Origin of the sequence: Campylobacter concisus, from assembly GCF_003048615.2 — a bacterium.
Taxonomy (GTDB): Bacteria; Campylobacterota; Campylobacteria; order Campylobacterales; family Campylobacteraceae; genus Campylobacter_A; species Campylobacter_A concisus_C.
Window position 1 is genome coordinate 1,896,817 of record NZ_CP049263.1, and the last position, 90,548, is coordinate 1,987,364.

Annotated in this window: 65 protein-coding genes and 4 pseudogenes (1 of these 69 running past the window's edge); 19 read left to right on the forward strand and 50 right to left on the reverse strand. The window is 39.7% G+C overall.

Annotated features, from left to right (window positions below; translation table 11 throughout):
* Nucleotides 1–1,256: the 5' portion of a CTP synthase gene (locus tag CVS89_RS09530; protein WP_107847976.1), read on the reverse strand. 379 nt of this gene lie to the left of the window's left edge; 1,256 of the gene's 1,635 nt are visible here — the first part of the coding sequence; its start codon is at nt 1,254–1,256; its stop codon lies beyond the left edge, outside the window.
* Between the two features lie 544 nt (nt 1,257–1,800).
* Here CVS89_RS09530 and CVS89_RS09535 point away from each other — a divergent pair.
* The 5 genes and pseudogenes from CVS89_RS09535 to CVS89_RS09555 all read left to right on the forward strand — a co-directional run bounded on the left by CVS89_RS09535 (nt 1,801) and on the right by CVS89_RS09555 (nt 7,526).
* Nucleotides 1,801–2,604 (forward strand): hypothetical protein, encoded by an 804-nt coding sequence (locus CVS89_RS09535; protein ID WP_107847977.1) that lies wholly within the window; start codon nt 1,801–1,803, stop codon nt 2,602–2,604.
* A gap of 66 nt (nt 2,605–2,670) precedes the next feature.
* Nucleotides 2,671–2,838: pseudogene (locus tag CVS89_RS09540) on the forward strand (DUF4492 domain-containing protein); the annotation flags it as partial.
* A 1-nt stretch (nt 2,839) separates the two neighbouring features.
* On the forward strand, nt 2,840–4,375 hold the full coding sequence (locus CVS89_RS09545) for a cytochrome ubiquinol oxidase subunit I (protein WP_107847978.1): 1,536 nt from the start codon (nt 2,840–2,842) through the stop codon (nt 4,373–4,375).
* The gene (locus CVS89_RS09550; protein WP_223230820.1) at nt 4,365–5,492 is read left to right on the forward strand and encodes a cytochrome d ubiquinol oxidase subunit II; all 1,128 of its coding nucleotides are present in this window, start codon (nt 4,365–4,367) and stop codon (nt 5,490–5,492) included. Before CVS89_RS09545 ends, CVS89_RS09550 begins: the two co-directional genes overlap by 11 nt.
* A gap of 267 nt (nt 5,493–5,759) precedes the next feature.
* Nucleotides 5,760–7,526: an aryl-sulfate sulfotransferase gene (locus tag CVS89_RS09555; protein ID WP_107847979.1), complete on the forward strand. Its 1,767-nt coding sequence runs from the start codon at nt 5,760–5,762 to the stop codon at nt 7,524–7,526.
* 37 nt (nt 7,527–7,563) lie between these two features.
* Here CVS89_RS09555 and CVS89_RS09560 read toward each other — a convergent pair whose 3' ends face one another.
* The 4 genes from CVS89_RS09560 to CVS89_RS09575 form a co-directional block, all read right to left on the reverse strand.
* Nucleotides 7,564–7,917, reverse strand: a complete 354-nt coding sequence (locus tag CVS89_RS09560) for a hypothetical protein (protein ID WP_103637331.1) — start codon at nt 7,915–7,917, stop codon at nt 7,564–7,566.
* Between the two features lie 67 nt (nt 7,918–7,984).
* Nucleotides 7,985–18,913, reverse strand: a complete 10,929-nt coding sequence (locus CVS89_RS09565) for a retention module-containing protein (protein WP_196088145.1) — start codon at nt 18,911–18,913, stop codon at nt 7,985–7,987.
* Nucleotides 18,914–19,225: 312 nt separating this feature from the next.
* The gene (locus CVS89_RS09570; RefSeq protein ID WP_107847981.1) at nt 19,226–23,413 is read right to left on the reverse strand and encodes a hypothetical protein; all 4,188 of its coding nucleotides are present in this window, start codon (nt 23,411–23,413) and stop codon (nt 19,226–19,228) included.
* 159 nt (nt 23,414–23,572) lie between these two features.
* Nucleotides 23,573–24,979, reverse strand: a complete 1,407-nt coding sequence (locus CVS89_RS09575) for a hypothetical protein (protein WP_107847982.1) — start codon at nt 24,977–24,979, stop codon at nt 23,573–23,575.
* 276 nt (nt 24,980–25,255) lie between these two features.
* Here CVS89_RS09575 and ilvD point away from each other — a divergent pair, with 276 nt between their 5' ends.
* The gene (ilvD, locus tag CVS89_RS09580) at nt 25,256–26,929 is read left to right on the forward strand and encodes a dihydroxy-acid dehydratase (RefSeq protein WP_107847983.1); all 1,674 of its coding nucleotides are present in this window, start codon (nt 25,256–25,258) and stop codon (nt 26,927–26,929) included.
* Between the two features lie 45 nt (nt 26,930–26,974).
* Nucleotides 26,975–28,543, forward strand: coding sequence for a DNA recombination protein RmuC (gene rmuC, locus CVS89_RS09585; RefSeq protein ID WP_107847984.1), 1,569 nt, complete (start codon nt 26,975–26,977; stop codon nt 28,541–28,543).
* Nucleotides 28,544–28,577: 34 nt separating this feature from the next.
* On the opposite strand, the gene CVS89_RS09590 is transcribed toward rmuC, so the two are convergent.
* The 16 genes and pseudogenes from CVS89_RS09590 to purB form a co-directional block, all read right to left on the reverse strand.
* Nucleotides 28,578–28,868: a DUF5339 domain-containing protein gene (locus CVS89_RS09590; protein ID WP_103575393.1), complete on the reverse strand. Its 291-nt coding sequence runs from the start codon at nt 28,866–28,868 to the stop codon at nt 28,578–28,580.
* 112 nt (nt 28,869–28,980) lie between these two features.
* A complete protein-coding gene (locus CVS89_RS09595) occupies nt 28,981–29,625 on the reverse strand; it encodes a ferritin family protein (RefSeq protein WP_107847985.1) in 645 nt (214 codons plus the stop codon).
* 93 nt (nt 29,626–29,718) lie between these two features.
* Entirely contained in the window at nt 29,719–29,943 is a 225-nt protein-coding gene (locus CVS89_RS09600) for a DUF2798 domain-containing protein (protein ID WP_103571764.1), read from the reverse strand.
* A complete protein-coding gene (locus CVS89_RS09605) occupies nt 29,940–30,500 on the reverse strand; it encodes an NAD(P)H-dependent oxidoreductase (protein ID WP_107847986.1) in 561 nt (186 codons plus the stop codon). The genes CVS89_RS09600 and CVS89_RS09605 overlap by 4 nt, the downstream gene beginning before the upstream one ends.
* Nucleotides 30,501–30,515: 15 nt before the next feature.
* Nucleotides 30,516–32,087, reverse strand: coding sequence for a tannase/feruloyl esterase family alpha/beta hydrolase (locus CVS89_RS09610; protein ID WP_107847987.1), 1,572 nt, complete (start codon nt 32,085–32,087; stop codon nt 30,516–30,518).
* 8 nt (nt 32,088–32,095) lie between these two features.
* A complete protein-coding gene (locus CVS89_RS09615) occupies nt 32,096–32,776 on the reverse strand; it encodes a putative quinol monooxygenase (RefSeq protein WP_107847988.1) in 681 nt (226 codons plus the stop codon).
* A gap of 13 nt (nt 32,777–32,789) precedes the next feature.
* Nucleotides 32,790–33,254, reverse strand: coding sequence for a hypothetical protein (locus tag CVS89_RS09620; RefSeq protein WP_103567128.1), 465 nt, complete (start codon nt 33,252–33,254; stop codon nt 32,790–32,792).
* Nucleotides 33,255–33,304: 50 nt separating this feature from the next.
* Nucleotides 33,305–34,741, reverse strand: coding sequence for a subtype B tannase (locus CVS89_RS09625; protein ID WP_107847989.1), 1,437 nt, complete (start codon nt 34,739–34,741; stop codon nt 33,305–33,307).
* Nucleotides 34,742–34,779: 38 nt separating this feature from the next.
* Nucleotides 34,780–35,550: an SDR family NAD(P)-dependent oxidoreductase gene (locus tag CVS89_RS09630; RefSeq protein WP_107847990.1), complete on the reverse strand. Its 771-nt coding sequence runs from the start codon at nt 35,548–35,550 to the stop codon at nt 34,780–34,782.
* Nucleotides 35,547–36,188 (reverse strand): NAD(P)H-binding protein, encoded by a 642-nt coding sequence (locus tag CVS89_RS09635; protein WP_107847991.1) that lies wholly within the window; start codon nt 36,186–36,188, stop codon nt 35,547–35,549. Before CVS89_RS09635 ends, CVS89_RS09630 begins: the two co-directional genes overlap by 4 nt.
* Before the next feature lie 29 nt (nt 36,189–36,217).
* Nucleotides 36,218–37,363, reverse strand: coding sequence for an iron-containing alcohol dehydrogenase (locus CVS89_RS09640; protein ID WP_107847992.1), 1,146 nt, complete (start codon nt 37,361–37,363; stop codon nt 36,218–36,220).
* 84 nt (nt 37,364–37,447) lie between these two features.
* A complete protein-coding gene (locus tag CVS89_RS09645; protein WP_103581587.1) occupies nt 37,448–38,122 on the reverse strand; it encodes an anaerobic ribonucleoside-triphosphate reductase activating protein in 675 nt (224 codons plus the stop codon).
* A gap of 87 nt (nt 38,123–38,209) precedes the next feature.
* Nucleotides 38,210–40,492, reverse strand: a pseudogene (locus CVS89_RS09655) (ribonucleoside triphosphate reductase).
* A 455-nt stretch (nt 40,493–40,947) separates the two neighbouring features.
* Nucleotides 40,948–42,738 (reverse strand): ATP-dependent nuclease, encoded by a 1,791-nt coding sequence (locus tag CVS89_RS09660; RefSeq protein ID WP_107847993.1) that lies wholly within the window; start codon nt 42,736–42,738, stop codon nt 40,948–40,950.
* 19 nt (nt 42,739–42,757) lie between these two features.
* Nucleotides 42,758–45,133 (reverse strand): ribonucleoside-diphosphate reductase subunit alpha, encoded by a 2,376-nt coding sequence (locus tag CVS89_RS09665; RefSeq protein ID WP_103636828.1) that lies wholly within the window; start codon nt 45,131–45,133, stop codon nt 42,758–42,760.
* A 350-nt stretch (nt 45,134–45,483) separates the two neighbouring features.
* Nucleotides 45,484–46,815 (reverse strand): adenylosuccinate lyase, encoded by a 1,332-nt coding sequence (gene purB, locus CVS89_RS09670; protein WP_107847994.1) that lies wholly within the window; start codon nt 46,813–46,815, stop codon nt 45,484–45,486.
* 186 nt (nt 46,816–47,001) lie between these two features.
* On the opposite strand from purB, the gene CVS89_RS09675 reads away from it, so the two are divergent.
* Nucleotides 47,002–47,916 carry a pseudouridine synthase family protein gene (locus tag CVS89_RS09675; protein WP_107847995.1) on the forward strand — a complete coding sequence of 305 codons (915 nt, stop codon included), beginning with the start codon at nt 47,002–47,004 and terminating at the stop codon, nt 47,914–47,916.
* Nucleotides 47,917–48,219: 303 nt separating this feature from the next.
* On the opposite strand, the gene rlmN is transcribed toward CVS89_RS09675, so the two are convergent.
* From rlmN to CVS89_RS09695, 4 genes are read right to left on the reverse strand one after another with little or no spacing between them, the layout of a single operon-like run.
* Nucleotides 48,220–49,365, reverse strand: a complete 1,146-nt coding sequence (gene rlmN, locus CVS89_RS09680) for a 23S rRNA (adenine(2503)-C(2))-methyltransferase RlmN (protein WP_107847996.1) — start codon at nt 49,363–49,365, stop codon at nt 48,220–48,222.
* Nucleotides 49,362–50,042, reverse strand: a complete 681-nt coding sequence (locus CVS89_RS09685) for a purine-nucleoside phosphorylase (protein ID WP_107847997.1) — start codon at nt 50,040–50,042, stop codon at nt 49,362–49,364. The genes rlmN and CVS89_RS09685 overlap by 4 nt, the downstream gene beginning before the upstream one ends.
* On the reverse strand, nt 50,042–50,797 hold the full coding sequence (gene hisF, locus CVS89_RS09690; RefSeq protein WP_107847998.1) for an imidazole glycerol phosphate synthase subunit HisF: 756 nt from the start codon (nt 50,795–50,797) through the stop codon (nt 50,042–50,044). Before hisF ends, CVS89_RS09685 begins: the two co-directional genes overlap by 1 nt.
* 2 nt (nt 50,798–50,799) lie before the next feature.
* Complete coding sequence (locus CVS89_RS09695; RefSeq protein WP_107847999.1) at nt 50,800–54,078, reverse strand: DEAD/DEAH box helicase; 3,279 nt, start codon at nt 54,076–54,078, stop codon at nt 50,800–50,802.
* 106 nt (nt 54,079–54,184) lie between these two features.
* Between CVS89_RS09695 and rsmA the strand changes: the two genes are divergently transcribed.
* From rsmA to CVS89_RS09720, 5 genes are all read left to right on the forward strand, one after another.
* On the forward strand, nt 54,185–55,027 hold the full coding sequence (gene rsmA / locus CVS89_RS09700) for a 16S rRNA (adenine(1518)-N(6)/adenine(1519)-N(6))-dimethyltransferase RsmA (RefSeq protein ID WP_107848046.1): 843 nt from the start codon (nt 54,185–54,187) through the stop codon (nt 55,025–55,027).
* Nucleotides 54,993–57,146, forward strand: a complete 2,154-nt coding sequence (locus tag CVS89_RS09705; protein ID WP_196088146.1) for a ribonuclease J — start codon at nt 54,993–54,995, stop codon at nt 57,144–57,146. The genes rsmA and CVS89_RS09705 overlap by 35 nt, the downstream gene beginning before the upstream one ends.
* Before the next feature lie 9 nt (nt 57,147–57,155).
* On the forward strand, nt 57,156–58,109 hold the full coding sequence (locus CVS89_RS09710; protein ID WP_107848000.1) for a KpsF/GutQ family sugar-phosphate isomerase: 954 nt from the start codon (nt 57,156–57,158) through the stop codon (nt 58,107–58,109).
* 10 nt (nt 58,110–58,119) lie between these two features.
* Nucleotides 58,120–58,884 carry a pseudouridine synthase gene (locus CVS89_RS09715; protein WP_232524030.1) on the forward strand — a complete coding sequence of 255 codons (765 nt, stop codon included), beginning with the start codon at nt 58,120–58,122 and terminating at the stop codon, nt 58,882–58,884.
* Nucleotides 58,885–58,987: 103 nt separating this feature from the next.
* Nucleotides 58,988–59,692: an NgoBV family restriction endonuclease gene (locus tag CVS89_RS09720; RefSeq protein ID WP_107848001.1), complete on the forward strand. Its 705-nt coding sequence runs from the start codon at nt 58,988–58,990 to the stop codon at nt 59,690–59,692.
* Here the strand turns inward: CVS89_RS09720 and dcm are convergent.
* The gene (dcm, locus tag CVS89_RS09725) at nt 59,685–60,932 is read right to left on the reverse strand and encodes a DNA (cytosine-5-)-methyltransferase (protein WP_107848002.1); all 1,248 of its coding nucleotides are present in this window, start codon (nt 60,930–60,932) and stop codon (nt 59,685–59,687) included. The genes CVS89_RS09720 and dcm overlap by 8 nt on opposite strands.
* Nucleotides 60,929–61,156 (reverse strand): transcriptional regulator, encoded by a 228-nt coding sequence (locus CVS89_RS10090; RefSeq protein ID WP_107848003.1) that lies wholly within the window; start codon nt 61,154–61,156, stop codon nt 60,929–60,931. The genes dcm and CVS89_RS10090 overlap by 4 nt, the downstream gene beginning before the upstream one ends.
* A 167-nt stretch (nt 61,157–61,323) precedes the next feature.
* Here CVS89_RS10090 and CVS89_RS09730 point away from each other — a divergent pair, with 167 nt between their 5' ends.
* The 3 genes from CVS89_RS09730 to CVS89_RS09735 all read left to right on the forward strand — a co-directional run bounded on the left by CVS89_RS09730 (nt 61,324) and on the right by CVS89_RS09735 (nt 63,392).
* Nucleotides 61,324–62,097 carry an IS1595 family transposase gene (locus CVS89_RS09730; RefSeq protein WP_198425263.1) on the forward strand — a complete coding sequence of 258 codons (774 nt, stop codon included), beginning with the start codon at nt 61,324–61,326 and terminating at the stop codon, nt 62,095–62,097.
* Entirely contained in the window at nt 62,075–62,323 is a 249-nt protein-coding gene (locus tag CVS89_RS10335; RefSeq protein ID WP_198425264.1) for a transposase, read from the forward strand. Before CVS89_RS09730 ends, CVS89_RS10335 begins: the two co-directional genes overlap by 23 nt.
* Nucleotides 62,324–62,807: 484 nt before the next feature.
* Complete coding sequence (locus CVS89_RS09735) at nt 62,808–63,392, forward strand: tetratricopeptide repeat protein (protein ID WP_107848004.1); 585 nt, start codon at nt 62,808–62,810, stop codon at nt 63,390–63,392.
* 10 nt (nt 63,393–63,402) lie between these two features.
* On the opposite strand, the gene CVS89_RS09740 is transcribed toward CVS89_RS09735, so the two are convergent.
* The 18 genes and pseudogenes from CVS89_RS09740 to pyrE form a co-directional block, all read right to left on the reverse strand.
* Nucleotides 63,403–63,912: a hypothetical protein gene (locus CVS89_RS09740; protein WP_107848005.1), complete on the reverse strand. Its 510-nt coding sequence runs from the start codon at nt 63,910–63,912 to the stop codon at nt 63,403–63,405.
* Nucleotides 63,909–64,862 carry a hypothetical protein gene (locus tag CVS89_RS09745; RefSeq protein ID WP_107848006.1) on the reverse strand — a complete coding sequence of 318 codons (954 nt, stop codon included), beginning with the start codon at nt 64,860–64,862 and terminating at the stop codon, nt 63,909–63,911. Before CVS89_RS09745 ends, CVS89_RS09740 begins: the two co-directional genes overlap by 4 nt.
* On the reverse strand, nt 64,859–65,527 hold the full coding sequence (locus CVS89_RS09750; RefSeq protein WP_107848007.1) for an ABC transporter ATP-binding protein: 669 nt from the start codon (nt 65,525–65,527) through the stop codon (nt 64,859–64,861). The genes CVS89_RS09745 and CVS89_RS09750 overlap by 4 nt, the downstream gene beginning before the upstream one ends.
* On the reverse strand, nt 65,524–66,633 hold the full coding sequence (locus tag CVS89_RS09755; RefSeq protein WP_107848008.1) for an ABC transporter permease: 1,110 nt from the start codon (nt 66,631–66,633) through the stop codon (nt 65,524–65,526). The genes CVS89_RS09750 and CVS89_RS09755 overlap by 4 nt, the downstream gene beginning before the upstream one ends.
* Nucleotides 66,623–66,808 (reverse strand): hypothetical protein, encoded by a 186-nt coding sequence (locus CVS89_RS09760; protein WP_021084005.1) that lies wholly within the window; start codon nt 66,806–66,808, stop codon nt 66,623–66,625. Before CVS89_RS09760 ends, CVS89_RS09755 begins: the two co-directional genes overlap by 11 nt.
* Before the next feature lies 1 nt (nt 66,809).
* Nucleotides 66,810–67,268 carry a nitrous oxide reductase accessory protein NosL gene (locus CVS89_RS09765; RefSeq protein ID WP_107848009.1) on the reverse strand — a complete coding sequence of 153 codons (459 nt, stop codon included), beginning with the start codon at nt 67,266–67,268 and terminating at the stop codon, nt 66,810–66,812.
* Nucleotides 67,265–67,804 carry a hypothetical protein gene (locus CVS89_RS09770; RefSeq protein WP_107848010.1) on the reverse strand — a complete coding sequence of 180 codons (540 nt, stop codon included), beginning with the start codon at nt 67,802–67,804 and terminating at the stop codon, nt 67,265–67,267. The genes CVS89_RS09765 and CVS89_RS09770 overlap by 4 nt, the downstream gene beginning before the upstream one ends.
* Nucleotides 67,804–68,625, reverse strand: coding sequence for an SEL1-like repeat protein (locus CVS89_RS09775; protein WP_107848011.1), 822 nt, complete (start codon nt 68,623–68,625; stop codon nt 67,804–67,806). The genes CVS89_RS09770 and CVS89_RS09775 overlap by 1 nt, the downstream gene beginning before the upstream one ends.
* Nucleotides 68,626–68,633: 8 nt before the next feature.
* Nucleotides 68,634–71,252: a cytochrome c biogenesis protein gene (ccsA, locus tag CVS89_RS09780; protein WP_107848012.1), complete on the reverse strand. Its 2,619-nt coding sequence runs from the start codon at nt 71,250–71,252 to the stop codon at nt 68,634–68,636.
* 16 nt (nt 71,253–71,268) lie between these two features.
* Entirely contained in the window at nt 71,269–72,198 is a 930-nt protein-coding gene (gene nrfD, locus CVS89_RS09785; protein WP_107848013.1) for an NrfD/PsrC family molybdoenzyme membrane anchor subunit, read from the reverse strand.
* 1 nt (nt 72,199) lies between these two features.
* Nucleotides 72,200–72,871, reverse strand: a complete 672-nt coding sequence (locus tag CVS89_RS09790) for a 4Fe-4S dicluster domain-containing protein (RefSeq protein ID WP_196376813.1) — start codon at nt 72,869–72,871, stop codon at nt 72,200–72,202.
* A 19-nt stretch (nt 72,872–72,890) separates the two neighbouring features.
* Nucleotides 72,891–73,649: an FKBP-type peptidyl-prolyl cis-trans isomerase gene (locus CVS89_RS09795; protein ID WP_107848015.1), complete on the reverse strand. Its 759-nt coding sequence runs from the start codon at nt 73,647–73,649 to the stop codon at nt 72,891–72,893.
* A 44-nt stretch (nt 73,650–73,693) separates the two neighbouring features.
* On the reverse strand, nt 73,694–75,760 hold the full coding sequence (locus CVS89_RS09800; protein WP_107848016.1) for a cytochrome C: 2,067 nt from the start codon (nt 75,758–75,760) through the stop codon (nt 73,694–73,696).
* 95 nt (nt 75,761–75,855) lie between these two features.
* Nucleotides 75,856–77,283 carry a c-type heme family protein gene (locus CVS89_RS09805; protein ID WP_107848017.1) on the reverse strand — a complete coding sequence of 476 codons (1,428 nt, stop codon included), beginning with the start codon at nt 77,281–77,283 and terminating at the stop codon, nt 75,856–75,858.
* On the reverse strand, nt 77,273–77,962 hold the full coding sequence (locus tag CVS89_RS09810; protein ID WP_002940643.1) for a response regulator transcription factor: 690 nt from the start codon (nt 77,960–77,962) through the stop codon (nt 77,273–77,275). The genes CVS89_RS09805 and CVS89_RS09810 overlap by 11 nt, the downstream gene beginning before the upstream one ends.
* 485 nt (nt 77,963–78,447) lie before the next feature.
* Nucleotides 78,448–78,637 (reverse strand): annotated as a pseudogene (locus CVS89_RS10340) (methyl-accepting chemotaxis protein); the annotation flags it as partial.
* Nucleotides 78,638–78,988: 351 nt separating this feature from the next.
* Nucleotides 78,989–79,843 (reverse strand): annotated as a pseudogene (locus CVS89_RS10345) (cache domain-containing protein); the annotation flags it as partial.
* Between the two features lie 197 nt (nt 79,844–80,040).
* The gene (gene pyrE / locus CVS89_RS09820; protein ID WP_107848019.1) at nt 80,041–80,649 is read right to left on the reverse strand and encodes an orotate phosphoribosyltransferase; all 609 of its coding nucleotides are present in this window, start codon (nt 80,647–80,649) and stop codon (nt 80,041–80,043) included.
* 119 nt (nt 80,650–80,768) lie between these two features.
* Between pyrE and CVS89_RS09825 the strand changes: the two genes are divergently transcribed.
* The 3 genes from CVS89_RS09825 to thyX all read left to right on the forward strand — a co-directional run bounded on the left by CVS89_RS09825 (nt 80,769) and on the right by thyX (nt 85,423).
* Nucleotides 80,769–82,136 carry a Na+/H+ antiporter NhaC family protein gene (locus CVS89_RS09825; protein ID WP_021088800.1) on the forward strand — a complete coding sequence of 456 codons (1,368 nt, stop codon included), beginning with the start codon at nt 80,769–80,771 and terminating at the stop codon, nt 82,134–82,136.
* 123 nt (nt 82,137–82,259) lie between these two features.
* Entirely contained in the window at nt 82,260–84,704 is a 2,445-nt protein-coding gene (gene flgE / locus CVS89_RS09830) for a flagellar hook protein FlgE (RefSeq protein ID WP_103595905.1), read from the forward strand.
* Nucleotides 84,705–84,793: 89 nt separating this feature from the next.
* A complete protein-coding gene (gene thyX, locus CVS89_RS09835) occupies nt 84,794–85,423 on the forward strand; it encodes an FAD-dependent thymidylate synthase (protein ID WP_035169738.1) in 630 nt (209 codons plus the stop codon).
* A gap of 45 nt (nt 85,424–85,468) precedes the next feature.
* On the opposite strand, the gene CVS89_RS09840 is transcribed toward thyX, so the two are convergent.
* The 5 genes from CVS89_RS09840 to ruvC form a co-directional block, all read right to left on the reverse strand.
* Nucleotides 85,469–86,575 carry a DNA adenine methylase gene (locus tag CVS89_RS09840; RefSeq protein WP_107848020.1) on the reverse strand — a complete coding sequence of 369 codons (1,107 nt, stop codon included), beginning with the start codon at nt 86,573–86,575 and terminating at the stop codon, nt 85,469–85,471.
* Between the two features lies 1 nt (nt 86,576).
* A complete protein-coding gene (gene luxS / locus CVS89_RS09845) occupies nt 86,577–87,092 on the reverse strand; it encodes an S-ribosylhomocysteine lyase (RefSeq protein WP_012140684.1) in 516 nt (171 codons plus the stop codon).
* Between the two features lie 106 nt (nt 87,093–87,198).
* A complete protein-coding gene (locus CVS89_RS09850; RefSeq protein ID WP_107848021.1) occupies nt 87,199–89,163 on the reverse strand; it encodes a methyl-accepting chemotaxis protein in 1,965 nt (654 codons plus the stop codon).
* 77 nt (nt 89,164–89,240) lie between these two features.
* A complete protein-coding gene (locus tag CVS89_RS09855) occupies nt 89,241–89,930 on the reverse strand; it encodes an MOSC domain-containing protein (RefSeq protein ID WP_107848022.1) in 690 nt (229 codons plus the stop codon).
* 16 nt (nt 89,931–89,946) lie between these two features.
* Complete coding sequence (ruvC, locus tag CVS89_RS09860; protein ID WP_087583362.1) at nt 89,947–90,426, reverse strand: crossover junction endodeoxyribonuclease RuvC; 480 nt, start codon at nt 90,424–90,426, stop codon at nt 89,947–89,949.
* Nucleotides 90,427–90,548 lie beyond the last annotated feature (122 nt).

A 90,548-nucleotide genomic window follows, 5' to 3' on the forward strand; every position in this document is an offset into this window, starting at 1 on the left:
ATTAGATAGATGATAGGATTTTTGCACTCTTTGTTAAATTCCATAGAATTTGCATCCTCTAAGCCCAAAACATCCCTTGCAAACTCGATTAGTGCCAGCTGCATACCAAGGCAAATTCCAAGATATGGGATCTTATTTTCACGAGCAAATTTTATGGCTTGCATCTTGCCTAAAACGCCTCTTTCGCCAAAGCCACCAGCTACTAAGATACCATCCACATCTTTTAAAAGCTCATTTACATTACTCTCTTCTATCTTTTCGCTATCTATCCAGCGTAAATTTACCCTAGCGTCCAAATTTGCTCCAGCGTGGATGATGCCCTCGGTTAGGCTCTTATAGCTCTCTTTTAGATCGATATATTTGCCTACAAAGGCGATTGTTGTTTCGTTTGTTGGAGCGATGATCCTTTTTACTAGACTATCCCAGTTTGCCATGTCTGGTTTTAGCTCGCCAAAGCCTAAATTTTCAGCGATCGGCGTTAATATATCTTGCTTTAAAAATGAAAGTGGGATTTGATAGATACTTGCACTATCTAAGCTCTCTATGACGCAGTTTTTTTCAACACCACAGCTTGCTGCGATCTTATCTTTTAGCTCGCGGTTTAGTGGCATTTCAGATCTGCAGATGATGATATCTGGGGTTATGCCGATGCGTCTTAGCTCGCCTACGCTGTGCTGAGTTGGCTTTGTTTTTAGTTCACCAGCTACTTTGATAAATGGCACGAGTGTTAGGTGGATATTTAGCGCTCTTTTTTTACCAACTTCTACTCTTAGCGCCCTTATCGCCTCTAAAAATGGTAGTCCCTCGATGTCGCCAACAGTTCCGCCTATCTCAACAATGAGTACATCTTTGCCTTCGCCTGCTTTTTTGATACGATCAACGATCTCGCCAACGATGTGAGGGATCACTTGGATAGTCTTTCCAAGGTAGTCGCCACGGCGCTCTTTTTCGATAACCGAGCTATAAACTCTGCCTGTTGTGAAGTTATTATCCTGACTTAGGCTCTCATCTAAAAATCTCTCGTAGTGACCAAGGTCTAGGTCTGTTTCAGCGCCATCATCTGTGACGAAGACTTCGCCGTGTTCTAGCGGGCTCATCGTGCCTGGATCTACGTTGATATATGGGTCAGCTTTTAAAACGCTCACCTTTAAGCCAGAATTTTTAAGTAATGTCGCGATAGACGCAGCTGCGATGCCTTTTCCAAGTGAGCTTAAAACGCCGCCTGTGATAAAAATATACTTCGTCTCTTTTGCCATCAAATTTCCTTAACTTTAGTTATTTTTTAATCTGCCGATTATACCCCTTAAATATTTAGTAAGGCATTAATCGTGCAATTTTTAAAAATTATTCTTTAAGTTTTTTTGTTATAGACTTCGACATCATGATTAAAAAATATTTAAAAACTTCATCTCTTTATATAAAGATTATATATTTTCAAGACATATACCATCTTAATATACAAGAGAGTTTTTAAAAGATAATAAAAATTGGCCGTTATGATAGAGGATAAAAGGCTTTTCTAAAATTTGATTACTATATGTAATTAATATTGCTTCTAGTGGCAACAAATCTATGAAGTAAAATTTAGAGCCACCAAAGCTTGTGTGCTATATAACTAAAGTTAGTTACACAAGTATTTAGCGTTGTTTTTAAGCAATAGTAAAAGCTTAAAGGATATGCGGTAAGATTATCCGAACAGGATCTAACAAATATGATTTGTTTTATCTGCCTTTTATAGTAATTAGCAGTAAAATCTATCAGCTATTAGAAACAAGAGGCAAGTAATGAGTTAGGAAAGTAATGAAAGATATTAACTTTTTAAATCTCAAATGTGACAATAGTACAGCAAAAAAACAAAAGGTTCGTAGTAAAGAGCAAATTTATACAATTAGGCTCTTACCACATGCTATCGACGAAGGAACAAACTATGCTTTTGATAGGTCGATAAAAAGACATAAGTTGCCAAATGGTAGCGAAGTTGTTTGCAGTGGCCTTGACTGTCCATATTGTGCTGATGGTATAAAATCATATATTACAAACTATATAGTGGTAGATCTACTTAACTCTACCAGCGACTTCCCTAACGGGGTTTATGTTTTAGTATATGATTCTAACTTTGCTATGAAATTAAGTCGCTTTAAAAAGGCTGTTAGGGAGCAATACAATATAGACATATCATCTCTTTATGACGATGGTTGTTTTTTTAACGTTAATGTCTTTAAAGGCAATAGTGCCAGAGTTAATTATGAGTTTTCTGTCTATACAAAGGGTAGATATAGTAAGGACATTAGTAGCGAGAGCGATATAATAAACTTTGTTAATTCAGAAAATATGCCTGAGCTTGATAAATTTATAAATAAAGAGAATTTAGAGTCAGAAAAGAAAGATGAGAGCTATTTTGACAGTATTGTCTCAGCTTTTACTGAAAGGGTCATCGGAGACGAATTTGGTGATTTTAGTAAAAACGCAGGGCAATCAATTATAGATGTCTTTAAGCCAATATCAAAAGACGATGGCAATATATTCACAGAAACTGTTGACAAAAGTGCAACTACATCAGATTTTGATGAATTTATTTCAGATTTTGATAATATTTTGCAATAGCAATATTTTGTGAAGGCAAATGAGAAAATTTAATACTACTTCAAAAATAGAGTTTTTTATGGGTGGTTTAAAAATATGAGATTAAGAAAAAAATTATTGTTGCTTATAGCGATAAAGCTTATTATTATGTTTGGGGTTTTAAAGCTCTTTTTCTTTAATGAGACTCTTAATACCAAATTTCAAACTGACGAAGAAAAAAGCGAATTTGTAATTCGTAATTTAATAAAGGAATAAAATGTCTGAGATGGATTTTGTTGATTGGTCTAGGGCTCAGTTTGCGCTGACTGCCATTTACCACTTTTTGTTTGTCCCGCTTACGTTGGGGCTAAGTTTTATCATCGCCATTATGGAGACGATATATGTCAAAACTGGCGATAAGGCCTGGCTTGAGATAACGAAATTTTGGCTAAAGCTCTTTGGTATAAATTTCGCTATCGGTGTGGCAACTGGCATCATCATGGAGTTTGAGTTTGGTACAAACTGGGCGAATTATAGCTGGTTTGTCGGCGATATCTTCGGCGCTCCACTTGCGATTGAAGGCTTGCTAGCATTTTTCATGGAGAGTACATTTTTTGCCATTATGTTTTTTGGCTGGGATAAAGTTAGCAAGAAATTTCACCTATTTTCAACTTGGCTTGTTGCGATCGGTTCAAATTTAAGCGCACTTTGGATCTTGATCGCAAATGGCTGGATGCAGTATCCAATAGGCATGAAATTTAACCCAGATACCGCTAGAATGGAGATGGAAAATTTCTTCGAAGTCGCGCTAAATCCAGTTGGTATCACTAAATTTTTACACACAGTAACTAGTGGCTACACTATCTCAGCTCTTTTTGTGATAGGAATTTCAGCTTGGTTTTTGATCCAAAAACGCCACATCTTGCTTGCTAAAAAAAGCATCGTCGTTGCTAGTGCATTTGGTCTTATCACTTCGGCATTTTTGCTACTTAGTGGCGATGAGAGCGCATATCTTGCAGCTCAAAAGCAGCCTATGAAACTTGCAGCCATGGAGGGACTTTACAAAGGCGAGAAAAACGCTGGCCTAGTTGCAGCTGGCATTTTAAACCCAGCTAAAAAGCTTGGCGATGACACTGAGCCATTTTTACTTGAGATAAAGGTGCCTTACGCACTAGGTATCATGGCAAACAGAGAGCTTGACTCATTTACACCAGGCATAAACGACCTACTTTATGGCAACAGCGAGCACAATCTAATAAGCGTAGAAGAGAAGATGGCAAAGGGCAAAGTAGCTATCGAAGCTCTTAAAAACTACAAAGAGGCTAAAAAAGCAAATGACGAGAGCTTGATGAAGAGCTCACTTTCAAATTTAGAGAGCAACCTAAATTTCTTAGGATATGGCTATCTTAAGGACGCAAAAGATGCTGTGCCACCAGTTGCACTTACATTTTATAGCTTCCACATCATGGTCGCACTTGGCACTTACTTCATAGCTCTTTTTGCTATCACTCTTTATCTAAATCTCTCAAGAAAATATAAATTTGAAAACATAAGAGCATTTTTGTGGATCTGCCTCTTTACCATACCGCTTGGCTACATCGCAGCTGAGGCTGGCTGGATAGTAGCAGAGGTCGGCCGTCAGCCATGGGCGATACAAGATCTCATGACCGTTGGCGTAGGAGCTACAAATTTATCTGACTCAAATGTCAAAATTTCATTTATATTATTTGCTGTTTTATTTACGGTCTTGCTGATAGCCGAGATCAAGATCATGCTTAAGCAAATAAAGATAGGATTTAACGATCATGCATAGTTTAAGCTTAGAAAATTTACAAATTTATTGGTGGTTTATAGTTAGCCTTCTTGGCGGACTTTTGGTCTTTATGATGTTCGTTCAAGGCGGCCAGTCGCTCATCTTTAGCCTTGGCAAGGACGAGCTTAAAAAAGATATGCTCATAAATTCTATCGGTAGAAAATGGGAGCTTACATTTACGACGCTTGTTATGTTTGGCGGCGCGTGCTTTGCGGCGTTCCCGCTATTTTATGCTACTAGTTTTGGCGGCGCTTACTGGGTTTGGCTGGCTATTTTGTTTTGCTTTATCATCCAAGCTGTAAGCTACGAGTACCGCAAAAAGCCTGATAACTTCTTAGGAGCTAGAACTTATGAAATTTTCCTTTTCATAAATGGCTCACTTGGCGTTATACTTATCGGTATGGCGGTTAGTACATTTTTTAGTGGCAGCGACTTTGTGCTAAATGAGCACAACTTTGTCGAGTGGAAGACTCCATTTCGCGGTCTTGAAGCATTGGCAAATCCTTACTTATACTTACTTGGTATAGCTATGTTTTTCTTATCTCGCGTAGGTGGCTGCTTATATCTTATAAACAACATCGCTGATGGCGAATTTATACAAAACGCTAGAAAACAGCTAATTATCAACACCGTGCTATTCTTGCCATTTTTCCTAGGCTTTCTTGCTTGGATACTTACAAAAGATGGCTTTGCATACGACGCAAACGGCGTAGTTAGCCTTGTTGCTTACAAATACGCTATAAATTTGATCGAGATGCCTGTCGCTGGCGTGCTACTACTTGTTGGCGTGCTTTTGGTGCTTGTTGGAATTTTCCAAGGAGCATTTACAAAAAGCATCCGCGGAATTTTTGCTTACGGCGTTGGCGTAACGCTTGCTGTGACCGCGCTATTTTTGATAACAGGACTAAATGGCACTGCATTTTATCCGTCATTTAGCGACCTCTCTAGCTCGCTAACTATCAAAAATGCAAGCTCTAGCCACTACACACTTGGCGTTATGGCCTATGTTAGCTTGCTAGTGCCAGTAGTGCTTGCTTATATCTTCATCGTCTGGAGAGCGATAGATAGCAAGAAGATCACGCAAGATGAGATCAAAAACGATCATCACGCATACTAAGGATAAAAGATGTTAGAAGCAGGAATTTTTTTGATACTTTGGCCAGTAACGCTATTTATTAGCTACAAATTTGTTCTCTTTTCTCTCAAGAAATTTGACGCAAATAACTAAAATTTAGGGGCATTTGCTCCTAAATTCTTCTTTTTATTTTTACCTCTTAAAACAACTTCTTTATAAATTTACTTAAGCCTCTTTTCATATAAGCGTTAGTTTTGTGTGAAATTTGTGGGGTAAGATATCATTAAATTTCTACAGAAGGAGCGAAAAATGAGCAAGAATTTCTTAGGTTCTGTTGCCCTTGCGGCTGTTTTGGTGAGTGGTTTTGGCTTTAGTGCTCCACTAAATGCTGGAGTCTTGGCTCATCAAGTAAAGGTTCAAGGAGAGCTTGGCTCAGTCTTTATAAACCCCTACGACGTATCGCCACTAACTGCTATCATCGATAGAGCTGGCAAGGACATCAAAGATATCCACGTCAAAGTAAAGGGCAAGCCAGATGGCGGCATAGATATCGACTACAACGTCTCAGAGCATGCCTTGCTCACGCATGATGGCGTGCCTATTTGGGGACTTTATCCTGACTATCTAAACGAGGTCGAGCTTAGTTATACATTTAACGGAGCTAAAAAGGTAGAAACATATAAAATTTACGCCCAACCGATCGTCACATATAGCCGTGATTTTAGGTTCTCACACATGCAAAAAACTCACGTCAAAAAGGTAGATCCTGCCTTTAAAAACAGGCTCTATCTCATAAACAACACAATAACAAGCGTCTATAAACCGCTTGATTGGAAAAATGGCGGAGCTGCTAGCTGGAACGACTTTACCGAAAACTACATCGTAGATACCAAGGGCGAGGTCAGATGGTATCTTGACTATCAGAAATTTTACGACCGCAGCGAGAGAAGAGTGATGGATGGGGGTATGATGATGGGCTTTCATCAGCTCAAAAACGGCGACATCAGCTTTGGCATGGCTCAAAGATATCTTAGATATGATCTAATGGGAAAAGAAATTTACAACCGCCCACTACCTAGAGGCTACATCGATCTAAGCCACGAGGTGATGCCACTAAAAGATGATCACGCGCTTCTTAGGGTAGCAAAATACAACTACCACCACAAAAACGGCAAAATTTCTCACACCATAAGAGACCACATCATCGAGGTCGATAACACCGGCAAGGTGGTAGAAGAGTGGGATCTAAATGAAATTTTTGGTAACAATGTTTATCGTAGCAACCTCATAAAGGCGCTTGATGCTAGGGCTGTTTGCCTAAACATCGATATGGACGCAAAAGAGATCAAGATAAGCGACGATCAGCCATTTGGCGATGTCACCTCCACTGGCACAGGCAGAAACTGGGCGCATGTAAATTCTATCTCATACGATGAGAGCGATGATAGCATCATCCTTTCGCTTCGCCACCAAGGCATCGTAAAGATAGGACGCGACAAGAAAGTAAAATGGATACTAGCCTCACCCGAGGGCTGGAGCGAGGACTTTAAAGCAAAAGTGCTAACTCCAGTTGATAGCAAAGGCAATAAAATAAAATGTGAAAACTCAAAATGCGAGGGCGAATTTGACTGGTCATGGACACAGCACACCGCATGGCTAACGCCAAGATATGAAAACAAGGGCGACATAAAACATATAAGTGTCTTTGACAATGGCGATGGCAGAGGTATGGAGCAGCCAGCTTTTAAAGAGGACAAATACTCCCGCGCGGTTGAATACAAGATAGATGAGAAAAAGGGCACGGTTGAGCAGACTTGGCAGTTTGGCAAGGAGCGTGGATTTGACTTTTATAGTGCAGTCACTAGCAACGTTGAGTGGCAAAAGGATAAAAGCACCTACTTTATCTCAAGCTCAAATGTAAATTTACTACGTCCTGACAAGACTATCAAAATGGTCTTAGTCGAAATCGATCCAAAGACAAATGATATAAAATTTGAAATGGATGTGGATTCTGCATCAAGAGATGATGTCGCTTATAGAGCGATGGTTATTGATCCTGAAGTGTTTAATTATTAGTTGAAAGTTTGGTGTGAGACCCCCTCTCACACCATTTTTATCGGATATTGTTTTGAAATTTATAAATTTCTTCTTTGACGCTAGTTAGGTCAAAATTTATCGCTCGCTCTAGCTCTAGCAAGCTTACATCTTTGTCTATCTCAAGAGCCATCGCTATCTCGTTTAGCTCTTTTGCTTCCTCATTTGCGAGGATCGCACTCTTAAAACTAGCCTCATCTATCTGGCCAAATTTTGAAAAGATCGATTGAAATTTATCTTTTAAAATTTCTCTACTTAGCTTTTTATCTTCTAAAGCCTTCTTCGTGCCGCCATTTCTGTTACAGGTTCTAAATATAAAATCTATTGTTTCATTTACTTCATCGAGTAAATTTTTTGTCTTCTCGCTTTGCACACAAACTCCCTTCACCGCAAACAAATTCAAAGCAAGGCAGACTCCCTGCCCTGCTTATATTTTTAGACTAGATAACGTGGATCTCGTCTTTGATTTGAATAGTTACGGTGTTGTTTGTGTATGTTGTGTAACCATCTTCTGAAGCACCTTGATGCCATCCGCTGCCTTTAACATCCTCTTTTAGATCAACTACATCGCCTTTATCGCCTGTGATTTTTAGCGTATGTTTATCATCAGTCATATCTAAGACATCTTTGATGCCAACTTTTAGAGTAGTGTTTTTAGCACCAGATATATCAAGCTCTTCAAAATTCTTAGCAAATTTTGAGATATCACTTAGGTTTACAGACTTGTCAGGATTTTCTAATACTAACTTATCATAACCAGTTCCACCATCTACTTTGCTATTATTTAGGTCTACTTTACCAATAGATAAAGTATCGTCTCCTGCGCCTAGATCGACTTTAGAGCTATGGATATAACCACCAACTTTTACTACGTCATTACCAGTGCCAGTATCAACAGTTGAGCAATCAATATTTGTACGAATGTTAAGTAAATCATTGCCAGCACCTAGTTCAACTTTAGAGTGTCCTGTTATATAACCATCGATGCCATTTACACCAACATTGACTATATCATCACCACTACCAGTTTTGATCTCAGAGTGATCAATATTTGTACCAACAGTTAGTTTATTGTTACCATCTCCTAGATCAATCTTAGATTCATTGTTTATATAGCCAAAACCATTGCCTTTTAGTCCAGTAGTCACTATATCATCACCACTACCAGTTTTGATCTCAGAGTGATCTATATTTGTACGAACTCTGATCTCATTATCTCCTTCACCTAGATCTATCTTAGAATTTACTGTTATATAGCCATCTGGTTTGCCTTTCTCGCCAACAACTACTAAGTCATTACCATTTCCAGCTAAAACAGCAGCAGCATGTATGTTTGTACCAACATCTAGCTCGTTATCATAGTAGCGTACTCCGCTTACTTCTATGTGGCTAGCTGCCTTGCTATCACTAGCTTTATTGCCAGCTGCATCGACTATCTCTACACTTAATTTCTCGCCAGGTTTGATAGCTTTGTCGATAAACATATCAAATTTACCATCAGCATCAGTTTTGCCATCACCAATTTTCAAGCCGTTTTTATCTTTAATTATAAATGCGGCATTAATCTCGTCTGATATGCCAGCGATGCGGGTTCTAACTATATTGGCTCCACCTTCACCTAGATTAACAAAAGATTCTTTTAGGTATTTGCCTATGGTTACCTTGTCGTTTCCTCTACCAGCATTAATAACTACACCATCCATAACTACACCACCGATTTCTAAAGTATCATTACCATCGCATAGATTGATATTAGCACGATTATTTACCGAACCTTTTACTTTTACGTAGTCATCGCCAGTTGTAGTCGGAATATGATTACCTCTGCTAATTGCATTCATGATAATAGTTGGCGTACTTATATGTGCACCAGGAGTTGTTCCTTCAGCTATTGGAGTAACCTCTGTCAATTTGATATCAATATCAGTGTCAAGAATGATTTTTGCCACATTGCTTGGATTAGTGGTACCATTTTGATTAATAGCTTTAGCTGTAAATTTATGCTCACCTTGCTCAGTAAGAGTTGGTGTTGTAAATGTCCAAGTACCATTGTCGCTATCTGCGATTGTGCTACCTATATACTTATCATTGTCATAAATTTCAACCCTTGATCCAGCTTTTGCAGTACCTTTGATAGTTGGAGTACTATCGTTTGTCAAGCCACCATCTACACCAAGAACGTTCTCATTAAATTTGCCACCTTTGACATCATCGATAACAGCCGTGATCTCAACAGTACCAGCATCTGTATCTACTTTTGAATATGCTCCCTTAGACCAGTTTTCGTTTCCTGCTAGGTCAGTTGCTTTTGCAACTATCTCATGTTTTCCATCAGGCATTGGTTCTGCAGGTCTTAGTGTCCATTCTCCTTTATCATTTGCTTTTGTTGTTCCCATGCTCTTACCATTATCAAAGAGTTCAACTGTCGCATTAGCCTCAGCGCTACCTTTGAATGTTGGTCTATTATCATTTGTTACATCATCTCTAACATCTTCATGGAATTTACCACCCTCTTTGTTATCAATGATTGCATCAATTGTTGGCTTAGGTGTTACAGTATCTACCATTAGCTTAGCTTCAGCACTAGCTGGGCTTCTTCCGATAACATTTACAGCAACCGCAGTTATGCTATGCTCACCATCAGGAAGAGTTACGCTTCCGTTTGGCGTGAAGCTCCACTTGCCATCACTATCGGCTCTTGTTTCACCGATCTTATTACCATTGTCGTAAATTTCTACCTTAGCATTTGCCTCTGCTGTACCTTTGATAGTTGGAGTATTGTCATTTGTTAGGCCTTTATTTACACCAAGAACATTCTCGTTAAATTTACCACCTTTGACATCATCTATCGCATCAGTGATGACTGGAGCTTTAGGTGCAGTAGCATCAAGTTTTATACTTTCAAGTATGCCACGGCTTTCATTGCCAGCAGGATCAACAAATCTATATGGTTGGCTTACAAATCCACGACCCATCTCTGATATATTCTTGCTAAATTCACTACTTGTAAATGAGCCTTCTCTTATATCAGCGTCACTTAGTGTTACTACATCTTTCCATTTACCGTCTGTTCCATATACTTGAAGAGTATCACCAGCTTTTACAGTACCATCTTTTGGTATCTCAACTACCCAATGAAGCTTGCCATCAGTTAAACCAACAGCAGGAAGCTCATTTGTGCTAAGTTTGCCATCTCCATTAATATCTTCAACAAATTTTATCTTAGGCTCACCAATAGTTGTATCAACATCTACGCTTGCTTCGACAGATTTAGCACTATGTCCTAGTTTATCAGTCGCTTCTACAACAAATTTATGCTCGCCGTCGCCAAGTTTAGTTCTAGGAGTAAATTCCCAGCTGCCATCAAAGCCTGCTTTTGTAGTACCTGCGATTTTGCCATCAATAAATACTTTTATATCTGCACCAGCTTCAGCACTACCTTTTAGAGTTGGGGTATTGTCATTAGTTAGTCCATTTTTGACATCACCGTTTACTATACCACCAGCTACATCATCAACGATCTCTTTGATCTCTGGTATATCTGTTGCAGTATCAACTGTTAAGCTTACAACGTTTGAGTTTTGAACTGGGTTTTTGACATAGTCTTGCATAGTAGCTTCTATTGTATAGTCACCATCATTTAGTGGCTTATCTAATGTGATAGACCAGTCACCATGCTCATCTGTTACATAAACCTCACCACTCCAAACTACCTTGCCATTGCTATCTTTTACGCTAACAGTTACAGTTGAGTAAGGCTCTGCAAAGCCGTTTATAGTTGGAGTGTTATCTGTTGTAGCACCATCATAAGCACCGTTTAGAGCGTCAACACCGTTGTCATCTGTTACGCTAGTGATTACTACTTGACCTGGATTGGTATCTACTTTTATAGCTTCAACATCTGATTCTTTTGCATTGCCAGCTTTATCTGTTGCCTCCACATAAAATTTATGGTCGCCGTCACTTAGTTTACCAGTTGTGTACTCCCACTCACCTTTATCATTGGCTTCTACACTACCAGCTTTTTTGCCATCTACATAGATATCGACGGTTGCACCAGCCTCAGCACTACCTTTTAGTGTTGGGGTATTGTCATTTGTCCAGTTATTTTTAGAACTTATATCACCTGTATCACCTTCAACATTATCAATGATCTCTTTAATAACTGGCTTTTCAGTCTTGGTATCAAGATCAATTGTAGCTTCATTGCTTAAGCCACTCTTACCAAATGTATTCTCAGCAGTTGCTGTAAATTTATGCTCGCCTTGTTTAGTAAGCTCTGGAGTTGTAAATTCCCATGAACCATCAAGTTTAGCTATTGTCTCACCTATCTTATTGCCATCATCATAAATTTCTACTTTTGATCCAGCTTTTGCAGTACCTTTGATAGTTGGAGTACTATCATTTGTTAGGCCGCCTTTGACATCTTCGTTAAATTTACCACCCTTAACATCATCAATTACTTCAGTGATTACTGGAGCTTCTGGAGCTTTAGTATTTTCACTATCTTCACCTATCACACCTTTGCCTTTGCCTGGGTTATTAGGGTTATTTGGATTGATGATCTCTGCTGTTATGGTATTGTCTTTACCTGGGTTTAGATCAACTGGAACTTTGATGTTACCATTGTCGATATCACCTTGCTCAATTGTTTTTTCAGTTTGTTTACCGTTTTCATCAGTAACAACTAGTTTATCACCTGGTTTTACACTGCCATCTTTTGGTATAGAAATTTCAGCTGTTGTTTTACCAGCGTCATTGTCACCAGCTTTGTTTTCTTTATCAGAGATTTTGCCATCTTTTGGATCATTATCTTCTGGGAATGTGATAGATGGGTTGCTTGGTTGGCGGCTAAATTCGCTGTCAAGTTGTACGTTAGCATGTATAGCTGTGCTTTGGTTACCAACTAGATCGACTATTCTATAGCTTGGGCTTTCGAAGTGTTTTCCTGATAAAGTTGCTTCGTATTCAAAGCTTTTACCTAGATCATCATTTGATAAGACTTTTTCGGTCTTCCATTTACCATCTTTTCCAAGTACTTGAAGAACATCACCTGCGCTTACAGTACCATCTTTTGGTATCTCTACTTCCCAGTGGATCTTACTATCTTTTAAATTCTTAGCTTCTTCTACGCTTAGAACTCCATTGTGATCTGCATCTTCTTTTATAGATACTTTTGGAGCACCGATAGTTGTATCAACTTCTAGTGCAGAAGTTGCTTCGCTAGTGTTGCCAGCTGCATCTGTCACTACTGCTTTTATAACGTGAACACGGCCAACAAGATCTGCTAGTGGCTCTTTATAGTCGCTTGGTTTAAATTCCCAGTTGCCATCTTTGTCAGCTGTAACTCTACCCATCTCTTTATTGTTATCATAAAGGACTACTTCTTGATTTGCATCAGCTGTACCCTTTATAGTTGGCTTGTTGTCGTTTGTGTTAGTACCTGCAACATTGCCTTTATATACACCACCTTCTACGTTATCAATGATTCCTGTGATCTTGACATTTGGAGCTGTAAAGTCTGAGTCTATGCTGCTAGATACTTCTTTGCTTGCATTACCAGCTTGATCAACGATCTTAGCTGTTACGCTTGAAGTTTGACCATCAGTTACTGGTACTTTTATTTCTACATGACCAACATTTTTATCAGCTACACTTATAGTATGAGACTGCTCTGTGCCACCATTTACAGTGTATTTGATCACATCGCCTACTACTGCATCTGTTGGGACAGAAATTTTAGCTGTTGTATTAGCGTTATCACCATCACTGCTGTTTTCAGCTTTATTTAGTTTGCCATCTTTTGGATTTACATCTTCAACAAATGTGATAGCTGGCTCTGATGGGGCTGTATGATCGTTTGGATGTTCCATATCACTAGCTACAACTCTATCTGTACCTGCGTTACCAGCTTTATCTATTGCTTGGACAAATACTGGAGTACCTGGCTGAACAGCTTTATCTAGTTGAATTAAGAAGTCACCTGTACTGTTAGCGTGACCTTTTCCTATAATGTTGTTGTTTTCATCTCTAAATAATATCTCAGCATTTGGAGTATCTGTATGACCTGTTCCCATAGTTATATCTGCTGTGTTATCGGCTTTGCTATTATTATCGATAGGAGTGATTTTAACATTGTCAAGTTTTGGAGCGATTGAGTCTAGATCAATTGTAGCTTCATTACTTGGTGCACTCTTACCAAATTTATTCTCAGCAGTTGCAGTAAATTTATGCTCGCCTTGTTTAGTAAGTACTGGAGTTGTAAATTCCCAGTTGGCATCTGCGTTTTCTATTTTACCGATCTCAACACCATTGTCATAGATTACAACTGTTGATCCAGCTTTTGCAGTTCCCTTGATAGTTGGAGTTTTATCGTTTGTTAAATGACCTTCAACATCAAGAACATTGCCCACTTTAGTATCTTCTCCATAGCCCTTAACATCATCGATTACATCAGTTATTACTGGAGTTTCTGGAAGATCTTTATGAATGATATCCATATCACCAGCAGTTTCAGTATCTTTACCTTTGTTGCCAGCTTTATCAGTTACTTCAACTGTTACTTTATCACCTGGTTTGATTGGGCTAGTAGTGATATCAAAATTTCCTTTGTCATCAGTTGTGCCAGTACCTATTGTTTTACCATTTTCATCAGTAACAACTACTGGAGCATTTGGCTCATCTGAATGACCTTTTACGATACCTTTATCTGGAGTACCATCTGATGGATTAGTCTCATCTACTGGAGTTACAGTATCGATATCTACTTTTGGAGCTGTATGATCATTTGGATGAGTTAAATCGCCAGCTTTAAATTCACTTTCACTAGTATTGCCAGCTTTATCAGTCACTTCAAAGACCACTTTATCGCCCGGATTAACAGGTTTAGCATCTATAACAAAGCCACCTTTATCATTAGCGTCGGCTCTACCCAAGAAATTTCCATCTTTATCTTTAGCTATAACAGTAGCATGAGGAGTATCTGTAACACCTACTATAAGAGTTGCTTCTGCTGTATCATCGGCTTTAGCAGCAGTATCGATTGGAGTTATTGCAACCTCTTTGATAACTGGAGCTATTGTATCAAGATCAATTGTAGCTTCATTGCTTAAGCCACTCTTACCAAATGTATTCTCAGCAGTTGCTGTAAATTTATGCTCGCCTTGTTTAGTAAGCTCTGGAGTTGTAAATTCCCATGAACCATCAAGTTTAGCTATTGTCTCACCTATCTTATTGCCATCATCATAAATTTCTACTTTTGATCCAGCTTTTGCAGTACCTTTGATAGTTGGAGTACTATCATTTGTTAGGCCGCCTTTGACATCTTCGTTAAATTTACCACCCTTAACATCATCAATTACTTCAGTGATTACTGGAGCTTCTGGAGCTTTAGTATTTTCACTATCTTCACCTATCACACCTTTGCCTTTGCCTGGGTTATTAGGGTTATTTGGATTGATGATCTCTGCTGTTATGGTATTGTCTTTACCTGGGTTTAGATCAACTGGAACTTTGATGTTACCATTGTCGATATCACCTTGCTCAATTGTTTTTTCAGTTTGTTTACCGTTTTCATCAGTAACAACTAGTTTATCACCTGGTTTTACACTGCCATCTTTTGGTATAGAAATTTCAGCTGTTGTTTTACCAGCGTCATTGTCACCAGCTTTGTTTTCTTTATCAGAGATTTTGCCATCTTTTGGATCATTATCTTCTGGGAATGTGATAGATGGGTTGCTTGGTTGGCGGCTAAATTCGCTGTCAAGTGTAAGGCTAGCTTTTGACGACTCACTAACATTGCCAGCTTCATCAGCAAATCTATACTCTGGAGTCTCATATTTGCCGTCTTTTAGCTTATTGATATCAACATTAAATGTAGCTTCAAATCTACCATCCTTGATCATCTCATCAGTAATCTCAACAAATTTAACCCAATTGCCTTTGCCGTCAATTGATTGGATCACGTCACCAGCTTTTATGCTACCATCTGTTGGGATGTCGATAACCCAGTGAGCTTTGCCATCTTTTATAGCAGCTACTTCAGCAACACTTAAAACACCATTGCCATCTGTATCTTCTACAAATCTAACTTTTGGATTGCCTATTGTTGTATCAACATTTACACTAACTACACTAGATTCTGGGCTATTATTACCCGCTCTATCTGTTGTTTGAACTTTAAATGTATGACTTCCATCACTTAGTTTAGGTGTTGTAAATTCCCAAGTGCCATCTTCCTTAGTAATTGTAGTCCAATCATAAATAACTTCACCATTAACAAGAGAACCTTTACTTAAGCCATCTATCCAAACTTTAACAGTTGAACCAGGCTCAGCTGTACCTTTTAGTGTTGGAGTGTTATCGTTTGTTAAACCATTTTTGACATCACCATTTACTATACCACCTGCTACATCGTCAATAATTTCTGTAATAACTGGAGTAGTTACATGAGTATCGATATTAATTGTTGCAACATTTGATGGAACACTAACGTTTCCTGCTTTATCAGTTGCGATAGCTACTACATTGTACTCACCATCAGCAAGTGGAGTTTTTGGTGTAAATTCCCAGCTTCCATCAGCTTTTACAATGATGTCTTTGCCAATAATATCGTTACCATTTTTAAGAACGATAGTTGTATTAGGCTCAGCAGTACCTTTAAATGTAGGAGTGTTATCATTTGTAAAGCCGTCATTTATGCCAAGTACATTTCCACCATTTTCAATTCCGCCATATGCGTTATCTGTTACTTCTGTTATGACTGGAGCATCTGGAGCTACATTGTCATTAAAGTCCATATCACCAGCTGTTCCTTCACCATTACCTTTGTTGCCAGCTTTATCAGTTACTTCAACATTTACTTTATCACCTGGTTTGATTGGATCAGTAGTGATTTCGAAATTTCCTTTATCATCAGTTGTGCCAGTACCAATTATTTTGCCGTCCTTATCAGTAACAACTACTGGAGCATTTGGCTCATCTGAATGACCTTTTACGATACCTTTATCTGGGTTGCCATCAGCTGGGTTGTTTGTATCAACTGGAGTTACTTGATCAACTTCTACTTTTGGAGCTGTTGTATCAACATAAGTTGTATCACCAGCTGTTCCTTCACCATTACCTTTGTTGCCAGCTTTATCAGTTACTTCAACATTTACTTTATCACCTGGTTTGATTGGATCAGTAGTGATTTCGAAATTTCCTTTATCATCAGTTGTGCCAGTACCAATTATTTTGCCGTCCTTATCAGTAACAACTACTGGAGCATTTGGCTCATCTGAATGACCTTTTACGATACCTTTATCTGGGTTGCCATCAGCTGGGTTGTTTGTATCAACTGGAGTTACTTGATCAACTTCTACTTTTGGAGCTGTTGTATCAACATAAGTTGTATCACCAGCTGTTCCTTCACCATTACCTTTGTTGCCAGCTTTATCAGTTACTTCAACATTTACTTTATCACCTGGTTTGATTGGATCAGTAGTGATTTCGAAATTTCCTTTATCATCAGTTGTGCCAGTACCAATTATTTTGCCGTCCTTATCAGTAACAACTACTGGAGCATTTGGCTCATCTGAATGACCTTTTACGATACCTTTATCTGGGTTGCCATCAGCTGGGTTGTTTGTATCAACTGGAGTTACTTGATCAACTTCTACTTTTGGAGCTGTTGTATCAACATAAGTTGTATCACCAGCTGTTCCTTCACCATTACCTTTGTTGCCAGCTTTATCAGTTACTTCAACATTTACTTTATCACCTGGTTTGATTGGATCAGTAGTGATTTCGAAATTTCCTTTATCATCAGTTGTGCCAGTACCAATTATTTTGCCGTCCTTATCAGTAACAACTACTGGAGCATTTGGCTCATCTGAATGACCTTTTACGATACCTTTATCTGGGTTGCCATCAGCTGGGTTGTTTGTATCAACTGGAGTTACTTGATCAACTTCTACTTTTGGAGCTGTTGTATCAACATAAGTTGTATCACCAGCTGTTCCTTCACCATTACCTTTGTTGCCAGCTTTATCAGTTACTTCAACATTTACTTTATCACCTGGTTTGATTGGATCAGTAGTGATTTCGAAATTTCCTTTATCATCAGTTGTGCCAGTACCAATTATTTTGCCGTCCTTATCAGTAACAACTACTGGAGCATTTGGCTCATCTGAATGACCTTTTACGATACCTTTATCTGGGTTGCCATCAGCTGGGTTGTTTGTATCAACTGGAGTTACTTGATCAACTTCTACTTTTGGAGCTGTTGTATCAACATAAGTTGTATCACCAGCTGTTCCTTCACCATTACCTTTGTTGCCAGCTTTATCAGTTACTTCAACATTTACTTTATCACCTGGTTTGATTGGATCAGTAGTGATTTCGAAATTTCCTTTATCATCAGTTGTGCCAGTACCAATTATTTTGCCGTCCTTATCAGTAACAACTACTGGAGCATTTGGCTCATCTGAATGACCTTTTACGATACCTTTATCTGGGTTGCCATCAGCTGGGTTGTTTGTATCAACTGGAGTTACTTGATCAACTTCTACTTTTGGAGCTGTTGTATCAACATAAGTTGTATCACCAGCTGTTCCTTCACCATTACCTTTGTTGCCAGCTTTATCAGTTACTTCAACATTTACTTTATCACCTGGTTTGATTGGATCAGTAGTGATTTCGAAATTTCCTTTATCATCAGTTGTGCCAGTACCAATTATTTTGCCGTCCTTATCAGTAACAACTACTGGAGCATTTGGCTCATCTGAATGACCTTTTACGATACCTTTATCTGGGTTGCCATCAGCTGGGTTGTTTGTATCAACTGGAGTGATGCCATCAATAATTACTCTTGGTGGAGTTGTATCTATATAAAAGCCATCATCACCGCCACGACCGCTATCTAAACCGCCGCTTTTACCCTCAGCTGGGCCTGCAAACGATGCAACACCTAAAGGATTGATAGCACTTGTGCTAGCATTTATATTTGAATAGTGTCCGCCATGTTCAAATCTTGTCTCGCCAAGACTCATACCATCGCCAGCACGACCACCGCTCGTACCGCCAGCCGCTGTCTCTTCTAGATCTTCTAAATTTGCACCATTTAACAATGCTTTTTGAAGTGCTGCTACTTGTGAATCAGCAGCAGTTGCCTTTGGATCGAGACTTAGCGTATCTTCACCGATCATTGATAGCTCTTTTCCATTATTTGTCGCTATCACAACCTTAGAATCAGCTGAAGTTGTTTTTACCGTCTCACCTTCATAAAGGCTATCACCAACTTTTAGTACTCTTTGGTTACCACTTTTATCTACTGCGATAACCTCAGCAGAACCTGATATAGACTTGATTGTACCTAATTTCTTTGCCATATTCATTCCTTTTGGGCTAAATTAATTTTGGCATTATTTTATAACTATTAGAAGAAATTGTAAATTGTACCTAGGTACAATATAGTTATATTATTTTATTATACGTTACATTTATAGAATTTTTTGTAATTAAAAGATGATATTTCTATGACGCTTATATGAATTTTAATTTTCTAATAAGAATTGATTAATGATATTTTAAGTTATAAGTGTTTTATTTGATCGTAGTAAATTTTAAAAGAATAATAGAATTTATAAAAGATATTTGTAAATTTATATAGAAGAAATTTAGACCCAAAAAGGGTCTAAATTTTAAAGATCGACGTGGATATCGTTTTTTATATCTACATGGATTGTCTGAGTATATTTTTCACCTGTGTTATCATCGGTAAAATTCTCATTTTTAAATTCATACCTTTGATATCCCTCTTCTGCTCCATCAGCTTTATGATATTTTTCATAAAGTTTTACGCCACCATTTGCTTGGCTGATCTTTGATAGATAGACATCTATCGTGTGGTTATTATCATCTTGCAAAACATCATTTATAAATACATTTTTCGTACCTATACGATAAGCTTCATTGCCAGTTATCCTTAGCTCTTCAAAACCTTTAAATTTGTTATTATAGCCTCCTATATTAGCTTCTACTGTAGCTACATCATAGCCATCGCCACCATCCATTTGTAAACTACTGTTGTTTGTTTTCATTGATAAAAAGACATTATCGTCGCCTGCTCCAAGATTTACTTTTAGCTTATTTATAAACCCGCCATCTATCTTGATAGTATCATTATAAGGGCTTAAATTCCACTCTGATGATTTAACTTCTTGATCGGGTTGACCGGGTGCTCTATAATTTATACGTGCATAGTCAATGTCTATATGTGTCTCGTTGTTTCCAGATTCGATATTTACACCCTTTAAGTCAGCAACATCTCCTTTTATATCTAATGTACCCTTTTCAGAGCGATTTGAACCTATAGTTACACCATCAAGGTATGCCCAACCCAAATTTAAAGTATTGTGTGCAGATGAAACATCGATATCATAAACATCTTTTGGAGTTGTACTAGTAAATCTTACAGGTTTGTCTATCACGTTCATATAATCACCAAAATCAAAATTTATCGTATTTACCGCGTCCTTGTCATCTGATGACATATCTAAGATCACATCTTTTAGTTCAGCACCTCCGATATTTACAGTATTACTACCACTACCAAGTTTAAATTTACTATTTTCTATTTTGCCAACAGAATTATCCAGAATGCTTAATCCTAAAACATCATTGCCAGCACCCATATCTACATTTACTTCTTTGATATTATAAGAGCTACGTATATTAATAACATCATCACCACCATAAGTATTGATATCAGTTTTTATTAAATTTACAGATTCAGCACTTAATTCGTCTTTTCCGCTAAGTTTTTCGTCACCAAAATTTATCTTGTTAGTTCCTTCTTGATCTAAGCTTCCAAGGATAGAATGACCATATTTTATTTTTAGTATATTTCTACCATCACCTGCAAATTCTATATCAAAAGGATTTGTACTATGATAGCCTATAGGTATAGTTACTTCTCTGTCGTTATCCACGATATACTCATCTGCTGATGTGATAGTGTCATCTACTTCAACAATTAAAGTGACACTTTCTTTATATTCGCCATTGCCCTCAATGCCTTCTGCATTTTTATAAATTTTATTTGTAGGATCAAACTTACCTTCATTTAATCTGTCATCGTCCAGTACTCTTGCACGTACGGTTAGGTTATTTATATCACCTGCTTTTACATTTATAGTGGCGCTATAATCTTTTAATGGTAGCAGCTCCCAGTTCTTACCATCGATTGAGTACTCAACATTATCATAGTCTTTACCATGATCTGCCTTTCCGCCAAAGCCAAAAAAAACTTTTAACATTTTATCGGCGTTTGCTTTATCTACATTGGCTCTTATGCCATACTCTAGATATGAGTCATTTCCTGGTTTTTCAGAAACTTCTTTAGTTATGGTCTCTACTCTTAGATCGTTTACTATTTTGCCATTTGGATCAGGCGTAGGTTCTGGTTTAGGTTCTGGCTGAGGCTCAGGTTGTGGGGCTGGAGCTGGATTTACAGGCTCGACTGGCTCAACAGGCGTAGGCTCTGGCTTAGCACCAAGATCGACATTGATACCATTTTTTACATCGATATAGCCTTTGACAGTATAAGATCTGCCGTTATCTTGAAGACCAAAGTCGGCCTCATATCTTGTAAAGCCTTCTTTTAGACCTCTTGCGTAGTCTGAAAGCTTAAAGCCTGCTAACTCTACTCCGCCAGCTGCCTCCGTAACTGCCAAGATATGTTTGCTATCGCCATTTTTAATGTCAAGCATATCATATAGATCTTCTAGTTTTAGGCTGACCTTCTCTTTGCCAGTCACTTGTAGCTCTTCAAAGCTCTTAAATTTATTAAAATCAACATTGCCATCGATCACAAGTGTATCGGTCTCGTAGCTAGTGCCACCATTTATCGTAGTGTAGCCATCAAGCTTCATAGCTTTTGAGACGACGACTTTGTCTTCGCCGTTGCCAAGATTAACCGTCATATCGTTTAATGTACCTGATCTTAGCTCTAAAGTATCATCTGTATCTGCAAAATTCCACTTTGTGGCATTTTCTGGGTAGTTGCCATTTATCTTTGTATCTTCGACTACTACGTGAGTTTTGTAGATAGTGTTGAGATTTATATCATCTAGGGTAGATGATTTTAAATTTAGATCGAAATTTAGTGGATTTCTATTTACGTCGGTGCCTGTGTTTGTCTCTGTACCTATGTTGATACCTTTTAAATTTGAGTTTTCAACATTTATGGTGTTGTTTTTTGATTCAGCGATGATGTGGTTGGCTGAATTTTTGTATGTTGAGTCCATCTCAGTATATTTGATATTTATCTCATCTTTCTCGCCAGAGCCGGTTCTTAGGTACATATCTGTCATTTTTACATGATCATCTCTTGTACCATTTAAATTTAATACATCGTTTCCACTATCAAGCGTAAAGCCACTTTGATAAGGTTTGGTACCTATGTAAGTTCCGCCGTTTAAATTTACAGTGTCGTTGTCTGCGCCAGTTTCGACGTGAAGTCTCTCGTGTCTTCCACCATTTATATTAATGGTGTCATTTCCGCCTTGGGTTTTGATATTTAGCCAGTTTAAATTTGAATTATTTGAGTTTATAATATCTACTCCATTATTTTTCTCACCATCACCAAAAACTATGTCACTAGGTATCTTTTTATTCTCATCACGGCTTATAGTTGCATTTTCAAAATTTAAAGTGTTATTGCCATTGTTTTTAAACGTAGCATCAAAGAATTTATCATTATGAAATTCGCTTGTGATAGTAATGTTATGATCATTATCAACAATATAGCTATTTTTTGTGGCTTTGTTATCTCCTATGCTAACTTCTAGCGAAACGCTCTCTTTAAAGTAGCCATTATTTTCTACGCCCTTATCTGCATCTGTGAAAATTTTCTCCGATGGATCAAGTGTGCCTTCATTTTGGTCGTGATCGTTTGTCACTTCAACACGAACGCTTACTTTATTTATATCGCCAGCTCTTACATCTTTTATCACGCCACTATCATCTAGCTTTTGCCAAGTTTTACCGCCATCTAGTGAGTACTCTGCATTTTCATAGTCTTTGCCAGTAGTTGCCTCTCCGCCAAATTTAAGCGTCACATCTACCTTTTTATCAGCGTCAGCCTGCGCTACTTCGCCTTTTAGGTTGTACTCTAGGTATGATTTGTCGTCTGAGCTCTTTTCATAGCCAAATTCTGACTTGTTTTCAACTGAGATATTTTTAACTATATCTTTGCTCTCGTCAGGTTTTGGTTCTGGCTGTGGTTCTGGAGTTGGCTCAGGTTTTGGCTCTACTGGTTCAACCGGTTTAGGCTGCGGAGTTGGATTTTCTGGTTGTGATGGCTCAACTGGGGCTACAGGTGCAATGGCAGAATTTATATCACTATCTGAACCATCAAAAACATCACTACCGCCGCCTTTTACCTCTTGGTTAGTTAGTTTTACAGCGCCAAAAGTATCTGAAAGTGATCTAAAGCTAGCTGATACATCAGAGCTTTCATGACCGCCATGCTCAAACCTTGTCTCGCCAAGGCTCACGCCATCTCCGCCTCTGCCACCGCTATTGCCGCCAGCGGCACTCTCTTCGAGATTTGCTAAATTTTCACCTTTTAAAAGGGCTTTTTGTATAGCTGCTACCTCTTTGTCTGAGCTAAGGTCGTTATTTAAATTTAGAGTTTCACCATCTTTTAGCTCAAACTCTTTGCCGTCGTTTGATGCGATAGTTACCTTTGCACCGTTTGCTTTAACAACGTCGCCCTCGTATAAACTATCTCCCGCGACAACAACTCTTTCGTTGCCATTTTTGTCTATAACTACTACTTCCTTGGAGCCAAGAATGTTTTTGATAACACCTACTTTCACAGCCATCGCTGCCTCCTTTAAAATCAATTTGACACATTATAAATATTTCCTTTAAATATAAAGTAATGTAAATATGATGTTAATTCTTAAGATTACGCTATTGCAGTGGGTTTAAAAATTTAAGTTTGGATAAATGTAAGCAAGATCCCAAAAGGGATCTAAAATTTAAAGATCGACGTGAATGTCCTCTTTTATATCTATATAAACTGTGCCTTGATGCTCGCTACCGTCTGCTAAGTGCGTATTATAGGCACTTTCATATCTATGATAGCCATTTTCTGCTCCGTTAGTTTCGCTAAAACCATTAAGTTTTACAGTACCATGGGCTTCACTAAATTTAACTACATTAGAGCCATTGTCTAAAATGTCACTCAAATGAGCCACATCATTGCCATTTAATGTCACATAAGCACCGCTCGTTACTTTTAATTCTTCAAAGCCAGAGACTTTTGAGAAGTCGATATTATTATCAAGTACGAGAGTATCATAGCCCTTACCACCAAATATTTGAGTATTATTATCTATATCTGTTCTTGTCATAGTTAAACTAACTGTATCATCTCCGCCACCTAGATAAAATTTAGAATTTTTTATGATAGCTGATGTCACATTTAAAGTATCATTTTGATTATCTGAGAAGTAAAATTCGTTATTTTTACCATGAAATTCTGAGTCGTCTATATGCATATTGACCTTGTTATTTCTGCCGTCAAATTTAACGTCACCCATAAATTTTGGCCCAAGAAAATTCATATCAAAAAGCGGTGTGTGGTCTAAATTTGCGTGTGAGCCTTTTATATCTATCTCGCCGTCTCCACCGCACACTTTTATATTCATAGTAGTCTTTTCGCCGTCGTTTGCTTCGATAGTAGTGTGTCCGTTAAAGATAGTGTTGTCCATATTTAGCGTATCTACTTCGTTTGGATTAGTAAAGCTAGAAAGAGAAATTTTCGTATCACCAAAAAAACCCACCCAGTCGGTGTTGATAGTGTCATTTCCTCCACCAAGCCTTATATCTGCGCCGTTTTTGATCTCAGATCTTTGGATATCTATAACGTCGTTATCTAGACCTGTATGAATGGCAGCATTTTCCATCGTCGCACCATAAATTTTCACGCTATCATCGCCGTTATTTGTGTATAAAAGCGTATGATCTTTTATGCCGACATTGTTTCTTATCTCTATCTCGTCATTGCCAGCCCCAGCGTCAAATCTCAGCCCTCTAACCTCGATATTATCGTGAATTCTTAGCTTGTTGTCGCCATCTCCTGCGTCTATCTTGGCATCATTTACGATAGATCTTGTCATATCGACTATGTCGTTGCCATTGTCAAAACGCACATCGTTTGCGCTCGTGGTTGCGTCTGCGATGTTTAAAATTTGATCCTGCGCTTTTGGCCTCGCGTCTGCCACCCTTTGTCCGTATAGCTCAGCAAGAAAATTCTTGGACTCAAGTATCTCAAGCGACTTTATCTCCTCTATGATTCTCACGTGAGGGTCATTTTGCCCGCCATTTTGGCTCACGCCACCACTTAAATTTAACCCCTCTTTGTCGGCTACTTCTACGCTCATATTAATCCTTTCTTAAAAAAATTGACTTTTGGATTTTAATAAGCGTTTTTAAATCACATTGAAATATAAATTATATTAGTTACAAATAAAAAACATCGATATATAGGTATTTTAAGAAAATTCTAAAAGTAGAGCAAAAAATTTTTAGTCAAAAGAAATTCAAAAATTCTTTGACGAATACTAAATTTTACTTGGCTGCCATGCGCGGCCAAGCTTTAAAATTTTTGATACTTTAGATGTGATAAAATCCTCTCAAATTTTAAAAAAGGATCAAATTTGAGAAGCGATATAATCAAAAAAGGCTACACAAGAGCCCCGCACCGCTCACTTTTACGTGCGACTGGGCTAAAAGACGAGGACTTTGCCAAGCCATTTATCGGCGTTGCAAACAGCTTTATAGAGATCATCCCTGGACACTTTTTCTTAAACAAATACGCTCAAATTTTAAAAGATGAAATTCGCAAAAATGGCTGTGTGCCGTTTGAATTTAACTGCATCGGCGTGGATGACGGCATCGCGATGGGGCATGGGGGTATGCTATATAGCTTACCTAGCCGCGAGATCATCGCAAATTCTATTGAGACCGTGATGAACGCACACGCACTTGACGCGCTTGTTTGTATGCCAAACTGCGACAAGATCGTCCCTGGCATGGTTATGGGCGCTTTAAGGGTCAATGTCCCAACCATTTTTGTAAGCGGCGGTCCTATGAGAAAAGGCCACACAAAAGATGGCAGGCCGATCGATCTTGCGACTGCGTTTGAGGCGGTTGGTAAATTTGAGACCAAAGAGATAGACGAGGCCGAGCTAAGAGATATCGAGTGTAACGCATGCCCTAGTGGTGGCAGCTGTAGCGGTATGTTTACGGCAAATTCTATGAACACGCTTTGCGAAGCGATGGGTATAGCGCTTCCTGGCAACGGCACCATACTAGCGCTAACTCCAGAGCGTGAGGAGCTCATCAGGCAGGCTGCTCGCAGGATCTGCCAGATCGCCCTTGATGAGAAATTTAAGATAAGAAACATACTAAATGAAAAGGCGATCCGCAACGCACTTGTTGTTGATATGGCGATGGGCGGCAGCAGCAACACCGTCCTTCACATGCTAGCCATCTCAAGAGAGGCTGGCGTAAATTTAGATATCAAAGAGCTAAACAAGATCAGCCAAAACATCGCTCACATCGCTAAGATCAGCCCAAGCTTGCCAAACGTGCATATGGAGGATGTCGGCAGGGCTGGCGGTATGAATGCGGTGATAAAAGAAATTTCACGCAGAGATAACGGCATGCTAAATTTGGACAACCTAACAGTTAGCGGCGAAACTTTGGGCGAGCGCGTAAAAGCAAGCGACATCAAAGACGAAAGCGTCATTCACAAGGTGGAAAATGCCTACTCTCAAGTTGGCGGACTTGCCATTTTGTTTGGAAATTTAGCCGAGCAAGGCTGTGTCATCAAGACAGCTGGCATCGTTGGCGAGCGTAAATTTAGTGGCAAAGCGGTCTGCTTTAACTCACAAGATGAAGCAATAGCTGGAATTTCAAGTGGCAAAGTAGATAAAGGCGACGTCGTCGTCATCCGCTACGAAGGCCCACGCGGAGGCCCTGGCATGCAAGAGATGCTAAGCCCTACTTCGCTCATCATGGGACGAGGGCTTGGCGCGGACGTAGCGCTCATCACAGATGGTCGCTTTAGCGGGGCGACAAGGGGTCTAAGCATCGGTCACGTAAGCCCAGAAGCAGCTGAGGGCGGCATGATAGGCTTGCTACAAGATGGCGACATCATCGATATAGACGTCGATAAATACGAGATAAACGTTCGCCTAAGCGAAGCTGAGATCGCAAAGAGAAGAGCGGAATTTAAGCCAGTCGATAAGGCGCTAACCTCTCGCTGGCTAAGGCAGTATCAAAAATTAGTCACAAACGCAAGCAACGGAGCGATATTAGAGGCGTGAAAACTAAGGAGCAAAAACACGTTCTCATAATTATTAAGGATAAAAATGCAGCCTGAAATATATTTTTATGCCTTCATATCTTTGGCAGTACTGCTTTTGGTAGCGATCTTTTTTATCTATTCATTTAGTAGAGATAAGCTCGAGCTAGATAGAATTTTAAAGCAAAAAGAGCAAGAAAATCTTGAGATTTCATCAAATTTAGCAAATTTATCATCTCAAAATAGCCAAAATCTACAGCTTATTAGTGAGCAAAAAGCAAAGCTTGTGGCAAATAATGAGCATATAGATGAGCTTATAGGAGAGATAGATACACTAAAGGCCAAAATAACGCAAATGGATGAAGACGAAAATGTGATGGAGCGCATAATCAATGAACTAAAAGAGAATATCGGTGCAGCAAACGAAAGAGCCAAAAATAACGAGGTAAATTTTACCAATGCTTTAAATGAGCTAAATCAAAGTAAGAATGCGCTATCTGAAGCAAATGAACGAGAAAATTCACTAAAACTTGATATAGTTGCACTTAGAAGTGAGATAAATGCAAAAGAGCTAAGTCTAAAAGAACAAGAGACAAATTTAGCAAAGGTAAAAAGTGAGCTAAATTTAGAGTTCTCTAATCTTGCAAACAAAATTTTTGAAGAAAAAAGCGCAAATTTTACACAAAATAGTCAGATGTCTTTAGAGCTTTTGCTAAAGCCGTTAAGGGAGCAAATTTTAACTTTTCAAACGCGTGTAAATGAGGTCCACGACGAATCAGTCAAAGGCATAAGTACACTAGGAGCACAGATCAAACACATAAGTGATATCGGCATCACTATGTCAAAAGAAGCAAACTCACTTGCAACTGCTCTAAAAGGTAGCAACAAAACACTTGGAAATTGGGGAGAAATGCAGCTTGAGCGGACGTTTGAGGCTTCTGGGCTCATAAAAGGTGAGCACTACTTCACCCAGCAAAATTACAAAGATGAAGAGGGTAAACGCTTTATCCCTGATTTTGTAGTAAAAATCCCTGACGGCAAACATCTGATAATAGACTCTAAGGTCTCACTAATCGCCTATGAAAATGCCATTAGGGCTAGTAATGACGATGAGTTAAATTTAGCTCTAAAAGAGCATATAGTCTCTATGAAAAGCCACATAGATAGTCTAAATAGTAAAAACTACGGCGATGTCGTACCTGAAAGCCCTGACTTTGTGCTTATGTTTGTGCCAATAGAGCCAGCTTACCTTGAGGCCATGAAATTTGATAGCACCCTTTTTGACTACGCATTTGAAAAACGCGTGGTTTTAGTCTCTCACTCTACTCTTATGCCTATTCTCCGCACGGTTGCAAATTTATGGCGCATAGAGCGTGGTAATGAAGAGGCTAAAAATATCGTAAAAAGTGCGATCAAAATTTATGACAAAGTGCGAAATGTGGCCGATCATATGAATAGACTAAGTAGCACATTGAACACTGCAAATAAACATTTTAATGCCCTAGCAGCAAGTTTTAGTGGCAGAGATGGTCTTGTCAGTAGGCTTGAAAATTTTAAACGTTTATCTCCAGATGAACAAAAAGAGATAGATATAAAAGAGATTGGTGTTAATAGCGAGTTAGCAAGCGATGATTAAAAAATGTGGCTAGAGAGCCTAGCCACATGGAGTTTTATTTTAAAAGACCTTGTTTTTTCATTTGATCCATTACTTGAGCAAACATCTCTTTAGCTTGTTTGCAAGTAGCGTCTTGTTGCTCTTTTGGAAGTGCAGCAAGTTGATCCATTGATTGTTTCTTTTGATCTTCATACATTTTTACTTGTTGCTCTTGACCAGCTTTTTTGTAAGCTTCAACCATCTTGTCGATGTCTGAGAAGTAAGACTTGCAAGTATCTGTAAGATCTGCAGCGTTTAGGCTTAGTGCAAAGCCAAGTCCAGCTAAAACTAAAAGTGATTTTTTCATCTCTTTCTCCTTGTGAAAATTTTGGAGAAGTATAACATTTAAAATGGTGATTTTGTGCTTAAAAAATTATAAATTTAGCCAAGACAAGCGCCTTGGCTAAAATTTTGTCTTTTTAGCCTAAGAATTCGCGTTTAAAATACTCTTTTGGAGCTTTGCAAAGTGGGCAAGCGCCTGGAGCTTTTTTGCCTCTGTGAACGTGTCCGCACACCTCGCAAACCCAGATGTCCTCTTCGTCGCTCTCAAAAAAGCCCTCTTCATCAAGCATCTTTTTAAGCTCTAGATACTCCCTCTCATGCTCTACTTCAACCTTGCCGATCGCGTTAAATAGCCTCTCAACATCTCTTAGCTCTTCTTCTTTTGCGATCTTTGCAAAGTCTGGATACATCGTCGTATGCTCGTAGTTTTCGCCAGCTGCAGCGTCAAGTAAATTTTTATCCATCTTATCGATCGGATCGTTCAACATCTCGTGATACTTCTTAAATTCAGCCCTTGCGTGCCATTTCTCGTTTTCAGCTGCCTCGTAAAAGTGTCTAGCTATCGCGTGATAGCCTGCTTCTTTAGCTAGGTCGCCGTAAAGCTCATACTTGTTTCTAGCTTGTGACTCGCCAGCAAATGCCTTCATCAAATTTACCGCTGTTAAATTTTCAGTGATGCATTTCATCTCTTCGCCGCAACAGGTTAATGTGCCGCCGCCAACCTTTTGAACCTCGATCTCGTTGCCGCATTTCTCGCATTTGTATGTTTCATACTGTCTCATTTTGACTCCTATTTTGATAAAATTTGAGCGGATTATAACCAAATAATTAAAATATGTAAATAATAATTTTTATTGATAACGTATATTATTATTTTATTTATTGCAGATTTTTTGTGCTATTTTTGCAGCCAGTGGTGCTATGAAAAATATCACAGGATATGCCACCATAAGTGCTTTTATATAAGCTGCGAGCCAAATTTTTACAAAGCCGTCAATAAAACCTAGGTTAAAATATGTCAACATAAAGGACATTATAAGCGCCATAAATGCTGACATTATAAAAGTAAAGACATATCTATAAAATTTCGCTGGTATCATGAAATTTTACCTATCAGCTCGCCAAGTCTTTTTGCATGGTCAAGCGCCTTTTGCCTCATCAAAGCAAGCTTTGCCTCATCGTGCCTGCTCTGATATGATAGCCCTCCGCTATAAACATAGCCTGCAAACTCCATACCACACATATTTGCTAACGCCCTAAGTGGCGGCAAAAACTCCTCTATCTCATAGCGCTGAAGTGCCTCTTTTTTATAAAGCTCCTCAGGCGCGCCCGAGGTAAATGAAAGCACTAGCTTTTTGCCGTGTAGCTTATCTCCCTTACTGCCGTGAGAGAAGCCATGAACTAGCACATCTTCGAGCCACTTTTGTAAAAGTGATGGCACGCCGTACCAGAAAAATGGATAAACAAGCACGATCACATCAGCCTTTACTAGCTTTTCTTGCTCAGCTTTTACATCGATAGCGTAGTTTTTATAAAGCTCGCTTAGTATGTCAAATTTAGCCTCTGGCAGGTGCTTTTTTAGCTCGTCCAAAATGATCTTATTTGCAAAAGAATTTTCAAGGTCTGTGTGACCTGATACGACTAAAATTTCACTCATTTTCTCTTCTTAAATTTACTTGCAAACAAAGCTACTTGCCTTGCTAGCATCGCCACCCACGTAAGTAGCCACCTTTGGATAGGCACACACTAAAAATTCCTTGCCAGCGTAGCTCTTGCTCTTAGCTAGCATGCTCTTTGGTGCTTCGCCCTTTTCGTGCCACGCTTCAAGCGCACTAAGAGGATCGACGTCATCTATGCCGTTACCGCCACCGCAGTGGTTCATCCCAGGTAGCACAAAAAATGCCGCGAAATTTTGGCTATTTTCATTATCAGCCTCTAGCTTTTTAAACCAATCCCTTTGATCTTTTGCCGAGAAAACTGGGTCTGAAACGCCAGTTACTATGATGAGCTTGCCGCCATTTGCGCTAAATGTGCTAAGGCTTGTTGAGATAGCGTCATTTATCGCCGCGGTCTCAAAAGTCTTTGGCGTGTCTTTGTCAAAGTCAAAATTTATCGTGTCAAAATTTGGCTGTGCTGGCGTTAAAAAGTAGTAATTCACCGAGCCGCTTGAAAGCGTGATGTTTCTAGCGTTTGGCTTAGCACTTTGTGAGTCGCCCAGCTTCCACTGCCTCCAGCCCTCAGCGCTCACGCCTGAGTCGTAAAACCAACCGCTATAAATTTGCTCGCCCTTGCTGTTTTTAGCTCCGTTAAAGATTTTCTCTATCGCCTCTATCTTTTGCTTATCTAAATTTAGACTTTTTGGATCAAATTTGCATGCTTCCCACGCATTGATGATCCCATCTTTTAGTCCGTCTAAGGCGTCACATTTTTCTAGTACGGCGTGGCTTAGCTTGTCAAGGTCGTCCTGCGTTAGGGCATTTGCAAAAATTTTCTCGCCTTTTTCATTTTTTGGAGCTATCTTTATAAGGGCTTGGTTGTCCCACTGCTGAGCGATCGCCGCGCGAGATAGCCTAAAACCAGGGTTTGCAGCGATGACGCCGTCAAATTCTAGTGGATAGCGCTGGGCTGCCATGAGTGCTGCCCTGCCGCCATTTGAGCAGCCCATGAAGTAGCTATGTTTTGGCTTTTTGGCGTATGCGGCGGCTAAAATTTGCTTAGATGCGTCCGTGACCTTGCAGATCGCCTGATAGGCGTAGTCTAGCCTTGCTTGCTGATCTAGCCCAAACTCTGCCGTTGGCTCTGGGTGGCCTGAGTTTGTAGTGACGACCGCGTAACCTCTAAGAAGCGCTGGTGCGGCTGTGCTTGTGCGTATCGGCACTGCACCAAGAGCAGGTGCTACAAAGCCGTCCATGCCGCCTCCGCCTTGAAACAAAAATTTCTCATTCCACTGCTCTGGCAGCCTTAGCTCGTAATCAATCGCATACTCTTTGCCGTCACTGCCGGTGCGCTTATAGAGTTTGCCATGCACCACGCAGTGAGGCTTTGCTTTGATAGTGTTTTTACTGCCACCAGTTAGCGCAGACATCCTATCGGCTGATACTTCGCCACTCTCACTCCACACCGCGTCTATCATCTCGTTGTTTAAAATTTTCACATCTTTTAAACTCTCACATCCAGCCCTATCAAGGGCAAAAGCCGTGCTGCCAATGAGTGCAAGTGCGCAAAAAAGTGAAATTTTCTTCATAACATCTCCTAAAATTTTACCTTGCTAAATGAGGTCTCGTTTTTTAGGCCAAAGCCGTCAAATTCGTCTATCAGCCCAGCTCGCTCTTTGGCATAAGCCTTGTAGTTTTCGCTGTGGCGGTAGCTCTCAAAGCTAGCCTCGTCTTTGTAAATTTCAACCAGCACCCACTTATTAGGTGCCTCTTTTTGACTAAAGGCAAACTGCGCGTAAGCACCCTCATCTACGCTTTTTTGCATATATTTTTTGATGATCTTTTCAAATTTCGCATCGCTCTTTGTTAAAAGGTTTAAATTTGTGATGTGAAAGTAGGCATCTTTTAGGCGCTCTGGCGTTAAATTTTTAGAAAATGCAGCCCGTTTTTTCAGGCTTATAGCCTTTTTGCTAGCTAAAATTTCAGCGCTTGCGCTTGCAAATTTCTTAAAATGCGCCGAGCTTATATGCTTTTTGTAAGCCGCCTCGTCCTTGTAAAACTCAAGCACGTAAAATAGCTCTGGCTTGCTCTTTGCGCTCGCAAAAAAGATCGCCTGCGTGCCTGGCTCGCTCTTTGAGCTTAGGATATTTTCCCTACCAAGACGCTTTAGCAAGCTCTTGTTATTTGGCGTTGAAAGCAGCTCGTATAAGCTCACTTTCGCCTCCGCCCCAAAGGCAAAAGCCGCCAAAACCGCTAGTAAAAATAGCTTTTTAAACATCAAATTCCCCTTATCACTTCGCCTTTTTCATATCAGCCTTAGCTTTTATCTCTTCTGCTGCCTCAAGGTCAAGCTGTGCTTTTTTAAAGGCTTTACGTGCTTTTTCTAAGCAGTTAGAGTTGCAGTTAGAGTTTTTGACACTTGGGTTATCAGCATAGGCTTTTTCTGCCTCTTCTAGCTTAAATTTCTTGTCGCCATAGTTCATTTGTGCTTTTTCAAGGTTGTTTGTAGCTTTATTGCCACCTAATAGCTCAGCCTTTGAGGTGACTTTACCAGTGACTGGATTTCTACCGATAGTGGCATCAAAGTCACGTTTGCTATCTCTTTTGTTCTCACGATAACACTCTTCTTTTCCACCTATCAATGTGCCAGCAATATTGCGAGGTCTATTTTTTGGATCACTGCAATCGACCGCTGCAAAACTAATAGACGAAAACAAACTAAGCAATAAAACATAAATTAGTGCCTTACTTTTCATCTTTACTCTCCTTGAAAATTTTTAAATTTCTCATACTTTCTCCTTTAAATTTATTTTTCTAAAACTCTTTTCATCCAAGCAAAAAGCTCGTCTAGGTCGTAGTCGCCGCCATGTCCTTGCCCCCAGACCGCTTCGAAATCAACCTCTTTGCCAGCATTTTTAAGCGAAAGTGCGAGCATAGCAGGCACAGCAAGGGCTAGGTCGGTGTCGTTTGTGCCCTGCCTTATGCGGTAAAATTTCGCCCCCTCTTTATTTTTAGTGTAGTTCATCGCATTCATCATCTTTATGACGCTAGCGTCTGCCATCTCACCGTCACTTCGCTCTTTTGCAAATTTAGTAAAGTGCTTTGCAGGCGTTTTGCTATCGCCAAAAAGGTCGTTTTCTGGATTTTCTAGCCCAAGGCCGTCAAATGCAACCACCGTTTTGGCGCGTTTTAGCGAGGCAATGAAGTCCTCAAATTTGAATGTATATCCAAGCGAGCAGCCCTGCGTATCAAGAGTTATAAATTTAGGCGTGAGCGTGCTTTTGTCGCTGCTTTTTGTAGCGGTAAAAGCCCTTGAGATGAGAGCGCTTATATACTCTTTGAAGCTGCCCTCGCCGTTTTCATCAAGGCTTAGCGCGTGGCCTTTGGCGTCTTTTAAATTTAGCGAGTTTAGATAGGCTGGGAATTTGACTTTTAGCTCGCGTGAGAGCTCTTTTTGCGTGGCGTTTAGCTCGCCCGTAATCATCTTTGGCTTTTTGCTCCTGTCATTAAAGCTAGCCGCGTCAAGACTTGCAAAATCAATCCTTTCAAATTTATCCAAATCCCCAAACATCCACTCATACGCCTCGTCCTCATGCTCTAAATTTGTAACAGGGCAGTAGGCTGAGACGGCATAAATTTGATCGTCCGCCTTTGCAGCGCCTAGCTCTTTAAGATATGGCTCATACTCTTTTGCATTTGCGCTTACTCCTAGAAGTGCCGACATCGCGCCGCCTGCGCTCGTGCCGTTTGAGATGATCTTATTTGCGTCGCCTGGCATAAATTTGTCGTTAAATTTAAGATATCTAACGGCCGCTTTTAGATCGACTATCGCAGCTGGCGCTTTGCCGATAAATTTCTCGCCATCTTTTAGCGTTCTGCCCCTAGCGCCAACGCTTGCCACGACGTATCCTCTAAGAAGCGCTTCAAGGGTGGCATTTGGTTTTTCGTTTTGGATTTCTGGCTTTTGTGGTTTAGCGCTCATGTAGCCGCCGATCGCGTTTGGCATAAAGATAGCCCCTTTTTGGTCGCTAAATTTACCCTCTGGCACGTAAAAATTAAGCACCTCATAGTCGCTAGCTGGCTTTGCCACATAGACTATGCCCTCATAAGCTCTAAATTTAAGCGTCCTCTCGCCAAATTGCACGCTTTTTAGCTCAAATTTCTTTTCATCAAATTTAAGCTCGCCACCAAAGCAAGCGCCTACCAAACAAACCCCTAAAATAGCAACTCTAACGCATTTCATGATCTGCCTTTTATTTTGTCCTACTTTTGCTTTAACGCCTAGTTATCTTTTGGCTCGTATTTGATCGCATAGTCAAATTTGGGCTGGTGTAGTGAAAACTCAAAGCTATCTCTATCCACCGAGCCAACGCAATACTCACTATCATAAAGGCGCAGCAAAAACTCCGCCATCTCTTCACTCGTGTGGTACTTTTTAAACGCCTTGTCGTAGTCGTAGCTCTCTTTGCTAGTTGCCACCATGCCAAATTCTGTCTTTGTGGCAGCTGGAGCTAGCACTTTTGCCTGCATCTTTGCCTGCTTGTCTTGTGCTAGCTCGTGGTAAAGCCCCTCACTAAAGGCGCTTACGAAAAATTTGCTAGCGCAGTATGTGACGGCGTTTGGCACGATCTTGTAGCCGCCTATCGAAGAGATGTTTATAAGCTGCGTATCTTTGTCTTTATATTTTTTAGTAAAAAGTGTTGAGAGCGTCACAAGAGAGATGATGTTTAAATTTATCATCTGCGTGATCTTGTCTAAATTTTGCTCGCCAACCTTATTATAGTCGCCAAAGCCAGCATTGTTTATAAGCGCTTTTAGCTCAAATTTTTCTAAATTTCGCCAAAGAGCTAGGACATTTTCTTGCTTTGAAAGGTCACAAAGCTCTATCACCACATCGACATTTGCAAATTTAGCTATCTCGCTTTTTAGCTCTTCTAAAAGCTCCCTGCGTCTTGCAACTAGGATCAAATTCTCCCCGCGCCTTGCAAATGCCTTTGCCACAGCCGCTCCTATGCCTGAGCTTGCCCCAGTGATCACTATATATTTTTTCATTTTGTAAATTCCTCCGGACTATAAATTTTTACACCTTCACTGTGATCATCTTGTGCTACTTGCACGATCACTCTAGCGATATCTTCCGCTCTCATCGGACGATACTCGTCAAAAAAGCCTTTTGGGATAAATTTAAACGCCTTTATCGCCAAATACTCACCTAGTCTAAATTCTTTCCTATCAGCCTCGATAAGTGGCAGCCTAGCGATATGAAATGAGCTATATCCAAGCTCTTTTATCTTTGTTTCTGCTTGACCTTTTGCCTTTAGGTAAAACGAGCCTGACTTTCTGTTTGCCCCTGCAGCCGAGAGCAAGACAAAGCGTTTTGCACCGCACTCCAAGCCAAATTTGGCGAAATTTATCGGATAGGTCACATCGACTTTGTAAAACTGCTCTTTGTGCTTTGCCGCCTTCATCGTAGTGCCAAGCGCGCAAAAGACGTCATCAGCGATAAATGGCACCTCATCTTTAAAATCATCAAAATTTACTATCTTTACTTCAAGCTTTTCATGGGTAAATTCTAGCTCATGCCTAACAAGGGCGACCACCTTGTTATAGTGCTCACTCTCGCATAAATCCTTTAAAATTTCACTTCCCACAGCGCCGCTGGCTCCTGCTATAAGGGCGACTTTTTTCATGTTTATCCTTTGTAAATTTTGGATAAATTCTATCTCGCTAAGGCAAAAATTTCGCTTATGGCCTCTTTTGTATAAATTTGCTCCAAGCCCCTGCCCTTGGCGTAGTCATAAACTAGCGCCATGATCTCGTCTAAATTTGACTCATCAACGCCGATTTCGATGAGGCTTGTTGGCGTGCCGATCTTGCTAAACCACTCTTTTAGCTTTTCAATAGCCTCGTCTGCGTCATCTACGCCAAAAATTTCTTTGCCAAAGCGCTTAAATGCCTTTAAATTTCTACTCTTATACCACTTCATCCAAGCTGGCATAACCACACTTAGCCCAGCCCCATGCGCGCAATCAACCACCGCACCTATGGCGTGCTCGATCATGTGATTTGGATATGAGTAGCCAGCCGTGCCGACGTAAGTTAGGCCATTTAGCGCCATCGTAGCAGCCCAGGCAAACTCGCCTCTAGCGTCGTAGTTTTCTGGCTCTTTTAGTAAAATTTCAGTCGTTTTCATAACGGTTTTGATGTTTGCTTCGATGTATAAATTTATGATCTCAGGCTGGATGCTCGCCGTAAAGTAGCCCTCGATGCTATGAGCGATGATGTCAGAGGCTGAATAGACCAAATACTCTTTGCTAACGCTTGCTTGAAGAAGCGGATTTACCACCGAGACTTTTGGGTAAAGACAAGCGCCGTGCATGGCAAATTTCTCTTTTGTAGCTTCATTTGTAACGACTGCGCCGCCGTTCATCTCTGAGCCAGTTGCAGCTAGTGTTATGATGTCAAAGATCATAAGCGCCTCTTTTGGGCATTTGCCAGTAAAAAAGTCCCAAACGTCGCCATTATATTTAACTCCTGCAGCCACGGCCTTGGCGCTATCAAGTACCGAGCCGCCGCCTATGGCTAGCACGCTATCGACGCCTTGCTTTTTAGCCAAATTTATAGCCTCATTTACCTTGCTTAGCACTGGGTTTGACTTCACGCCGCCTATCTTGCAAAACTCGATGCCATTTGCGCTTAGGCTCTTTGTGGCAACGTCAAAAAGTCCGTTTTGCATGATCCTGTCGCTGCCATAGATGATGAGCGTCTTTTTTGCGCCAAATTCTTTCATATATTTGCCGATGTTTTGCTCTTTGTCTTTGCCAAATTCTATTTTAGTAGGGTTTAAAAAGCTGAAATTTTGCATAGTTTTCTCCTTGTTTGCTTTTGCGATTTGAGGTAAATTTTAGTTAAATTTTCTTATTTTTAGCTATTTTTATCGGCGCTAAATTTAGAAATTTCTTAGTCTGATAGGTAGTTTTGATGTGATCTTATCTGGATCGAAGCTGTTTTTTGGATCGCCTAAGCCTCCAAAATTTTCGCCAGTGTTAAAGAATTTTTGTAAGAAATAATCCCCTCTATACCCAAGTTCAAAAAGTAGCTCGGACATCTCAGAGATATCCTTTTCGCTTAGCAAGTCCGCATGCACGGTCGTTCTAACTTCAAATTTAAAATTTATCTCAAGCAAGTATCTAAGCGTGGCGGCAAATTTCTCATATAAATTTGAGCCAGTGATGCCTATAAATTTCTCTTTTGGAGCTTTAAAATCAAGCGCGATGTAGTCGATCAGCCCCTCATCTATCGCCTCTTTCAAGACGTCACGATATGAGCCGTTGGTATCTACTTTTAAACTAAAGCCACGTGCCTTTACCTCACGTGCTAAATCAAAAAATAAAGGATTCGCTGTGCATTCTCCACCGCTAAAGACGATGCCATTTAGCTTGCCGACCCTGCGATCTAAAAAGTCGCAAACTTCGCTAAGGCTTATAGTGCCATTTGACTTTACAACCTCGATGTTGTAACAGTATCCACAGCGCATATTACACCCTGCAAACCAGATGACAGCTGCCACTTTATCAGGATAGTCAAGCGTCGTAAATGGCGTTATACTAAAAATTTTTTGCAAATTTAAAACCTATGTGAAATTTAAAGGCACAGAGAATGTGCCTTTTTTTAAAAAAACGTATTTTATACTATTTTTTAAGATTTTGTGTTACTTTTTGCAGCAACTCGCGTATTCGTCAAATTTAACACGCTCTTTGTGCTCGCCTTTTTTACCGAGATTAAAGCTCTCAACTGGTCTATGATAACCCATAACACGAGTATAGACCACGCATCTTGTGCGTTTGTCTTGCACTTTTTCTAAGATTTCTTTTTCTGTCATTTTCTCTCCTTATTTGGATTTTTTCTTCTCATTTTCTATCAGCTCTGCATCACAAAGTGGGCAAAACTCATGCTCGCCAGCTATGTAGCCATGCTTTGCGCAGACGCTAAAGACTGGCGTTATCGTGATGTATGGGAGTTTGTAGTTTGAGATTATACTCTTTACAAGCTCTTTGCAAGCTTTAGCCGAGCTGATGCGCTCTTTCATATATAGGTGAAAGACGGTGCCGCCAGTGTAGGCGCTTTGTAGCTCATCTTGCAGATCAAGCGCTTCGTAAGCGTCGTCTGTGAAATTTGCAGGTAGCTGGGTTGAGTTTGTGTAGTAGATATTATCGCCCTCACCTGCTTGGATGATGTCTGGGTAGCGCTTTTTATCTTCTTTGGCAAAGCGATACGTCGTGCCCTCAGCTGGAGTTGCCTCAAGGTTGTATAAATTTCCGCTCTCTTCTTGAAATGTCCTTATCTTATCGCGTAAAAAGCCAACCATCTCAAGGGCAAATTCACGTCCAAATTTAGTTGAGATGTTCTCTTTGTCGCCAGTGAAATTTCTAAGTAGCTCATTCATGCCATTTATGCCGATCGTGCTAAAGTGGTTGTTAAAGTGCTTTAGATACCTAGCTGTGTAAGGATAAAGCCCTCTGTCATACATCTCTTGGATAAATTTACGCTTCTTCTCTAGGGTTGATTTAGCTAGGTCTAAAAGATAGCTTAGTCTGTTGTAAAGCGCGACCTTATCGCCTTTGAAGTTATAGCCTAGGCGGGCTAAATTTATAGTGACGACGCCTATTGAGCCAGTCATCTCAGCACTTCCAAAAAGACCGCCACCGCGTTTTAAAAGCTCTCTTAGATCAAGCTGCAAGCGGCAGCACATAGAGCGCACGTGGCCTGGTTTGTAGGCATTTTCGTTTTCTATCTTGTTGCCATTTTCGTCGTAAGTGTATTGCGAGCCGATGAAATTTTGAAAGTAGCTTGAGCCCATTTTTGCGGTATTTTCAAAGAGAACGTCTGCTACTTCGCTATCCCAGTTAAAATCCTCTGTGATATTTACCGTTGGTATAGGGAATGTAAAAGGCTGTGAGCACTTGTCGCCAGCTGTCAAAACCTCGTAAAAAGCCTTATCTATGCGCGCCATCTCAGGCTCGAAGTCCTTGTAGGTCATATCGATCAAATTTTTCCTGCCACGCTCGTTTGCTTTTTTCAAAATTTTCTCATCTTTTACATTTGTAAAAAGGTGTATGTCATCGCTCGTTGGGATCTGATCTCTTAAGTCGCTTGGGCAGGTGATGTCTATGGTTACGTTTGTAAATGGACTTTGTCCCCAGCGCGCAGGGACATTTAGGTTGAAAATAAAGCTAGTGATCGCCTTTTTGATCTCGGCGTCGCTTAGATCGTCTTTGAAGACGTAAGGCGCAAGGTAGGTATCAAAGCTAGAAAATGCCTGAGCGCCAGCCCACTCGCTTTGTAAGATGCCTAAGAAATTTGCCATCTGATAAAGCGCCTCTCTAAAGTGCTTTGGAGCTTTGCTCTCGACCCTGCCACGAACGCCGTTAAAGCCCTCGTTTAGCAAAGCTCGCAAACTCCAGCCAGCGCAGTATCCTGTGAGGCAGTCAAGGTCGTGGATATGATAGTCGCCGTTTCTATGCGCTAAGCCCTCTTCTTTGCTATAAACAGCGTCTAGCCAGTAGTTTGCTATGACTTTGCCGGCGGTGTTATTTATAAGGCCTGCGTTTGAGTAGCTTGTGTTTGAATTTGCAGAAATTCTCCAATCAGTGCCGTTTATGTACTCATTTATCGTTTGGGTTGAGTTTATGTAGGTCGTATCTTCGTTTAGACCTAAAATTTGCTCGCGTTGAAGCTTGTGGGTGTGGCGGTAGAGCATGAAGCTCTTTAGTACTTCAAAATGTCCGCCGTCAAATAGCTCTTTTTCTATCGCATCTTGGATGTCTTCGACTGTTATCGCACTTGATTTTTGAAAGATATCTTGGACTACATTTGTAAAAACTTGCTCGTCATAAGCTTTATTTTCGCTGGCAAATGCCTTTTTTATAGCATCTACTATCTTGTATGCTACAAATTCTTGCCTTGTGCCATCTCGTTTTAAAATTTCACGCATCACTTGCTCTTTTCTGATTATTTTTTGATATGGAGTTTAAAAGTATAGGACAAGAAAGCTTAAAATATAGAAAACTTATTTTATTTTGTTTAATAATATTTATCAAAAAATATAAAATTTTAGAGAGTTTTATTAAAGGATAAATTTACGTATTATAAGTATTTTAAATTAAAATTTGATCATTTTTACTTAAACAATTATTTTAATTTTAGTTTTTAAAATAGTAGATTTGAAATTTTACAGGTCAATCAAGCTTATTTGGGTATAATCTCAAAAATTTAAAGGACAAAAATGACTTCGATAAATATACAGATAACAAATATCTACTAGTCTTAAAGCGGATCGCTATCAAGAAAAATTATAATACGATATTTTACGCGATAAAATAAAGCATGGATTACAACTACATGCATGCTATAGAAAAAATAACACTATAAATCCATTATCTTAATTTTCTAACTGTCTAATTTATCTTTGATCTTTTGAATAAAATGAAAATATTCTTTTTTTATATTTTCATTTTTAGCATTAATTGCTAGTGCATTTTTTATCTCTTGCTTTTTTTCTTTATTTTGACTTACGGCTTTATCTATATTGTCAATGCTAGATTTATTTTCATCATACTTATAACTTTCATTATACTGTTTAATTTTATCTGACAAATAATCTAATTTATAAAAATCTTCAAGTGTTTTTATCATATTAGATTTATCAAAGATCTCATCATATTCGAGCCAGTTTTCTTCTAAAGTAGGAAAATCTCTTTCAAAATCTTTTCTTTTATTCTTTGAAGTTTCATCACTATCGGATACTATAAGGAATTTTTTGCCAGTTAGCATCATCATTGTAGTTATTGTATTAACTTCTTTTATACCTCCCATATAAACTAGACCACAGTCTTTAAAATCCTTATTTTTATAAGTGTTTTTAAACACTTTATAATCCGTATATCCTTCAAAAATAATATTTTTTGACTGTATACTTTCAAATATATGACTTCCAATTGCTCTTTTTAAAAGTTCGTCTTCTTGAAATGGTGATTTGTCTTGTGGGACTATTTCTGAAATATCATCCTTTCTTTCTATAACCAGATGTCTTTCTATACACTCGTTATCTATCATAAAAGGAGAGTGCGTAGAGTAAATTACAACAGCTTTTTCTGAAATTTTTAGTAATTCTTCTTTTAAAAATCTCGCGCTAGTTGGATATAAAAAAGCATCTGGTTCATCAAATAAGATTAATCTACTATAGTCTTTTTGTGTTCTATATTCAATTGATAATATAAGTAATATTGCTATAAACCTCTTAAAGCCATCACTTCTATCCTCATTAGAATAAAACTCTTTTTCCTGTATTCGTATATCAAACTCTTCACCATCTTTTCTTATAATAAACTTTATATTTTTTAAGTCAGGCCATATTTCTCTAAATTCTTTTGTTGCTTTATTAGATATATTGTCTAAAAAGCTATGTAGTCCTTTATCTTTCTTGGCTGCATTTTCAATATCTTGTTGAATATCTTTTATATTGCTTAAATAAAAAATATTCTTTAAAGGCATACATATGTCTGGGTTGCTTTTAAAGTTTTCTATATTTACGTTAGATGGCAATAAATGACTATCGCTATACTCCCAAAACATAACTCGCTTATAAATATTTTCCATGGATATTATATTTTTTATTATTTCAAATACAATTGTCTTCATGTGATCATACGTCAAAGGTTCAAGTAAAGGACTATTACTTTCACCTTCTAATTTTGCAATTTGTTTACTATCTGTACTGTAGTAGAATAAGTTAGATACTTTATATTTATCCTTTAATTCTTCATGTATCCAATAGGTTAAATTTGGTATATCATTATCTTTTATATATAATCTTAATACGATTTCATCAAAAGCATCTTTGATGAAATTTGCAATACTTAAATTATCTTCAAAAATATCTAGGTCTTTTATGGTGTATTCTTCAGTTAATTTTCTTTCAACACAATCAAATATATCTTGATTAAGTTTGAATATGGCATAAATATAGTATTCGTCATCATCCAAGGCTGTTTTTCTTTGATCTTTTATGCTAACCTTATATCCATTAAATACTGCAGATATGGCTTTTAATATATTACTTTTCCCTGCCTCGTTTTTTCCTACTAAGATTAAACATTTTTTTCCATTTTTTTCCTCGATATTTATTTTCATGTCTTTTATAGAACGAAAATTTTTTATTTCAAATCTATCTAATTTCATATATTAGCCCTTTTGCTTTTCACTGACAACCCTCGCATTCGATCGAGCGGTCAGCCACGTCGTTTAGCTTTTCGCTGTCTGGACTTTCAGAGCGTAGATAGTAGGTTGATTTTAGTCCAAGCTCCCACGCAAGCGTGTAAATTTCACTTAGATATCCGCCGCTTGCTTTGTCTAAGCTCATGAAGATATTTAGGCTTTGACCTTGATCGATCCATTTTTGACGGATCGCGCCTGCTTTTATAAGAATTCTTTGATCAAGCTCATAAGCTGGCGTGTAAAACTGCCAAGTATCAGGGCTTAAATTTGGCACGACATTTGGGATCATACCGCTTAGGTTGTGCTCGAACCACTTGCGTTTATAGACTGGCTCGATGGTCTGAGTAGTGCCAACAAGGATCGAGATCGAGCTAGTTGGAGCGATCGCCATTAGGTAGCCGTTTCTCATGCCGTCGCGCTTGACCTTCTCTCTTAGCTTGTCCCAGTCGCAGACATTTTCGTCAAATAGCCCGCCTTTGTCGTTTAAAAGAGCTTTTGCGTTTTCGTTTGCGGTGTCTATCGGCATGATGCCTTTGCTCCATTTTGAGCCTTCAAATTTTGGATATATGCCCTTTTCTACGGCTAAATTTGAGCTAGCGTAGATCGCGTTGTAGCTTATGTTTTCCATTATGCTATCAATCAGCGCCAAATGCTCATAGCTGCCCCATTTTACGTTTTTCTCAGCTAGCATTTGCGCTTCGCCCATGACGCCAAGGCCGATCGAACGAGATGATAGGTTTGTGTGTTTTACCTTTTTGTGCGGATAGAAATTTAGGTCTATAACGTTATCAAGCATTCTAATAGCTATCGGCACGACACGCTCGATGTCCTCTTTGCTGTTTATCTTGCTTAAATTTATACTTGCAAGGTTGCAAACTGCCGTTTTGCCCTCGATGCTCTCTTTTTCTACGATGAAAATTTGCTTGCCTTTTAGGCTATCAAGCGCGCTAAGCTTTTTGGCCTTTTTAGTTATGCCGCTATCTACGGTAACGTCTTCTTCTTCGTCAAATAGCTCCTCGCCGCCATCTTCATAAGTGATCTTGATCTTATAGTAGTTTGGCGCTGTGTTTTGGAAAATTTCGGTGCATAAATTTGAGCTTCTGATGATGCCCTCGTGGTCGTTTGGATTTGCTTTGTTGGCATTGTCTTTAAAGCACAAAAATGGCATGCCCGTTTCAAAATAGCTAGTTAAAATTTTCTTCCAAAGCTCTTTTGCAAGGATGGTGTTTTTCTGGATATTTTCGTCGTTTTCATACTCTAAATATCTCTTCTCAAACTCCTCACCATAAAGGTCGCAAAGGTCGCTTACTTGAGCTGGGTCAAAGAGGCTCCAGCGGCCATTTTCTTTGACACGCTTCATAAATAGGTCGTTTATCCAAAGCGCAGGGAAAAGCTCGTGCGCGCGGCGTCTCTCTTCGCCTGAGTTTTTACGAAGATCGAGAAAATCGCTCACATCCATGTGCCAAGGCTCGATATAAACAGCGATCGCGCCCTTTCTAGTGCCTAGCTGATCGACCGCTACTGCGATGTCGTTTGTCACTTTTAAAAATGGTATGATACCGCCAGCTGCGTTTTTGTGTCCGTCGATACTGCCGCCCATCGCACGCACCTTGCTCCAGTCCCAGCCGATACCGCCGCCAAATTTTGAAAGTAGTGCCATCTCTTTGTAACTATCAAAAATGCCCTCGATATTATCAGGCGTGCTGCCTACGTAACAGCTGCTTAGCTGGTGGCGTGTAGTCCTTGCGTTTGAGAGCGTTGGGGTGGCTAACATCACTTCAAATTTAGAGATGAGATCGTAAAATTTCTTAGCCCAGCCTTGGCTGTCTAGCTCGTTTTGCGCAAGAAACATAGCGATCGCCATAAACATGTGCTGTGGCAGCTCGATGGGCATACCGCTCTTGTCTTTGATGAGATAGCGATCATAAAGCGTCTTGATACCAAGGTATGCAAACTGAAGGTCGCGCTCTGGTTTGATATATGCGTTTAGATCCTCTAAGTCGTACTTCTCTTTTAGTCCGGGGATGATGCGGCCTACCTTTTCGCCCTTTGCGAGGTAGTCTTTTAGGTGGTTGTAGCCGTTAAAGCCAGTCACTTTGTGATAAAGGTCGAACAAAAATAGCCTTGCTGCAACAAATGTCCAATTTGGGCGGTCGATGTCGATCTTATCAACTGCTGTTTTTATAAGAGTTTGCTGAATTTCCTCAGTCGTTATCATATCTCTAAACTGAATTTTCGCATCTACTTCAAGCTCGCTAAGACTTACGTTGCTAAGACCTAGGACAGCTTCGTTTGTGTATTTTTTGATCTTGCTGATATCAAGCTCTTCTGTTCTGCCATTACGTTTTATAACTTTCAAAAATGTCTCTCCGTGTTAAATTTTAATTTGAGATTTTATCCAAAAAGATATAAAAACTCTCTTTGCCAAAAGCTACTCAATAAATATAAAATTTACCACCAAAATGAGAAAGATAAAGGCTTGTTAAAACTATCGTTTTTAGTGTGAGAGAGCGACGAAGGCGTTAAACGTGATGAGCTTTTGGATTAGTTTTGGAGATCAAAATTTAAATTGCCACTAAATTTTGCTGACACTTGTAAACGCTACTTGAAAAGTGCCGCCCTTGGCTGATAAATTTGACGAGCTAAATTTAAGGTGGATTTTGTGTTAGGGTATTTGCAAGGGGCTAAATTTACCCCTTGCGTTTAAATTTATTTGCCAAAAACTCTGGCGAAAATTTTATCTACATTTTTGGTGTAGTAGTTGTAGTCAAAGCACTCTTTGATCTCATCTTTACTAAGGCTCTTAGTTAGGTCCTCGTCGTTTAGCAAATTTTGTAAAAATAGGCTGTGACCTTGCTCGTCGATCGCTTTTTTGCCCTCCTGCAAGTCCGCCCAGACCTTCATGGCGTTGCGCTGGACGATCTTGTAGGCGTCCTCTCTAGAAATTCCACGCTGTGGCAGCTGCAAAAGCACGCGCTGTGAAAAGACTAAACCGCCTGTTAAATTTAAATTTTTCATCATATTTTCTGGATATACGACTAAATTTGCTATCAAATTTTTGATGCGAACCAGCATAAAATCAGCCGTGATAAACATATCTGGCAGGATAAATCTCTCAACCGAGCTGTGGCTGATGTCGCGCTCGTGCCAAAGGGCGACGTTTTCAAGAGAAGGCGTGACGTATGAGCGTAGCACCCTGCAAAGGCCGGTGATATTTTCGCTAAGGACTGGATTGCGCTTGTGTGGCATCGCGCTTGAGCCCTTTTGTCCTGGACTAAAGTACTCCTCCGCCTCATAAACCTCAGTCCTTTGGTAGTGTCTAATGGCAACTGCGATCTTCTCACAAGTAGAGGCTAAGATAGCGATAGCACTCACCACGTGGGCGTAGCGGTCGCGCTGGATCACTTGGTTAGAGGCTGGAGCAGCTTTCAGACCTAGCTCTTCGCATGTTAGCTCTTCAAATTCCATCGGTGCGTGGGCTAAATTTCCCATAGCGCCTGAGAGTTTGCCGTAGCTGATCGTATCTTTTGCGTCTTTGATGAGCTTTAGCGCCCTTGCTATCTCATCGTACCAGATGGCAAGTACGAGGCCAAAAGTTATCGGCTCGCCGTGAATGCCGTGGCTTCTGCCGACCATAAGCGTATGCTTGTGCTCGTTTGCTCTGTCTTTGACCGCCTGCATGAACTCCTCTACGTCGCTGATGATGAGCTCTAAGCTCTCTTTCATCTGAATTGCGACGGCTGTGTCGATGCAGTCGCTTGAGGTCATGCCATAATGCACAAACCTGCTCTCCTCGCCAAGGCTCTCGCTGACGCTTGTTAAAAATGCGATGACGTCGTGCTTTGTCGTCTTTTCTATCTCGTCGATGCGAGCCACTTCAAATTTAGCGTTTTTGCAAATTTTCTCGCAGTCGCTGTCGCTTATGAAGCCAAGCTTATTCCAAGCTTTAACAGCAGCTTTTTCCACCTTGAGCCAAGCGTCGTATTTTGCTTGTATGCTCCACTTTTCAGCCATCTCTTTGCGTGAGTATCTTTCGACCATTGTTGAACCTTTTGTGTTAGTTTGCTTTTGTCCTGAAAGTATAAATTTGGCTTTTTAAGCCAGAAATCACGTCGTGCAATTTCTCTAAATTTAAGTTTTGATTATATAAAATCCGGGCTGAAATGTCGGTTATACGCTTATAAATTTGGGCTTAAGATAGCTCGCTCGTTTTTCAAAGGATCATTTTTGCCCTACGTAAATAAATTTATCATTACTGCAGATCATCAAAAAGCTTACGAAATTTTGCTGAAAAATGGCTTTAACATGAGCCAAACCCAGCGCCTCATCGATAAAGGCAGACTGATCTGTGGCGGCAGTGTCGTGAGTGAGAAAAATGCCGTTTTGTGCGGCGATGTCTTTTTGATCGACTATGAGGTCAAACCAAAAGGACTAAAGCCGATCTTTGAATGCGAGAGCTTTGCTGTATTTGACAAGCCAAGCGGGGTGCTGAGCCACCCAAATGGCAGGCACTGCGACTACTCGCTAAATGATGAAATTTACACACTTTTTGGGCGAGATGCGAGTGTGGCACATAGGCTGGACTGCGAAACAAGCGGAGTGATAGTCGTTGGCAAAGATAGAAATTCTACGATAAAACTAAAGAAAATCTTTGAAAACAGAGAGGTTTCTAAAAGCTACGTCGCGATGGTACAAGGCAAGATCGAGCGAGAATTTACGATCGATGCCAAAATGGATCTAGCGAACAACTACGACGATGTGAAAATGCGAATGCAAATTTGTGAGAACGGCAAGAGCGCTGTGACTAAAATTTTGCCGATAAGATATTTTGACGATATCGATACGACTTTGGTTCGTGCTATCCCACTCACTGGCAGGCAACATCAAATTCGGTTGCATTTGTTTCATGTGAAACACAAGATCCTTGGCGAACCACTTTATGGTTTGTCACGTCCGCAGATCGAGAAAATTTTAGACAAAGAGATGAGCGAGAGTGAACGGATAAATTTAACTGGAGCAAAAAGGCTCTTGCTTCACTCAGATGAAATTTCATTTAAATTTGATGAAATTTTTTACAAGATAAAGAGCAAATTTGACGCCGAAAGTGAGTTTTATAAATTTGCAAAAGAAGCAAATAATTAAAATATTTAAATTTTAAAAAGTCTTTCTAGTAAAAATAATCTATAAAAATTTTTATAATTTTGCTTTTAAATTTGAAATAGAGTTTTTATTGAAAAATAGAATTAGATTTTTGGTGTAGCCACTTGTGAGTTAAATTTTGGCAATCAACTTTGTGTTTTTGTTTTTCATCCACAAAATTTCATGCCAAATTTTTCAGATTTTATTTTGAAGTTTTATTTTCATCTTTTAAAACTTTAATGATAAGTCCAAGTCCAACACCAACAACCAGCACTATAAAAATTATCTCAACGATATCAAGAGCTGTCATTTTTTACTCACGTTAGTTTTATCGTTAGTTGGTTTTTCTTCTGCTTTAGCTGCACTCTTATCGCTAACGTTAGCTCTGAATTTAGGATTTTCATTTCGCTGTTTTAGCTGTCCGCAAGCTGCACTTATATCAAGCCCTTTGCTCTGTCTGATCGTGCAGGTGACACCATGATCTCTTAGATATTCTTGAAATTTTAGCATACTGGTAAGCTCAGGCCGTCTAAATTCACTACCTTCATGCGGGTTAAAGTAGATCAAATTTACCTTTGCCTTGATACCATGCAGCAGTTTAACCAGCTTTTTTGCGTCACTAACGCTGTCATTTAGGTCTTTGATAACAAGATATTCAAACATCACGCGCTTTCGCATATCGATAGGAAATCCCCTAACAGCATCCATAACAGCCTCGATATTATACGCCTTATTTATCGGCATCAGGCGGCTTCTAAGCTCGTTAGTAACAGCATGTAGTGATATAGCCAGCAAAACACCAAGGTCCATCTCGCCAAGCTTTTTTATCTGGCTGCCAAGGCCGCTAGTTGAAACGGTTTGACGGCGTGGAGATATGGCTAGACCCTCATTTAGAGCTAAAATTTTGATCGCTTTACTAACGTTAGCAAGGTTATCAAGCGGTTCGCCCATACCCATATAAACGACATTTATGCGCCTCTCGTATGGTATGTTATTCTCTCTTTTTATCCATAAAATTTGCCCTACGATCTCGCCAGCAGTCAAATTTCTAACAAGTCCACCCTTTGCTGTTAGGCAAAAAGCACAGCCCATTTTGCAGCCAACCTGCGAACTAACACAAACAGTATAACGAGCATGGCGACTAATCTTGCCATCTTCGTCACTAATCTCCTCTTTCATCGGTAGCAAAACGCTCTCTATCCTTAGCCCATCTTTTAGCTCAAAAAGATACTTGATAGAGCCGTCGCTACTTTGCTCAAATTTCACACATTTTAGAGGGTCAAGATAAAATTTCTCAGCCAAGTCCTGACGCATATCCTTTGGTAAATTTAGCATTTGGCTAAATTCAGTCGCATTTTTTTTGTATATCCACTCATAAATTTGCGTCGCTCTAAAAGAGGGAGAGACAAGCTCTTTTAACTCTTCAATGCTAAGATCAAGCAAATTTTTCACATATTTTCCTTTACATATTTTGTTAGTAGCTCTTTAGCCGCAGAGTGATTTTTTATAAAATCAGCATGCGCATTTTCATCACAAAAATTTGTCGCTACGAAAATTCCATAAGCTGGAATTTTAAAAATTTGAGCCACTTTTAGAACAGAAAAAAACTCCATATTTTCTAAAAAATATCCCTTTTCAAACATCTTATAAGCCAAATTTTTATCTGTCGTTATGAAATTTGATGAATTTGTTTTGATAGTTCCACGTGAAACGATAGAAGAAATTTCACACTCGATAGGCGAGTAAGATCTATTTTCTATACTAGAAATTTCAATATTTGCCCCAACCGAGCTTTCATAAATTTGCAAAATTTCACCATCTTTATAAAGGCCAGCTGAGCCAACAAAAACTATCTTTTCTGGCATCTGATATAAATTTTGCTCGGGATTTTTTGACAAATTTTGGCTTAGATTTTGTAGCTCTGGGTTTGATGAGTTTGCAAATTTGGCCTCGACCTTTGCAAGGTAGTGTGGATCAATATTTTTTAAATTTATACTCTTTTCATCCACCCCAACACACGATCTTTTTTGCAAAAACTTTGTCAAATTTACCGCCATATCGACTAGCCCCACCCCCATTGGCAAGGCAAAGTCAAAAATTTCATTTTTTCCAGCTGAGATAACTAACATCAAAGCCTAACCTCAACACCATTTGCCTTAAGATACTCTTTTAGCTTTTTTATCTCGATCTCGCCAAAATGAAATATCGAAGCAGCAAGACACGCATCAGCCCCGGCTTCAAAAGCCTCTTTAAAATGCTCCATTTTCCCAGCGCCACCACTTGCGATAGTCGGTATAGAGAGCGCACTAAAGATCCTTGTTAGCTCCAGACTAAAGCCCTGCTTGACGCCGTCGTTATCCATAGACGTTAGCAATATCTCCCCTGCCCCGCGCGACTCGACCTCTTTTGCCCAAGCAAAGGCATCTTTTTTGGTATCGATCCTGCCACCATTTATAAAAACGCTATAACCATTTTCGATCTTTTTAGCGTCGATCGCCACAACGACACATTGCGAGCCAAATTTCTTAGCCGCTTCGTCGATCAAATTTGGATCTTTTATCGCCGATGAGTTTAGGCTCACCTTGTCGCAGCCCGCATTTAAAAGGCGAGAGATATCATCTATCGTGCGTATGCCTCCGCCAACGGTTAGTGGTATAAAAAGCTTGCTTGCAACCTTTTTTACCACATCAACTATCGTATCACGGCCAAGGTGAGAGGCTGTGATATCCAAAAAGCACAGCTCATCAGCGCCCTCGTCGTTGTATCTTTTAGCTATCTCGACTGGGTCTCCAGCATCAACAAGTCCAACAAAATTTACACCTTTTACGACCCTGCCATCTTTTACGTCGAGGCATGGGATTATGCGTTTTGCAAAATGATCCAAATTTATCCTTTGTCTATCTTTCTAGCTGCCACCTCAAAATATGGCAAACTAGCCCAATTTTCTCGGTTTCCAACTATATAAATAACCTCTTTTGCTCTTGTTAGCGCCACGTTTAGCAAGTTTGGCTTGCTAGCAGCCCACGCTCTAGCACCCTTTGTCGCCCCACCTAACACAAATACGATAATGTCAGCCTCTTTGCCCTGCATAGTGTGGATAGTGCCAGCACCTTTTAAATTTCTACAAACATCTTTAAATGGCGTTATTATCCTGATGTTATAATTTTGGCTAGCTAGCTCGCCTGCTAAGAGCTCTTTAACCACCTCACCCTCGGCTTTATTGTAGTTACCTATCCACTCTTCGCTTCTAACGTCTATCCACTTTGTTTGCACGTTAGTGTTTGCAAATTTACTAGCCGCGTTTCTGCCAAGTATCATCATATCATCGTAGATAGTCTCGTTTGAGGTCTCAAACATAGGGTTAGCGCATCTTCTATGCACGATCAGTGGTGAGCCGACCCAGATACTCTCACCGCTACCTTTTATATATGTGCCGATATTCTGCACCTTGTCTGCCCTTAGTTGCACAGAGGATTTAAGCAAGTTAAACTCCTCCTTTGCTTCGCAGTAGCTAAGTATCGCGTTATTTAAACTAACTGGCAGCGTTACGACAGGTTCAAGTTGAAGTGGGTCGCCAACCACCACGGCCATCTTTGAGCGAAGCAAGGCGCCTAACGCGTTAGTTAAATTTGCCTGCCCTGCTTCGTCTATCAAAAGCATGCCTATATCGCCATTTAAAAGGTCTTTAAAGGTGTTATTAAACGAGGCAAAAGTCGAGCTAACAACAGGCGTTAGCAAGAAGAGCCCCTTGATAACCTCGCGTCTATGCTTTGCCTCTAAGCCGTTTTTCTCAGCCATCTTTTCATCGTTAAAGATAACGCTAAGGGCACGTAAATTTGTCCTGACAGCCTCTTTGCAGGCAAAAATGGCAGCTTTGTGCAAATTTAGCGCCTCTTTAAAAAGCTCTATCCTAGCCCTAAAAAGCTTTGTCTTGTGAAATTCCTGGTCTATGCCACGCTCCATCATAAATGGCATACTCTTTTGCATCTCTTCGTTGCTCTCGCTAAAGCTGCCGTTTAGAAAGATATCTAGCTCCTCGCTCCTGCCAAGTATCTTTTGACGTCTAGCAAAGTCGCTTTGCAACCTTTTGTAAAGATTTATCTTAGTATTTAGCTCTGCAGCCCTGTTCTCAAGCTCTGCTATCTCGCTTTTTAGCTCATTTAGCCTTGCCTCGTTTTTCTCTTTGCTCTCGCCATTTTGCTTACTAGCTTTTAAATTTTGCTCAGCTATCTGGCGGTTTATCTCACCAACTTTTAGCGCCTCGTTATTATACTTTTCAAAGGCCTCTGTCTTAAAAATCTGCTGAAAGAGAAAAAATGGCGGCTTTTCTGGCGTGCTTAGATACTCCTGCAACGCTTCATTTTGACTAACAAGCCTTGTTAGCTCCTCTGCCTCCGCCTTTTTATCTTCAAGCTCGCCACTAACGTTAGCAAATTCGCTCTCAAGAGGAGATAAAAGCTCCTCTATCTGCTTGGCTGAGTTATAGCTCTCTAGCCTTCTATCAACATCAGCTAGCTCTATTTTAAGGCTCTTTAGCTCCTCTTCTTTGATCCTGATCTCACTAAAAAGTAAATTTACCTCGTGAAGTGCGAGATTAAATTTCTCCTTCGCCTCGTCAAAATCATCGACCCCTTCGCCAACTGCCAGATATTTGCCAAGCCCCATCAAAAAGCCATCTTGCTCCAAAAACTCGCCATACTCTTTTGATATCTCATCATGCTGGCTGTGAGTAGCCTCGATCTTTACGCCATTAATTGCGTTAAAAACGAAATTTGACTTGTTTTGCTTTGAGCCAAGCGCCACGCAAAATAGCCCCCAAGCCGGCTTTGAGATAAAGGACTTCTCGCCATATTTACTCTTTTCGTCAGCCGAGAGCAGCCTTGTGGCTATAAATTTAAAATAATCAATCTCACCCGCATATGAGCCAATGCTTTTTAACTGGCTTAGCTCCTTGCTCAAAATCTCAACCGCGCCGTTATTGCAAGAGCTAACGACCATCTCGTAGCCTTGCAGCTCGTCATTTAGCCTAAAATAAAGCGCCTTTTCGTCGCTGTCATAAACTGGCTCAAAGATATCGTGTCTGCTCATTTGCGAGAGCTTCATCGCCCTAAGCGTCACCACTTCAGCCATCACGTCCTTTAAAAGTGTCGTTTTCCCAGTGCCTGGAGCGCCATTTACGCTATAAATCCCGCCGTTACCTTCTTTAAATTTCTCTATGATGTTATTTAGCGCCATTTGCTGTGAGAAATTTAAGGCAAAATCACTTGCAAAAGCCGATCTTGGGTAGCGCTCAGCCCCAAAAAAGTCCCTAACCGCCCTTTGATTTAGCTCATCTCTAACATCAATCCTCTCAAATTTATTCTCACCGCCCTCGTCCAAAAACTGATCCGTCAGCTCGTGCGTCCTGCCTGACTCGTAAAATTTGATAAGTAAATTTATATCATCTATAAAAAAGCTATTTAAAAGGGTGTCGTTCTCTTTAAAATTTGGATCAGCGATCCTTACTTCAAGCCTGATCACGTCTTTACAAAATGGCGTCTTTAGCGAGCTTTTTAGCTCCTCATGCACCGCTTTTACATAGTCGCTAAGCCTCATTTTCTCTTTATGGATAGAAATTTTATCCTTGATGTGCTCGCACTCTTTGTTAAAGTCGTTTTGGCTGATCTCTTTTAAATGGTTTAGGCGCACCATCGCCCAAGGAGCCGTTGGGATGAAAAGGTCATTTGATGAGTTTGGCGTGAAAAATGGGCTTAGCTCATCATCTAAATTTGCATCTTTTAGAGCAAAATTTTGCTCATTTTTGCAAAAGGCTAGATCGCCAGAGAGCTTAAGCTTATAACAAAATGCCTTTTCAAAGCTCGTTTGCTCAGAGCGTAGCTCCTCTAAAATTTGCTCTTTTTCAAATTTCACCTTTGCTAGCTTTGATATCGCAAGGGCGAGCAAGTCAGTCTCAAAAATGCCACCATAAATTGAAATTTCTATACCATTTTTTAAAAGCGACCTATCAAACGCCCTTAAAATTTGCATAAATTTCTCATCAAAATTTGCGATCTCAAGGTCCATTGATTTTTTAAATTTGCTATTTGTCTTTTTTGGCTCGTCTAAGGTTTTTGGCTCTAAATATTGTGATAATAAAAAGTATTTTAAGGTGTTTGCCCTACTCAAATTTGCGCCTTATTTTGTTGTTATTTAGTGATTATAGTCCATTTTATATATGATTAAACTAAACTTGTAATCATTGTATAAGTAATTTTTGGCTAATATCGCGGCTATGATAAAGGCAAAAAAGCACTTTGGACAGAATTTTTTACAAGACAAAGCGACACTAGATAAGATCATCCAAGCGATACCCAAGGACGTAGAAAACGTCGTTGAGATTGGGTCTGGCTTAGGTGATTTGACATTTAGACTTTTGCAAATTTACAAAACGACCTCTTTTGAGATAGATTGTGAGCTGTTTCAAATTTTAAAGGTCAAATTTGCAAATGAGATCCAAAATGGACAATTAAAACTTTTTTGTAAAGATGCTTTAGAGCAGTGGCAGCAAGAGGGCGGACTAAGTAGCCAGAACTACTTTTTAGTCGCAAATTTGCCCTATTATGTTGCTACGAAGATGATACTAAATGCGATAGATGACGAAAAATGCCTTGGACTTATCGTGATGATACAAAAAGAGGTTGCTCTTAAATTTAGTGCAAAGAGCAAGGATAAAGAATTTAGCGCTTTATCGATCCTCGCTTCACTACAAGGCAGGTGTGAGCTTTTGTTTGACGTGGATGCAAAGCTTTTTAATCCACCCCCAAAGGTCACATCCTCAGTCATCAAACTACAAAAAACAAAAAAGATTTTTGGCAAAGACGGGATTTTCAAAGATGCAAAACAATACGAGGCTTTTAAAGCATTTTTAAGAGCTGCGTTTGCTTCGCCAAGAAAGACGCTTTTGAAAAATTTATCCACAAATTTTGACAAAAAGGCGTTAGAAGAAATTTTTGAAGACCTAGACTTAGCTCAAAATTTACGTCCACACGAACTAGATGTCGATTCTTATCTAAAAGTATTTGAAAGATTAAAGGAAGATAATGAACGACAAAAACGAAGAGAAAGTTGTAACTAACCAAAGTAAAAACAACAAAAGACGAAGATTTAGACCAAAAAACAAGCCAAAACAAGAGGGCGAAACTACCGAGCAAACATCACTGGCAAGCAAAAGCGTGATAGATAACTTCTTTGCAGCAGAACAGGCTGAAGCCAAAACGCACGCCGAGCCAAAGAGTCAAAATCCTCGCCCAAAAAAGCAAAGAAATAACAAAAATCAAAACAAAACTGGCGAAAACAATAAGCCAAAAGAGCAAAAACAGCAAAAAGAAAAGCCAAAACAAGAGCCAAAAGCTGAAGCTAAAAACGAGACAAAAGAGCAAAAAGAGAAACCAAAAAAGGCTAAAAAACCAAAGAAAAATTTACCCGCAAAGCTAAATGGCAACGAGCAGTGGCAACAAGATATCGCAAGTGCGATGGAGGCAAACAAAGCCACTCACGAGCTAAGACTTGAGCCACTAAAATATCTAAACTCAAGCGAGCATAAAATTCGCATAACTCCACTTGGCGGTCTTGGCGAGATCGGCGGCAATATGACGGTCTTTGAGACAGAAACTAGCGCTATAATCGTTGATATCGGCATGAGCTTTCCAAGCGAGAGCATGCACGGCGTGGATATCCTCATCCCAGACTTTGACTACGTTCGCAAGATAAAAGATAAGATAAAAGGCGTCATCATCACTCACGCACATGAGGATCACATCGGCGCAGTGCCTTATTTTTACAAAGAGTTTAAATTTCCTATCTACGCCACACCTTTACCACTTGGCATGATAAATAATAAATTTGAAGAGCACGGGCTAAAACAAGAGCGCTCGCTTTTCCGTTCGGTCGAGAAGAGGAAGCCATATCTCATAGGCGACTTTGAAGTCGAGTGGATACATATAACCCACTCTATCATCGACGCCTCAGCACTTGCTATCACGACAAAGGCAGGCACGATCATCCACACAGGCGACTTTAAAATCGACCACACGCCGATAGATGGCTACCCAACAGACCTTGGCAGACTAGCGTATTATGGCGAGCGTGGCGTGCTTTGTCTGATGAGCGATAGCACAAATAGCTACAAAGAGGGCTTTACAAAGAGTGAAAGTAGCGTTGGCAAGACCTTTGATGCGATATTTTCAAAAGCAAAAGGCCGCGTCATCATGAGCACATTTAGCTCAAACATCCACCGCGTCTATCAAGCGATCGAATGGGGTTTAAAATACAACCGCAAAGTCTGTGTCATCGGCAGATCAATGGAGCGAAATTTATACACCGCGATGGAGCTTGGCTACATCAAGCTTGATAAGAAAATTTTTATCGACGCAAACGAGGTTGGTAAATTTAAAGATGATGAGGTACTTATCGTCACCACAGGCAGCCAGGGCGAGACCATGAGCGCGCTTTACCGCATGGCGACAGATGAGCACAAATATATAAAGATAAAGCCGACCGATCAGATCATAATCAGCTCAAAAGCGATCCCAGGCAACGAAAACAGCGTCTCAACGGTGCTAAATTTCTTACTAAAATCAGGTGCGAGCGTCGCTTACCAAGACTTTAGCGAGATCCACGTCAGCGGTCACGCAGCGCAAGAAGAGCAAAAGCTGATGCTTCGCCTCATAAAGCCAAAATTTTTCTTGCCAGTGCATGGCGAGTACAACCACATCGCAAAGCATAAAGAGACGGCCATTAGCTGTGGTGTGGATGAGAGAAATATCTATCTAATGAGCGACGGTGATCAGATGGAGGTTTGTCAAAAATACCTAAAACGTGTAAAAACTGTAAAAACTGGCAAAGTCTTCATAGATAATCAAATAAATAAACAAATTTCAGACGACGTCGTCATCGACAGACAAAACCTTGCCGAAGCAGGCGTCGTCATGATAATCGCTCAAATTTCACGTCACGGCGCAAAACTCATCAACAAGCCTCGCGTCATCAGCTACGGCCTTGTGGGCGACAAGCAAGACGCCGAGTTTAGAAAAGAGATGGAGGGCGTGCTAGAGCAGTATTTAAGCAACGTCAAAGAGGAGCTTTTAAAAGATAGCAGACTACTCGAGTCACAAGTGCGCCAAGTGATCAGAAAGCACATATTTAGAAAGGTCAAAAAGTACCCAACTATCGTGCCGATCATCTATCTAATGTAAGGAAAATTTATGCAAAAAGCCAACCAAATCGCCGCTGAAGTCTTAGAGATAGAGGCAAACGAGCTTTTAAGACACGCTAAAAGCGTAGAGATAGAAGATGCTGTAAATTTGATATATAACGCAAAAGGCAAAGTCATAGTCACAGGCGTGGGCAAGAGCGGTCACGTGGGCGCAAAGATCGCTGCTACGCTTGCAAGCACTGGCACGCCAAGCTTTTTCTTACACCCGACAGAGGCCATGCACGGAGATCTGGGCATGATAGAAAAAGATGACATCTTGTTAGCCATTAGCTTTAGTGGCGAGAGCGATGAGCTTATCAAAATTTTGCCTCACGTAAAGCGCTTTGGCGTGAAAATCGTCGCCATGGCAAGAAGCAAGACAAGCTCACTTGGTAAATTTAGCGACGCTTTTATAGATATAAATGTAGAGAAAGAGGCATGCCCACTAAATGCCGCCCCAACAGCATCAACCACGCTAACGTTAGCTCTTGGCGATGCGTTAGCTGTTTGTTTGATGCAAAAGCGTGGCTTTAAAAAAGAAGACTTTGCAAATTTTCATCCAGGTGGCAGCCTTGGCAAGAGGCTGTTTTTGAAGGTCAAAGATGTGATGAGAAGCGAAAATTTACCGATAGTACGCTGGAATGCAAGCCTAAAAAGTGCGATCGATACTATGACACATGGCAAGCTTGGCACGGTTCTCATCGTCGATAAAGATGGTGTGCTAGACGCTCTTTTAAGTGACGGCGATCTTAGGCGCGCGCTTATGAGAGAGGACTTTGACCTAGAAGAGCCAGCGATGAAATTTGCAACCATGCATCCAAAAGAGATAAATGACAAAGAGATGTTAGCCGTAGATGCGTTAGCTTTAATAGAAAAGTATAAAATTCAGCTTCTAGCTGTCGTAGAAAATGGCGTGCCTGTAGGCGTTTTACACATCCACGACCTTGCAAATTTAGGACTATAAAATGGAAAAAATAAGACTAAATAAATTTATCTCACATAACACAAACTACTCACGCCGTGAGGCAGATGAGCTGATAAAAGCTGGCAAGGTTAGCATAGCAGGGCGTGTGGTTAGCGACCTTGCCACAAGCGTGGATGAAGATGACAAAGTGCGTATAAATGGCCGTTTGATAAAGCTAAAAAAAGAATTTACCGTTATCGTTTATCACAAACAAAAGGGCGAGCTAGTTAGCAAAAAAGATGACCGCGGACGAAAGACGATCTACGACACGCTAGATAAGAAATTTGCAAAATTTGTTAGCGTAGGGCGCTTAGACTACGCAAGCGAGGGGCTACTTTTACTAACTGACGCTCCAGCGATCGCCACAGCACTCATGAATAGCGACTTAGAGCGCGAATACTACCTAAAAGTAAAAGGCGAGGTGACAAAAGAGGTGATAGAGGCGATGACAAATGGCTTTTTTGCCAAGGACGCCACTAAAGGCGCGCACGCAAAAACCACTATAAAATCAATGGAATTTAAGCCATTTCTAGCCTACAAGGTCTTTGGCTCAAGCGGTGGCTACACAAAACTAAAGGTCATCATCAACGAGGGTCAAAACAGAGAGCTACGCCGTTTCTTTGGCTACTTTGACCTTGAAGTGATGGACCTAAAACGTGTTAGCTTTGGGCGTGTTAGCCTTGATATGCTAAAGCCTGGCAAATGGCGCTACTTCGAAAATAGCGAATACGAAGACCTAAGAGACTTTTTGAAAGTTAATAACGTTAGATACTAACATTAGGCTTGTTTCCGGTATTATGTAGCATCCGCACAAGACTTTAATAAAAATCAAATAATGTTGGGGTATAATATCAAATAAAAAACAAAAAGTGAATTAAATGATACCCCAAAAATACCTTACTGCTGATTCTTTATTTAAAGAATTAACACACATAAATTGGAAAGGAAGCAAAGGCTCTATATTTTTTTCAATAGTTGGTACAACCGTAAAAATAACTCATACCGACATCATAGGTAGCGTTTTACAAGATTGGGTAAAAAACTATTTTATAACCAAAAATATATATTATCGAGAACCATTAAATTCACAAGAATTTCCGGACTTTTTTCTATCAACTCGTAATGATGAACATTTATTGGAAATCAAGTCTTTTAATTATAGTAGAAACCCAGCATTTGATATTGCTAATTTCTCTTCATATTGCGAAACTATTGCGTTAGAGCCTTATAAACTTTTTGCCGATTATTTAATTTTTGGCTATGATTTTGACAATAATTTCGATATTGAAATTAAAGATATTTGGCTAAAGAAAATTTGGGAAATAGCTGGAACTACTGCAAAAGGAATGTATCCACCATTAAAAACCCAAGTAAAAAGAAAAATGATATACAATATAAGACCAAATTCTGTCTTTAAAAATAGTAGTCAAGCGGATTTTAAAGATGTTGCCGAATTCTTAAAAGCGATTTACTCGACTTTATCTAACTATCGACAAATATGGCATCAAGACCCTGATGTATGGAAAAGAACCGTTAGAATTAATCTGACAAAAAAATATGGTACTGATTTCGGTTTTAAATAGTCGGCAATATATTATCGGCTATCTTTTTTATAATGTTTACGCAAATAGTGTTTCCTAATAAATCATAGGCTTCTTTTTCTTTGACTTCTTGCAATGGATAATTGTCGGGGTATCCAAATAATCTTAATCCCTCGACTAAACTTAGTTTTCTTATACCCCCATTGTCGACAACCCCGATTTTATCTAAATCGGTTGCTACCAATGTGGGGGTTATATTATTAGGGTCAAGAAACATCGAAAAACCGTACGATAATTTACCGGCAACGATATTATACCCTTTGGGTTTGCTAATATCCGGTATCCTAGAAAGCCCCTCCTTTTTCTTGGGATGCTCTAATTTTAAATATCCTTTTTTGCATAAATCGTTGAGTTCGCGCGTTAAATTTTTATGTGTATAAAAGGTGGCTATTTGCTCGGCTGTTAAGGGCATCCCATCCATCCAATCGATACCTATAATTTCCGACCATATTTTTTTCCTTCTTTCTGTAACCATTTTGTCTAATAATATTTTTTGTTCTATAGAAACTTCTCCTTTCAGCGCTATATCCCAAGAGTGGATATTTTTTTCCCCGCCTCTTTTATCTTTTAGTGCTTTCCCGTAAAGTTCTTCAGGTTTGTAGTGTTTTAATATTTTATTTGTTAAATCATTATTGATAACGGGTAAATTATTTTCTTGTATATCTTTAAAATATATAGGCTTTTCTTTTTTAAAATCTAGGCTTATTTTATTATTGATTGTTCCTACGATATAAATTCTCTTTCTTGATTGCGCCGTTGAAAAATATTTTGAATCAAGCACTTTATAGGATACGTTGTATTTTAATTGTTCCAACGTGCTTAAAATAACAGATAGGGTTTTGCCTTTGTCGTGAGTTATTAACCCCTCTACGTTTTCTAAAATAAAAGCCTTGGGTTTTTTGTCCTTTAATATTCTAGCAATTTCAAAAAATAGTGTTCCTCTAGTATCTTCAAAACCTCTGCGTTTGCCTGCGTCGGAAAATGCTTGGCAGGGAAAACCGCCTAGCAATATGTCAAAGTCGGGTATATCTTTACTATCGATATTGACAATATCTACGATACCGTTGTTTTCCTTAAAAAATCTATTATACGTTTTAAGAGCATAAGGTTTTATTTCTGAAGTGAATACGCATTTTACATCAATATTTAAGTTTCTAGCCGAACGTTCTAACCCGAGCCTAGTACCACCCATACCAGCAAATAAGTCTACAAATTTTATCATTTTATCCAGCCTCTCACCACCTTAATAATTTCGTCATCATCCAACTCATTAAGTAAATTTAGTAAAGCCTTCATCGCCAATGGTTGATTTTTGCCCCGAGAATACTCTACGTATGTTCTATGCTGAACGCCGATACGCTTTGCCATTTCAGCTTGCGATATAGTCTTTATCTCTTTTGCTTCAATGAGCTTATGAATTCTATTTATTAAATCGTTTAGTTCCATAGTTCAATTATAGCGAGTTTATTCTTAAAATAGTCTTGAATATTAGCTATAAATATATCTTATTAAGATATATTTATAATAATTTAGGATGTAAATATATCTATATTTAAGGTAAATCTAATACATTTTTATGTATAATAAAGTTATAAATACATAAAGGCTTAAAAATGTCTCAACACTTCCTTCTCTCGTCTAAAGCTAGAACAATCTCGGTTAGAAAGATAGCTTCGATGAGCGAGAATAAGTGTTACGAGTATTTTAATTCGATTCTTTGGAGTAGCAACAAGGGCAATCCCGTTTGTCCGACTTGCGGAAGCACTTCGTCTCATTATTTTATAGAAAGTAGACTACAATATCGCTGCAAGGATTGCTTTCATACTTTTAGCGTTACAAGCGGAACGATATTTCACTCTCATAAGTTAGACTTTAAAGTTATACTTCTTGCTATCGTTATATTTTCTAATACTACCAAAGGAATTTCAGCCTTACAGCTTAGTAGAGACCTAGACGTTCAATATAAAACGGCTTGGGTCTTGTCTCATAAAATCAGAGAAAGTCTTATAGAGCAAAAGTCTGATGATAAATTGAGCGGAGTAGTCGAAATGGACGGAGTATACGTCGGAAACTATATAAAACCCGCTAACAACATAAACGATAGGATAGATAGGCGTAAGGCTTTTAAGCCGAATAGGAGAGTTATTATATCGCTTCGAGAGAGAAATTTGCTTGGAAGCGGAGCTAGTAAAACTAAGACCTTTGTACTAAAAAGTGAAAATAACGTAGATATAAACACTATCGCTAAATCTCATATTGCGCCAAACAGCGAAATTCATACCGATGAAAACTCGGCTTACGACGATTTACTAGCTCATTACGACTTAAAAAAGGTAAATCACCAAATAGAGTATTCGGGACTAAATGGGGAGAATAATAAGCTTTAACGCTAGATTTAGAAGGTTACAATACGGTCAATGCCACAAACTAGGAACGCTTTACTTATCAAACTACGCTAATGAAATAGCTTACCGTGAGGATACTAGAAGGCTAGATAATAAAGCAATAATGGACGATATTTTATCGAGATGCTTAGCCGACAACTCAATATCTAACGAGTTTTGCGGTTACTGGCAAGGCAATCATAGAGTAGCCGAGAGGCTTGGAGCTTAAGAAGCTATCTTATAAAAATTTTACTCCATTGTCGGTAAAGGATGATAATACTCCTCGTCTTGCCAATCTATTCATTAAGGAGTATACCGATTGTTTATGCTTGTATTTAGATAGCTCGTCCTCACCAAAAACAAAGTCTGCTACTTCGTCTATGCTGCCCTGTTTAGTTTTTAAAAACTCGATAATCTTTTTAGTAAGCTCTCCTCTGGCAAAATACAGTGCGCTTATAACTCTTTTGGGCTGAATGAACGTAGTTTTATAACTAGGGTCGAATATCGCGATAGCCTTATCTATCGTTTCAAGCTCGGATTTTAGCTTTAAAACTATATCTTGATAATATTTGATACTTCTTTGAAGTTCGGAGTGCTTACTTAGCGGATTTTAGAATGAAAATCTTGTGCGGATGCTACATAATACCGCTTGTTTCTATAACAAAGAGGCAAGCCAAACCACAATAACTACGGATTTGTAAAATGGAGAAAAAATGAAAAAGGCTGTTCTTTTATCTGTGATATTACTAACCACTGGCTTTTGCGAAGATCTTTTTGAGCTTGGGCTTGAGGCTTACAACAAAAGCGAGTTTGATAAAGCTGCCAAGCAATGGCAAAAAGCTTGCGATGATAATGTTGCTCGCGCTTGTCACAATTTAGGAATTTTATACGAGGATGCTCAAGGTGTAGCGCAGGACTATAACAAAGCAGCCGAGCTATATAAAAGGTCATGCGATGGTGGATTTGCTGGTAGCTGCCTAAATTTAAGGGCTTTATACATAAAAGATCAAGGCATAGGACAAGACTATATCAAGGCTATCAATCTATACAAAAAGGCTTGCGACGGCGATGTTGCTCAAGCCTGCCATAACTTAGGGGTTTTATATGCGCTAGGCAAAGGCATAAATCAAGACTATCGCTCGGCAAAAAAATACGTTTTTAAAGCTTGCGCTCTAGGTTTCCAAGATGGGTGCGACTATCTTAATAAAATGATTGCCGCGGATGATAATGATGAAAAGATTGAGATCATACTTAAAACTATGATTAAAACGATCAATCATCTAAAACAAATCGACTAACTTCGTAAATTTATATCTTATTTTCTGAAAGTAGGATGTTTATGTATGGATTTAGCAGCGTTTCGCCGCGTGCTGCGTATAGCAAGACCTCTTTAAAGTAGTTGTCGTTTATGCCGTAAGTGTGAAACTCATACGCCCCTATGCCGTATCCCATCGGCGTGATATCGACCCTCGAGTACCAGGCATTTTGCGCTGGGATGTAGCGGTTTGTATCTCTTGAATAGACATATAACTTGATCTTATCTTTGCTCTTTTGCGCCATATACCAGATGAAAGAATTTGTGACGTCGTTAAAAAAGTAGATGTCGCCATTTGGCATGATAGCCTGTGCTGTGTCGTTGTTATCAGCGATGAGCGTTCTGCTCTCATAACATATATATTTATTTGGCGTGAGTACCTCGATCGGCTCTGATTTGTCACTATGTGAAATTAAAATTTTATCGTCGCTTATGTCGGCATTATAGGCGAGCACGGCTAAGACTAGAGCCAACAGACAAAGAGAAAAAATTTGCTTTATCAAAATAAAAATCCTCTTAACAAATAGTATTTGAGCACGTAAAGCGAGCAGATCAGCACGCAAACACTTAGCCAGATCGATGAAAATTTAAGCTTGTGCGAGTAGCTTGTCTTTGTAATGATCTCCACAAGATATGGCATAAGTCCGTAAAAAACACCCAAAAATAAACTGCTCCAGATGAGGTAGCCAACGTAAAAATAGTCGCTTCTTAGCATGCAGTATGGGCACTTGTGATTTGGCTGCTCGTAAACGTAAAGACCAAAAAAGTAGGTGATAGCGTAGTAGCTAAGCACCAAAAATAGCAAATTTGCCACAAAGCTTGCCATGCTTTGCTTTAAGAAATTTAGCGCCAAAATGACAAAAAATAGCACGAAAAAGGCGCTTACTAAGCCAAAATTTGTATAGCCAAATGGCAGCTTTGGAGCTTGAAAAGTGACAGAGCAGCAAAAGACTGGCACTTTTAGCGGGATGTTATAAAAAAACGAAATTTCTATGCCAAGCTCGAGCAGTATCATCACAAAAAGGCAGATGAAAATGGCATATTTTTTCTTTAGATATGGGAAATTTAGAGCCTGCAAGTCAAGTTTGTTTATAACTAGCCAGATACCAAGCCCAAAGATGAGCAAAATTTTAGTGAGCATCAAGATGCCACCAAATTTATTTGAGCCGATCACGCCAGCCGAGCACATAGCCCCTGGTACGATGTCAGAGAGCTCGTTTAGACAAAGTGCGAAAAATACAAACAAAACGATCTTTGTGCAGACGCTAAAGAGCAAGATCGTATTTACAAGGTAGTTTTGCTTTTCAAGTGAGTATTGAAGCGATGTTAGTGCGTTATAGTCCCACGACTTCATGATCCTAACGACGTAAAATAGCGAAATACTCATCAAAACTAACAGCACAAACTCCGCTAACAAAAAGGCGATAACGGCGTTTGATAAAAATACACTCATACTATCTCTCCGTTTTGTAGGCTAAGAGTCCTATCAGTTGCGCCCAGCTCGTCAAAAATACTATCGTGAGTGGCGACGATGACGCTTTTTTTAAGCGCCTTAAATGACTCTAGCAATCCTAAAAATGCACGCGCATTTTGCCTATCTAAATTTGCCGTTGGCTCATCAGCCAAAATGATATCCGCATCCATTGACAAAGCCCTAGCCACCGCACATCTTTGGCGCTCGCCACCGCTTAAATTTGATACATTTTCATCTCTTTTGTGAGAGATGTTTGCAAGACTTAGAGCCTTTTTTATCATCTCTTCACGCACGTTTGCCTTGAAATTTGTTAGAGCAAACGGAGCTAACAAATTTTCATAGACGCTTAAGCCCTCGATGAGGTTAAAATTTTGAAAAACAAGCCCAAGCCTTTTGTGTCTAAACTCAGAGCAAAATGCGTCAGGCAGCTTTGCGATGTTGGTGCCATCTATCAAAATCTCACCGCTAGTTGGCTTTTGAAGTAGGGCTATGAGCGAGAGTAGGGTGCTTTTGCCACTTCCGCTAACGCCTTTTAGTATGACTAACTCGCCGTTATTAACATCTAAATTTATATTTTTTAGAGCGCAAAACTCGTTTTGTTTGCCTTGGTTATAGACTAGGCTAACGCCTCTTATATTTATCATTTTAGCCCCTCATTTATGTCGCCACACGCCACACGCCACGACGGGATAAGGACAAATGCTAAAAATGGTATGACACCAAAGACAAAGATCAAAAAGAGCTTATCAAACTCCAAAATAGGCGTGAAATTTGTAAAATTTAAAAGCTCGTCGCCTAAAAATATCCCCTTTAAAAAAGGAGCGTTTAAAACAAATACAAAGATATAAGCTAACATAACGCCAAGCAAAAATGCGCTAACGCTAACGATGAAATTTTGTATAAATTTTAAAAATATGATCTCTTTTATACTAAAGCCAATACTTCGCAAAATGGCTATCTCACGCTTTTTGCTGCCGTAAGCAAGTGAAATTTGGTTTTTAAGCAGCACGAAAAATATAAGCATAACGCTAACATAAATGCTCATAAAAATTCCACCCTTATAGTAGTAAAGATGTCTAATGTTTGCTACCTCATCTTCTATGCTAATGGCAAATGAGTTTGGATATAAATTCTCAATCTTTAAAGCCACTTGGCTGATCTCTTCGCTATTTGGCACATCGACATATAGCTTTGTGTATTCTTCATCTTTTAAATTTAAGATAGCTCTTAGCGTTTTTGGATGCAAAAATATGGCGTTATTTGTAATAAGAGCGCTTTGTTTTGGCATGGTTTTTACTATCTTTACTGGTATCATGCGCTCTTCTGTTAAGAAGTTAAAGCTCTCGTCGTAGTAAAGCTCGTTCATAGCGGCTTTTACGCCCCCGCCAACGATCATCTCATCTTCTTTCAAGCTATCATCCTCATATAGATGAAACCAGACGCGCTTTTGAGCGAAGTAGTACTCTCCATCCGCCACGCCTCTAACGTCAGCCACGCCATCGATCTTTGAGATATCATAGATATAGCCAGGGTGCATGAGGTCGTTTTTACCAGCACGAAAGGCGCTAACAACGATGCTTGATCTATCTTTTACTAAGCTTATAAGATCATGCTGGATCGAGCCAGAGATGAAAAGCACCGAGCTTAGCACGAAGATAATGAGCGCAAATAGACAAAAGCTAAAGAGATGATCCTTTTTGTCTTTAAAGAGCAGGACCACAGCGTAGTTTATGAAATTTCTACTTATCATAGACAAAGCCCTTTTGCTCTTTTAGGCTAAAGCTAGAAGCTAAATTTGCCCTTGTTATCTTTGAAATTTCTCTTAGCTCATCTTGCTTTGCTTTGTGGTCAAAGCTAAGGTAGTGCGCCGCTAAAAGCGTGTAAGAGAGTCCAAAAAATAACGCCAAAAATGCTAGAAATTTCACTTTATTTAACGATAAATGTCTTTATCTCGTCAAATTTTATGACACCTTTGCCAGCGTGATCTTTCATAAAGCTATTTGCCTTTGCTTCATCTTTAAACGGGATAAACTCCTCGCCCATCGGTCCAAAAACGTTTGAGCCATGCACGTAAAACGCCTCTTTTGCATCGAGCTTTTCAAGTGTGTAATAATCGCTCACATAAGCCTCTTTCGCCACCTCATCAGCAAAGTAAAAGTGTGCCATATCTTTTACGCCATCAAAGTAATAATCCTTGCCACCAGCCTTTATAAGCGTCGCCCACTGCTTGTTTTTTATAGGCATGCCACACACCGCACATCTTGCATCCTTTGGTAGCTCGATGCGCTCTTTTGCCCCTTTATAGGCGTTTATGTTTGCCTCACTCGTCAAATTCTCAGCCCACAAGGCAAAAACCGCACTAAGCAATAAAGCTATAAATTTCATCTTATCTCCTTTAGTTTCTCTTTTTCTAACTCGCCCTTTTCATAGAGCTTTTTTAACATCTCATCATCAAATTCTATCTCGTAATAGCCCTTTACAAACTCGCTAAATTTAGCAAGATCATCAAAGGCGTATCCCAGCAGCCAGCGTCCGCCGTTATTGCCACCGACTAAATTTTGATGCTCCGTCCCGTCATACCAGATAAAAAAGGTCGTCTGCTCTATCTCATCTGGCAAGAAATAAGAGCGAAATTTAGCAGCCTCGCCACTATAAATTTGCTCTATCACGCTTTTGTCTGCTGTGCTTAGCGCATTTAGCTCACTTTCATGGTCAAACCCTCTAACAAGCACCGCTTCACGCGTAAATATCACATCTAGCAAATCGCCCTGCCCGTTATCTACCACGTATCTTAGGCTATTTTCATCCTCTTTTTTAGAAATGAGCCGTAGATACTCTTCATCTGGCTCTAAAAAAGCGCTATCTAGCAGATAAAGTGCCTCTAGGCTTGCCTCTTTATTGCCCCAGTTTTTAAAACTCATCAATTCTTTCCTAAAATTTCTAAATTCTCGCACGCCTCTTTCAAGCCATTTTTGCAGCTTTTAGTGAAAATTTCACGTGCTTTTTCTACGTCCTCTTTCACGCCTTTGCCCTCAGCTAGCATGATAGCGTAGTTGTTGCAGCCCTTTTCATAGGCGTATATGCACGCTTGCTCGTAAAGTTTTGTCGCTTTTGTAAGATTTTGATCAACCCCTTGCCCATAAACATATAAAAATCCAAGATTATCGCACCCTATGCCAGCTTCATTTGCGCAGGCCATTTCGTAGTATGATTTAGCTTTTGCGTAATCTTTCTCGGCGCCCTCGCCTTGTGCATACAAGTAGCCAAGATTGCTACATCCCATGCCGTCCCCTGCCTTGCAAGCCTTTGCGTAAAGCTCTTTTGCCTTTTTTAGATCTTTTGCCACACCAGTGCCATTTGCATAGAGCAAGCCAAGCTCCGTGCAGCCCTCGTTGTCACTGCATGCTTTTTCATAAAATTTAACTGCTTTTGCTAGGTCTTTTTCTACGCCTTTGCCATTTTCATAGACGTAGCCAAGGTTGCTGCAAGCCATAGAGAAATTTTGGTCGCAAGCCTTTTCATAAAGCATTGCCGCCTTTGCCTCATACTTTTTGACGTTGCCATCACCCCTGCTGTAAAGCACAGCTAGGTTGTAACAGCCTGATGCCTTTTTCTCTTTGTCGCAAGCATCTTCATAAATTTGCGCTAGCTTATTGTGATCATCTTTTGCGCTCAAAGCCTCTTTGATGTAGCCAGCATTTAAAACGCACAAACTAGCAGCCAGTAAAATCAAACTTTTCATCATATCTCCTAAACTACTTTTATATCTCTGCCGCGGTAGGCTAGGGCGATTAGCAAGGCAAGAGCCGCTAAGATCAAGTATATTAGCCCTGAGATGCCAAAGCTCTCACCATTTGCGTATGAGTGAAGTCCGCTAAGATAGAAATTTACTCCAAAATATGTAAAAAGCACCGAAGCAAATGATAGCACGCTAGCTGTTAAAAAGGCAAAAACGCCCCTTAGTTTTGGTATAAATCTTAGATGAAGCACTATGGCATAGACGATGATCGTGATGTATGACCAGCTCTCTTTGCTGTCCCAGCCCCAGTATCTGCCCCAGCTCTCATTCGCCCAGACGCCACCTAAGAAATTTCCGATAGTTAGCAAGCTAAGTCCTATAATGAGGCTTAGCTCGTCGGTGGCGGCTAGGTATCTTATCTGCTCGCTAAGCTTTTGCTTATTTTTGTCATTTTTTAGAGCCATTAAGATAAGTCCCACAAGCCCTAGCACAAAACCAAAGCCCAAAAAGCCGTAGCTTGCTGTGATGACGCTTACATGCACGCTAAGCCAAAACGACTTTAAAACTGGGACTAAATTTGTTATCTGTGGGTTTATAAAATTTAGATGAGCAACCAGCAAGCTAACACTTGCAAAGAGCGAAGCAGCGCCTAGTGCGAAGCTTTGATGCTTGAAAAATAGCACTCCAACTAGCACGCTTATAAGCGAGATATAGACTAAACTCTCATAAGCATCGCTCCAAGGTGCGTGACCTGAGATATAAGCGCGTAGGGCTAAATTTAGAGCATGCACCGCAAAGGCAGTGAAAAATGCAAGGCTAAGCGCTCTTTCAAATCTAAATTTCCTTCCAAAAAATAGCCTATAAAAGCCAAGGGCGAGCGAAGCAAGAGCTAGGATCATGTAAAAATAGATAAGAAATTTAAATATCTCCATTTGATTGTAAAGCACTTCAAGCTCCACCTTTGCCTCGCTTGGCGCAAGAGAGCCTAGAGTGCTTCTTTGATAGCTTGAAATTTGCTCCAAACTCCTATCAGCCCCAGCGCACTCGCCACTTTTTACGCAAAGGCTTAAATTTTCTATATAAGCTCCTAAAACGCTTTTAAATTCGTTTGAAATTTCATCTTTGCTAAAGGCTTCATTTACGCCTAGCCACGTGATCGCTTCACCATTTCTAGCAGGGATAAATTTTAAAATTTCGCCCTTTAGAGCAAGGTATAAGACATTTAGCCTCTCGTCAAATTTAATGACGTCGTTATCAAATTTATCTCTTTTTGAGGCGGATTTTTCATTTGCAGCCTCTACAAATTTAGCCAGCTTATACTCGCCATTTTCGTTAAAGACGTCATTAAAGCTAGCAAATTTCTCACTAACGCCAAGAAGCTCGCCCACGCGCTCACTCGTGATCCTTACCATCTTTTTATCCATCCACTCTTGTGGCGAGATGGCAAAAGAGAGCATCAGCTCATCGCTACTAAGCCCAAAGAGCGTGGTTTTGGTTGAAATTTTACTAAGAACTGCTCTTGTGTAAGAGTCAGCTGGTGCGATCCTGCTATCAGTTTGAACTAAAATTTTGGCAAATTTATCTGCGTGAGCTTTAAAATTTATAGCTTCGTCGCTTGCGAAATTTGGCGTAGCGTTTAGCAAAAGTAGGGCTAAAAACGCAAACTGCGTACCTTTTATGAAGTTACAAAGTCTAAAAAATCGGCTCTTTTTGCTAAATAAATTTCCCACAAAGCCAAGGCAAAGCAGAAAATATCCGATGTAAGTTGGCACTTTGCCAGGATCAAAGCTGATCTCAAAGGCGCTTCCAAGCTCGTCAGCGTCGTATGATGACTGAAAAATTTTATAGCCCATGATGCTTAGTGGGTGATTTAGCGAAATTTCATGCTCGCTGCCTGCGATGCTTACTTTGCTAGTGTAAGATGATGGGCTATTTAGCCCTGCGTAGCGCTCTAGGATAAATTTATCAAGCCTTAGTGAAAATGGTAAATTTATCGCCCTTGAGCTAAAGTAAAATTTCGCCTCTTGTCCGTCAAAGCTTAAAATGCTTGGCTCAAGATCATATCCAGCGCCACCTTTTAGCTTGGCGGTTTTACTCTTTTGCCCAGTAAAGCCAGCCTCTATGCTAAGCGTGGCTGGAGCGTTTTTCTCATCCTTTTTATAGCCAACTATCTTTATAATAAATTCTTTGCCGTTTATATCTTTTTTAAAATGAAAGTCGTTTTTGCCAAGCAGGCTAAGTCTTAGTGGATATTCAAAGCTTTCATTTGAAATTTGCACTCTCAAATAGGGCTTTGTGCTTTGCATAGAGTTGCCACTCTCGCCAAGTCTTAAGTGCATAACGCCCTCTTCGCCACAGTATCTTGTAAGCGCAGCACCGATGAAGATCAGAATAAAAGCAAGATGTATCAAAAATGCGCCAAATTTCTTATACATCTTGGTTTTTACGATGCTAATGGCTAGGCAAATAGCACAAGCTGCCATGACGCACTCGTACCAGAGCGCTTCATAAACAAGCACTCTAGCCGTCTGTGTGTCATAAAAATTTTCCAAAAAGGTCGCCACCCCTGCACCAAAAGCAAGGATAAATAATAATATTAAAGACAAGCGATAAATGTTTAAAATTTTCATCACCTGCCCTTAAGCCTTAAATGCTATAAGTCTGTCCTGCATAAAGTATAAAAACCCTAAGCAATAAAACGCCAACGACTGCTGCAAATGAGCCAAGGTAGAAGCTAAATTTAATCTTGCCAAGTGCAAAATTTAAAACAAGAGGCAAGACAAAGCCAACTAAAACAACCCCAAGCCAAAAGAATTTAGCCCAAACGCCACTATAAAATGCAACTGCTGCACCTTGCTGATAGCTTGAGCCAAGCAAAAGCGACACAAAAAGCATTAAAATGAGTAAAATTTCAGCGCATAAGACGTAAAACTCCACGCCATGAAGCGAGCTAAGGTCGCTTGAGTGTGGATCTTCTTTGAAAAATAGTGCCGCTATCAAGCTGCTACCACTTATGCCAGCACTAAGCCCTGAAGCTATGAAAAGCGCTGGTAAAACGGCGGTGTTTAAAAGTGGAAATCTAATGAGCACCGAGATCAAAAAGCCTGTATATGCACAAATGATAACCGCAAAAAGCAGGCAAAGCGCGCTTAAGAGCGGATAAAGTGGCGATAAAATTTTCATCACGCCATCAAAAAAACCACAAAGTGACTTTAACTCCGCATTAAAAGCGTATAGACACATCAAAAAGCTAAGCGGTATAAACACGCAAAGTGCGGCTACACCGATAGACATAACCGATGTGAAGTTGTAATTAATCAAAATTTTCCAAAACAAAAGTGGCTTTTCAAGGTCAGCTATCAAACAAACCATACCAAGCATGATGCTAACAAAGGCTAGAAGCGAAGCAGCCTTGAAAAATGGACTAAAGCCATCTTGTCTTTTGTAACGCTTTAGAACTATGGCAGCTATTAGCGCTCCGCCACTCATACCAGCTAGCAAAAGATAAACAGCGATCGGCCAGCCCCACTCTACCCCGTGCGAAAATGTCGCAGTGAAATTTAATGCACCATCCATCTTACACCCCCGCTTTTACTTTAGGAATATATCTAAGGCTTGGTTTTGTGCCAAGTTCTGCTCTTAGCCTTATGCTATCTTTGACAGCTAGTAACTGGCTAATATGCGAGCTCTCATCGTTTAAATCGCCAAAGACCAAAGCCTCATATCTGCACGCCTCAACGCAGGCTGGATCTTTTTTATCCTTTAAATTTGTATCTATGCAGAAGTTACAGCTTTGGGCTGAGTGATTGACTTTGTCGATATATCTCACGTCGTAAGGACAGGCTACGATGCAGTATTTACAGGCGATGCAGTCATCTATGTTTGTGGTTTGGATGCCAGTTTTTATGTCCTTGTGACAGGCTTTTGTTGGGCAAACAGCCACGCAAGGCGCATCCTCACACTGCTGACAAGATATTCTTACATATCTTTTATCAAGCAAATTTTTTGGATCTGTTTTATCCTCTACAAAAAGTCTCATCTGTCCTTTTGGGACTAAATTTACCTTTCTACATGCCACTTCGCAATCCGTGCAGCCGACGCATTTGTTTTGGTCAAATATCATGCCAAAATGTGGTTTTTTCGCACTCTCTTCACTCTTAAAAGCAAAACCACTACTTGCCACGCTAGCACCAGCAGCCACAACTGCCATGCGTTTAAAGAAGGCTCTTCTGCTATTTTGATTTTGCATTTTTAACTCCATTTATGCCTTAATGAGGCTTTTTAATGCCCTCATTTTGCTCTTTTTCATGAATTTTTCTTGCTGCCTCAGCTAGTTCGCCAGGCTTTAAGACCTTAATAAGCTCTATCTCAAAAACGATAGTCTCGCCTCCAGGTATCCCCTCCATGCCGCTATCGCCGTATGCAAGCTCAGGCGGGATGACAAATTTAAACTTCTCGCCCTCTTTCATAAGCATGAGACCCTCTTCAAGCCCAGGGATCAAATTTAGCATCGAAAGATGAGCTGGAGCCTCTTTTGTCTCGTCAAAGACCTTGCCACCAGCAAAGCTTGCTTTATAATTTACTATGATGATGCTCTCAGGCTTTGGAGTAGCCCCTTTTGAGCTACTTTTTATGATCTCATATTGTAAATTTGATTTTGTTGTTTTTACATTTTTGTTTTTTGCATTTTTTTCCATATAGGCTTTGCCTTGGGCTAAATTCTCTTTTAGCTTGGCAGCCTCTTTTTCTTTTACTATCTTCTCTAAGCTTTCAGCTCTTTTGTTTAGTAGCTTTGCTATCTCATCATCACTTAGTTTTAGCTCGCTCTTTAGCGCATCGCTAAAGCCTTTTATCACTGCATCAGCGTCATAGCCAACACCTAGTTGCTTTTGATCTAGCAGTCCTTTTAAAACATATCCACCGCTTGTTGCGCCTATGGCATAAGAGTCGTTTGTATCGACATTTGCTAAGAGGCTAGCCACGCTTAGGCTAAGAAGTAGCGAACATTTTAAAAACGCATTTTTCATTTCAAACCCTTAAGATTAAAGGGGCTAAAACTAGCCCCTAAATGCTATAAATTTTTGTTTAGAATTCTCTGAGCTTCTTTTATATACTCTTTAGATGCATCTAGTCTTTGTTTAGTAAATTTAAATCCGTGCATACCCCACGAACCATCTTTTTCAACCATATCGATGATCTCTTGAGCGTTTTGGACAAGCTCATAAACTCTTGCTTTATCACTTGGATCTAGCTTTTTAGTCTCTAGTAGTGAGTAAATTCCCTCGATGCCTATTTTGACCTCTGAGAATTCATTTTTAACTGGAGTTTGCCATCCCATAACCTCATCATAAACTTGTTTTTGGTTTTTGAAGTGAAGTGTTGGTTTTAGCTCAGATAGCACTGGGCTATGGCAGCCTTTATTATCTTTCATATCTTTATCAGCCCAAGATGTTCTAGCGCATGCCCACATCAAATCAACATAGTTGTGGCCATTTTTATCTCTCTCAAAGTGCCAATCTTTTCCGTCTCTTGCATCTTTAGAAGCAGCGCCTGGGACAAGAGATTTCTCTTTTGGATCGACCATGATCTTCCAGATGTGAGAGCGTCTTTGAGTATCAAAGCCAGCGTTGTCTTGGAACTGAACAGCGTAGAAATTCTCGCAGCTCATCATAAATGGCATGTGGCAAGATGCACAAGTGTTGTTTTTGTGTGTATCTGCTTTTGATGCGATATATGCTTGAGTCTCGTGACAATCTTTACAATCTTTTTTGATCTTTGGTTTAGTGTAGAATGCACTTAGATAGCCTTGATCTGGGTTGTAGTTCATGCCAGTTACGCTCTTATCGCCTACAACGTTACCTGTGTTGTCGTGTGGATCGTGGCAAGTGACGCATCTCATGCCTTTATCGTAGTGAGCGGTAAAGTATGATTGTGAGCCTTCTGAGCCACATCCTGGTCCCATTGATTTAAATTTAGAGCTAAGTGAGAGATCAAGCTTGCCGTTGTTTAATGGGTTAGCTCGCATTAGATCTGGGCTAAAGTTAAATCTTTGGTGACAGCGTTCGCAGTTTGATGTTCTAAAATTTGTAGCTCCATCAAGGTGACCGCCAGCTCCGTGGCACTCCTCACAGCTTACGCCTTTTGAGATAGTGTGTTTTTGAAGCTCTTTGGCATTACCAAGTGCTGCGTAAAATTCTGCTTTTGACTTAAAGTCAAATTTAACTGGGTGGCAAACCTCACAATATGATGAGTTTGCTTGGAAAAACATCGACTTTTTATGTTTTGCGGCGTATGAGGCAAGACCTCTAACATATCCGCCATTATCGCCATACTCTTCGAGCGTGCCAGGAAATTCTGGGACGAGCTCTTTTATCTTTTTAACAGTTGCGTCGTCTAAATTTAACGCCCATGTTCTTTGCCATTGGTTACCGCCAGCTACGATCTGACCTGTGCCATCTCTTAGCAAACCGCCCTCAACGTAGTAAGTACCACGAAGTAGCCATGCATCGACGTATCCCATCTTAGTTCTTAAGTGACCAACGGTTGCGTAGATGACATCTGGAGTGATACCTTTTGGTAGTATAGAAGCGGTATCTTTGTCAAATACTGGCTCAGTTAGGTTGTTATTAACCTCTGGGTGCTCGCCAGGGAAGCGCATAGTAGTTGCGTGGCGAGATCTGCTCCAGACCTCATACTGAGCTGGGTGACACTCACCGCACTTTTCTGGTCCTACAAATTTATTAGGAAATTGAAGTGATGAGGTGGCTGGAATTCTATACATCATAGAGCTATAGCCCTTACCACCATCTCTTTTACTAAGCTTTGACATATCAAAGCCATGTCCCTCGGCAAGCCACTCTAAGCCACGGTCATGAACGACCATTTTGCCGACGGTTTTGCCACCATACTTTGTAAAAATAGGGTGGTTTTTAAATAGCCAGTTATACATCTCTTGCTCTTCTACGACGTAGTCTTGCAAGGAGACAACACCTCTACTTTGCAGTGTGCCTTTAGGATTTGCGATAACATCACGTGCTTTATCGGACATCTGCATATTATGCTCTTCGCAACAGGCTTGTGAAGCAAAGATACTAACACCCATGAGTAAGCCTGCTAAGGCTTTGTGTAAGTTTCTCACGTCTCCTCCTTTGAATTTTTATCCTAAAATCAAAATGATTTCATACTGATAATCTTAACACCAAAAAAGGGCAGAAAAGGGGGAAAATTAACAAATTATAAATTTTCGAAACTAATTGTAAATGCAACGTGGTTTTCATCCACATTTTTAGCAAAGATTAGGGCGTTGTTTTTGCGAGCGATAAGGCGGCTCATATATAGCCCAAGCCCGCTACCGCTCTCTTTTGTGCTAAAGTGTGGCTCAAAGATGACCTTTAAAAATGAATTTTTTATCGCTCCTGCGTTATTTTGCACGCATAAATTCTTTCTGCCATCTTTTAAAAAGGCGCTTATCTTTATCACTCTTGGCTTTGTGTAGCTTTGTTTAAATGCGTCTTTGGCGTTGTTTATGATGTTTATTAAAATTTGGATTATCTCATTAAAATTTGCAAATACCTCAAAATTTTCTCTCACGTCAAGCTGCACTTCGATCTGATACTTTTTAAGCGTTGCGTTTAAAATTTTTATCGTTTGATTTATCACTTCAAGCACCTTAAACTCTTTTCTCAAGGTATTTGGACTAAAGAAATTTTTAAAGTCATCAACGGTTTCTGACATGAAATTTATCTGCTTGCTTGTCTCTTCTATAAATTCATAAATTTTCGCCTCATCAAGCTTCTTTCGCTCCTGATAAAGCTCTAAATTTATTAAAGCTGAGCTTATCTGAGCTAGCGGCTGCTTCCACTGATGCGAGATATTGCCTATCATCTCGCCCATAGAGGCTAGACGGCTTTGATGTATCATTAGCTGCTCAGTCTGCTTTTTGCTCTCTTCGCCTCGCCTATGCATCTTATAAACAAGTAGTAAAAATAGCCCAAAGATAAGCGTTATGGCGCTCATTATGACGATGACCTCTTGCAAGTGGTAGGTAAAAATGGCGCGAATTGGTATCTTAAACGAGATCATCGCGACAGTTTCGTTCACGTCTGGGATCTCTATGCCCTCCATGCCATATTTTTCTAGCATTTGTTGTGGGGCATTTGCGCTGCTGTGACAGGCTAGACAGCTTGGACTTTGGTTTTTTATAGGCAGACCCACAAAGAGCTGTGAGCCATTTTCATCTTTTATTATCTTTACAAATTCTTTAAATTTATTCTCTTTAAAGCCATGCAAGACGCCAGCTTCAAATTCATTTGGCTGGTGAGCCTTATTTAGCGGAGCGATGGCAACTAGCTTGTAGTCAAATTCAAGGTTATATTTTTTCTTTTGGATGTTGTAAATTTCACGGCTTATATATGAAGATGACAGAAGTCTCTCGTCAAAAAAGTCCTCTTTTAAGATGCCCTGCTCTTTTAACTGCTCGATTAGTGGGCGCTGAACTCCAGCGATGTACTCTCTTACTGAATTTATGCCCTCTAAAACATAATACGCCTCTTTTTTAGCGTCTTTCATCGCAAGATCGTTGTAAAAATTTAAAACAAGTGCTGAAACTAGCAGATAGACAAAGATAAAAGCACCGACTATTAGCTGAAATTTATATCTCACAAAGATAGCCCACGCCGTATAAATTTTTGATCACATCTTTGCCTAGCTTTCTTCTAAGCTCTTTTACGATCGTCTTTATCGCCTCTTTTGTCGGCTGCTCGTAGTCCCAGATGTAGTCAAAAATTTGTTCATAAGTGATAGTTTGGTTTTTGTTGTTTAAAAAGTACTCCAAAAGCTTGCTCTCGCTCTTGCTTAGATGAGAAATTTCGCCATTTACATAAAGCGCTTTTTTGCCAAAATCATACTCAAGCTCGTCATTTAGCCTGATAGTTGGTGTGCGTCCAACTAGCTCAAACGCCACATCTTCAAGCGCTTTAACAAAAGATTTTTTATCGTATGGTTTTGCAAGATATCTTGTGATCTTTAGCTCAACTGCTCGCCACAGATACTCTTGCTCGACGTGGCTAGATAATATCACGATAGGGATTTTTTGATTGATAGCTCTTACTTTTTTAGCGATCTCAAGACCATCAATATTTGGCACGCTGATATCAAGCACTAGCACGTCATACGCCCCGCTCATAGCAAGCTCAAGCGCATCAAAGCCGTCTGTAACGCCTTTAACCTCTGCGAAAAAGAGCTCCAGCGAGGCGCAGATATTTCGCAAAATCGCCTCTTCATCCTCTAAGCAAAGGACCTTTTTGTTTGATAAAACATCTAAAATATCATACTCTTGCATACGTCATCTCATCTCTTAAGCCAAAATGCCAACTTAAATAACACAAAATAAAAATTATTTCATAAATTTACATCATGATCGTAAGCTTAAAGTAAAAAATCGGCTCGCTACTTAAGTGATAAATTTAAAAGATAAAGTTAAATTTAGCCAAAGATTTGGCTAAATTTATCAGGTTCTAAATTTTGAAAGGCTAGTGTTTAGATTATCAGTCATCTTTGAAAGATGAGCAGCTGCAAGTGAGATTTCATCCATGCTTTTTGAGTTTTGTTTTGAAATTTCATCGATATTTACGATGCCTTTTATCAGCTCTTCGACCTTATTTCCAGTCTCTATATAGTCCCTCGTAGAGGTCTCATTTAAGCTAACAGTCTCGTTCATTAGCTGGTTCATATTTTCTATTTTTTCATTTATCTGGGCTGATTTTTTGCAAAGCTCGCCAGCTTTTTTAGCATTATCGCCGATGGTATGGCTTGAGTTTGAGATCGCTTCAACGATTAAATTTATAGTTGCATTTATCTCGCTTAGGCTATTTTGCGTGCGTTCAGCTAGTTGTCTAACCTCATCAGCCACGACTGCAAAGCCACGTCCATGCTCACCTGCACGCGCTGCTTCTATGGCGGCATTTAGAGCAAGTAAATTTGTCTGATCAGCGATGTCATCGATGATATTTAAGACATCTTTTACATTTTTAGCTTGATCAGCTAGGCTTTTCATCGAGCTAGCGAGTGAAATTTCGCTATTTGCAGCCTCATCTACATTTTTGCTAAGCCCCAAAACATCGTTTGAAACTTCATTTATATATAGACAGGTTCTTTCAAGATTTTCTTTGCTCTTCTTAGCCTCTTCAAATGAGCTCTTTATCTCTTCTGACATGGTTTTTGCCATATTTGTCGTATCTGTGACGATTAGCGAAGATTTGTTGGTTAAATTTGTAGTTTGAGCTGATGTTGAAGAGAGTTGCTCGGCGATAGAAGAGTTCTCATGCGCTAGCCCTTTAACGCTCTCTATCACAGATCTTAGCTCGCTTGTTAGGTCATTTATAGAGCTTTTGATGTTTGAAATTTCATCTTTTCCGCTAACTTCAAGCTTTTTAGTAAGATCGCCTCTGCCACTTTTTATCTCATCTGACATCGCGGTTAAATTTGCAACGATATTTTTTATAGGTCTGATGATCGCCCTACTTAAGATAAATAACACGATAGCTATCAAAACAACCGTAATCAGGGCGCAAGCGATGATAAATGTTCTTGTATTTTGGCTGTTTTGCTCGTTTAACACGACCTTTGTCTTTTCTATCTCGTCCGCCAAGTCATCGACATAAACGCCGCTTCCTAGCATCCACTTATATGGCTCAAAATTTGCAGCATAGCCAAGCTTCTCCACTGGCTCCTCGCCCTCTTTTTTCGCCCAGCCAAATGTGACAAATCCGCCACCTTGTTTAGCCTTTTCGATGAGCTCTTTTATAAGAAGTAGCCCTTTTGGATCTTTTAGTCCGATTAAATTTTTACCAACAAGCGATGGCTTTTCAGGGTGCATCAAAACAACACCATTGTAGTCATAAATGAAGATATAGCCAGTTTTATCGCTAAAGAATTTTAGCTTTGAGACGACTCTAAAAATTTCTTGTTTTATCTCATCGTCGCTTAGCCCTTTTTCTTTGCCACCATTATAAATTTCACGCATCATTTGATTGATCGTCTCGACGTCATCTTTTAAATTTTCTTTTCTGGCATTTACCAGCTCGTCGTAGGACTTGTTGGTGAAAAACTGCGTGAGATCGCTTGAAAATTTGCTATTTAAAAATATGAGCAAACAGCTAACAAGTAAAACTGAAAAAACAAAAGTGAGAATTATCTTTGTAGATATTTTCATAGCACACATCCTTGCATTTTGGGATCTCCTAAATTTTTTGTGCCATTTTATACATTCAAATCTTAATTATAAATTAACTTTTAAAATTTAAGAAAAAAAGAGAAAATTTGATGAGAGAATTTACTCAAAGCCCAAAATAACGAATAAGTTACAAATATTATTATTTTAAGCTTTGAGCGTAAAATTTAAGTAAAATTTAGTAGCCTTTAGTTGCCTCTACTTCCAGGCTTAATAGCCTTGCTACCGCCTTTGCAAAGCAGACAGTGCTCTGGCTCGTAAATTTCAAATTCAAAATTTCCCAAAGCGAAAAATGGCTTGTCACTTGGCAGTTTTGCATTTGGCTTTGAGTCATTGCCTAAATTTGCAACCTTACAAAAGCCGCGGTTTGCAAGTGCCGCAAAGCCAACTACCTCGCCACCAAGTCTCTCTATCACGTGCGCTGCTTCAAGCGCAGAGCCGCCAGTTGTGATGATGTCTTCACAAACTATGAATTTCTCGCCCTTTTTCACTTCAAAACCGCGCCTTAAGCTCATCACCCTATCAACGCGCTCAGTAAATATAAAGCGTTTTTTCGCCGCGCGAGCTAGCTCATATCCAGCCAAAATTCCGCCAAGCGCTGGCGAGCAAACACTATCAAATTTAATGCCAAATTTCTCTATCACACGCGCTAACTCATCTGCTAGCTTTGCTGCAAGAGCAGGATCTTCAAGCACCTTTGCACTTTGCAGATAAAACTGCGAGTGGTTGCCACTACTTAGCAAAAAGTGCCCCTCTAAATACGCCCCAGCATCCTTATAAATTTTCTCTAAATCCATCGCCTTTTCCTTTTAAAATTTGCCAAAAATCTTAACACATACCCACTTAAGCCACTCTTTTTAAAATTTAATAAGCCCTGCCCTTGTATAATTCTTGCACTCATACAAAAAGGACACTCATGCTTCTCTTTAACCCTGTTGTTTTTAGTATTTTGGTGATGACGGTGCTATGTTTGCTGCGCTTTAACATCCTCCTTTCTATCCTCATCTCAGCCCTTGTCGCTGGTGTCATGTATAAGCATGGTTTTAGTGGATTTGAAAGTGGTTTGGCAAGCGGTTTTGAGAGCTTTTTTACGGCTCTAAAAGAGACTACGCAAAGCCTCATAAGCGGCATGCAAGGCAACCTTGAAACCTCTCTTAGCTACATCTTGCTAGGTGCTCTTGCAGCTGCCATAGCAAATACAAATTTAACAGCCATTTTGATAAATGCAATGAGTAAATTTCTTAGCTCAAACAAGGTCATTTTTACGCTAACCATCGCATTTATCGCTTGTTTGTCTCAAAATTTGATCCCAGTTCATATAGCTTTTATACCTATCTTGATCCCGCCACTTCTTGCTCTTATGAATAAAATGGGCATAGATAGACGCGCGGTGGCTTGCGCTCTTACATTTGGACTTCAAGCGCCTTATGTGAGCATTAGCGTCGGCTTTGGTCTGCTTTTTCACAATATCCTTAAAAAAGAGCTAGCCAACAACGGCATAAATACAACCATCTCAGACATCTCATCAGTCATGTGGATAGGCGGTGCGTCGATGTTTGTGGGGCTCATCTTAGCCATACTTTTTTATAGTAAAAAAAGGATTTATAAAACTTCTAAATTTGAAAAGGCCGAGCTTGATGAGATCGAGCGTGCAAAAAGCCTTGAGATGACTAAAAAAGAGTGGGCGGTCTTAGCTGGTGCGGTTGTCGCTTTTGTCGTGCAAATTTACACTTCACTCTTGCCACTTGGCGCGTTACTTGGACTTTTGGTAATGGTTGTTTTTGGCGGTATCGAATATAAAAAAGTAGATAAGATCATGGATAATGGCCTTGCTATGATGGGTTTTATCGCATTTATTATGCTTGTTGCTGCTGGATATGGCACCATTTTAAGAGAGAGTGGCGGTATAGACGAGCTTGTAAAATACGCTAGTTTGGTCTCAGGCGGCAAGATAGGCGGAGCATTTTTGATGCTACTTATCGGACTTTTAGTCACGATGGGCATAGGCACTAGCTTTGGCACTATCCCTATCTTAGCCTCTATCTACGTGCCACTTTGCCTTAGCCTTGGCTTTGGCGTGCCAGCTATCATCTTGCTAGTTGGTATAGCAGCGGCTCTAGGCGACGCTGGAAGCCCAGCAAGCGACAGCACACTTGGACCAACGAGCGGTCTAAACGCTGATGGTGAGCACAACCACATATATGATACTTGCGTGCCTACATTTATATTTTTTAACATCCCGCTAATCATCGGTGGCATCGTAGGAGCCATGATACTTGGATAAATTTGGCGTTAAAAGCGCCAAATTTCTCTTTTAATTTTTCTCTTTTTGCCGATATAAATTTTGGAACATCTTTTGCTTTAGAAAGATCATAAAAAATTTTAAAACGAGAAAAAGGATAAGCTCATGATGAGATCACTTTGGTCTGGTGTTTCAGGCCTACAAGCCCACCAGATAGCCATGGACGTAGAAGGCAACAATATCGCAAACGTCAATACCTATGGTTTTAAATACAACCGCGCAAATTTTGCTGATATACTAAGCCAAACTCCAAGAGTTGCTACCGCTCCACAAGGCCAGCTAGGCGGTCAAAACGCTATGCAAATAGGTCTAGGAACGACTATAAACTCAACTACAAGAATTTTCTCACAAGGCACACTAACAGCCACTGATAAGCAAACCGACCTTGCTCTTCAAGGAAATGGCTTCTTTGTCGTCTCTCCAGATGGCGGAACGACAAGATACTATACAAGAAACGGCGATTTCGTCCGTGATAAGGCTGGTAACTTTGTAAACAACAGCGGCTACATCGTTCAAGGCTGGACTAGAGATGATGAGACTGGCACTATCGATTCAACTGGCCCTATAAGCAACATCGTCATCAAAGAAGGTCTTACAACTCCAGCAAGAGCGACAACAGAAGTTAAAATAAAAGGCAACCTTGACTCAGGTAACAGCATCGGTCAAAGAAGCACACCTATCTACGCTCTTGACTCAGTTGCAGGCGGACGCGACTACAATAACGATGGAATTTTAAACGCTAACGAAGTTCATAACGAAAACGATACAAACAACGACGAATTTTATACAAACTCAAGAAACGAGCAAATCTTAACAGAGCGTGGCGTCGATCTTGGTGTTACATTTGACGAGCTTGGAAACGGACTTGCACTAAGAGACGGACAAGGTATCTGGGTAAGCTACGCAAATGCTAAGACTGAGAAATTTAGTATAGGAAGTCCTGCAGCTCAAACAATCGGTCAAATAAATCCAGCAGAAACACTTGATATCACAATAAATGGTACAACTATCAAATCTCAAGCTGGTACGATGACAAGCATCAGTGATGTTGCAGCTGCTATCAACGCTCAGTACAATAAAACTGGTGTTAGAGCTGAAATTTCAGAAGGCAACAAACTAACACTTATAAATAGAAACAACTCGGGCACAACTGAAGAGACAAAAAATATTCACTTAGTGGTAAATGCTGGAAACACAGTTGGTGGTCTAGCTAGTAAAGATATCATCACAGCTTATCAATATGTCTATACAAGCTCACAAACAACAGCTGTTCATCCAAATAATGACAAGATAGCAAGACAGATTACTACAACAGAAGATCTTCGTGCTGCTATGCAAGAGGATGCTAGAAACCACGTTGATTATAACGGCGATGGCCTAATAAGAGCAAATTCAGATGTACTTGATGCTGCAAAAGAAGCAACAGCGGCTCACAAGATAGCTCCAGGCACTGGTGGCGCAGCTATAACAAATCCAGCTTATGCAACAATATACAATACAGCTTATGCAGGAGCAACTGGCACACCTGATCAAAAACACGCAGCAGCTGTCGCGGCACTTCAGGCAATTGCTGGAGATGATACAAACGATGGCGTAAAGATCACTGTAAATAAACTAGGTCAATTTCAACTAGAAAATCCTACAAACGAAATAGCTGATCAAGCCCTTTATATGACTACAACTGGTCTTACAAAACCAGCTCAAGGTACAAACAGCGCAGCAGTAAATGAAAACGTTCGCTTTACAAACATCATGAAAGCACTTGATGGCGCGCTAAGCCCAGGTCAAGCTCTAAGAGCAAGTGGCAAGATGATGATGTCAAGCCACGGCTCAACGGCTGAAATTTTTGACTCACTTGGCTCAAAACACACAGTTAGTATCAGATGGGCAAAGACAGGTACTACAACAGATGGTGGCACTGAATGGAATATGATCATCCAAGTGCCAGAGCCTGCTAAGATAAACTATACAGGCGAGGGTCCAGACAACGTCGTAACTGGTTCAGTTAGGTTTAACTCAAACGGCTCACTTGCTAGTTTTCACCCAGCTACGATAACATTTTCAGCTAACAACGGCTCACAAAGTGGTCAAAATGTTAGTTTAAATTTTGGCTTGGGAACAGACTTTAACGGACTAACAAGCTTTGATAAAGACTCATCAACTGAGTCTATCTCACAAGATGGCTACACAGGTGGTACGCTAAATGGTTTGAAGGTAGATGAAACAGGAACTATCATAGGCTCATTTACAAACGGACAAAGCTTTGGTCTAGCTCAAGTTGCACTTGCTAGCTTTACAAACAACGAGGGTCTTCAAAGTGAGGGCGGAAACGTCTTTTCACAAACTGCTAACTCAGGCGAAGCAGTCATCGGCGCAGCAGGCACAGGTGATAAAGGTACGATCGCAGCTTCAAAACTAGAAGCTAGTAACGTCGATCTAAGCCGTGCGCTAACAGATCTTATCGTCATCCAAAGAGGTTTTCAAGCAAACTCAAAAACGATCACGACAAGCGATGAGATGCTAAACACACTTCTTCAACTAAAACAATAATAAAGGGGGAGCTCGCTCCCTTTTAAATTTACAAATAAAATCAGCCTTCTTTTTGTAAAATGCTAAAAAATTTCACAAAAAGAGAAAATATGCAAGTAACACTTCTAAATCACACTCCACTAAATATCTGCTCTCACGCGATCCGCACATGCTGGCAAAGCTTTGAAAAAGGCGACAACGGCGGCGAAAAAGATGTCGAGCTGATAGACAGGGTGGGTAATAAATTTAAACACGCTTCAACGCTAGAGCACCTTTACTACAATTTCTACATCCAAGGCATCTCGCGCGCACTACTTCAGGAGCTAGCCCGCCACCGCATAGCAAGCCTAAGCGTCAAATCAACCCGCTACACGCTAAAAGAGCTAAAAAAGGAGGAGAAATTTGAAGTAGGGCAGTTTGAGCGTGCGGCTAAATTTATCGTGCTAACAAATGACGAAATGGTCGATAACGCGAGCATAAAAGCGCTTGAAAATTTACGTGAAATTTTAGCTTCAACTACAAAAAGCCTTGATATAGTTAAATACTGCTTGCCAGAGTGCTATAAAACCGAGCTTACATGGAGCATAAACGCTAGAAGCTTGCAAAATTTCATCTCTCTAAGAAGCTCAAAATCAGCCCTTTGGGAGATAAGAAATTTAGCAAATGCTATCTACGACGCCTTGCCAAATGAGCATAAATTTATCTTTGAGAAGTGCTTACCAGAGGATGAGCAAAACTAACAATTACGTTAGTGAGATTTAGAAGTGATGAAATGAGCGTTAAATTTACTTTTTCAAAACGTAAAGAAGTTCGTCTACGTGGATGTTTCTAGCTTTTAAATTTCTGCTGCCGCGGTAGGCGTTATACTTTTGGCGAAGCAGATGAACTTTGCCCATTTTATTTAGATTTTTGTCAAATTCATCTTGGTTTATAAAGCCCTCTGAGTTAAACGAGATGAGCACAAATTTCGCCTTTAAATTTGCTATGAGCTCGAAAAATGCCTCGCTCGCTGATGATTTTTTATTAAAAACTGATCTGTTCCAGTCCTTTGAGATGCCTGAGACTTTTGAAATTTTACTTGGCTCTTCGTAGCTTGCGATGAGATTTAGCATGAAGTAGTTTGAGCCGTATGGATGCTGATTATAAGGCGGATCAAGATAGACTAGATCAAGCCCATCAAGCTCTTTTGCCAACAAATTTGCGTCCTTTTGATAGACCTCAAATGGCACGCTGAAATTTGAGAAAATAGGCTTAGTCAAATTTATATCAGAAGTGATCCTTGAGATGGCATTTTGCCCATGTCCGCCAAACTGGCCAACTCCCTCTTTATTTTTATGAAAACCTTTAAAAATTCCACTCGTATTTGCATGCACGCTTGCGTTATAAAGTAGTGGAGCTATGAAAAATTTTCTCATCTCCTCTGGCAACATCTCACCTATGAGCCTTCTTGCGGTGTCAATGAATTTGGCATTTTTTTTCGTGTAAAAAACCCGCTCACCAAAAGCTATATTTTCATCATCTTGCGGGGCATAAAGCCTTGTTATAAAGCCCTCAGAAAGGCTCTTTTCTATCTCTTTTTCAAGCTTTTTTTGCCAGAAATTTATCTCATCTCTTAGCTCATTTGTGGCGTTTTGCAGATAGCATGAGTTTGTGATGAAGCTGTAAAGCTCCAAGTCGTTTGCGACTAGAAATTCGCTATTTTGTTTTAAAAACCTAGCCACCACGCCGCTTCCGCTAAAGAGGTCGCAGCAGCTAAGCTTCTCTTTTTTTAGCTCGTCTTTTGCGTATTTTACGCCTCGCTCGATAAAGCCTAAAAGAGAGCGTTTGTTACCAAGATAGGTTAAAATTTGCTCTTTTAGATAGGCTTGATTTTCTTGTCTAGCTGGTTTCAAATCAGTGCTTTTTTAGTCCCATAGCATCAACGTCAAGCTTGATCTCGTCGTTGTTTATGATGACTAGGCCTTGTGCTAAAATTTTGCTTGCTATGGCGTGCGCTTCATCAAGTGAGTGCATCTTGTAAGTGCCACATTGAAATTTATTTAGCTCTGGGATCTTATCTTGATCTTTGACCTCTAAGATATCTTTCATCGAAGCAAGCCATGCCTTTTTTACAGCCTCTTCGCTAGGTGTGCCGATCACACTCATATAAAAGCCAGTCCTGCAACCCATCGGCGAGATGTCTATGATCTCCACGCCGTTGCCATTTAGGTGGTTTCTCATAAAGCCAGCAAAAAGATGTTCTAAAGTGTGAGTGCCCTTTTCTGGCAAAATTTCTTCATTTGGCTTGCAAAATCTCAAGTCAAAAACGCTGATATCATCGCCTTTTGGGGTCTTCATACTCTTTGCTAGTCTTACTCCTGGGGCTTTCATCTTCACATGATCTACGCAAAAACTATCAAGTAGTGGCATATATTCTCCTTTAAATTTTTGGTAATTTTAGCGTAAAAAAGATTTAAAAATTTAAAGGCTCACGTAAATTTACATGAGCCTAGTAATATTTGAGTGGTTTGGGATATTAAAATTTATTTTTTCTAACGTCTGTTAGTATGACCTTCGCCATGCCGTCTATCTCGCTAGTTACGTCGTTTGTAGTATTAACAACTGAAATATTTTCTTTTGTAACATTATCTATTTGAGATACACTTTGATTTATCATATCAACAGCTGTTGTTTGCTCTTTGATTGATTCACTCATCTCGTTAATTGATTGAGCAAGGACATTTGTATTTGCCTCGATCTCGCCTAGACTTTTTTGTGTTCTTTCAGCTAGCTTTCTAACCTCATCAGCCACAACTGCAAAACCACGTCCATGCTCACCTGCACGAGCAGCTTCTATGGCAGCATTTAGAGCGAGTAAATTTGTCTGATCAGCAATATCACGGATAATAATGATGATATTTTTGATCTCATCACTTTGTCTTATAACATCCGCTGTCTTTTGAGATATTGCATTCATTGAGCTTGACATCTCTTCGATAGCTGCTGCACTTTCTTGAATAGACTCTGCTTGCTTGTTTGCTCCTGAAGTTAAATTCTTCATAGATTCAGATAAAATTTGTGCTTTTTCTTCCAAAATTTGTGCCTGGTTTAGATTATCATTTAGCATATTGCAAATAGCAACACCAGAGCTATTTATACCAAGCATCATAGCTTTTAGATCAGCTTCAATGTTTTCATCTATTTCAATCTTTGCAGTATAGTCATTTTTAGAGTAAGCGTTTAATATATTTATTACATTACCCAAATTTTTACTAATAGAACTAAAGAAAGTGTTTAGTAAATCTTTTAGTTTGATAAGAGATGGGTTATTTGGGTTCTCACTTAGTTTGACGCCTAAATTTCCTCTTATCATATTATTTGCAGCTATATTTAGCTCTTCAAGCATGGTATTATCTTTTTTGATGCCAGCTATGACTTTGTCGATATTTTTATTTATCTCTTCGCTCATCACGCCAAATTCATCAGTAGTGTGGATATCTAGCTTACTTGGGGCAGTGCTGCTCTCATAAGTGATAAATTTAAATGTATCAGAAAGCTTCTCTTGGATAACTCCGATAGGTTTAAGTGAGCGTTTTAGTAGTACAAATACAATGGCTGAGAGTATGACTATAAAGAGCACCGCAAGTATTAGCTGAGCTTTTAAGATAGGCATAGTGTTGTTTGAAAAGGTATCCGCACCTATTGCAACAGCAGCAAGCCAGCCATCATCGTTGATAGGTAAAATTTTAGCTGTTACATCTTGGTTTTTAGAGTTTTTATATGAGATCAGACCATTTTCGTCAAATTCTTTATTGTTATACTTTTCTGAGACGACCTTTGTAGCAGGTAAGATGGTACCAACTTCTGAAGCTATATCAGAAATAAGCATAGTTCCATCTTTTTTCATAATATAAGCATATCCACCTTCTTTAGTTTTACCAATATCAAGGATCTTGTCACTTAACTTTTTAATGTCTATATCAATACCGAAAACACCTTCAAATTTACCATTTTTAGTAACAGGAGCAGTAAAAGTGATAACTAGATCATTTGTAGAAGTAACTCTTGGCTCGGTATAAATTTCTTTATTTTTCTCTTTTGTACTCTTATACCAACCTCTAGTTCTTGGATCATATTTATCAGCTACGGTTGTTCTTTTACCATCTGATTGAAAAAAGCGTCCATCTTCATCACCATAATATACATAAGTTATTATGGAATTTGATATCTTTTTTTCAAGCAAAACGAAATTCATTATCTCGTCGCCACTTTGCAACTCATCGATAACAGCTGAAGATTTTTTAACGTATTCTAAATTTTCATCAAAAAACGTATCTATGACACCTTTTACATCTTTTAGAATTTGATCTTCTTTTTGGCTAACAAGCTCAACCACCTTTTTCTCTGACGTAAAATAGCTGACTGCGGAAATAGCACAAAACGAGATGATGAGTAAGATCATCAAGGCAAATGCTATTTTATTTGTGATAGAACGAAACACCTTTACTCCTTTAAATTTTGTTTGAAATTTATTTGTAAAACAAAATCGGAGTAAAAATGAAAATGTTTATAGCTTTTTTATAGTGTTCTCATAAATTCAGTGCTATAAATTCCCTCGATGCGTCTTTTCATATCATCATGCCAGCCATTTGTAAGAGTGGTAAGGGCATTAAATTTCTCAAGTAAATTTAAATTTTCATTTGGCGCGTAAAAGAGTCTGTTTATCTCTAAAATGCTCATATGAACTGGGTCACTTTCTATAACCTCTATCGCGTCGCCTGCCTTGCATGAACCTGGCGTAAGGACACGGTAGTACCAGCCAGTAAGGCCTGTTTTGAAGATGTAAGTAGCCATATTTTCATTGCCCCATCTTTTTGAGAGCTTAAAGCATGGCTTTCTAGGCTGCGAGACTTGAAGCACAAGCGAGCCCACCTTGTGGATATCGCCCACATAGACGCAGCTCTCATCAAGCCCATCAACGCATAAATTCTCCCCCATCGCCCCATAAGCCATATTTTTTAATCCTAAAAAGCTCTCCCACTCGGCGTAGTTTGCAAACGAATTTGCAAAGACTGCCTTTTCAGGGCCGCCGTGGTGCTTCGTATCAGCGACGCTATCGCCCTCAAAGCCAAGCTCATTTGCGAAAATTTCGCCATTTTGAGCCACTTTAAAAATAGCTGAGCTCCAAGGTAAATTTAGCTTATCAGTTGCATTTTGCGAGCCGTAGTTTTTCACATCTCCTATTAGTAAAGCTTTTAGTGTTGCCATATTTTTCCTATCAAATTTAGTTTATTCTTAAATTATTCGCGTGAGTTAGCGCGATCGCGATCGCATCGGTGATATCAAGCGGTTTTATCTCTTTGTTTATGCCTAAAATTTTCTTCACCATAAAAGCCACCTGCTCTTTGTCAGCCTTTGCCTTGCCAGTGACCGTTTTTTTTACTTGAAGTGGCGTATATTCGGCAAAGTCACCATGAAGCTGCAAAATTTTAAGACTAAGTGCCCCGCGAAACTGAGCGAGCTTTAAGACCGTTTTTGGGTTATAAGCAAAGAAGATGTCTTCTATCGCAACCTCGTCAAATTTATGGTTTTTAAAGATGAGATCAAGCCCCTCGCAAAGCTCTGTTATTTGGTATTGAAGCGTATTTGGCTTTATCTTTATAAGCCCAGCTTCAAGAAGTATAGTTTTAAATTTGCTCTTTTCAAGTATCGCGTAACCGCAATTTTTCGTGCCTGGATCGATTCCTAAAATTTTCATCACAATCTTTTCAATACTTTTTCACGACTTTTTCACGCCGTGAAAAAGTTTATTAGAGTTTAACAAAGATTTTATTAATTTTAAGATAGTATCACTATAAATATTTTAAAAATTTAAGGCGTACAAAT

What these genes read in the sequence shown, in the direction of transcription:
- CVS89_RS09535 (WP_107847977.1), top strand. Translation starts at nt 1,801, where the DNA reads ATGAAAGATATTAACTTTTTAAATCTCAAATGTGACAATAGTACAGCA.
- CVS89_RS09545 (WP_107847978.1), top strand. Translation starts at nt 2,840, where the DNA reads ATGTCTGAGATGGATTTTGTTGATTGGTCTAGGGCTCAGTTTGCGCTG.
- CVS89_RS09555 (WP_107847979.1), top strand. Translation starts at nt 5,760, where the DNA reads ATGAGCAAGAATTTCTTAGGTTCTGTTGCCCTTGCGGCTGTTTTGGTG.
- CVS89_RS09565 (WP_196088145.1), bottom strand. Translation starts at nt 18,913, where the DNA reads ATGGCAAAGAAATTAGGTACAATCAAGTCTATATCAGGTTCTGCTGAG.
- CVS89_RS09570 (WP_107847981.1), bottom strand. Translation starts at nt 23,413, where the DNA reads ATGGCTGTGAAAGTAGGTGTTATCAAAAACATTCTTGGCTCCAAGGAA.
- CVS89_RS09575 (WP_107847982.1), bottom strand. Translation starts at nt 24,979, where the DNA reads ATGAGCGTAGAAGTAGCCGACAAAGAGGGGTTAAATTTAAGTGGTGGC.
- rmuC (WP_107847984.1), top strand. Translation starts at nt 26,975, where the DNA reads ATGCAGCCTGAAATATATTTTTATGCCTTCATATCTTTGGCAGTACTG.
- CVS89_RS09590 (WP_103575393.1), bottom strand. Translation starts at nt 28,868, where the DNA reads ATGAAAAAATCACTTTTAGTTTTAGCTGGACTTGGCTTTGCACTAAGC.
- CVS89_RS09595 (WP_107847985.1), bottom strand. Translation starts at nt 29,625, where the DNA reads ATGAGACAGTATGAAACATACAAATGCGAGAAATGCGGCAACGAGATC.
- CVS89_RS09600 (WP_103571764.1), bottom strand. Translation starts at nt 29,943, where the DNA reads ATGATACCAGCGAAATTTTATAGATATGTCTTTACTTTTATAATGTCA.
- CVS89_RS09605 (WP_107847986.1), bottom strand. Translation starts at nt 30,500, where the DNA reads ATGAGTGAAATTTTAGTCGTATCAGGTCACACAGACCTTGAAAATTCT.
- CVS89_RS09610 (WP_107847987.1), bottom strand. Translation starts at nt 32,087, where the DNA reads ATGAAGAAAATTTCACTTTTTTGCGCACTTGCACTCATTGGCAGCACG.
- CVS89_RS09615 (WP_107847988.1), bottom strand. Translation starts at nt 32,776, where the DNA reads ATGTTTAAAAAGCTATTTTTACTAGCGGTTTTGGCGGCTTTTGCCTTT.
- CVS89_RS09620 (WP_103567128.1), bottom strand. Translation starts at nt 33,254, where the DNA reads ATGAAAAGTAAGGCACTAATTTATGTTTTATTGCTTAGTTTGTTTTCG.
- CVS89_RS09625 (WP_107847989.1), bottom strand. Translation starts at nt 34,741, where the DNA reads ATGAAATGCGTTAGAGTTGCTATTTTAGGGGTTTGTTTGGTAGGCGCT.
- CVS89_RS09630 (WP_107847990.1), bottom strand. Translation starts at nt 35,550, where the DNA reads ATGAAAAAATATATAGTGATCACTGGGGCAAGCTCAGGCATAGGAGCG.
- CVS89_RS09635 (WP_107847991.1), bottom strand. Translation starts at nt 36,188, where the DNA reads ATGAAAAAAGTCGCCCTTATAGCAGGAGCCAGCGGCGCTGTGGGAAGT.
- CVS89_RS09640 (WP_107847992.1), bottom strand. Translation starts at nt 37,363, where the DNA reads ATGCAAAATTTCAGCTTTTTAAACCCTACTAAAATAGAATTTGGCAAA.
- CVS89_RS09660 (WP_107847993.1), bottom strand. Translation starts at nt 42,738, where the DNA reads ATGAAATTAGATAGATTTGAAATAAAAAATTTTCGTTCTATAAAAGAC.
- purB (WP_107847994.1), bottom strand. Translation starts at nt 46,815, where the DNA reads ATGGTCGAAAGATACTCACGCAAAGAGATGGCTGAAAAGTGGAGCATA.
- CVS89_RS09685 (WP_107847997.1), bottom strand. Translation starts at nt 50,042, where the DNA reads ATGTTAGTTATCTCAGCTGGAAAAAATGAAATTTTTGACTTTGCCTTG.
- rsmA (WP_107848046.1), top strand. Translation starts at nt 54,185, where the DNA reads ATGATAAAGGCAAAAAAGCACTTTGGACAGAATTTTTTACAAGACAAA.
- CVS89_RS09705 (WP_196088146.1), top strand. Translation starts at nt 54,993, where the DNA reads ATGAACGACAAAAACGAAGAGAAAGTTGTAACTAACCAAAGTAAAAAC.
- CVS89_RS09710 (WP_107848000.1), top strand. Translation starts at nt 57,156, where the DNA reads ATGCAAAAAGCCAACCAAATCGCCGCTGAAGTCTTAGAGATAGAGGCA.
- CVS89_RS09720 (WP_107848001.1), top strand. Translation starts at nt 58,988, where the DNA reads ATGATACCCCAAAAATACCTTACTGCTGATTCTTTATTTAAAGAATTA.
- dcm (WP_107848002.1), bottom strand. Translation starts at nt 60,932, where the DNA reads ATGATAAAATTTGTAGACTTATTTGCTGGTATGGGTGGTACTAGGCTC.
- CVS89_RS10090 (WP_107848003.1), bottom strand. Translation starts at nt 61,156, where the DNA reads ATGGAACTAAACGATTTAATAAATAGAATTCATAAGCTCATTGAAGCA.
- CVS89_RS09730 (WP_198425263.1), top strand. Translation starts at nt 61,324, where the DNA reads ATGTCTCAACACTTCCTTCTCTCGTCTAAAGCTAGAACAATCTCGGTT.
- CVS89_RS10335 (WP_198425264.1), top strand. Translation starts at nt 62,075, where the DNA reads ATGGGGAGAATAATAAGCTTTAACGCTAGATTTAGAAGGTTACAATAC.
- CVS89_RS09735 (WP_107848004.1), top strand. Translation starts at nt 62,808, where the DNA reads ATGAAAAAGGCTGTTCTTTTATCTGTGATATTACTAACCACTGGCTTT.
- CVS89_RS09745 (WP_107848006.1), bottom strand. Translation starts at nt 64,862, where the DNA reads ATGAGTGTATTTTTATCAAACGCCGTTATCGCCTTTTTGTTAGCGGAG.
- CVS89_RS09750 (WP_107848007.1), bottom strand. Translation starts at nt 65,527, where the DNA reads ATGATAAATATAAGAGGCGTTAGCCTAGTCTATAACCAAGGCAAACAA.
- CVS89_RS09755 (WP_107848008.1), bottom strand. Translation starts at nt 66,633, where the DNA reads ATGATAAGTAGAAATTTCATAAACTACGCTGTGGTCCTGCTCTTTAAA.
- CVS89_RS09765 (WP_107848009.1), bottom strand. Translation starts at nt 67,268, where the DNA reads ATGAAATTTATAGCTTTATTGCTTAGTGCGGTTTTTGCCTTGTGGGCT.
- CVS89_RS09770 (WP_107848010.1), bottom strand. Translation starts at nt 67,804, where the DNA reads ATGAGTTTTAAAAACTGGGGCAATAAAGAGGCAAGCCTAGAGGCACTT.
- CVS89_RS09775 (WP_107848011.1), bottom strand. Translation starts at nt 68,625, where the DNA reads ATGAAAAGTTTGATTTTACTGGCTGCTAGTTTGTGCGTTTTAAATGCT.
- ccsA (WP_107848012.1), bottom strand. Translation starts at nt 71,252, where the DNA reads ATGAAAATTTTAAACATTTATCGCTTGTCTTTAATATTATTATTTATC.
- nrfD (WP_107848013.1), bottom strand. Translation starts at nt 72,198, where the DNA reads ATGGATGGTGCATTAAATTTCACTGCGACATTTTCGCACGGGGTAGAG.
- CVS89_RS09790 (WP_196376813.1), bottom strand. Translation starts at nt 72,871, where the DNA reads ATGCAAAATCAAAATAGCAGAAGAGCCTTCTTTAAACGCATGGCAGTT.
- CVS89_RS09795 (WP_107848015.1), bottom strand. Translation starts at nt 73,649, where the DNA reads ATGAAAAATGCGTTTTTAAAATGTTCGCTACTTCTTAGCCTAAGCGTG.
- CVS89_RS09810 (WP_002940643.1), bottom strand. Translation starts at nt 77,962, where the DNA reads ATGCAAGAGTATGATATTTTAGATGTTTTATCAAACAAAAAGGTCCTT.
- pyrE (WP_107848019.1), bottom strand. Translation starts at nt 80,649, where the DNA reads ATGGATTTAGAGAAAATTTATAAGGATGCTGGGGCGTATTTAGAGGGG.
- CVS89_RS09825 (WP_021088800.1), top strand. Translation starts at nt 80,769, where the DNA reads ATGCTTCTCTTTAACCCTGTTGTTTTTAGTATTTTGGTGATGACGGTG.
- flgE (WP_103595905.1), top strand. Translation starts at nt 82,260, where the DNA reads ATGATGAGATCACTTTGGTCTGGTGTTTCAGGCCTACAAGCCCACCAG.
- thyX (WP_035169738.1), top strand. Translation starts at nt 84,794, where the DNA reads ATGCAAGTAACACTTCTAAATCACACTCCACTAAATATCTGCTCTCAC.
- luxS (WP_012140684.1), bottom strand. Translation starts at nt 87,092, where the DNA reads ATGCCACTACTTGATAGTTTTTGCGTAGATCATGTGAAGATGAAAGCC.
- CVS89_RS09855 (WP_107848022.1), bottom strand. Translation starts at nt 89,930, where the DNA reads ATGGCAACACTAAAAGCTTTACTAATAGGAGATGTGAAAAACTACGGC.